Origin of the sequence: Megasphaera sp. SW808, from assembly GCF_012027795.1 — a bacterium.
Lineage (GTDB): Bacteria > Bacillota > Negativicutes > Veillonellales > Megasphaeraceae > Megasphaera > Megasphaera stantonii.
Window position 1 is genome coordinate 1 of record NZ_SJOT01000005.1, and the last position, 115343, is coordinate 115343.

The 115343-nt window shown below is 54.3% G+C and carries 104 protein-coding genes and 5 tRNA genes (1 of these 109 running past the window's edge); 34 read left to right on the plus strand and 75 right to left on the minus strand.

Going from position 1 to position 115343, the window contains the following annotated elements:
- Positions 1-304: 304 nt before the first annotated feature.
- Genes E0L13_RS02880 through E0L13_RS02890 form a run of 3 tightly spaced genes read left to right on the plus strand, consistent with a single transcriptional unit; the run spans position 305 to position 2536 of the window.
- Positions 305-1090 (plus strand): basic amino acid ABC transporter substrate-binding protein, encoded by a 786-nt coding sequence (locus E0L13_RS02880; protein ID WP_168060183.1) that lies wholly within the window; start codon positions 305-307, stop codon positions 1088-1090.
- 5 nt (positions 1091-1095) lie between these two features.
- Complete coding sequence (locus E0L13_RS02885; protein ID WP_168060185.1) at positions 1096-1731, plus strand: HAD-IA family hydrolase; 636 nt, start codon at positions 1096-1098, stop codon at positions 1729-1731.
- Positions 1732-1756: 25 nt separating this feature from the next.
- Positions 1757-2536 (plus strand): basic amino acid ABC transporter substrate-binding protein, encoded by a 780-nt coding sequence (locus tag E0L13_RS02890; RefSeq protein WP_168060187.1) that lies wholly within the window; start codon positions 1757-1759, stop codon positions 2534-2536.
- A 67-nt stretch (positions 2537-2603) separates the two neighbouring features.
- Here the strand turns inward: E0L13_RS02890 and E0L13_RS02895 are convergent, their stop codons facing one another.
- From E0L13_RS02895 to E0L13_RS03040, 31 genes are all read right to left on the minus strand, one after another.
- Complete coding sequence (locus E0L13_RS02895; RefSeq protein WP_168060189.1) at positions 2604-3737, minus strand: hypothetical protein; 1134 nt, start codon at positions 3735-3737, stop codon at positions 2604-2606.
- An 8-nt stretch (positions 3738-3745) separates the two neighbouring features.
- On the minus strand, positions 3746-4663 hold the full coding sequence (gene whiA / locus E0L13_RS02900) for a DNA-binding protein WhiA (RefSeq protein WP_087478244.1): 918 nt from the start codon (positions 4661-4663) through the stop codon (positions 3746-3748).
- 14 nt (positions 4664-4677) lie between these two features.
- Positions 4678-6036 (minus strand): YvcK family protein, encoded by a 1359-nt coding sequence (locus E0L13_RS02905; RefSeq protein ID WP_168060191.1) that lies wholly within the window; start codon positions 6034-6036, stop codon positions 4678-4680.
- Positions 6037-6051: 15 nt separating this feature from the next.
- Positions 6052-6954: an RNase adapter RapZ gene (gene rapZ, locus E0L13_RS02910; protein ID WP_087478242.1), complete on the minus strand. Its 903-nt coding sequence runs from the start codon at positions 6952-6954 to the stop codon at positions 6052-6054.
- 14 nt (positions 6955-6968) lie between these two features.
- Positions 6969-7781, minus strand: a complete 813-nt coding sequence (locus tag E0L13_RS02915; RefSeq protein WP_168060193.1) for a Cof-type HAD-IIB family hydrolase — start codon at positions 7779-7781, stop codon at positions 6969-6971.
- Entirely contained in the window at positions 7778-8170 is a 393-nt protein-coding gene (locus E0L13_RS02920) for a hypothetical protein (RefSeq protein WP_168060195.1), read from the minus strand. The genes E0L13_RS02915 and E0L13_RS02920 overlap by 4 nt, the downstream gene beginning before the upstream one ends.
- Positions 8171-8254: 84 nt before the next feature.
- Complete coding sequence (locus E0L13_RS02925) at positions 8255-8773, minus strand: DivIVA domain-containing protein (protein WP_168060197.1); 519 nt, start codon at positions 8771-8773, stop codon at positions 8255-8257.
- Positions 8774-8818: 45 nt separating this feature from the next.
- Positions 8819-9604, minus strand: a complete 786-nt coding sequence (locus E0L13_RS02930; RefSeq protein ID WP_168060199.1) for a YlmH/Sll1252 family protein — start codon at positions 9602-9604, stop codon at positions 8819-8821.
- Positions 9605-9623: 19 nt separating this feature from the next.
- Positions 9624-10109, minus strand: a complete 486-nt coding sequence (sepF, locus tag E0L13_RS02935) for a cell division protein SepF (RefSeq protein WP_095629879.1) — start codon at positions 10107-10109, stop codon at positions 9624-9626.
- 12 nt (positions 10110-10121) lie between these two features.
- Positions 10122-10805: a YggS family pyridoxal phosphate-dependent enzyme gene (locus E0L13_RS02940; protein WP_168060201.1), complete on the minus strand. Its 684-nt coding sequence runs from the start codon at positions 10803-10805 to the stop codon at positions 10122-10124.
- 163 nt (positions 10806-10968) lie between these two features.
- The gene (locus E0L13_RS02945; RefSeq protein WP_168060203.1) at positions 10969-11772 is read right to left on the minus strand and encodes a polyphenol oxidase family protein; all 804 of its coding nucleotides are present in this window, start codon (positions 11770-11772) and stop codon (positions 10969-10971) included.
- Positions 11753-13501 carry a radical SAM protein gene (locus E0L13_RS02950; protein WP_168060205.1) on the minus strand — a complete coding sequence of 583 codons (1749 nt, stop codon included), beginning with the start codon at positions 13499-13501 and terminating at the stop codon, positions 11753-11755. The genes E0L13_RS02945 and E0L13_RS02950 overlap by 20 nt, the downstream gene beginning before the upstream one ends.
- Positions 13502-13526: 25 nt before the next feature.
- Positions 13527-15137 carry an FAD-binding protein gene (locus E0L13_RS02955; RefSeq protein ID WP_168060207.1) on the minus strand — a complete coding sequence of 537 codons (1611 nt, stop codon included), beginning with the start codon at positions 15135-15137 and terminating at the stop codon, positions 13527-13529.
- A gap of 8 nt (positions 15138-15145) precedes the next feature.
- A complete protein-coding gene (locus E0L13_RS02960) occupies positions 15146-15829 on the minus strand; it encodes a 4Fe-4S dicluster domain-containing protein (protein WP_168060209.1) in 684 nt (227 codons plus the stop codon).
- Positions 15826-16548 (minus strand): DUF5714 domain-containing protein, encoded by a 723-nt coding sequence (locus tag E0L13_RS02965; protein WP_168060211.1) that lies wholly within the window; start codon positions 16546-16548, stop codon positions 15826-15828. Before E0L13_RS02965 ends, E0L13_RS02960 begins: the two co-directional genes overlap by 4 nt.
- Positions 16549-16667: 119 nt before the next feature.
- Positions 16668-20102, minus strand: a complete 3435-nt coding sequence (locus E0L13_RS02970; RefSeq protein WP_168060213.1) for a pyruvate carboxylase — start codon at positions 20100-20102, stop codon at positions 16668-16670.
- A 237-nt stretch (positions 20103-20339) separates the two neighbouring features.
- Positions 20340-21122 (minus strand): phosphonoacetaldehyde hydrolase, encoded by a 783-nt coding sequence (gene phnX, locus E0L13_RS02975; RefSeq protein WP_168060215.1) that lies wholly within the window; start codon positions 21120-21122, stop codon positions 20340-20342.
- Positions 21123-21126: 4 nt separating this feature from the next.
- Complete coding sequence (phnW, locus tag E0L13_RS02980) at positions 21127-22227, minus strand: 2-aminoethylphosphonate--pyruvate transaminase (RefSeq protein ID WP_168060217.1); 1101 nt, start codon at positions 22225-22227, stop codon at positions 21127-21129.
- Positions 22228-22252: 25 nt separating this feature from the next.
- A complete protein-coding gene (locus tag E0L13_RS11720; RefSeq protein ID WP_087478229.1) occupies positions 22253-23248 on the minus strand; it encodes an extracellular solute-binding protein in 996 nt (331 codons plus the stop codon).
- Between the two features lie 42 nt (positions 23249-23290).
- Positions 23291-25003, minus strand: coding sequence for an ABC transporter permease subunit (locus E0L13_RS11725; protein WP_206081488.1), 1713 nt, complete (start codon positions 25001-25003; stop codon positions 23291-23293).
- 11 nt (positions 25004-25014) lie between these two features.
- Positions 25015-25788: an ABC transporter ATP-binding protein gene (locus tag E0L13_RS02990; protein ID WP_168060219.1), complete on the minus strand. Its 774-nt coding sequence runs from the start codon at positions 25786-25788 to the stop codon at positions 25015-25017.
- A 245-nt stretch (positions 25789-26033) separates the two neighbouring features.
- Positions 26034-26816: a twin-arginine translocase subunit TatC gene (tatC, locus tag E0L13_RS02995; RefSeq protein ID WP_107196493.1), complete on the minus strand. Its 783-nt coding sequence runs from the start codon at positions 26814-26816 to the stop codon at positions 26034-26036.
- Positions 26797-27042, minus strand: coding sequence for a twin-arginine translocase TatA/TatE family subunit (gene tatA / locus E0L13_RS03000; protein ID WP_107196492.1), 246 nt, complete (start codon positions 27040-27042; stop codon positions 26797-26799). The genes tatC and tatA overlap by 20 nt, the downstream gene beginning before the upstream one ends.
- A gap of 74 nt (positions 27043-27116) precedes the next feature.
- Positions 27117-27620, minus strand: a complete 504-nt coding sequence (locus E0L13_RS03005) for a nitroreductase family protein (RefSeq protein WP_087478224.1) — start codon at positions 27618-27620, stop codon at positions 27117-27119.
- Positions 27621-27903: 283 nt separating this feature from the next.
- Positions 27904-27987 (minus strand) — tRNA-Leu (locus E0L13_RS03010).
- Positions 27988-28124: 137 nt separating this feature from the next.
- Positions 28125-28616 carry a macro domain-containing protein gene (locus tag E0L13_RS03015; protein ID WP_168060221.1) on the minus strand — a complete coding sequence of 164 codons (492 nt, stop codon included), beginning with the start codon at positions 28614-28616 and terminating at the stop codon, positions 28125-28127.
- 127 nt (positions 28617-28743) lie between these two features.
- The gene (locus E0L13_RS03020; RefSeq protein WP_168060223.1) at positions 28744-29658 is read right to left on the minus strand and encodes a DNA/RNA non-specific endonuclease; all 915 of its coding nucleotides are present in this window, start codon (positions 29656-29658) and stop codon (positions 28744-28746) included.
- Entirely contained in the window at positions 29655-30065 is a 411-nt protein-coding gene (locus E0L13_RS03025; protein ID WP_168060225.1) for a ribonuclease Z, read from the minus strand. The genes E0L13_RS03020 and E0L13_RS03025 overlap by 4 nt, the downstream gene beginning before the upstream one ends.
- A gap of 86 nt (positions 30066-30151) precedes the next feature.
- Positions 30152-30237, minus strand: a tRNA-Leu gene (locus E0L13_RS03030).
- 12 nt (positions 30238-30249) lie between these two features.
- Positions 30250-30325 (minus strand) — tRNA-Phe (locus tag E0L13_RS03035).
- 8 nt (positions 30326-30333) lie between these two features.
- Positions 30334-30410, minus strand: a tRNA-Asp gene (locus tag E0L13_RS03040).
- A 355-nt stretch (positions 30411-30765) separates the two neighbouring features.
- Here E0L13_RS03040 and E0L13_RS03045 point away from each other — a divergent pair.
- Positions 30766-32625, plus strand: coding sequence for a phosphoethanolamine transferase (locus E0L13_RS03045; protein ID WP_168060227.1), 1860 nt, complete (start codon positions 30766-30768; stop codon positions 32623-32625).
- Positions 32626-32699: 74 nt separating this feature from the next.
- Here the strand turns inward: E0L13_RS03045 and E0L13_RS03050 are convergent, their stop codons facing one another.
- The 5 genes from E0L13_RS03050 to E0L13_RS03070 form a co-directional block, all read right to left on the minus strand.
- Positions 32700-33398 carry a response regulator transcription factor gene (locus tag E0L13_RS03050; RefSeq protein WP_168060229.1) on the minus strand — a complete coding sequence of 233 codons (699 nt, stop codon included), beginning with the start codon at positions 33396-33398 and terminating at the stop codon, positions 32700-32702.
- A gap of 36 nt (positions 33399-33434) precedes the next feature.
- Positions 33435-34283 (minus strand): D-alanyl-D-alanine carboxypeptidase family protein, encoded by an 849-nt coding sequence (locus E0L13_RS03055; protein ID WP_168060231.1) that lies wholly within the window; start codon positions 34281-34283, stop codon positions 33435-33437.
- 177 nt (positions 34284-34460) lie between these two features.
- Positions 34461-35273, minus strand: coding sequence for a CpXC domain-containing protein (locus E0L13_RS03060; protein WP_168060233.1), 813 nt, complete (start codon positions 35271-35273; stop codon positions 34461-34463).
- A 38-nt stretch (positions 35274-35311) separates the two neighbouring features.
- Positions 35312-36100 carry a macro domain-containing protein gene (locus tag E0L13_RS03065; RefSeq protein WP_168060235.1) on the minus strand — a complete coding sequence of 263 codons (789 nt, stop codon included), beginning with the start codon at positions 36098-36100 and terminating at the stop codon, positions 35312-35314.
- Between the two features lie 82 nt (positions 36101-36182).
- Positions 36183-37097, minus strand: a complete 915-nt coding sequence (locus E0L13_RS03070; protein WP_168060237.1) for a metal-sensing transcriptional repressor — start codon at positions 37095-37097, stop codon at positions 36183-36185.
- Positions 37098-37263: 166 nt separating this feature from the next.
- Between E0L13_RS03070 and E0L13_RS03075 the strand changes: the two genes are divergently transcribed.
- The 3 genes from E0L13_RS03075 (at position 37264) to E0L13_RS03085 (ending at position 40564) form a co-directional block, all read left to right on the plus strand.
- The gene (locus E0L13_RS03075) at positions 37264-38601 is read left to right on the plus strand and encodes an MFS transporter (protein WP_168060239.1); all 1338 of its coding nucleotides are present in this window, start codon (positions 37264-37266) and stop codon (positions 38599-38601) included.
- A gap of 75 nt (positions 38602-38676) precedes the next feature.
- Positions 38677-39105, plus strand: a complete 429-nt coding sequence (locus tag E0L13_RS03080) for a hypothetical protein (RefSeq protein ID WP_168060241.1) — start codon at positions 38677-38679, stop codon at positions 39103-39105.
- Positions 39106-39163: 58 nt separating this feature from the next.
- Positions 39164-40564 (plus strand): FAD-binding oxidoreductase, encoded by a 1401-nt coding sequence (locus E0L13_RS03085; protein ID WP_168060243.1) that lies wholly within the window; start codon positions 39164-39166, stop codon positions 40562-40564.
- 116 nt (positions 40565-40680) lie between these two features.
- Here E0L13_RS03085 and E0L13_RS03090 read toward each other — a convergent pair whose 3' ends face one another.
- Positions 40681-41634, minus strand: a complete 954-nt coding sequence (locus E0L13_RS03090; RefSeq protein ID WP_168060245.1) for an L-lactate dehydrogenase — start codon at positions 41632-41634, stop codon at positions 40681-40683.
- Between the two features lie 140 nt (positions 41635-41774).
- Positions 41775-42359 carry a 5-formyltetrahydrofolate cyclo-ligase gene (locus E0L13_RS03095; RefSeq protein WP_168060247.1) on the minus strand — a complete coding sequence of 195 codons (585 nt, stop codon included), beginning with the start codon at positions 42357-42359 and terminating at the stop codon, positions 41775-41777.
- A gap of 205 nt (positions 42360-42564) precedes the next feature.
- Here E0L13_RS03095 and E0L13_RS03100 point away from each other — a divergent pair, with 205 nt between their 5' ends.
- Positions 42565-42891, plus strand: coding sequence for a cupin domain-containing protein (locus E0L13_RS03100; protein ID WP_087478211.1), 327 nt, complete (start codon positions 42565-42567; stop codon positions 42889-42891).
- Between the two features lie 525 nt (positions 42892-43416).
- Here the strand turns inward: E0L13_RS03100 and E0L13_RS03105 are convergent.
- The 9 genes from E0L13_RS03105 to E0L13_RS03145 all read right to left on the minus strand — a co-directional run bounded on the left by E0L13_RS03105 (position 43417) and on the right by E0L13_RS03145 (position 53777).
- Positions 43417-45324: a YadA-like family protein gene (locus tag E0L13_RS03105; RefSeq protein ID WP_168060249.1), complete on the minus strand. Its 1908-nt coding sequence runs from the start codon at positions 45322-45324 to the stop codon at positions 43417-43419.
- Positions 45325-45563: 239 nt separating this feature from the next.
- Positions 45564-46346, minus strand: a complete 783-nt coding sequence (gene trpA / locus E0L13_RS03110; RefSeq protein WP_168060251.1) for a tryptophan synthase subunit alpha — start codon at positions 46344-46346, stop codon at positions 45564-45566.
- The gene (gene trpB / locus E0L13_RS03115) at positions 46339-47523 is read right to left on the minus strand and encodes a tryptophan synthase subunit beta (protein WP_168060253.1); all 1185 of its coding nucleotides are present in this window, start codon (positions 47521-47523) and stop codon (positions 46339-46341) included. Before trpB ends, trpA begins: the two co-directional genes overlap by 8 nt.
- A gap of 10 nt (positions 47524-47533) precedes the next feature.
- On the minus strand, positions 47534-48133 hold the full coding sequence (locus E0L13_RS11840; RefSeq protein ID WP_168060255.1) for a phosphoribosylanthranilate isomerase: 600 nt from the start codon (positions 48131-48133) through the stop codon (positions 47534-47536).
- Complete coding sequence (gene trpC / locus E0L13_RS11845; RefSeq protein WP_168060257.1) at positions 48126-48914, minus strand: indole-3-glycerol phosphate synthase TrpC; 789 nt, start codon at positions 48912-48914, stop codon at positions 48126-48128. Before trpC ends, E0L13_RS11840 begins: the two co-directional genes overlap by 8 nt.
- 9 nt (positions 48915-48923) lie before the next feature.
- A complete protein-coding gene (gene trpD / locus E0L13_RS03130) occupies positions 48924-49934 on the minus strand; it encodes an anthranilate phosphoribosyltransferase (RefSeq protein ID WP_168060259.1) in 1011 nt (336 codons plus the stop codon).
- Positions 49935-49961: 27 nt separating this feature from the next.
- Positions 49962-50534: an aminodeoxychorismate/anthranilate synthase component II gene (locus tag E0L13_RS03135; protein ID WP_168060261.1), complete on the minus strand. Its 573-nt coding sequence runs from the start codon at positions 50532-50534 to the stop codon at positions 49962-49964.
- A complete protein-coding gene (trpE, locus tag E0L13_RS03140; protein ID WP_168060263.1) occupies positions 50518-51993 on the minus strand; it encodes an anthranilate synthase component I in 1476 nt (491 codons plus the stop codon). The genes E0L13_RS03135 and trpE overlap by 17 nt, the downstream gene beginning before the upstream one ends.
- A 488-nt stretch (positions 51994-52481) precedes the next feature.
- Positions 52482-53777, minus strand: a complete 1296-nt coding sequence (locus tag E0L13_RS03145) for an amino acid permease (RefSeq protein WP_233127935.1) — start codon at positions 53775-53777, stop codon at positions 52482-52484.
- Between the two features lie 731 nt (positions 53778-54508).
- On the opposite strand from E0L13_RS03145, the gene E0L13_RS03150 reads away from it, so the two are divergent.
- Positions 54509-55432: a LysR family transcriptional regulator gene (locus E0L13_RS03150; RefSeq protein WP_168060265.1), complete on the plus strand. Its 924-nt coding sequence runs from the start codon at positions 54509-54511 to the stop codon at positions 55430-55432.
- A gap of 81 nt (positions 55433-55513) precedes the next feature.
- Here E0L13_RS03150 and E0L13_RS03155 read toward each other — a convergent pair whose 3' ends face one another.
- The gene (locus tag E0L13_RS03155; protein WP_168060267.1) at positions 55514-56881 is read right to left on the minus strand and encodes a DUF389 domain-containing protein; all 1368 of its coding nucleotides are present in this window, start codon (positions 56879-56881) and stop codon (positions 55514-55516) included.
- Positions 56882-57113: 232 nt separating this feature from the next.
- Between E0L13_RS03155 and E0L13_RS03160 the strand changes: the two genes are divergently transcribed.
- The 4 genes from E0L13_RS03160 (at position 57114) to E0L13_RS03175 (ending at position 61105) form a co-directional block, all read left to right on the plus strand.
- On the plus strand, positions 57114-58700 hold the full coding sequence (locus E0L13_RS03160; protein ID WP_168060269.1) for a BCCT family transporter: 1587 nt from the start codon (positions 57114-57116) through the stop codon (positions 58698-58700).
- A gap of 139 nt (positions 58701-58839) precedes the next feature.
- Positions 58840-59421, plus strand: coding sequence for a TetR/AcrR family transcriptional regulator (locus tag E0L13_RS03165; RefSeq protein WP_168060271.1), 582 nt, complete (start codon positions 58840-58842; stop codon positions 59419-59421).
- 11 nt (positions 59422-59432) lie between these two features.
- The gene (locus E0L13_RS03170; protein WP_168060273.1) at positions 59433-60401 is read left to right on the plus strand and encodes an epoxyqueuosine reductase; all 969 of its coding nucleotides are present in this window, start codon (positions 59433-59435) and stop codon (positions 60399-60401) included.
- The gene (locus E0L13_RS03175) at positions 60398-61105 is read left to right on the plus strand and encodes a flavodoxin family protein (protein ID WP_168060275.1); all 708 of its coding nucleotides are present in this window, start codon (positions 60398-60400) and stop codon (positions 61103-61105) included. Before E0L13_RS03170 ends, E0L13_RS03175 begins: the two co-directional genes overlap by 4 nt.
- Positions 61106-61179: 74 nt before the next feature.
- Here E0L13_RS03175 and E0L13_RS03180 read toward each other — a convergent pair whose 3' ends face one another.
- From E0L13_RS03180 to E0L13_RS03240, 13 genes are all read right to left on the minus strand, one after another.
- Positions 61180-62361: a UxaA family hydrolase gene (locus tag E0L13_RS03180; RefSeq protein WP_087478197.1), complete on the minus strand. Its 1182-nt coding sequence runs from the start codon at positions 62359-62361 to the stop codon at positions 61180-61182.
- Positions 62362-62366: 5 nt separating this feature from the next.
- The gene (locus tag E0L13_RS03185) at positions 62367-62672 is read right to left on the minus strand and encodes a UxaA family hydrolase (RefSeq protein WP_087478196.1); all 306 of its coding nucleotides are present in this window, start codon (positions 62670-62672) and stop codon (positions 62367-62369) included.
- A 1512-nt stretch (positions 62673-64184) separates the two neighbouring features.
- Positions 64185-64260 (minus strand) — tRNA-Ala (locus E0L13_RS03190).
- A 148-nt stretch (positions 64261-64408) separates the two neighbouring features.
- Positions 64409-67063, minus strand: coding sequence for an autotransporter outer membrane beta-barrel domain-containing protein (locus tag E0L13_RS03195; RefSeq protein ID WP_168060277.1), 2655 nt, complete (start codon positions 67061-67063; stop codon positions 64409-64411).
- 402 nt (positions 67064-67465) lie between these two features.
- Positions 67466-68728, minus strand: coding sequence for a HAMP domain-containing sensor histidine kinase (locus E0L13_RS03200; RefSeq protein ID WP_168060279.1), 1263 nt, complete (start codon positions 68726-68728; stop codon positions 67466-67468).
- A 24-nt stretch (positions 68729-68752) separates the two neighbouring features.
- Complete coding sequence (locus E0L13_RS03205; protein WP_168060281.1) at positions 68753-69436, minus strand: response regulator transcription factor; 684 nt, start codon at positions 69434-69436, stop codon at positions 68753-68755.
- A 15-nt stretch (positions 69437-69451) separates the two neighbouring features.
- Positions 69452-70075 (minus strand): GTP pyrophosphokinase family protein, encoded by a 624-nt coding sequence (locus tag E0L13_RS03210; RefSeq protein ID WP_168060283.1) that lies wholly within the window; start codon positions 70073-70075, stop codon positions 69452-69454.
- A 150-nt stretch (positions 70076-70225) separates the two neighbouring features.
- A complete protein-coding gene (locus E0L13_RS03215; protein WP_168060285.1) occupies positions 70226-71164 on the minus strand; it encodes a sugar kinase in 939 nt (312 codons plus the stop codon).
- Between the two features lie 377 nt (positions 71165-71541).
- Entirely contained in the window at positions 71542-72108 is a 567-nt protein-coding gene (locus E0L13_RS03220; protein ID WP_107196751.1) for a GDSL-type esterase/lipase family protein, read from the minus strand.
- Positions 72109-72122: 14 nt separating this feature from the next.
- Positions 72123-73595 (minus strand): tryptophan transporter, encoded by a 1473-nt coding sequence (locus tag E0L13_RS03225; protein WP_087477565.1) that lies wholly within the window; start codon positions 73593-73595, stop codon positions 72123-72125.
- Positions 73596-73607: 12 nt separating this feature from the next.
- Entirely contained in the window at positions 73608-74291 is a 684-nt protein-coding gene (locus E0L13_RS03230; protein ID WP_162860325.1) for an energy-coupling factor transporter transmembrane component T, read from the minus strand.
- Entirely contained in the window at positions 74291-75103 is an 813-nt protein-coding gene (locus E0L13_RS03235) for an ABC transporter ATP-binding protein (RefSeq protein ID WP_168060287.1), read from the minus strand. Before E0L13_RS03235 ends, E0L13_RS03230 begins: the two co-directional genes overlap by 1 nt.
- A 364-nt stretch (positions 75104-75467) precedes the next feature.
- The gene (locus E0L13_RS03240; protein ID WP_168060289.1) at positions 75468-76022 is read right to left on the minus strand and encodes an XRE family transcriptional regulator; all 555 of its coding nucleotides are present in this window, start codon (positions 76020-76022) and stop codon (positions 75468-75470) included.
- 129 nt (positions 76023-76151) lie between these two features.
- On the opposite strand from E0L13_RS03240, the gene E0L13_RS03245 reads away from it, so the two are divergent.
- The 5 genes from E0L13_RS03245 to E0L13_RS03265 all read left to right on the plus strand — a co-directional run bounded on the left by E0L13_RS03245 (position 76152) and on the right by E0L13_RS03265 (position 79648).
- Positions 76152-76847 carry an AzlC family ABC transporter permease gene (locus E0L13_RS03245; RefSeq protein WP_168060291.1) on the plus strand — a complete coding sequence of 232 codons (696 nt, stop codon included), beginning with the start codon at positions 76152-76154 and terminating at the stop codon, positions 76845-76847.
- Positions 76844-77173 (plus strand): branched-chain amino acid transporter permease, encoded by a 330-nt coding sequence (locus E0L13_RS03250; RefSeq protein WP_168060293.1) that lies wholly within the window; start codon positions 76844-76846, stop codon positions 77171-77173. The genes E0L13_RS03245 and E0L13_RS03250 overlap by 4 nt, the downstream gene beginning before the upstream one ends.
- Before the next feature lie 81 nt (positions 77174-77254).
- Entirely contained in the window at positions 77255-77842 is a 588-nt protein-coding gene (locus tag E0L13_RS03255) for a hydrolase (protein ID WP_168060295.1), read from the plus strand.
- 133 nt (positions 77843-77975) lie between these two features.
- Complete coding sequence (locus E0L13_RS03260; protein ID WP_107196749.1) at positions 77976-78644, plus strand: 3'-5' exonuclease; 669 nt, start codon at positions 77976-77978, stop codon at positions 78642-78644.
- 26 nt (positions 78645-78670) lie between these two features.
- Positions 78671-79648, plus strand: a complete 978-nt coding sequence (locus E0L13_RS03265; protein WP_168060297.1) for a hypothetical protein — start codon at positions 78671-78673, stop codon at positions 79646-79648.
- A gap of 66 nt (positions 79649-79714) precedes the next feature.
- Here E0L13_RS03265 and E0L13_RS03270 read toward each other — a convergent pair whose 3' ends face one another.
- From E0L13_RS03270 to E0L13_RS03285, 4 genes are all read right to left on the minus strand, one after another.
- Positions 79715-80854 carry an acyl-CoA dehydrogenase family protein gene (locus E0L13_RS03270; protein WP_168060299.1) on the minus strand — a complete coding sequence of 380 codons (1140 nt, stop codon included), beginning with the start codon at positions 80852-80854 and terminating at the stop codon, positions 79715-79717.
- 179 nt (positions 80855-81033) lie between these two features.
- On the minus strand, positions 81034-82377 hold the full coding sequence (locus E0L13_RS03275) for an acetyl-CoA hydrolase/transferase C-terminal domain-containing protein (protein WP_087477572.1): 1344 nt from the start codon (positions 82375-82377) through the stop codon (positions 81034-81036).
- Positions 82378-82565: 188 nt separating this feature from the next.
- Entirely contained in the window at positions 82566-84641 is a 2076-nt protein-coding gene (gene fusA, locus E0L13_RS03280; protein ID WP_087477573.1) for an elongation factor G, read from the minus strand.
- Positions 84642-84750: 109 nt separating this feature from the next.
- Positions 84751-85941 carry an amidohydrolase gene (locus tag E0L13_RS03285; protein WP_168060301.1) on the minus strand — a complete coding sequence of 397 codons (1191 nt, stop codon included), beginning with the start codon at positions 85939-85941 and terminating at the stop codon, positions 84751-84753.
- A gap of 220 nt (positions 85942-86161) precedes the next feature.
- Between E0L13_RS03285 and E0L13_RS03290 the strand changes: the two genes are divergently transcribed.
- The 3 genes from E0L13_RS03290 (at position 86162) to E0L13_RS03300 (ending at position 88910) form a co-directional block, all read left to right on the plus strand.
- Positions 86162-87529: an aminopeptidase gene (locus tag E0L13_RS03290; RefSeq protein WP_107196745.1), complete on the plus strand. Its 1368-nt coding sequence runs from the start codon at positions 86162-86164 to the stop codon at positions 87527-87529.
- A gap of 246 nt (positions 87530-87775) precedes the next feature.
- Positions 87776-88156, plus strand: a complete 381-nt coding sequence (locus E0L13_RS03295) for a hypothetical protein (RefSeq protein ID WP_168060303.1) — start codon at positions 87776-87778, stop codon at positions 88154-88156.
- Between the two features lie 196 nt (positions 88157-88352).
- A complete protein-coding gene (locus E0L13_RS03300) occupies positions 88353-88910 on the plus strand; it encodes a manganese efflux pump MntP family protein (RefSeq protein ID WP_087477577.1) in 558 nt (185 codons plus the stop codon).
- A 61-nt stretch (positions 88911-88971) separates the two neighbouring features.
- Here the strand turns inward: E0L13_RS03300 and pth are convergent, their stop codons facing one another.
- The 5 genes from pth to E0L13_RS03325 all read right to left on the minus strand — a co-directional run bounded on the left by pth (position 88972) and on the right by E0L13_RS03325 (position 94555).
- Positions 88972-89586 (minus strand): aminoacyl-tRNA hydrolase, encoded by a 615-nt coding sequence (gene pth / locus E0L13_RS03305; RefSeq protein WP_168060329.1) that lies wholly within the window; start codon positions 89584-89586, stop codon positions 88972-88974.
- Between the two features lie 17 nt (positions 89587-89603).
- Positions 89604-90569 carry a ribose-phosphate pyrophosphokinase gene (locus E0L13_RS03310; protein ID WP_087477579.1) on the minus strand — a complete coding sequence of 322 codons (966 nt, stop codon included), beginning with the start codon at positions 90567-90569 and terminating at the stop codon, positions 89604-89606.
- Between the two features lie 56 nt (positions 90570-90625).
- Entirely contained in the window at positions 90626-91999 is a 1374-nt protein-coding gene (gene glmU / locus E0L13_RS03315) for a bifunctional UDP-N-acetylglucosamine diphosphorylase/glucosamine-1-phosphate N-acetyltransferase GlmU (protein WP_087477580.1), read from the minus strand.
- Between the two features lie 180 nt (positions 92000-92179).
- Entirely contained in the window at positions 92180-92686 is a 507-nt protein-coding gene (locus E0L13_RS03320) for a peptidoglycan-binding protein (protein ID WP_087477581.1), read from the minus strand.
- Between the two features lie 297 nt (positions 92687-92983).
- A complete protein-coding gene (locus E0L13_RS03325; RefSeq protein ID WP_168060305.1) occupies positions 92984-94555 on the minus strand; it encodes a ClC family H(+)/Cl(-) exchange transporter in 1572 nt (523 codons plus the stop codon).
- A 234-nt stretch (positions 94556-94789) separates the two neighbouring features.
- Between E0L13_RS03325 and E0L13_RS03330 the strand changes: the two genes are divergently transcribed.
- From E0L13_RS03330 to E0L13_RS03355, 6 genes are all read left to right on the plus strand, one after another.
- Positions 94790-96046, plus strand: coding sequence for an efflux RND transporter periplasmic adaptor subunit (locus tag E0L13_RS03330; RefSeq protein WP_168060307.1), 1257 nt, complete (start codon positions 94790-94792; stop codon positions 96044-96046).
- Positions 96047-96050: 4 nt separating this feature from the next.
- The gene (locus tag E0L13_RS03335) at positions 96051-99155 is read left to right on the plus strand and encodes an efflux RND transporter permease subunit (protein WP_168060309.1); all 3105 of its coding nucleotides are present in this window, start codon (positions 96051-96053) and stop codon (positions 99153-99155) included.
- 103 nt (positions 99156-99258) lie between these two features.
- On the plus strand, positions 99259-100452 hold the full coding sequence (locus E0L13_RS03340) for a M20 family metallopeptidase (protein ID WP_168060310.1): 1194 nt from the start codon (positions 99259-99261) through the stop codon (positions 100450-100452).
- A gap of 143 nt (positions 100453-100595) precedes the next feature.
- The gene (locus E0L13_RS03345) at positions 100596-101570 is read left to right on the plus strand and encodes an AEC family transporter (RefSeq protein ID WP_168060312.1); all 975 of its coding nucleotides are present in this window, start codon (positions 100596-100598) and stop codon (positions 101568-101570) included.
- Between the two features lie 288 nt (positions 101571-101858).
- Complete coding sequence (locus tag E0L13_RS03350; protein ID WP_087477587.1) at positions 101859-103259, plus strand: ammonium transporter; 1401 nt, start codon at positions 101859-101861, stop codon at positions 103257-103259.
- Positions 103260-103271: 12 nt separating this feature from the next.
- Entirely contained in the window at positions 103272-103634 is a 363-nt protein-coding gene (locus E0L13_RS03355) for a P-II family nitrogen regulator (RefSeq protein WP_087477588.1), read from the plus strand.
- Between the two features lie 98 nt (positions 103635-103732).
- On the opposite strand, the gene E0L13_RS03360 is transcribed toward E0L13_RS03355, so the two are convergent.
- From E0L13_RS03360 to E0L13_RS03370, 3 genes are all read right to left on the minus strand, one after another.
- Positions 103733-104407, minus strand: coding sequence for a DUF6198 family protein (locus E0L13_RS03360; RefSeq protein WP_206081489.1), 675 nt, complete (start codon positions 104405-104407; stop codon positions 103733-103735).
- 97 nt (positions 104408-104504) lie between these two features.
- On the minus strand, positions 104505-104936 hold the full coding sequence (locus E0L13_RS03365; RefSeq protein ID WP_095630049.1) for a MarR family winged helix-turn-helix transcriptional regulator: 432 nt from the start codon (positions 104934-104936) through the stop codon (positions 104505-104507).
- A gap of 145 nt (positions 104937-105081) precedes the next feature.
- The gene (locus tag E0L13_RS03370) at positions 105082-105774 is read right to left on the minus strand and encodes a TerC family protein (protein ID WP_168060314.1); all 693 of its coding nucleotides are present in this window, start codon (positions 105772-105774) and stop codon (positions 105082-105084) included.
- A 157-nt stretch (positions 105775-105931) separates the two neighbouring features.
- On the opposite strand from E0L13_RS03370, the gene E0L13_RS03375 reads away from it, so the two are divergent.
- Positions 105932-106819 (plus strand): LysR family transcriptional regulator, encoded by an 888-nt coding sequence (locus E0L13_RS03375; protein ID WP_168060316.1) that lies wholly within the window; start codon positions 105932-105934, stop codon positions 106817-106819.
- A gap of 67 nt (positions 106820-106886) precedes the next feature.
- Here E0L13_RS03375 and E0L13_RS03380 read toward each other — a convergent pair whose 3' ends face one another.
- Complete coding sequence (locus E0L13_RS03380; RefSeq protein WP_168060318.1) at positions 106887-108122, minus strand: aminotransferase class I/II-fold pyridoxal phosphate-dependent enzyme; 1236 nt, start codon at positions 108120-108122, stop codon at positions 106887-106889.
- Between the two features lie 227 nt (positions 108123-108349).
- Positions 108350-109084, minus strand: coding sequence for an MgtC/SapB family protein (locus E0L13_RS03385; protein WP_087477592.1), 735 nt, complete (start codon positions 109082-109084; stop codon positions 108350-108352).
- A 123-nt stretch (positions 109085-109207) separates the two neighbouring features.
- On the opposite strand from E0L13_RS03385, the gene E0L13_RS03390 reads away from it, so the two are divergent.
- The 6 genes from E0L13_RS03390 to gltB form a co-directional block, all read left to right on the plus strand.
- Positions 109208-110323, plus strand: coding sequence for a hypothetical protein (locus E0L13_RS03390; protein WP_168060320.1), 1116 nt, complete (start codon positions 109208-109210; stop codon positions 110321-110323).
- Between the two features lie 155 nt (positions 110324-110478).
- The gene (locus tag E0L13_RS03395) at positions 110479-111072 is read left to right on the plus strand and encodes a DedA family protein (RefSeq protein WP_168060322.1); all 594 of its coding nucleotides are present in this window, start codon (positions 110479-110481) and stop codon (positions 111070-111072) included.
- Positions 111069-112628, plus strand: coding sequence for a glycosyltransferase family 39 protein (locus E0L13_RS03400; protein ID WP_168060324.1), 1560 nt, complete (start codon positions 111069-111071; stop codon positions 112626-112628). The genes E0L13_RS03395 and E0L13_RS03400 overlap by 4 nt, the downstream gene beginning before the upstream one ends.
- Positions 112629-112638: 10 nt before the next feature.
- Positions 112639-114252 (plus strand): glycosyltransferase family 39 protein, encoded by a 1614-nt coding sequence (locus E0L13_RS03405; RefSeq protein ID WP_168060326.1) that lies wholly within the window; start codon positions 112639-112641, stop codon positions 114250-114252.
- Between the two features lie 9 nt (positions 114253-114261).
- On the plus strand, positions 114262-114966 hold the full coding sequence (locus tag E0L13_RS03410; RefSeq protein ID WP_168060328.1) for a uracil-DNA glycosylase: 705 nt from the start codon (positions 114262-114264) through the stop codon (positions 114964-114966).
- Positions 114967-115208: 242 nt separating this feature from the next.
- Positions 115209-115343: the 5' end (the start) of a glutamate synthase large subunit gene (gene gltB, locus E0L13_RS03415; protein WP_107196233.1), read on the plus strand. 4422 nt of this gene lie beyond the right edge of the window; only the first 135 of its 4557 coding nucleotides appear in the window; it begins with the start codon at positions 115209-115211; its stop codon lies beyond the right edge, outside the window.

Genomic DNA, 115343 nt, shown 5'->3' on the forward strand with positions numbered 1-115343 from the left:
TGAAGTTCTTTTGACAATTCCCAAACAATTACTTTTCGTAATTTCTGGCTTGCCTCAACGGCTTTTATATTATAAGCTTTATCTCTTTACTTTGTCAAGAGAATTTTACAAAGAGATAGGCATCCCTTGTCTCATTCCCATAGGATGTTGTATTAACTTTCGCCTATATAAAGGATATTATGCAGTGCGTCATTTAATTTTACAACTTTTCTTCTTCATTCTGGTAAATTCATGCATTATATAGTATAATTTATAAAAGCAATATATGAATAGACATACAGTCACATCAATAGGAGATGGTAACATGATGAAGAAAAAATTTATGTTGGCTGCCGCGGCTTTGACGGCTGCGGCATGTATCGCCGGCTGCGGTTCGTCGGATAATGCCGGCGCCGAAAAGGAAAACGCCACGTTTATCGTCGGCATGGAACCGACCTTCCCGCCCTTTGAATTTACAGAAAACGATAAATACATCGGCTTCGACTTGGATTTGGCCCAGGCGCTCTGCGATAAGATGGGCGTAAAGATGGAAGTCAAGAGCATGGGCTTCGACGCCTTGATCCCGGCCCTGAAGAGCGGCCAAATCGACATGATCGCTTCCGGCATGGATGCGACGCCTGAACGGGCCAAGCAGGTTGCCTTCACGACGCCTTATTTCTTTGACGGCTATTCCGTCGTCGTCCGCAAAGACAACACGACGATCAACGGCTTTGACGACTTGAAAGGCAAGGTAGTCGGCGCACAGGTCGGCACGAAGCCCGTCGACATTGCCACGGAACACGGCGCGGCAACGGTCAAGCAGTACGACGCCAACAGCCAGGGCTGGATGGAATTGAACAGCGGCACCTGCGACGCCGTCGTCATCAACACCTCTGTCGCTTTGTTCTACCTGAAACAAGGCGGCGACAAGGACTTGAAGGTCGTCGGGGAATCGGAAGTTCTCAACGACGGCCTGGCCATGGCAATCAGCAAAGAAAAACCGGAACAGCTTGAAAAAGTCAACAAGGCCCTTGCCGACATCAAGGCTGACGGTACTTATGCTCAAATTTATAAAAAATGGTTTGGCGTAGAACCGCCTGCAGATAAATAATCTCTATGTATACGACGTATATTTTTGATTTTGATTACACGCTGGCAAATTCAGAGCAGGGCATCGTCATGTGCTTTGAAATGCTGTTTGCTGACGAGGGGTACGGCCCCGTCCCGCGCGAAGACATTTGCCGGACCATCGGCATGACGATGTACGACGCCATGGCCCGCCTGACCGGCGAAACGAATCCGGAGCGAATCGAAGAGCTCATCCGATTGTATAAAGTCCGCTATTCCGACTATTACATGGTAGATAACACGCATTTGTACCCGCAGACGGTACCCATGCTGCGCCGCTTAAAGGCAAAAGGTGCGCGCTGCTGCATCGTCTCGACGAAGACCCGGTCGCGCATTAACCAGACCATTGAAAAGGAACATCTGGAATCGCTCGTCGACTGCGTCGTCGGTATGGAAGATGTCAGCGAGGCCAAGCCGTCTCCCGAAGGGATTCAGCAGATTCAGCAGCGCTTTAATCTCGAGCCGTCTGAAATCTTATACGTCGGCGACAGCCTTATCGACGCCGAAACAGCTCTTCATGCCGGCGTAGATTTCGCCGCCGTGACGACGGGCACGACTGATGCTTCCGCCTTTGCCAGCCTGCCTCACGTTCAAATCATGCAGGATTTAAGCGAACTTGTGTAATTTTACTTTGTAAGGGGTGTTCCACATGAACAAAAAATATCTTTCTATACTCGCCGCCTCTGTCGCCGCAGTGTCTCTCTTCGCCGGCTGCGGCAGCGATTCGGCGGACAATAAGGGTACAGCCAGCGAAGAAAAAGTGCTCATCGTCGGTACGGAACCGACCTTCCCGCCTTTTGAATTTACGGAAGACGGCAAGGACGTAGGCTTTGACATCGACCTCCTCCAGGCTGTCAGCGATAAAATCGGCTACAAGATGGAAATCAAGAACCTCGGCTTCGACGCCTTGATCCCAGCCTTAAAGAGCGGCCAGATCGACCTCATCGCCGCCGGCATGGATGCGACGGAAGAACGGAAGAAGCAAGTCGATTTTACCGACGTATACTTCAGCGGCGGCTATACTGTCGTCGTCCGCAAGGACAACACGGATATTACGGGCTACGAAAGCTTAGCCGGCAAAACCGTCGGCGCCCAGGTCGGCTCGCGTGCGGCCTTCTACGCCAAGGAACATGGCGCGACAGTAAAAGAATTCGACACGAACAGCCAGGGCTGGATGGAACTGGAAGCCGGTACGTGCGACGCCGTATCGATCGACAGCGCTGTTGCCATGTATTACTTAAAACAGGGCGGCGACAAGAACCTGAAGCTCGTCGGCGATTTGATCAAGGACCGCAACGTCGCCATGGCCGTCAGCAAAGAAAAACCCGAATTGCGTGAAAAGGTAAACAACGCATTGAAGGAATTGAAAGCCGACGGCACGTACGCCAAATTATACAAAAAATGGTTCGGCACGGAACCTGCGCTTTAATAGAAACGGCCGCAAGGCAACAAAAAAACTCCCTTTCGGGAGTTTTTTTGTTATCTGCACCGCATTGCTATGCATCTGTTTTTGCTTCTCCGGCAATAGACCGCAAATCCTCATCAGGAACTATGATGAAGCGCACCGGCAAGTTCGCCGCCCCCGGCGGCATAAACCGAATGTTCATATCCGTTCCAGCCTTAAAGGTATCGACGTACTGCATGCTGTACACGTCCTCCTTGCCAATGCTGAGGGCATGGGGCGGAAGCTCGACGATTTTCCGTACCTCGTCCTTTTTTCCCTGATTATATGTGATTTCCATTACGCCGGCATATTCGCCGCCTTGGGGATTAAAGTACAAATGCAGGTCGCCCTTCCCCTTCGTGCGCAGTCCGATACGATATTCAACGCCGTAATTTCCCACGTTGACAGACAGGCGGTTGTCCATGACGTCCCGCCCCACTAAATACCGGTCGTCTTCGCCGCCGACCTTGATATAGGCCGGACCGTCTTTTGGGGCGTAGGAAAACAAGGCATCCCACTCCCGATCCTTGCCAGTAAACGTACCGCGCAGCTTAACGGAATCGCTGGGCAGGTATATCTGCTTCTGCACGAACGCAATGGGGTCTTCTTCCGACGGCACCATGATTGTCGACACATACATGGGCGACGGAAGCTCTACGTCGACAATGCCGGAAAAGAGCTGACCCCGCCAAATGACGACGTGGTCCAGCCGTTCGCCCAGCAGCGCATACCCATGGGCCGGGACGCTCACCGTATGGATCGTCTCGTCGCCTTCATAATACATCGTCGACAATGTCTTCCCGACGCTGTAAATAGACGAGCTGGGCCGGGCGTACTGGCATCCTTTGACGACGGCGTCGACAGGCTCGTCCGCCGGGTTATAGGCCATGACGACGACATTGCACGTCTGCCAGCTCTGGTTCATGTGATAAAAATAGACCCGGCAATCGCCGCTTACCTTGTCGCCATATAAAATCCCCGGCCGCTCCGGATATTCCGGGCTGTCGGAAAAAATCAGCGTCCCCGTATCGACAGGGTCCTTCATTGCAATATGCTTCATGGGAAAGCGCACGACTTTCCCCATCACCGCCGGATCGGCCGGGTCAACCGCGCCTGCAGAACCCCACAAGGCACCGGCCATCAGCAGTCCCGCCGCAACGGCTCGATATAGTTTCTTTACGTTCATCCTATCTCTCATTCCTCAATTTGCTTTGCCATATCGGAAATCTTTCGAAACCGATGGGCAAGGCCTGATTTCGTCAATCCCGACAACGTCGCCAGCTCACTCATGGACGCTTCGGGATGACTCATGCGCAGCTCCGCCGCTTCCTGCAGCTTAGGCGTCAGGCGCAGGTACAAGCCCGAAGCCTGAAGCTTTTCGATATCTCTGCGCTGGCGTATGGCCGCATCGACGGTTTTCTGCAAATTTGCCGTTTCGCAATTGACGACGCGGTTGACGTTGTTGCGCATTTCCTTGACGATACGGACGCTTTCAAACTTCATATAGGCCTGGTCAGCCCCAATGAGCTGCAAAAAGGCTGACACGCCGTTTCCCTCTTTTATATACACGAGATAATCGCCCTTGCGGTCCGTCATCTTGGCCGGCAGGTGAAACCGGCACATAATTTTAAGCAGCTTCTGGGCAAAGGATTCGTTTCCTGTCAAAAGCTCCAGATGGTAATCTCCCTTAGGCTGGTTGACGGAGCCTCCGCCCATGAAAGCGCCCCGCAGAAAGGCCCGCTGGCAGGCTGGATTTTTCAAATCAATAGCGGAAAATTCCTTGTCTTTCGGGAACAGCGACAGCTGCTGCAGCGTTTTCGTACTGGCAAAGGACGGCGGAACGCGCAGTATATAATAATTTTTCTTGCGCAGCCGAAGGCCCTGGCGCACGCGCACTTCCGGACGAACGGCAAAGGATTCCATCCACATCTTCAGGGCCTTCCGGGCTACGGCGTTGTTCGACGTGCTGAATTCGATGCCCACATGCCCGCGGGAGCCAAGCATCAGGGACCCGCCCATGCACAGCAGAGCCGCCAATTCGGCATAGCGGCAGGCGGCGTTTTCCGGCTTGCAGTGAGCAATCTCATTTTTAACCTGTTCAGCAAAGGACATAGGGTATGCCTCCTCTAGCGGCGTCTTAAATTGCGCTTCAACTCATACCGCTTCAAATAATAGTGGAGCAGCTCCGGCGACAGGTCGGTCCGCAAGGCGTTGATCAAATCGAAGAGAACATTCGCCAGTTTTTTCGGATCGTGGGTTCCGCCTTTTTCAGCGTTTACCAAATCGGCGGACAGTAGCGTCGCGCCCAAGTCTCCGACGCGCCGCTTGTCTATGACGACGGGCTGGGAGCCGGCGTCGGCATACCGCTGCAGCACGGCCGTGTCAATATCGCCGCTGTTGGCGATGACGAAATCGACGATTTCCTGGCCGGCATGCTGGTTGATGGCCTTGACGTGATCCGACACGGTGTAGCCGTCCGTTTCCCCGGGCTGGGTCATGACGTTGCAGATATAAATCTTCTTGGCTTTGCTGGCCCGCACGGCCGCCGCTATATCGGGGACGCACAAATTCGGCATAATGCTGGTATACAGGCTTCCCGGCCCCAGCACGATGACGTCGGCTTCCTGAATCGCCTCGATGGCAGACTGAATCGCCTTAGGCTGTTCAGGCGTCGTAAACACCCGTTTGATTTTGCCGTGGGCGTGGGGAATCTGCGACTCGCCGCAAATGACCCGGCCGTCAGTCATCTCCGCGTTCAGCTGTATTTTTTCCGCCGACGCAGGAATGACCTTGCCGCGGACCTTCAAAACCTTGCTCGTCGCATCCATAGCCTCCTCTACGTCGCCGAGAACTTCGATCAAGGCGGCGATAAATAAATTGCCGAAGCTGTGGCCCGTCAAATTGCCGGAGCCGCCGAAGCGATGGGCAAAGAGCTTTTCCATCAGCCCTTCCTTATCGGCCAGGGCGACTAGGCAGTTTCGCAAATCGCCGGGAGCGATGATATCCAAATCCTGCCGTATGCGGCCCGTAGAGCCGCCGTCGTCGGCTACGGTAACGACGGCCGTCAGATTATACGTCTTGGTCTTCAGCCCTCGCAGCATGACCGACAGCCCCGTGCCGCCGCCGATGACGACGACCTTCGGCCCCTTAGCCAGCTGCAGATTGGACAAGATTAAATCACTGATGTTTTCCGACTCATTGGGCATGACGACGCCCAGCATCGTCCGGATAAGCCGGCGCGTCGCCCATCCCATGAGGAAAAGGCCCGACACGATGACGAGGATGCCGATCGTCGCCAGCACCGTATAGTTGTAATGGCCGGTCATTTCGTACAGCAGGCGGAACATCCACTCTTCAACCTGCCCCAGCCATTGGTAGTTAAAGGTCAGGACCAGGCCGAAGCTGGTCGCCATCATTCCCAAGCCGAAAAGAAACAGCCATCGCTTGATATGCAGTCCCGGATGCAGCCATTTAAAAAAGCGCATACTCCGACACCTCCATTACATTCCTTCGTAGCCCGGCGCGTCTTCTTCTACGTCGTTTTTATACAGGTCCCGATGCTCGATGGATACGTCTACGCCCGTTTCTTTCAAGTGCTTGTACAAGGCCTCGGCCATGCAGACGCTGCGGTGCATGCCGCCGGTGCAGCCGACGGCGATGACCAGCTGGCTCTTTCCCTCCCGTTCGTAGTTGGGCAGCAGGAAATCGATCATGTCAAACCATTTTTCCTTGAAGGTCGCCGATATGGGAAAGCTTTCTACGTACTCGCGAACGGCAGGAACGCGGCCTGATTTATTTCGATATTCTTCGATGTAAAAGGGATTAGGCAAAAAACGGACGTCTTCGACAATGTCGGCATCGATGGGCATGCCGTGCTTAAATCCGAAGGATACGACCGTAACGTTCATGCCCTTCCGTCCCTCGCTAATAGCGTATTTCTTCACCAGCAGCTCTTTAAGCTGCTTCGGCTTCAAATTCGTCGTATCGATGATGAAATCGGCGTGCTTCCGCAGCGATTCCAGACGCTTTCGTTCTTCTGCAATCCCCTGGCTCAGCCGGCTGTGCGGCGCCAGCGGGTGCAGACGGCGCGTTTCCTTATAGCGGCGCACGAGGGTCTGGTCCGACGCTTCGATAAATACGATTTCATACGAAACGCCCTGGGCTTTCAATTCTTTCAGCGACTGGCTCATAGCGTCGAAAAATTCTCCGCCCCGTATATCGGCGATGAGGGCCACGTGACGAACCCGTTCGCCGCCCTTCATGCATAATTCGGCAAACTTAGGAATGAGGACGGGAGGAATATTATCGATGCAGAAATAGCCCATATCTTCCAATGCCTGTACCGCCTGGCTTTTACCGGCGCCAGACATGCCGGTTACGATAATCAGATGGAATTGGTCCATAAGAGCCTCCTTATCTATAAAACGAACTTCTCAATCACCTTGGCGACGCCGTCGCCGTCGTTGCCGGCCGTGACGTAATCCACGACGTCCTTTACAGCCGACGAGGCGTTGTCCATGGCGACGGCAAAGCCCGCCTCTTTCAGCATATCGACGTCGTTCGGCGAATCGCCGACGGCCATAATCTGTTCGACAGGCACCTGGAACAGCTCGCCCAGGCGATGCAGGCCAATACCCTTATTCACGCCCTTCGGCATGATTTCCAAAAACGTCGGATCGGAAAACAAAATAGTAAACCGGCCCGGCATCGCCTCTTCGATAATCTCCCTGCGCCGTACCAGCTCTTCGTGCTTGCCGCGGCTCAGCATTTTATTGGGTGCGCCCTGGGGAGTATAAAAATCGTCGCCGCAGACGACGGCCCGGCAATGGGTAATGCGCTCGTAGTCCTGAATCCATTCTTCATATTCGGCTACGCGCAGCACGTCGTCAATGTAGGTCTGCATCTGCCAGCCCATCCGTTTCGTCAGGGCCAGCAGTTCCGCCGCATCCTCCACATCAATGGCCTGTTCAAACAGCTTCCGTTTCGATTCGACCGTCTGGATCAGCCCGCCGGCATAGAGCATCATCGGAATATCTCCCAGCCCCAGCAGCTTGCCATAGGGGCTGGCCGTCGCATACATGCGGCCTGTAGCGATGGCCACAACGACGCCGCGCGAGCAGGCTTCCTGAATCGCGCCGAGAGTCCGCGGCGATACGGCAGAGTCGCTGCGCAGCAGCGTGCCGTCCAAATCGAGGGCAATCATGCGTATAGTTGATTTCGGAGCATTCATTGTGCGTCTCCTTTCTTCCATTCGAAGGGCTGACCGCCTGTCGACGGCGCCATCTGGGACGGATATACGCCGGACAGAGCCAAATCGTCGGCAAAGGCTTCGGCCAGCCGGTCTATTTTCTTCTGCTGTTCTTCCGTCGCCTGACTCCGGTTACGCAGGGCCGCTTCTACCATGGGCACCATTTCAAACCGGGTCAGGGGATAGGACGGCGAAAATTTCGACAGGTCAGCGTCGGTCAGGCCGTCCTTCGTCAAATCGTATACGTACTGATATTCCCAGGAATTTCGTTCCATCGCGTCAAAGGGATTGGGCGCGTAGGGATTATAGGCCCCTGCGCCGCCGGTCAGCAGCACGGCGGCGGCCATGAGCAGCAAGGCAAATCGTTTCATCCTTCCATACCTCCATAAAATAAATATACTCCCTGCCGGGTCTAACTGCGTCGTCATACCTGAAAGAGAGCATATTCGTTCCTATTATTCTTCTGCTTTTGCGTCTTCCGCAGGCGGTTCTTCCACCGGCTTAACCGCTGCGTCGGCATCTTTTTTGCTGTCTAAGGCCATATCGTCCAACAGCCGCAGCTGGCTGGTCAAAATAGCCCGGCATTTTTCACGGAACGCCCGGGTCTGGGCGACTACCTTGTCTAATTCCTGCTGAGAGGCCTGCAGGCTCATCGTCGTTTCGTTCAGCATCTGCTTTTTCTTATTCGACGCTTCCTGCAGGATGAGCTCCGCTTCCTTGCGGGCCGTGATCTTGACGTTTTCCGCCGTCTGCTGGGCGAGCATCAGGGTGCTGTTCATCGTCGATTCCATCTTTTCATACTGCGTCAGCTTGTCCTGCAGCTTGTCACACCGTTCTTTCAGCTCGCAATATTCGCGATAGACCTTTTCATAGTCGGCGGCAATGCTTTCCATAAAAGCGTCTACGTCTTCTTCACTATAACCGCGGAACCCCCGTTTGAATTCTTTATTATGAATATCCATTGGTGTCAGCATGACAAAAATCCTCCTTGAATCAGATCTACTACAACCCAATACGCCTTACATATACCGCTTCAGCAGCACGCCGATGCGCCCCTTGCGGGACGTCCCCGTAATCTGCGCTAGTTCCATACGGCCCTTGCCGCGCAGGGAGATGACGTCGCCTTCCTGCACGTCCTGAGACGGCCCCTTTGCCGGCTGCCAGTTTACCTGTACGCGGTCGCCTTTAATCGCTTCGGCCGCCTTCGTGCGGGAAATCCCAAATCCCGACGACGCGACGGCATCCAGCCGCAGGGACGCGACAGTCGTCTTGATTTCCTTTACCTTTTCCTGCCGCGGCGCAATATCGCTCAGCGGCATTTCTTCGACCGTTACGGACACCATGGCCACCTTGGTGAAGTTCTGCTTCAGGTACTGCAGCAGCGCCGTATCAGCCAGAAGGATTGCGCCGTCGTCCTGCATGATAATGTCTCCGAACCGTTCGCGGCCGATGCCCAGCCCCATGAGGGAGCCCAGCACGTCGCGATGGCTGAGAAGGCGGTAGCGGGAATCCCATTTAACCCGGCAAGCCGTCAGGTTAAAGTCCACCGGGCCGTCGTAATCGGCGCTGACAAAAGCCAGCTTTACCCGTTCCGCGCCCTGATAGCCGCCGAAGGTACGCAGCACCAGCGCCGGCGCATGAGCCTGAATCGTTTCGCCGATCTGCACCGCGCCGGGCGAAACGAACTCGCTGACGGCATAGGGACGGCCCTTAGCTGCGCTGTCGGCCAAATCAATCAGCCTGGCTGCCAGTTCCCCGTTATCCGTGCCTTGGTAATACCGAATAATTCTATCTCTGTTTTTCACAAAAATCCCTCGTTATGTCTTACTTCTGCGGCGTGTCGTCGCCGTTATTCCAGGCCAGCTGCGCCGCGCTGAAATCGCCGTAGTCGTGCTTGCTTCTGTCAACGGTCACGTTGCTCGGGACGCACAGGAAAATATCCTTGCCGACCTTCTGGATGTTGCCGTCGAGAGCGTACGTCGCGCCGCTGATGAAGTCTACGACGCGCTTCGACACGTCGGGAGCCGTCGATTCAAAGTTGATGACCACGGGCTTGCGTTCCCGCAGGAAATCGGCGATGCTCTGCGAATCGTCAAAGGTTTCCGGTTCGACGATCATCATTTTCAGGGGCTGCGCCGGCTGTGCGCCGTATCCTAAGGCAGGACGATGGGGCGCAGCGACAGAGCGGCGGTTCTGCCGTTCTTCCACAACGTCTTCTTCGTCTTCGAATTCATCCGTTTCGAAATCGTCTTCGTCGTTTACTCCGCTAATAGAATTCGTAACCTTATTCCAAACATCTTTCAATCCCATGTCATATCCTCCTTAGTAATTACGAGCGCCGAAGATAGCCGTCCCTACGCGGACTACGTTCGCGCCTTCTTCAATTGCTATTTCAAAATCATGGGTCATGCCCATAGACAGATACTGAACCTGGCCTTCAGGGAATTTAAGCTTCATATCGTCGTACAGCGCGCGAGCGATGCGAAAGATGGGACGAACGTCCTCTACCTGCTCAAAATTCGGCGCGATGCACATCAGCCCTCGTACGCAGACGTTGGGAAGCTCTCCGGCTAATCGGCACAGGGCGGGAAAATCTTCCACTTCCATGCCGAACTTCGTTTCTTCCCGGGCTACGTTGACCTGCAGCAAAATATCCTGAACCTTGCCGATTTTTCCGGCTTCCTTGTCGACGGCCCGCAGCAAATGCTCCGAGTCGACGGAATGAATCAAATCAAAGTGTTCGACGGCATGCTTGGCCTTATTGGTCTGCAAGTGGCCGATCAGATGCCACGTCAATCCGTTATCGGGAAATTCCTTCTGTTTCTGCAGAGCTTCCTGCACGCGGTTTTCACCTACGTCGGTAATACCGGCTGCGGCCGCTTCTTCCATGAATTCGACCGGGTGGTTCTTCGTCACGGCGACCAGCGTAATCGCATCGGTCCTCCCGACGCGGGCGGCGGCTGCGGAAATCCGCTGCCGTACGGCTTCAATATTATCCTTAATCAAGCGTAATCCCTCCGTAGCGCCCATAGTTTCAGTAGGGTACATGACTTACTTCATAAAACATTACACTGTTTCTATTATATATATTTAACGCTGCAAATGCTAGTAATTTTTATAAAAAATTCTCACTCCGTCCATTCGCCTTCGTCAACCGCCTCCAAAGCCCTTAAAGAACGGCGAAGGCCGCCATGCGGCCCGTGCGGCCGAAGTCCCGCCGGTAGGAAAAAAATCGTTCTTCCTCTTCGTATACGCACGAAGAAGAAATATCTATATGCCCGGGCAGAAGTCCCGCTCCTGTCAGCAGCTTCTGCGCAGCCTGCTTCAAATCGATCGTCCGCCGGTCTCCGCGGCCGATGCAGCAGGCATAAGCAGGCCCCAGGCGTTCTACGACCTGAGCAAAGCCTTCGCTGATTTCGACATGGTCCGCTCCGGCGCAGGGACCGATGTAGGCGTACAGGTCGGCAGGAACAGAACCGTATACCAGCTCCATGGCCAGGACCATTTTCGCAGGCAGCCTCGTCGTCGTTTCCTGCAGACCGGCCCGTCCGACAGCACAGGCATGACGGGCCGGATCGAACAGAATGACCGGAGCGCTGTCTGCAGTAAAAACAGCCAAGGGCAATCCGGCGCAGTTTGTCATCAAGGCATCTGTATGAGCCAGCTCCGTATGGACACTGCCGGCGCCGCATCCGGCTTCGGCAGGACCGACGGCAACGATATGTCCTTCTCCGGTCTGGCGGCACGTCGTCAGCTTCGTCAGATCCATGCCGACAGCCTGGCACAAACGGCGGCGGTTTTCCAGCACATGCAGCGCAGCATCCCCGGTCTGAAACGACAGGTTCAGCGATTCATAGGCCCCCCGGCTCACGCCGCCGCCGCGGCCCGTCGCGCCGTGACGCAGGCCAGCCTGCCGCAGCAGGCAGCTCTGTTCCCAGCCGAGGCCATTGCGGCTAATCCATTCCGTCGCCATTGCCGCCTCCGCATACATGACACCGCCGGCAGCCGTCAAAGCACGGTATCGTAAACGCGCCCTTACGAGCCAGCTCCAGCTCTTTTACCAGATAGTCCGTATCTAATCCCATATCCAGCACGCTCCACGGCAATACGGCGTCGACAGGCCGTTCCGTATACAAGAAATCCTGTACGTCGAAGCGAAGCTCTTTCACGGCTCGTTTCCAGCCCTTTACGCCGCCGTATTGATGGGCCAGGGCCAGCAATTGGCCGACTCTCCGGTCGCCGCGGGCCAGCACGCCCTGAATGTAGCATTGCCGCAGCGGCTCGGCCAATATTTCGATTTGCTTATCCTTGTCCAAGGCCTTCTTTATATAGGACAGCCGTTTTTCGACGGTCTTCTGGTCGGTCATAGCCATCCACTGGAAGGGCGTGCACGGCTTGGGAATAAAGGGATTGATGCTCAGAGTAATCTTTCCCTTATTGCCGATGGAAGCCATATGGGCCTGCACGCGCCTGGTCATCGTCACGATGCCTTCGATGTCCTCGTCTGTTTCCATAGGAAGGCCAATCATGATGTACATGCGGACGTGGCGGATGCCGGCAGCCGTCGCCAAATCGATGGAATGGAGCAGGTGCTCTTCCGTAATCCCTTTATTGATGATGTCGCGCATGTGGGTGCTGCCCGCTTCCGGCGCCAGGGTAATCGTCTTTTGGCCGCTTTCGGCCAGCCCCTTAACGATGGCCGGCGTAATCGAATCGGCCCGCAGGGAGGCGCAGGAAAACGCCAGCCCCTGGCTGCGGATAAATTCGACGAGCTCGTCGATATAGGGATAGTCCGATATGGCCGCGCCCATGAGGCCGATTTTCTTGCCCAGGCGCTTGCCCCTCAGCACGGCTTCCTTCACGTATTCCAAAGGCCGCACGCGGGGCCGCCGGTAACAGTAGCCGGCCATGCAGAACCGGCAGTGCCGGCCGCAGCCGCGGGCGATTTCAATGAGGTACATCGCTCCGAATTCCGTATGGGGCGTCGCCACGACCGTTTCTCCCGGCCCAGTAAGCTCCCGCCACTGCCGCCGTACCGACGGCGGCGCGCCGTCTTCCGGGACGATGGCCCGCAAACGGCCGTCCTCGTCGTATTCATGACGATACAGGGACGGCACGTATACGCCGGGCACCTTCGCCAGCCGCCGCAGCAGCGCCTGCCGGCTTTCCCCGGCCTCGCGGCCCGCCGTGTAGGCGTCTAAAAAAGAATGGATCAGCCCTTCACCTTCTCCGATCAGACAGACGTCGACAAAAGGAGACAAGGGTTCGGGATTAAAAAACGCTACGGGGCCGCCCATGACGACGAGAGGGTCCATTTCCTCCCGATCCGCAGCCAGCACGGGCACGCGGCCCTGCTCCAGCATAGCCGGAATATTAAAATAATCCATTTCAAAGCTAACGGATAAGCCGATGATTTCAAAATCACAGAGAGGCCGGCCGTTTTCCAGGGTCAGCAAAGGAGAGCGCTCTTTAGCGTACAAGGCGGCCAATTCTTTATCGGGAAGGAAGGCCCGTTCGCACAGCCAGTCGGCCCGTTCGTTCACTTCGCGATAAATGATCTGCATTCCCAGGTTGCTCATGGCGACTTCATACGTGTTGGGGTAGCAAAGGGCCATAGCCCGCCGCGTGCCGAAGGGATACTTGTAATATCCCGTCTCGTCAGCCAGGCGCCCGGCTAATTTCCGTTCAATCTGCCAGCTCATGACATGCTCCTTTCTCTCATCGCCGTCATCCTCTCGTACCGCGGTTATGGGTATAGTTCGGCAGCAGCTTCGGCGACGGCGTCCCGTTTCTCGCGTGGGCCGCCTCCCGCTCTTCTTCAAAGCGCTGCACGTGCGCTACCGTCAGCGCCCCCAGAGACGCCGTCCGGCTGTAGGCCGCCGCTTCCCTGCCGGCAATGCGCCCGAAGACGATGATGTCGAGGAGGCTGTTGCCCATCAGCCGGTTCGTCCCGTGAATGCCGCCGACGTCTTCCCCTGCTGCATACAGGCCGGGAATCTTCGTCGCGCTGCGCTCGTCGATGCAGATGCCGCCGTTTTGATAATGAAGGGTAGGATATACTAAAATAGGCTGCTTGCGGATATCGATGCCGAACCGCTCGTACATATGAATCATCGCCGGCAGCCGCCGCTCCATCGTCCCTTCGCCGTGAATCATATCTACCATTGGCGTATCGAGCCACAGCGCAGGCCCGTGAAGGGCATGGACGCCTTTATGGCGGGCCAGGCATTCGCGGATAATCGACGCCGCTACGACGTCGCGCGTCTCCAGCGGATGCAGGAAGGCTTCGCCGTCCTTGTTGACCAGCATCGCGCCGAGGGAACGGACCTTTTCCGTCACCAGGGCGCCGTAAATCTGCGGCGGATAAGCGGCTCCCGTCGGATGATACTGTATCGCGTCGGCGTATACCAGAGGCACGCCGGCCCGATAGGCCAGCACCAGCCCGTCTGCCGTCGAGCCGTAGTGATTGGACGTAGGAAATCCCTGATAGTGCAGCCGCCCGGCGCCGCCCGTGGCGATGATGACGCTTTTCGCCCGGACGACATGGTATTCCTGCGTATCGAAATCATACAATACGGCTCCGGCCGCTTTGCCTTCTTCATCTAAGATGAGCTCTACAGCCGGCGAATATTCCAGAACTTCTACGCCTTCGTCGCGCACCTCGTCGCGGAGGACCCGCATGATTTCGGCTCCCGTATAGTCGCCGCAGGCATGCATCCGCTTGCGCGACGTGCCGCCGCCGTGAGTCGTGACCATCGTGCCGTCGTCGTATTTATCAAACATGACGCCCAGGCCGCCTAGCCATTGGATCGCCGCAGGCCCCTGCATGACGAGGCATTTCAGCAGTTCCGGCACATTTTTGAAATGCCCGCCGCCCAGAGCGTCTAAATAGTGGATAGCCGGCGAATCGTTTTCCTTATCGGCCGCCTGAATGCCGCCTTCAGCCATGCCCGTGTTGGCGTCGCCGAGACGCAGCTTCGTCGCCAGCAGGACGGACGCGCCGTGCTGGCGCGCTTCAATAGCCGCCGCGGCCCCGGCGCCCCCGCCTCCGATGATGAGGACGTCCGCATCGTGCTCGATATGGCTCAAGTCAAAGTCCGCGCCGAGAAGGCGGCTCTTTCCCTCCAGAACCGCCGCCAGCTCGCTGGGCACCTTATCGCCTGTATTGGGGCCGACCATCAAAATAGAAAAATCCTTATGGCTGTAATCGGGATGATAATTCCGCAGCAGCTCCTGCTTTTCCTGAGCCGTATACCGGCGCAGCTCCGCATACAGGCGCTCGTTCCGCGTAGCGTCTACGCAGGCCTGCGACGCCAGCATTTCTTCTGTATATTTCATGGTGCCGCCTACCTTTCCATGTCCCGCGCTTCATACAGCCGGTGAATTTCTTTATCGGACAAATGCATAAAACGTTCCAGTTCCTCATCGTACAGCCCAGCCTCAATATCCTGAACCCGCTTATCCAGGTGGGCGCTTTTTTTCGCGATATACCGGCCCGTCAGGCGGCGAACCATGAGGCTGACTGCGCTGTGGCTGATCTTTACCGGGCAGCGGGAGGCGCAGATATCGCAGGCGACGCAGCGGAAGGATTCTTCGGCGCAGCCTTCGTAATCGCCGCGCTGGGCCAAGGCGATGTACTTCATGACGTTGATGCCCTGGGGGCAGCTCTTCGTGCAGGCATTGCAATGAATGCAGTTGTAGATTTCCGGGTAAAACTGCCCTACGACGTTGCCGGCCAGGGGCAGATTGTTGATATCGTAATCCTTTTTATTGATGGGAAAGGATTCCAGACGGCCGACGCACATGCCTTCTTCCACCTTCGTCTGGCAGGCCAGGGCGGAATACAGCTTCGTCTCGCCCTGAATGCGGTACACGACGGCGCAGGCTCCGCAGAACCCGCTGCGGCAGCCGCAGCCCCGCACGAGGCGGAAGCCAGCGTACTCCATGGCCCGCATGATCGTCAAATCTTCCGGCACAGTGCATCGTTTTCCCAATATATGCAGGGTAACCATATGATGTTTCGCAGTCATGTATTCTCCTTTTCTTGTTTCCGGCCGCTGCCCTTCGGATGATAGGGGCACCGCCGGCCTAAACACTGATTATTATTGACATAATACGTACATTCTATCGATTCCGGCATCTCCATCGACACGCCCAGCTTCTCCCTGCAGAAGGAGACGGCCTGACAAATCGCCGTAAAGGAATCGCGCTTGCAGCACCGCGGCCCTCCTATGGCCCCGATAGCCGCCAGCGCCCGGGAGGTCATCGTATTGGCCAGGCCCCACGCGTCCTGCGACAAGGGCGTCGCCCCAGTGACGACGGAAACAAAAATTCCCGCACTGACAGCCGCGCCGCAGGCGCCCCAAAAGCCGCACGCCCCGCCGGGCACTTCGCGGCCGCGCCGTACGATTTCCGCCATAGCCTCGGCAAAGGCCACGGCGCCGCCGGAATGGTAATAGGCCGTAAGCAGGGCCGCTCCGACGAGCACGTGATGCTCGTTTCCATGCATGTGCACATAGGGCTGATCCATAAGCGCTCTGGCGACTGCCACGGGATTTTTTTCTTCCGACCTGAGGCAGTACGCTTCTATCCAGGCAACGGCGTCCTTTCCGTGGCAATCGTCGCAGACATAGTGACCGCCTTCGCAGGAAACGCGGCTGAAAAACTGCCTATGGCATACGACGCATTCCACGGGCCGCTCCGTCGTCGTGTATACGAGGGGACGGCCGCAGATCAAACATTCTTCCATATTCCACCCTCCTTAAGGTGTGTTTCATTATACCATATTCCAGGGTTTATAACCAAAACGCCAAGCACGAAATACATGCTTGGCGTTTTTGCCTGCCTGTTCAGCAGGTACATATTCTATTAGGCTAATACTTCCAGGAGGCAGTCGCCGCTGATAATGGCCTGGCCCTTGATGACGTAGATTTCGCCGACAGTGCCGTCGATAGGAGACGTAATCGTCGTTTCCATCTTCATAGCTTCCGTTACGACGAGGTCGTCGCCTTTCTTGACCTTCTGGCCCGGCGATACGAGGACGTTGACGACGGAACCGGACAAGGTGGCGCCGATGTCGCCTACCTTGGACGGGTCGGCTTTGCGTCTCGTCACGGTCTTCATGTCGACGCTCTTATCCTGTACCTGGATTTCGCGTTCGACGCCGTTGAACATGAACGTAATGGTACGCATGCCGCTTTCGTCGGGGTCGCTGATGTTGATCATCGTGATAACCAAATCCTTGCCCTTTTCGATTTCAACGTGGATTTCTTCATTTTTCTTCATGCCGAAGAAGAAGGTCGGCGTATCCAATACGCTTACGTCGCCGTACAGCTTGATATTTTCATTGTAATCCTTAAATACCTTTTCGTACTGGCAGTATGCGTTGATATCTTCGTCTTCGTGCTTGTAGCCTGCGCCGGCCAGTTTCTTGCGGACGGCTTCGAAGTCGACGGGGGCCAGGCTCTTGCCCGGACGTTCCGTCAACGGCTTGCGGCCCTTCAAGATGATGGACTGCAGTTTTTCCGGGAAGCCCTGATAGGGGATGCCCAGACGGCCTTCGAAGAATTCTACGACGGACTGGGGGAAGTTGAGGATATCGCCTTTTTCGTAGATATCCTTTTCCGTCAGGCCGTTCTGTACCATGAACAGCGTCATGTCGCCGACGACTTTAGACGACGGCGTTACCTTGACGATATCGCCGAACATCATGTTAACGTCGTGGTACATCTTCTTGATGTCGTTCCATTTTTCGCCGAGGCCGACGGCTTTCGCCTGCTGACGGAGGTTGGAGAACTGTCCGCCAGGCATTTCATGCTGGTATACTTCCGTGTTGGGGAACGGTTCGGCCTTGTCTACGCCCTTGTAATACGGACGTACCGTCGCCCAGTAACGGGACATTTCTTCCATGGCGTCGATGTCCAAGTCGGGCTGGCGGTCGGTGCCGCTCAACGCATAGTACAGCGTGTTCATGCTCGGCTGGCTCGTGCCGCCGGCAAAGGACGAGTAGGCTGCGTCGACAATATCGACGTTGGCAGCCACGGCGCGGCTCAATGTCGCGACGCCGTTGCCCGAGCCGTCGTGCGTATGGAGGTGTATCGGCAGGTCGACCGTTTCTTTCAGAGCCGAAACGAGGCGGTACGCCGCTTCCGGCTTGAGCAGGCCGGCCATATCCTTGATGGCGATGATGTTGGCGCCGGCGTTCTGCAGTTCCTTCGCCATGTTGACGTAGTACGCCAGGTCGTATTTCGTGCGGGAGCTGTCGAGGATATCGCCGGTGTAGCACAAGGCGACTTCGGCGATCTTGCCCGTTTCGCGGACGGCTTGAATCGTGCCGTACATGTTGTCCAGGCTGTTGAGGCTGTCGAAAATACGGAATACGTCGATGCCGTTTTTCGCCGACAATTCGACGAAGTTCTTGACGACGTTGTCCGGATAGCTCGTGTAGCCTACGGCGTTTGCGCCGCGGATGAGCATCTGAAGCAAAATGTTCGGCGCTTTTTCGCGCATCTGGCGGAGGCGTTCCCACGGATCTTCATAGAGGAAGCGATAGGCAACGTCGAAGGTCGCGCCGCCCCAGCATTCGTAGGAGAAGAACTGCGGCAGCTTCTTGGATGCCGTTTCGAGGACGCGGAGCATATCGATGGTGCGGACGCGGGTAGCCATCAGGGACTGGTGGGCGTCACGCATCGTCGTATCCGTAACCAAAACTTTTTTCTGGTCGAGAATCCACTTGGAGAACTTTTCCGGCCCCATGGAATCGAAAATCTGCTTCGTGCCGGCCGGATACTCACCTGCTACAGCTGTCGGCATTTCCAATCGTTCGAATTCCGGTTTTTCCTGATGACCAGTGCCAGCATAGCCGTTAATCGTCGTTTCACCGATGTATTTCAGCAGCTTCGTGCCGCGGTCCTGTACGACGGGCAGGTTAAACAGTTCCGGATGGTTGTCAATGAAGTTGACATTGTACGAACCGTCCACGAATTCCGGAGATTTCAGCACGTTGATGAGGAAGCCGATGTTCGTCTTAACGCCGCGGATACGGAATTCTTTCAGCGTACGCAGCATTTTCTGCACAGCCCCTTCATGGGTCAGCGCATATGTCGTAGCCTTAACGAGAAGGGAATCATAGTACGGCGTAATAATCGCGCCGGTATACGCATTGCCGCTGTCGAGACGGACGCCGAAGCCGCCGCCGCTGCGGTATACCATAATTTTGCCCGAATCCGGCATAAAGTTGTTCATCGGGTCTTCTGTCGTAATACGGCACTGGATGGCGTTGCCCTGGCAATGAATCGATTCCTGCGACGGAATGGCAATTTCCTTGCTGTCCAGCGCATAGCCTTCGGCCACTTTTATCTGGGTCTGTACAATATCGATACCCGTGATCATTTCCGTGACAGTATGTTCTACCTGTACGCGGGGGTTAACTTCGATAAAGTAGAATTTTTCATCAGGTGTAACAAGGAATTCGACCGTGCCGGCATTGACATAGTTGACGTTCTTCATGAGCTTGATCGCCGCGTCGCAAATGTCCTTGCGGAGCTTTTCCGACAGGGAAAAGGCCGGGGCGATTTCGACAACCTTCTGATGACGGCGCTGAATAGAGCAGTCCCGTTCGAATAAATGGATGACGTTGCCGTGTTCGTCGCCCATAATCTGAACTTCGATGTGCTTCGGGTTAACGATGCATTTTTCCAAATAAATTTCGTCGTTGCCGAATGCCAATTTAGCTTCTGACCTTGCCCGGTCATAGGCTTCGCGCAAATCAACCATGCGGTTGACCATGCGCATGCCGCGGCCGCCGCCGCCGTTGACGGCTTTGAGCATGATGGGGAAGCCTTCTTCGCGGGCGAATTTTTCGACTTCTTCATAATTCATAACCGGGCCGTCGCTGCCGGGAATATACTGGATGCCCGCTTTTTTAGCCTGAATACGGGCATTGATTTTATCGCCGAACATGATGAGATGTTCGACCTTAGGCCCAATGAAAATAATGCCTTCTTCTTCGCAGCGCTTTGCCAAATCGGCGTTTTCGGACAAGAAGCCGTACCCCGGATGGATCGCGTCTACGTCGTGTTCATGGGCAATGCGGATAATATCTTCAATATCTAAATATGCATCTACCGGTTTCTTACCTTCCCCAACCAGATAGGATTCGTCCGCACGGAAACGGTGCAGAGACAGCGAATCTTCTTTGGAGTAAATAGCTACGGTGCGGATTCCCAGCTCGTTGCAGGCACGGAATACGCGGATAGCGATTTCCCCACGGTTGGCCACTAAAACCGAACGAATTTTTCTCATGAAAATACCCTCCTGAGTAATGATTTACAGTACATAACAATGAATGATAGGTATATTACCTTTTCTTTTCACTGTAGTTTTAATTATAACAAAATAGGAAAACATTACAAGAGAAGGAATCGTTATATACGGAATAAATACTGTATACAAAATAAGAACTGCCGAGTTATCCCCGAATCCTTCCGAAAATGATAAAAAGCCCGCCGCACATTGCTGCGCGGCAGGCAGGGAGAGGCGTTACCGATGCTGAATCGCTTCGACGACAGCTGGTAATTCTGTAATATCCTGGATCACGTAGTCTGCGCCGGCTCCTTCAAATACGGCCCGCACGTCCTGACGCTTCTGCGTTTTTTCTTCTTCGCTCAAGGCGTTGAACTGGTCTTCGTTCAGTCCCATGACGGAACTGCCGTCGATAATGCCGACGGACCAGACGCCGGCGGCCTTGCCCTCTTTAATATCCGACACGGTATCGCCGACCTTGACGACGCAGCGCACGTCCGACAAACCCAGCTTCATCATGTTTTTAAAGATCATATAGGGATACGGGCGTCCCTTGCCGTCCGTCGAATCAGGGGAAAACCAGCAGTCCGGCTCATAGCCCTGGTCCGCCGCGGCTTTGACGACGATGTCCATCATGACGTCCGTATATCCCGTCGTCGAGCCGATGGCCAGCCCCATAGCCCGAAGCTTGGCTACCGTCTCGATGACGCCGGGCTTTACCTTCGAATAATTGGCGAGCGTCGACAACAGCTCCGGTTCAAAATGGCTGTAAACTTTTTCTACGTCTTCTTCCGCCCAGGCGCTGCCGTTTGCGTCTTTCCAGGCTTCGCCGATGCGGTCCATGGACAGCATGGTGCGGATGTGGTCGCGCTTGAGCATCCCCATGGGCTTTCTCGTTTCTTCTTCCGTAACGGTTACGCCGTTGGCGGCAAAGCTGTCCATAAAGGCCCGGACAGGAGCCATGCAGCCGAAGTCGACTGTCGTACCTGCCCAGTCAAAGATAATTCCTTCTATTTTCATCGTCTTACTTCAATCCCTTCATATAATCTGTGAAAATCTGCAGAATTTTCTGTACGTCTTCGTCGTAAATTTCGCCGATATTGCCGAGGCGGAACGTATCCTGGGCCGTCAGCTTGCCCGGATAGATGACGTATCCCCGTTCTTTCAGGAAGGCGTACATATCCTGGAAGTCGAAGGACATGGTTTCCGGGTACAGGAAGGTCGTAATGATCGGCCCCTGCACGTCCTTGTCGATATACGCCGTAAAGCCCAGGGCTTCCATCCCTTCGCGAAGGGCGGCGTTCGTGCGGGCGTACCGTTCGTGACGGGCCGCAATCCCTCCTTCGGCGCGCAGTTCTTCCAGCGCCTTGCGGAAGGCTGCGACGACGTGTGTCGGCGACGTGAAGCGCCATTTGCCACTGTCCTTTTCCATTGTTTCCCACTGGGCGTATACGTCGAGGGACAGGCTGCGGGCCGTGCCCTTCGTTTCCTTCAAATCAGCTTCCTGGGCAATGATAAAGGAGAAGCCCGGCACGCCCTGGATGCACTTGTTGGCGCTGCTGATGAGGTACGTAATCCCCAAAGCCGGCACGTCGATATCGACGCCGCCGAAGCTGCTCATAGCGTCGACGATGAATTTCTTGCCATATTTCTTGGCGACTTCGCCGACGGCAGCAATATCGTTGAGAATTCCCGTCGTCGTTTCGCTGTGAACCATGGAAATGTGGGTAATCGACGGATCATTCTGCAAAGCGGCTTCAATATCTGCAGCATTCGGAACAGTATCGTACGCAGTTTCGACAGTTCCATAAGGAATGCGGTGATAACGGCAGATTTCCGCCATGCGCTTGCTGTACGCGCCGTTGACGGCGATGAGCAGCTTGTCCGTGTCTTTAATGACGCTGGACAAGACGGCTTCTACGCCGAAGGTGCCGCTGCCCTGCATGAGAACCGTCGTATAGCCTGTTTCCGCATGAGCCAGGCGGAGAAGTTCCGCCCGGATTTCCTGGGTCATTTGCTTATAATCGTCATCCCACGTGCACAAGTCGACGAGCATTTCTTCCTTTACCGTTTCCGTCGTCGTAAGCGGCCCCGGAGTGAGCAATTTATATTTGTTTTTATCCATAATTCGTTACCTGCTTTCTCTTCGATTATCCTTTAATGAGCTGCTGATGCTTTTTCAAGAGGTCTACAGTCAGCGCTTCCTTATACTGCTTCGGATAGGCCGGTTCGAAGGTCTTGTCTACGGTTTCGCCTTCATACAGGGCCATGGGGTAGAATTTGAGCAGTTCCTGGCGGCTGTTCTTGACGATGCATTCGGCCATCTTCATAGCCAGCTCTTTCTTCTTGCTGTCGGCCTTATTGATAACGGCTACGCCTTCGGTGAGGAAGAAGTTGCCTTCCGTCGGGTCGACGACTTTAATGGGCAAGCCTTTCTGTTCTTCCATCAGGCCCTGATGACGGAGGCCGAAGCCGACGGCCACTTCGCCGGCCTTAACTTTTTTGAGGGGGCCGGAACCGGATTTTTCCATGTGCGGGCCGGCGTTGGCTTCGAGCTGTTTCAAGATAGCTGCGCCTTCCTGTTCGCCGTAAGCGTCGAACACGGCCTGGGCCAGCAGCCAGGATGTAGACGAGCCCATGATATCAGGCAGGGAAATCTTATCTTTATATACGGGGTTGGTCAAGTCTTTAATGGATTTCGGCATGGGGAGATTTTCCTTCTGCAATACTTCCGTATTGACGAAGATGGCGCCGAACTGGCCTGTCGTCGGCTTGTAATACGACGGCGTTTCCTGCAAGGTCTTGGCGTCGAAGGTCAAGTCTGCGAACATCTTGTTTTCCTTCTGGGCCGAATCGATATAATAGGTGCTCATAGTAATCAAGTCGGCTTCGATATTCGTGCCTTCGGCCATGAGCTTACCGCCTAATTCGGACGTGCCGAAGGCCTGCATGACATATTTTCCTTCAAAGCCGTTGCTGTCCAAGGCATGCTTGAAGGCGTCCTGCGCTTCCGGGTCGGCGTTGGTATAGATGACGACTTGTTCGTCTGCCGACGCGCTGTCGCCGCTGCTGCCGCAGCCGGCAAATCCGGCGGCCATAGTCACGGCCAAACATCCGGCGATTAAATACTTGTACCATTTTTTCATGATGCAAATCCTCCTCGTAGTAGCTTATACATATTGTGATTTTTATATGCGTTCCGGCAAATCTTCCAGGCCGGCGTTCTGCCTTTTGGCCTCTTTGCCGAAAATGCTTTGGAATTTCTGCTTGACATGGAGCACGATATCGTCATGGCTCGACAGATAATCGAAGATGACCTTGACGATGATATTCGTCAGGAAAATGAGCAGGGACAACACGAATACTTCGTCGTATTTTTCAAAATACTGGGCCTGGGTGATCTTCGTCGTCATGACCATCGTGCGGGCGCCGGTGACGAAGATAATGGCGCTGATCGTGACCATAGCCTGAATGAAGATATAGCTGAGCATCTGGAACACCGTCGACATCGTGTTGGGAATGATGACCCGGAAAATCGTCTTCAGCCACGAATCGCCCATCAGAGCCCCCGTCGTTTCCCAAGACATGTTGATCTTAGACAGGGAAGCCTGAATCATGAGGTACGGCGTCGTAAATTCGCGGACTGAATTCAGCAGGATAATGATGATGAAGGTGTTCTGAATCGGCGAGCCCGTAAAGGCAAACAAGAATGCCACGCCGAGGACCATGCCGGGAACGGTATTCGTCACCATGGCGCAGGCGTCCATGAGCATCTTGCAGACGCCGGGAAGCTGGGAACGGGCGTTGACCAGGGCAGCCATGTAGGCCAGGACCGTGCCGATGACGGCCGTGGCGGCGGCTACCATGACGGAGTTCGTATACACCGTTTCAATGGACCGGTCGCTCAAAATGCGCTGCAGCGTTTCCGTCGTAAAGACGACCTGATAGGGCCAGCTCTTAATGAACGGCACGATAAACATGATGGCGAAAATAGCGAAGATCGCAGCAATCACGACGACGTACACGGCGGCAAAGAAACCATCGCGCACCTTGTCGTCGGCCAATTCAAAGGTGCTGATCTTGTTGTAGCGGAAGTTGAAGCGTTCTGTAAACCGCAGGAGCCACACGGCGACGATAGACGGAATCAGCATGATGACGGCAATAGCCGAGCCGGACTGGAAATCAGGCACGGCGCCCATCATGACCATGTACAGCTGCGTCGCCACGACGGTGTACTGTCCTCCGATAGAAGCAGGAATACCGAAATCCGTAAAGGATAAGAAGAAGGAAAGAATAAAGGCTGCGGCAATCGTCCCAATCATAGGACGCACGCTCGTAATATAGAACGTGCGCAGCGGGCTGTCGCCCATAATCTGCGATACGATGATGAAATGTTTGTCTACGTACTTAAAGGCGTTGTACAGCAAAACAAAGGCTGGCGGCAGCGTGTAGATAACGTAGGAAATGAGCAATCCCCAAAATCCATAAATGGAAAAGAGCTGGTGCCCGATAATCTGAGTAATTAACCCCTGTTTGCCCAAGGAATAAATGACGGCAAACCCATAGGTTAAGGTCGGCAGAAACATGGGAAGGATGATGAGTATCTGCACGACAGATTTAAAGCGGTCCGGCAGCTTCGTATAATGAAGCCCATAGGCCAATATAAAGGCCAGTACGACTGTGATGAAGGCTTCCAGTCCCGATACGGCAAAGCTGTTGCGCAGGGACAGTAAAAATTCCTCATTGTTCAGCACGGCCAGATAATTTTCCAATCCGACGCCGCCGGAAGCCTGCAAGAAGGACTTGCTGAGCAAGATAGCCAAGGGACAGCAAACGGCGCCTAAAAAGACGACGCATATAAGCCCGAATATAAACTTTAACTCTATTCGTTCTTTTTCCATGACCTTCTCCTTTACTGCGCCTGCCGCGCCGCAGGCATCGCGCCGGGTTCAAACAGCTTGTAAATGTTGTCGCGCTTGATTTGCAGCTGCGACAAGATAAACTTTTTGATGAAATCGTCCTTCGGAGCATGGATAATGTTGTCCGGCGTATCGAACTGGGCGATTTTGCCGCCGTTCAAAATAAGCACCCGATGAGACAAGGTAAGGGCCTCTTCCGGGTCATGGGTTACGATAATCGTCGTCAGATGATACTGCTTGGCAATGGTGCGGATGCGTTCTTTAATGGATTCCTTAATAACGCCGTCCAGCGCGCTGAGCGGTTCGTCGAGCAGGAGAATCTTTGGCTTCATCACCAGCGTTCTGGCTAAAGCGACGCGCTGCTTTTGGCCGCCCGAAAGCTGACTGATGCGCTTATCGACGTGGTCCTGCAGGTCCAGAAGACGAATGAGATCGGCAACTTCTTCTTTTGTCGCAATGCCCGGCTTATTGCGCAAGCCGTACACGATATTCTGATAGGCCGTCAGGTTGGGGAACAACGCATAATCCTGAAATACGATGTTGAATCCCCGCTTCTGCATGGGAACGCAGCTTAAATCTTCGCCCTTATACAAGAGTTGACCGCCGCTGAGCGGCGTAATTCCTAAAATGACGTTCAGCAGCGTCGTTTTGCCGCCGCCTGAAGGTCCTAAGATAGAAATAATTTCGCCGTCTTCCACGGTCAGGGAAATATCGTTAAGAATCACTTTTTCATCATACTTTTTAACAATATGCTTTAACTCCAGCATAGGGGATGTCCTCCTTTTTCAACACTCTTGTTGCAGTATACGTCCCCTTTGCAAAGATTATATTTATATATCGTAATTTTTAGGTAAAATACGGAAAATAAAAGCAAATAACGTTAATTTATTGCTCCATAACTACAGCCTATAAAATGCATAAAAAAAGACCGTCCAGTCTTCATAGTGCACTGAACGGCCTTTCACATTATATTTCTGTTCGCTTCATGCTGCAATATTCTGCAAATATTATGTTATTTTCTCAAAATAAACCGCACCAACAGGATGCTCGCTTCATACAATACAATCATCGGCACGGCGATCATAACCTGCGTAAACACGTCCGTCGTCGGCGACACGACAGCGGCGAAGATAAAGGCGACGACGATGAGAACGCGCCGCTTAGATTTCAAAAAGGCCGACGTAATCAAACCCATCTTCGCCAGGAAAAACAAGACGAGGGGCAGCTCGAAGACAACGCCGAAGGGCAGCATGAAAGCAATAAAAAAGGACAAGTACGAGCTGAGTGAAAACATAGGCTGCAGCGACGCCGTAGCAAATCCCATAAAAAACAGCACGGCCGCCGGAAATACGGCGTAATACGAAAAGGCCAGGCCGGCATAAAACAGCAGCACCGCCGTTGGAATAAGCCAGAACACGGCGGCCCGCTCGGAAGGCATCAGGGCCGGACGGACGAAGCCCCATAGTTCATAGCAAATAATCGGCAGCGTCACCAACACGCCCGTACACACGGCTACCTGAATATACGAGAAAAAGACTTCTGCCGGATTGAGAAAATACAGCTTGCCTGCCGGAGCCGATATGACGTCGATGATTTCCTCCACAAAATTATAGGAAACGCCGCTGGCAACGGCTACCGCTGCCAGGCAGATAATCAGGCGGCTGCGAAATTCCTGCAAATGTCCGCTCAGCGGCATTTCTCCGTCCTGGTTCTCCTTAACGGGAGAGTTATCGCTGTCTGCTGCGCTCTGCGCGACCGCGATTTCCTCTTCCGCCTTATCGGGCTTTGTCTCCATGGCTTCCTCCTATGTGCTTCACGTCGTTTATATCCTTTTGAATCGATTCTTTTACTTCCTGTATGTCCCCGGCATGGATGTCGTCGGCGACATCGCGCATGGCCTTTCGGAATTCCCGCAGGCCCTTCCCGAAGGCTCTCGCGACTTCCGGAAGTTTCCCCGGGCCGAAGACGAACAGGGCGACGACGGCTACGACGATCATCTCGCCCATTCCGATGTTGAACATAGCTCCAATCCCCTCTTTTTACGAAAACAGGCGCCTGATTTGCTCAAGCACCTGTTGAATCCGTACGTATATAATTAGAGATAATGAACCCGGGACGGGTCGTAGCGGTCTTCTTTCAGCCGTTCGTTGCCGCTGTCCTTCGGATAGCCGAAGGATACGATAGCGAAGGGCGTAAAGCCTTCGGGAACGCCTACGGCGCGGCGGACGATGACTTCTCTCGATTTATACGGCGAAACGCCGATCCACACGGCGCCCAATTCCAAATGAACTGCTTCCAGCAGTATATTTTCTACACAGGCGCTTAAATCGAGGTTGACGAAGGCCGGGAAGCGCTGGTTTGTATCACGGCTGCAAACGACGATAGCCGCAGGCGCATTTGCCGCGCAGCCGGCGTAGGGGCTGCAGCGGGATAAATCCTGAATCACCCGTTTATCACGAACGACGTAAAATTCCCAAGGCTGTTGGTTTCCCATGGAAGGGGCGGCCATGCCGGCGCGCAGCAAGAGTTCTATCTTTTCATCTTCAACCATAGTCGGCAAAAATTTTCGAACGCTGCGTCTGGTAAAGATTTCATTCATACTAATCTACTCCCTCCTGAGTACTAAAATAAAAGTACTATATTGGTTTATTATACCATACATAGTAAAAAATAAGAATAGAAAATGGGCTGTAAAAAATTCTTACGCGCCCTGTAAAGAGGACGTAAAATAGAAAGGGCGCCGTCCGAAGCCCTGACGGCACGCCGTATATCCTTACGTATATCGTTAAACGTATATACCATAATCCAAACAGACAATCTCTTGTTCTCTTGCCCGGAAATACAAAAAGAGAGCCTTTCTTCATCAGAAAAGCTCTCTTATCTGGTGCCGGAGAAGGGACTTGAACCCCCACGGTGTTACCCGCCTGATTTTGAGTCAGGTGCGTCTGCCATTCCGCCACTCCGGCAAGCTGTACTTCATTCCTTAGCACGAAAATAATTATATCACAAAAATCCTTGCCGTCAAGTATTTTTTACAATCTCAGCAAAAAATTATTTTGCTGAGATTGTCTTTTCCCTTCGCCGCTGCCCATCATAGTATATGTTATAAGTATTCTAATTCGCCGATACCTTCGCACGACAGCAGCACTAAATATACGTCCATCTCATGAACGGCCAAAAAATCTTCGACAGCTTCCTCGCAGACCTGAAGAGCCTCTTCCCGAGGATAGCCGAATATACCCGATGAAATCAGCGGAAAGGCAATAGACCGAAGGCCCCGGGATTCGGCAAGGGCCAGCGATTTGGCGTAGCATTGATACAGTAATTCCCGTTCGCCATGGTCGCCGCCTTCCCACACAGGCCCTACGGTATGAATGACGTACTGCGCCGGCAGATGAAAGGCCGGCGTGATGACGGCCTCCCCCGTCGGGCAACGGCCGATTTCCTGACAGGCTTCCGTCATCTCGGCATATCCGGCAGCCCGAAATATAGCGCCGCATACGCCGCCGCCCATCAGCAGCCGCTCGTTGGCCGCGTTCACGATGGCGTCGGCCTGCACCTTTGTAATGTCTCCGCAAATAATTTTAAACGGCATCTCCAGTTACCTCCTGCACAGATTGTATAGCATCACTATACTAAAGATAGAATTATTCTGCAAGAGAAGCAGCCTATATAAAAAATGAAAGCCCGCTGCCGGCAGGGGCTTTCATTGCAAAAGATATCTAAGGCTTGCAGCTGCCGCAGGGCGAATATCCCCGAGACAATAAATCACCGCGCGAGCCGGTATAGGTTTCCTTATTCTGGTTCTTTATGGTCTTAGCACCGGAGCAAGAGGGCTTGTGAAATTTTTTAGAATTCGTATTTAATACGTACGTATCCCTTTGGCCTGCGTCAGCAGGTACTGTTCCGTCATGCTTCGTCGCGCCACCGCCGCCTTCCGCATGGCTCCGGCCCGTCGCATAGTCGATGACGATGCCTGGCTGGACATTATAGCAATAGACGTTAAAGCAAATACCGGTGCCCTTATCCTCAACCGATTCCGCCTCGATCTGCACGCCCCGAGCTACGAGCTCCTTTCCCTGAAAGACCGGCGTCACCCGATACAGTACGTGATTTCCCGTTTCCTTTACGTAGTCGGCTACCATGTTTTCAAAGGGAAGCATGCCCTGTACGTTCATATACCGGGTACCTGTAATGAGGTTTTGCTTATTTGCATTTTCCGCCGACAGCTGATAGCCGATGAGATGGCAGCGGTTATACAAATATTTGCCGTCGACGCCGTCGTATTTCGCCACCTGCCAGCCCGAAGGCTTCACCTGCCCGATAGCGCCCCTCTTTTCCGTCGGCATGATATCCCTGCCGATATTGGCGAATGCAGCGCCGCAGCGGCCCAGCGAATCCAGCGGGCTATACCGTTCAAAGGACGTCGCCGAAAAGTCGCTTTCCGAAAAATCCGGCTTATTATCATGCAGGACGACGTACGGCTGGCCGGAAAAGGCCGGTATATCAGCCAACGAGGCGGCAGCCGACACAGCGTTCGCCCGCGCCGGATTCTGAGTTTCGGCTCCGCCGCAGCCCGATAAAAGCAGGCACAGTGCCGCAACTAATGTCAATATTAAGGATATACATTTTTTCATTTTTTATAAATCTCCTCCGTAATACATGCATGGGAATTTCCCGGAAAATCCATTTTTTCTGCGAGCGTCCATCCCTGCGTCAGGGAAATAGGAAAAAATACGTCTCCCGGATAGGCTCGATTCCAGCGATACAGCCATATTTCCTCCATCTCGTCTGCCCGAGAGGAAAAGGCCGCCGTTTCTACGAAGCAAATGCCGCCGATGCCGGCCCTCTGCAGAAAATCCTCGGCGGCGCATACGCTGCCCGCCGCCTGCGCTTCAAACAACACAGCGCTGTCCGGATGTATCCATACAGTCCGGCCCGCCGCGCGCTGCAGCAGGCGTCGTATCAGAAACGCATCCCGGCTTTGACGGCGATGATTGAAAGCCATCCCCATGGCATTGTCTACGCAAGCTGCAATAATCATCCTGCTGTCACCCGCCCTTTCTCATGAGTATTTATGATATATATTACGAAAAAAAGAGCTGTCAATTTCTCGACAACTCTTTTTCCTGGTGCGGTTGATGGGACTTGAACCCATACGAGCTTTCGCTCACTACCCCCTCAAAGTAGCGCGTCTGCCATTCCGCCACAACCGCATGTGTAATTGTTGGTGCTCAGGGACGGAATTGAACCGCCGACACGGGGATTTTCAGTCCCCTGCTCTACCGACTGAGCTACCTGAGCAAAAAATATGGCGACCCCGATCGGATTTGAACCGACGATCTTCGCCGTGACAGGGCGACATGTTAAACCGCTACACCACGGGGCCGTTTCATACTTACCGGAACCTCTCGCGTTCCGACAAAAAGTATTCTATCATGTTCCTGCTCTTTTGGCAAGTACTTTTTTTATAATTTTTGCAGAACATGGCCTCTTTTTTCAAATCTCCCCTGCCGCCGCAGGACATTCTGCGCCTTACACCGTTGGGAAAATCTTGCCAAAGAAATAAAAGTCCAGTCTCGCTTCTCAACGGGCCCTGCCGCAGCTTCACGTCGCCTTAAATCTGAAAAAAATCTCGATTTCCCCGGCTGTCTCTACTATGTAAAGCCTGTATTTTGATGTATAATAAGGTCGATACCTGCTTTTACATAGTATTTACATTATTTACAGAAAGGTGACATTCCATGGTAAAACCCGCCAATAAACCGCAGCGGCTGTCCTTGTCTTCGTTGAAAGCGGATTTTTCTTCTGCCGTTTCAAGACGCAGGCTCGTTTACTTGCTATGTACGTTTTTCGTCATCTACGCCTTGTGCTATCAATGGCAGTTTCTCGTGTCCCTCGGCCTGGGGCCTGATAATATACATCACATGACGGTCGGGCTGATTCCAGCCGTAGGAGCTGTCGTCCTGTCCCTGGCCCTGTATTGGCGTCATCTATGCATCGCTTCCGTCGTGCCGACGGCCCTCATCGCCGTCAGCTGGATCGTGACGGGGCCTTATCTGAGCTATATCACGCTGATACAGCAGAATACAGTGTATTTAAATAATATGTATGATATTTACGTCGGACTGTATCTATTCGCCATCCTCTTTTGTCTGAACATGGCAGCCCGGCAGTTTTTAAACCGCAAAATCAGCGCGGCTATCATGACGGCCGTGCAGTTTGCGGCCTTCTTCGTCATCGCCCTGCAGTGGGTGTACTTCGCCCTGTACCACTCGTGCATTACCACGTCAGGGGCGTTGCTCATTTTCCAAACAGGGCCGGCGGAAACGCTGGAATACTTCCATTCCCTCGGCATTGGCCGCATCGTCTTTATCGTATTGTTCGTAGCGCTTTTAATCGGCGGACTTCTCTTCGCTAACTACACGCAGAAGACCTTGCCCCGCACGCCGGTGTACCGAAAGATTCTCCCCTTGCTGTCGCTGCTGATTATTTTCCCATCTGTCGGCGCGCTGGGCGAAGAAATCTTTCCTCAGGCCTTCCCGATCCGCACCTTTATCGACACGCACGATTACATGGAGCGCTCCGCCCTGTATGCGGAAAACCACGACGGCAAATTCGCCGCCCTGCAGGCAGTCCAGCTAAATCCGGCCGAGTACCCCAATACGGTCGTCGTCGTCATCGGCGAATCGGAAACGCGGACCCTTATGCACGCCTTCAACCCAAATCACGTAGAAAATACGCCGTGGCTGACATCTATGAAGGAAGACTCGGACTTTACGCTGTTTTCCAACGCTTACAGCTGCGTCTGGTACACTGTCCCTGTTTTAGAACGGGCCTTGACGGAAGCCAATTTCTATAATAATAAGGAATTCAATTCTTCCATTTCTATTTTGGATATGGCGAAAAAGGCCGGCTACAAGACGTACTGGTTCAGCAACCAGGGCTCCATCGGCGTCGCCGACACGCCCATCACGCTCGTCGCCAAGACCGCCGACGTCTCCGAATGGGTAGACCAGGAATTGAAGCAGTCGACGATGGACGGAGCGCTCCTGCAGTTTCTGCAGCGCGTCGACCCGAACGAAAAGAACTTCGTCGTCCTCCATCTCATGGGCAGCCACATTGAATACCGCAACCGCTATCCTAAGGAGTTCCAGGTATTTAACGACGGCACGGTAAATCAGCAGGCCGATTTCGACAATACCGTCCTGTATACGGACTGGGTATTGTCGCAGATTTTCGAATACGCCAAGGAAAATCTCAATCTGGACGCCATGATTTACTTCTCTGACCACGGCAGCGACCCCGATAAAGGCCGCCAGCCCGACGACATTTCCTTTAAGGTGCTGCGCATCCCCATGTTCTGCTACTTATCGGAAGGCTATCAGGCCCGCAATCCCGAAGTCGTCGAAGCCATCAAACAAAATAAAGACAAGTTCTTTACCAATGATTTAGCCTATGAATTTATCTGCGGCATCCTCAACATGCAGTCGCCCAACTACGACCCAACGTACAGCATAGCGTCGTCGCAGTGGAAAATGGAACGAAAGGATCTCGTAACCCGCTTCGGCAAGGTCAGCTTGCTGGAAGATACGGAATTCTAACGGTTTTCCAATTCTTTTATACGATACAAAAGACCCTGTCTGAGCCGTTTCAGACAGGGTCTTTTTCGTATTGCTTATGCAGTTTGAAAACGGTAGCCGTTTCCCCATACGGTTTCTATGGCCGTAAAGGCCGGCGATACCTGATTCAGCTTGTCCCTCAGCCGGTTGATGTGGACCGTCACAGTCGCCAAATCTCCGCTGGCGTCGAGATGCCAAACCTGTTGAAACAGCTCCTGCTTGGAAAAGACCTGATTGGGATGGCCGGCTAAAAATACCAGCAAATCGAATTCTTTAACGGTCAGCGGGATTTCCGTCTGGCCGCGGAATGCCTGACGGCGGCGAATAAATATCGTTAAATCGCCGGCGCATATATCGGCATCTTCGCCGACGGTCCGCCGTTCTTCCAGAAGCCGACGGCGCATAGACAAGCACGCTTCGATGCGCGCCGCCATGACGGCCGGCGAAACGGGAGCCGTAATGTAGTCGTCCGCCCCGGCTTCCAAGGCCTTGATCTGTTCTTCGTCGCAACCCCTTTCTGCGACGAGAAACACCGGGACGCTCTGGGCCGCGCGGATCTGACAGCACAGACCTATGCTGTCTCCGTCCGGCAAGGGCGAATGAATTAGAATCACGTCGGCCCCTCCTTGCTTCGCCGCCGCCAGCCCGTCTTTTCCGCCGGCCGCGGCGGCAACGTCGAATCCTTTCTTTTCAAAAAAGCCTTTTTCCCAGGCACTCGCCGTGCCCGTTCCCCCAATAATCAACATGTGCGCCATTGAAATTCCCCCTCTGCGCCAGATGAATATAAAGACTTATTTGCCTGTCTGAAGGCGCCGGAACCCGTAATCGAGAATAGCCGGCGCGTCTTCCCAGCGGTTGTCGTCGTTAAACAGGACGACGAGGAGCGTGCGGCCGTTTCGAGTCGCCGACGCGACCAGGCAATCGCCGGCCGCATTGGTAAAGCCCGTCTTGATGCCGTCAGCGCCCTTATACCCGCTGGTCAAAAAGCGGTTCGTCGTCGTGACGTGCTTCGGCGTCCGGCCGTCCAGATACTGCACGTCGTACGACGTAAGGCCTACGATGCGGCGGAATTCCGGGAATTTCTTCATGCCGTAGGCTGCCATCTTCGCCATATCGACGGCCGTCGTGTAGTGCTTTGCCGCCGTCAGGCCGTGAGGATTGACGAAATGCGTGTGCTTTGCCCCCATTTTCACAGCTTCCGCATTCATCATATCGGCATATCCGGCTACGGACCCGCCCAGCGTTTCCGCTACGGCGACGGCGGCGTCATTCCCCGATACGACCATCATGCCGCGCAGCGCTTCCCGTACGCTCAGCTTGTCTCCCGGCGCAATGCCCAGCGAAGAGGGCTCCGTATTCGCCGCGTAGCTGGAAATCTTCAGCGGCTGGTCCAGCTCGTCTTCTTTCTGGTCCAACGCTGTGATGAGCGTCACGATTTTCGTAGTGCTCGCCGGGTGCATCCATTTCGTAGGGTTGACCTGGTACAATATTTTTCCCGTATCGGCGTCGATCATGCAGGCCGCTTCCGCTCCTGTCGACGGCACCGCCGCCTGAGCCGCACTCCCGCTTACGCCGGAGCAGACTGCTAAAAACAAGGCGCACAGGCTGACTGCCATGATGCGCCGCCATTTACAAAACATGCTGCATCCACTTCCTTATCAAAATACATATTCTGCTGCCTGCCGGCAGCCTCTAAATATAATGCTTATTATATTTTTTATTAAATCATATGTCAATTTTCCAAGCCGTAAACAAAAAGCACGTATCTCCGGCAGGGCTTCCGCCGAAAACACGTGCTTCCTATGCCAATCATATCCTTATTCAGCCGGCTGTATCTCCGCATGGAACAGCTCCTTGCCGAGGGTCTGCACCCAAAATCCGAGGAGCTGGCTATACGCCTCCTGTCCCGACGACGCGGCTTTTAAAACCTGGGACATGAATTGCTGGGCCCAGGAATAGCTGAAGCGGTCGAACCGCCCCGTTTCGTTCATAGCGGGAATCCGCTCCAGCAGGGGCAGGAAAATATCCGCCGTCACTTCTTTCGCCTTCGGCGTAATATCATATACATATCCCATACCCTTGCGGTCCTTTTCCAGGAAAACGAGGGACACGTCCGCACTGCCGCCGCCTTCGGTCAAATCGATGTGATAAGCCTCCAGAGGCAGCTTTTCCCGATCCCCTTCCTTAACGAGCTGGTACGCGCCGTATTTGATGATTTCATACAGCCTGTCGTCATATCCGCTCTCTATTTCGATGATTTTTTCCCGCCATTCGCCCCAGGTCAGCGCTGCCCGGCAGCGATAGTCTGCGAACGAATCGCCGCCTAAAAAGGAGCGCACGTCTTCCGACGTAACAGGCATTTTCGGGTCCGGTATATGCCATACCATAAATTTCTTATGCTTGTCGACGTACAAGCAGGGGCTTTCTACATGTATCCGGCTATGGCAATGGGGGCATTGATAAAAAAATAATCCTTCGTCGTGAAGCACGCGCCGGCGCAGCTCGGCGTTTTCCCCGCCGTCAATGCAGTCCCATGTGGAAAACGCGCCGACGCCTCCGCAGGCCGGGCACGTGAGCTGCAGCTCGGAGCGGTGCGTTCTGTCTTTCTGCTGATTGTCTTCAACTGCCATGATGTATCCTCTCTTATCCTATAGTGTTTCTGCGCCGCTCAATAATACGACTGCAGCAGCGATTCCAAGCCGGAGCTGCTCTTGATTTCCGGCTGCTCCTGGTACGACTGCATCACCGTATCGGCGGCCTTTTCAATATCGACGATGCTGCGGGGCTGGCTCATATCCAGGAAGGGGCGCAGCACCCGCTTCATGGACCGCACCTGTTCGGCAAAGGCGATGGGATCGGGTTTATCCGTTTCCACCTGCAGCATGACCAGGGAAATCATCGCCTCTTCTATCATGTCGGCTAATTCGTCCTTATGGGCATCGTTGAGATGACGCAGCCAAAAGAGAACGGCCGCCCGCGTGTACACAGCCTGCATATCCGCATCAGTGCAGACCAAATCGATGCGTTCCATTCTTCCGCCCTCTTCCATGAGCAGCGGCACGACGGCCGCGGCGGCGCGCTGCCGGGGATAGCGCTTATCTTCCGTGCTGACTGAGGTAAAGGCCAGATGACGCGCTCCCTTTTCTTCAGCCAAACTCAGGCTCTTCCGATAGCAGGACAGCAACTCTTCTTCTTCGCCGCGCTTGCCGCCGACCCAGATAGGCCCTACGGCATGAATCACATATTTCGCAGGCAGCTTGTAGCCAAAGGTTATCTTAGCGTCGCCTGTGCGGCAGCCCTTCAGGGAACGGCACGCCGCTGTCAGCGAAATGCCGCCGGCCTTATGGACGGCCCTGTCGACGGCGCCGCTCAGGCCCAACAGGCTGGAGCTGGCCGAATTGACGATGGCGTCGGCCGGCCATTTCGTTATATCTCCCACTAACACGCGAAATTGCATGGTATCACATCCTTTACGATATACGCTCGTACATATAAATTCATTATACCATACGGGAAAAGGCGGCGCATAGCGAAGCGTCCTATTTCACAAAAATACTGATGGCCTTCTTGAGCTTTTCCACAGATTCCAAATCGTTTCCCCGTACGGCGTCGGCCAGGCAGTGGTCGATGTGATCCTTCAAGATGACCTTGCTGACGCTGACGACGGCCGAGTCGACGGCGGCCAGCTGGACCAGCACGTCGCTGCAGTCGCGCTCGTCTTCGACCATCCGCTTGATCGCCTCCAAATGGCCCCCGACGCGGGCCAGGCGGTTGACGACGGCCTTCTTCTGCGTATGGCTGCGGTGCGGGCCGCCGGCCGGAGCAGCAGCGCCGCCGCGGCCGTAGGGATCGTAAGACAATTCGTCGGCCTTCGTCACGCTGACAAAATACAAGTCGTCCCAGTCGACGGCAGCCGAAAGAGTAAATCCCCCGCCGACAAGATCTGCCGCCAGCATGTCCGCAGGCGGCAGCAGCCGGCGGTCTGCCCGGTCATCGTGAATGCGGTTTACCTGCTGCCGTCCCATATCGTGCATGACGATCAGGGAGCCTCCGTCCTTTAAGGACCGCCGCATCTTTTTGACAAAGTCCCGGCTGCGGCTGCTGATATGAGGATAAAAATTCAGGCAGACGACGGCGTCGTAGGCCTGCTCCGGCAGGTTGTATTTCAGCACGTCGCCCTCTACCAGCGAGAGGCCCGGCAAATCGGAAAATTTTTTCCTCGCCTTATCCAGCATTTGCCGGGAGTAATCGAGGCCCGTCACCGTTCCCCCTTCGCCGACAGCCCGGCTTATATACGGCAGCAGCACGCCGGTGCCGCAGCCTGCGTCCAGCACCGACGCCCCGGCCCGTATCCTTGCCAGATTCAGCAGAAACTGCAGCTTTTCCGGATTTTCCTTGCGGTCCCGGTCCCATGTATCGGCATAATTTTCAAAATATATATGTTCTTTATCCATTGTTTCTGGTCGTTTCCTTTCATCCTTTTCTATCATTGTAACGGCTGGCCGCAAATTTTACAAACATGAAGTCCGCTCTATGGCGCCCTGAAACAAACGACTGCTCCCGTCGGGGCTTTTTTGCTATAATACAGGTAAGGGAAACACATTCGCGAGGTGATCCTTTATGACTATAGAAAAACATATCTTTTACTCCGTCTGCATCATCAGTTTTGCCGGCTCTTTTTTATCGACAGCCGTCAACATCGCTATTCCCGTCATGTCCCATGAATTCGGTCTGACGCCGGATAAGCTGAGCTGGGTCGTCACGGCCTTCCTGATCCCCACAGCGGCCTGCCTGCTGCCGATGGGAAAGGTATCCGATATCTATGGCCGCAGAAAAACATATGCCGCGGCGCTCCTTGCCTTCGCCCTTACGACGGCTGCCGCTGCTCTGGCAGCGACGCTGCCGGTTCTCGTCGCGATACGGGCCTTGCAGGGCATCGCCTTGTCAGCCGTATACGTATCCTATATGCCCCTGCTGCTGGCAACTACAGACGAGGATTGCCAGGGCCGCATTCTCGGAATCTGCGTCGGCCTGACCTACCTGGGCCTGTCCCTGGGACCGGTCGCAGGCGGCCTGCTGACGGAATATGCAGGCTGGCGCTCTATATTTCTCCTGTCAGCCGTCATGGCTTTCGCAGCCTATCTGTTCATCCGCCCGGTGCGTCAGGAATGGTACGCCAGCGGCGCTCCCTTCGTCAACGCCGTGAGCTCGGCCTTATCCATTGCCGGCATCGTGCTCTTTCTCTGGGGAATATCGTCCTATGCCGAAACGAACCTCCCCTTATGGGCCGGCTTGTTCCTGCTGCTGGCCTTTATCCTTCACGAAAGCCGTTCTTATCATCCCCTGCTGCCGCTGTATATTTTCCGCAGCGTCTCCTTTTCCATGTCCAATCTGGCAGCTTTCATTCAATACAGCGCAACGTACGCCATGTCCTTCCTGCTGTCTCTCTACCTTCAGGTGCTGACGGGCTTATCGCCGGCCGTCTCGGGGCTGATACTCCTCGTCCAGCCCATCATCATGGCCCTGCTGTCGCCGAAAGCCGGCGCCTTGTCCGATGCCTACGGCCCCATGCCGATCGCGACGGCCGGCCTGGCCCTGACGACGCTGGGGCTGGCATGCTTCGCGATCTGTCCCGACCCGTCCGTCGCCGCAGTCGCCGCCTTTCTCGTCCTCATCGGGACGGGGTCTGCCTTGTTCGGCGCGCCGAACAACAGCGCCATCATGAGCTCCGTCAAGCCGGCCTATCACGGCGTCGCGTCCAGCATGCTGGCCCTGGCCAGAAATCTCGGACAGGCGTCCAGCATGGCCGTCGTCACGCTGATTCTGTCCCAGCATACGGCGGCGACGGCCATATACACCGACGCCGTGCGCGCCGCCCTGCGCCAGTCCTACACGCTGTTCGCCGTCCTCTGCCTGCTTTCAGTCCTCGCTTCACTGGCCCGCGGAAAAAAGAAATAGCCGGACGGGCCGTCTTCGCGTATAATAGACGTATTAAATCTATCATACAAAATATCTGCAAGGAGGTTTTGCCTTATGAAAAAACAAGTAATCACCGCTATGCTTACCGTATCCCTGCTGGCCGCCGGCGGCACGGCCGTCACCCAGGCCTTCAGCCTCGGTTCTATCCTGAAGGTCGGCGGCGTAACAGTCCTCGTCGATAAATTCGGCGACCAAATCAACGATTTTCTCAACAAGCTGCTCATGAAAAACGGCGTCGGCACCGACTACGCGACGAAGGTCGTACCCGTCCTCAGCATCGGCACGGGCAAGTATATCGGAGCCGTCCAGGTCGTCGGCCCGACGGCACAGGTCGATAAGGTCAAGGCCGTCGGCCAGCTCGAAGGCAGCTTCAACAACATCGCCCGGGCGAAAGCACTTATTCCGCTTGAATCCGTCGATATCACTCATCTCAGCCGTGTTCAAGGCGTCGGCGTATCGGCTATCATTGACCTGAAATTCTAGTTTTCTAATCCCCCTCGTCGTGGTAGAATAATATCAGTGACACAAAGGGGGAATTTTTTTGAAAACATATCAGCCGATAACACCTGAAATCATCGATAAACTCAAGGCCATTACGGGCCCGTCATACGTCAAGACCGACCGGGACATTCTCCTGCAGTATCAGACGGATTATGAAACGAATCCGGCCATGTTCCGCGTCCCCGAAGCGGCGGTCCTGCCGGCGAATGCCGAAGAAATCTCGCAGATCGTAAAGCTGGCTAACGAATACGACTTCCCGATTACCGTCCGCGGCGGCGGCACCAGCCTGGCTGCCGGAGCCATTCCCGTCTGCGGCGGCCTCGTCTTGTCTATGGAACGGCTCAATAAAATCATCGAGCTGAACGAAGAAGGCATGTACATGACCGTCGAAGCCGGCGTCCGCACGATCGACATGCAGAACGAAGCCAAAAAAGTCGGCCTGCTCTACGCCGGCGACCCGTCGAGCGCCGAAAGCTGCCTCATCGGCGGCAACTTAGCCACTAACGCCGGCGGCCTCCGCGCCGTCCGCTACGGCGTCACGCGCGACCAGGTCTACGCTCTGGAAATCGTCACGCCGACAGGGGACATCGTCGAATGCGGCCGCATCCTGAAAAAATGCTCTACCGGCTACGACCTGGAACAGCTCATCATCGGCAGCGAAGGCACCCTGGGCATTATCACCAAGGTCACGGTCAAGCTCATTCCCTTGCCGCCGTACCGCATCGACGTCCTGGCCATCTATACAGACCCGAAAAAGGCCCTGTACATGGTGCCGAAGCTGCTGAAAGCCGGCGTCGACCCGACGAGCGTCGAATACATGGACAACTCCTACGTCCGCGATACGGCCGACTACTGCCAGTATTCCGACATGCCCCATTACGAAGACGGCATCTACGTCATCATCACCGTCGAAACGTTCCGCGAAGACGAATTAGACGCCAAGATGGACACGGTCTGCACGATTTGCGAAGAATCGGGAGCCGTAGAAGTACTGGAAGCCGACGACCGCATCTGGAACATGCGCCGCAACGTCCAGACGTCGTGCGAAATGATCAGCAAGGTCTTCCTCACCGACGACGTCGTCGTTCCCGTCCATAAAATTGCTTCGACCATCGAAAAAATCATGGAAATCGGCGAAAACTATCCCTTCCAGGTTAAAATCAACGCCCACATCGGCGACGGCAACCTGCACATCGTCCTCTGCAAGATGGACATGAGCGACGAAGAATGGAATAAAAACGTCGAAGAATTCCATCAGCAGGTCTACGCCTACGCCTACAGCGTCGGCGGCAGATTGGCCGGCGAGCACGGCATCGGCGCGAAAAAGCTGAAATATATGGAACAATTTACGCCCCAGGGCGAGCTGAAGATCATGAAGACCATCAAGCGGGCCATGGACCCCAACCTCATCCTCAATCCGGGCAAGGTAATCGACGCGTAAAAACGAAAACGCTGCGCCTCACGCGATGCAGCAATGTAAAAACGGGATGATTCCGGTGTAATACCGGTTTCATCCCGTTTTTTATATGCCGTGCATCATCGATGCACAGGAGATTCTTATTTCAGCAAAGCCGCGGCTTTAGCGATGTTGTTGCGGATCGTCTGGCAGCAGCTCTTGAATTCCTGCAGTTCGTCTTCCGGCAGGTTATATTCCATAACCTGTTCGACGCCATGGATGCCGATGACGGCAGGCACGCCGCAGAAAATACCTGTTTCGCCGTACTCGCCGTCCAAGGGGACGCTGGCCGCCATGATTTTCTTTTCATCGTGGAGAATCGCCTTGACGATGGACGCAGCCGTCGAGCAGATGCCGTATTCCGTGCAGTGCTTGCCCTTGTAGGTTACCCAGCCGCCGCCGATAGCCCGTTTTTTCATGTCTTCCCGGTCAAAGGCAAAGCGGGGATCATCGCCATAGTCGGCCAGCGGTTTGCCGCGGAAGTTGACGATAGACCAGGGGACCATCTGGGCGTTGCCGTGTTCGCCCATCATGTAGGCCGTGAAGGAGTGATGTTCCAAACCCGTCTGCTGTACGATGGCGCTGATGAGGCGGGATGAATCCAATCCCGTGCCGGTACCCAGCACGCGGCCCTTCGGCAAGCCGCTCTTCTTGGCAATCAAGTCGGTAATGACGTCGCAGGGATTCGTAATGTTGACGAAAATGCCGTCGAAGCCGCCGGCCATGACCTTGGGGACGTAGTCGGCTACCTGGGCCACGGTATATTCCATTTCGTCGTCGCGGTTGCCCGTAGCGCACAAGTTGATGTCGCCGACGGCGTTGACGATAACGTCGCAGTCCTTCAAATCAGCGTAATCCGCAATCGTATACGTGACGCGGTGCGGCATGAACATGACGGCGTCCATCAAATCCTGCCGTTCGCTTTCAGCCTTCTGGGCGTTGCAGTCGCAGATTTTTACTTCATCGGCAATGCCCATCATGCCCAAAACAAAGGCGACATGAGCGCCTACGTGGCCTAAGCCGACGACGCCGACAACTCGTTTCTTTAACTCCATATGTATCCCTCTTTCTGCATAAGTGCTGTAAATAGTGATGTAATGGTTTTATGATAAAGTATTTTTACGGCAAATACAATAGATGTTTTTAAATTCAACGGATTTGGTCAAATACTAAAACGTTTTAACGGGAAACTTCTTCAAATTTTTTTACGGCTGCGGCAATACGCGGCCCCGTCTTCGGAAACGACGATGTCCATCGCGGCGTCGTGGGGCTCCATGGGAATCGACGCGGTCATCACAGCTTTGCGGCATAGCAATACCCGCAGAAAGGATGCCTTCGCTAAGTAGGCGTCGTAAAATCCGCCGCCATAGCCCAGGCGCTGTCCTGCTTCGTTGCCGCTGACGCAGGGAATCAGCCCCAGGTCGATCTCATCGGGCTGCAGCAGCGGCGCATCCGGAGATGGCTCCAGTATGCCCCAGGTCCCGGCCTGCAGCTCGTCCAATCCGCCGATTTCCCGCATCTCCATGACGCCTTTGCCGACGCACAAGGGGACGCCAACCCGTTTTCCGTCGGCCAACATGCGTTCAATCAAAGGCTTTGTATTAATTTCATGGGCCATGCCGACATAGGCGCATATCACACGGGCCGCCTGATAGGCCGGCAAGGATACTACATGGCGGTATATGGCCTCATCGGCCTTCCGGCAGTATGCCGGCGGCAATGCCCGCATCTGTTCCAGCAGCAGCCGTCTCAGCCGTTTCTTTTCTTCCCTCTTCGTCATCTGCTCCGCCTCCTGTATTAAAATCTCATGGCTTCATTATATCATACCGCCGGCCCTTCCTGCCCAGTTCCTATGAACCGCCGTTAACATATCTTATACATTGATAAAAAAGTATAATAATTTTAACTTTTCCTCATGACAAATTTAAAATACCATGCTATAATATAGGTAAGAAATGCGGAAGCATTAGAAAGGGGTGAGTCCAGTGAACACAGAGATTATTGAACATGCGTCTGGAGGCAAAGGGCATCTTGTAAAAGAGCACCTATTGTCGGCGGAACAGCTGCTGGGCAAGAATGACATGTTCGCGAGAGTCACTCTGGAACCTGGATGTTCCTTAGGCTATCATGTTCATCATGGCAACGCAGAGGCTTATTATATCCTTTCCGGTGAAGGCGAGTACGACGACAACGGCACAGTCCGAACCGTCAAAGCAGGAGATGTCACTTATACGTCGGACGGAATGGGTCACAGCATCGAAAACAAGGGCGGCGAAAACCTCGTTTTCATCGCGTTGATTATTAAAAACTAAATATTGTCCACTTATTTCGCTTGATGATTCGCCAATGTTCGTTAGTACTAACTTGTCGGATTTTAGTTCTTCGAGCTTTTCGAATACTTGCAGATTTGCAAATCAAAGTAGTCCACAGTTTGAGACGAATGTATGTATTTAGCGAGGTTAAAGATACCAGAACCAAAAACCATATGAATATGAATCCTATACCATAAGGCCCGGTACGCATATGTCGCGTGTATACCGGGTCTTTATCATGGGAGCGGCCAATAGCCGCTTCGTTGCCGTATAGATATTTTATCCATTTAAAAGGGACTCGCCGTCGTTTGGCAAGTCCCTTTTCTATTATGGATAGTGTAAAGTTGTTATGGGAATTTTTTTGACAGGCCATTTTTGATAGTTCTCTTAATCTGTTAATATTACTACTATAGTTACGTTATAGACAGCATACAGCAACGTGCTGACACTAGCATTCCCGTTACGTTATAATTCTTTAACTTTTGTACACTAAAGTTTTCCCACAATTATTTTACGCTGTCTCTATTATGCCTTGAGACGCTGCAAGGCAGACAGCTGTTCCAGCACATCTTGCATTTGTCGCTTCAACGCCTCGTTTTCCTGACTTATGCGATTGATATTGCCGTTTTGCTCTTCAATCGTCCGTATAAGATCAGCTTTAGAATACCCGCTATAGGGACTGCTCTTACCGAACTTCATACTGATACCGACGTTCAGCATCGTTTCGCCGCCGCCCATGGAACCTCCTACGGACACCATCGTCCCTTCGTCAGGCCAGTAAAAGGCTCCCAATGCGACTGCGTCGGCCCCGCGATAATGACCGTATCCAGCGGCAAAATTCCACTTATCGTCTCGGTCAAACTCCAGCGGATGAAGTCCTGCCAGAGCGGCTGCGCCGGCGCCGACGCGGTCGATCCGGTTATCCAGCCGGTTGACTTCGAAATTCAGCGTCGATACTTGATTTCTCATATGAGAGATATCGTCGGTATTGAGCCGAATCTGCCTATCCAGAGCAGACAGGTTTTCACCGGCTGTACGGTCCGTTTTCACGTAGTTTCCATCACGGCTTACGCGCGTTTCGCCGTATACAGTACGCCCCGTCACGAGGCCCTCATTACCCTCGTTTACGGTTCCGCCCGTCTTGAGAGCCAAATTGTACGTCGTCACCTTTTTATCATCCTGCATTGCTTCGAGAGCGGAAACGGTAATGTGCTCATCTGTTGAAGCAACGACGACTTTTTCAGGAACGCCGCCGTTTGAACTGACGACGTAACTCATTTCTGACGTCCGGCCGTTATCAGAAACGACTCCATCTTTCGTCGCCTTAGATGCTTCCTGAACACGTTCACTTTCGGCAACAGATATGTTATCTCCCCCAATAATCTTGCTGCCGCCTAAGCCGCTAATACTGTAAATAGCATGTCCGTCAGTACCATAGCGCTTCGTCACCGTAATGTTGTCGCCGGCGTTAATTTCTACGCGAGCAGCTTTGAGCTGCGCTACGTTCACCGCATCCGTATCGGCTGTGCCGGCCGCCAAATTCGTAAGCTGACGCGTCTGGCCTTTCGTACCGTCGCCAATGGAAACGGCGCTCCACGTCGCTTTCCATGCGCCGTCCCGTTTCGTCGTTATAGCATTTACAGACGGATCGTAACCGAACAATTCGCTGTTCCGGTCGGAGACGCTCCACGCGCCGAGAGCGACGCTGCCGCGGGAAAGGGCTGCGCTGTTTGTGCCGAAAGCAACGCTGTCGTCTCCTGACGCGTTGGCGGCATAACCGATGGAATTCGCCTTCGAGCCGGCGAAGGTATTGTGACCGCCTATGGCGACGCCAAATCCCTTCGTCGCGTTGGCTTTCAACCCAATCGCAACAGATGATTGTCCGTCTGATTTTGTTTGCGGCCCGATAGCGATAGAACTCGCTCCCAATGCATTTGCATACGCCCCAAGGGACACGGACCAGCCGGCCTTAGCCGCGCTGTGCGCTCCAATAGCCACAGCTTGTCCGCCGCCGACAGTATTCTCCCAACCGAGCGCAACAGACTCATTCATCCCAACCTGGATAGTATTCCTCCCCCCGACAGCTAGGCCATTGCTTCCCAACATAGTATTATTCAATCCTACGGCCGTATCGTTTGTTCCTTGGATCGAATTAGACGTACCGACGGCCGTCGCCTGGTCTATCGATATGTTTCCCTGAAATTCTATATGGTTGTTCCTGCCGAATATTGCCGCGTTGTTGACGATGGACGTATCGGATTCCGACTGCGTTCCCGCCTTGTTTACCGTATTATCCATACCAACTATAGAGCTTGTCCGCGTCTGGGCGCTGATTGTATTATTCATGCTGGGATCGTATATGTTGGCGGCTAAAACCGTCGCGGCCTGAAACGATGCAATAAAAACTGCTAAGGATTTCTTTATTCTGTTCATGATAATTATTTCCCTTCGTGAATAGACTCTAACACAGCAATATTAGAGCAAAACAAGCAAGTATTAATATTTGATAACTATGGTATAATATTTGTCGTTATATGTCAATGTAAATTATCATAATTAAACAGTAAATATTTTCCATCACAGCTTTGACTAAAAAAGACTGCCTGTCCGGCATTCCAAACGCAAAAAAGCTGTTGGCAGCAACATCGTTGTTTTACTGCCAACAGCTTTTATTACACTTCCGCCTGCTGGACGGCTTTTTTCATGGCCTTGACGTATTCGTAAATATGGGGGCCCGCTTCTGTTCCGTACTTGCCGATGATCTTGACGATGGCACTGCCGACGATGACGCCGTCGGCAACGGCGGCGATCTGTTCGGCCTGCTCAGCCGTATTGATGCCGAAGCCAACTGCACAGGGTACGTCGGTCACGCTTTTCGCCACGTCGATGATTTCCTTCAAATCCGTCGTGATCTCGCTGCGCGTCCCTGTAACGCCCAGAGACGACACGATGTACAAAAAGCCCTGGCCGACGGCGGCGATTTCCTTAATCCGCTCCTTCGATGTCGGCGCGATCATGGCGATGATGTCGACGCCGTACTGCGCCGCCTCGTCGGCAAATTCGCTCCGTTCCTCAAAGGGCACGTCGGGAACGATGACGCCGTCAACGCCCGTTTCGGCGCATTTTGCAAAGAAGGCGCCCTTTCCGTAATTAAAAATCGGATTGGCATAGGTCAAAAATACCAGCGGAATCCGGGACTGCTGCCGTACCATTTCGACGAGGCGGAATACGTCTTCCAGCCGCGTGTTGACTGACAGGGCCCGGATATTGGCCTCCTGGATGACGACGCCTTCGGCGATGGGATCGGAAAAGGGAATGCCGATTTCCACCAAATCCGCGCCGGCCCGTTCCATTGTCAAAATATATTCGCAGCTCTTTTCTATCGACGGATCTCCTGCCGTCAAAAATCCAATAAAAGCCTTGCCGTCTTTAAATGCGTTTTTAATCTTACTCATGGATGTCCCTCCCTTTATATCTGGCAATCGCCGCTACGTCCTTATCGCCGCGGCCTGACAAGCAGACGAGCATCACGTCGTCTTTATTCATCTTCGGCGCCAGCTGCATCGCGTGGTACACGGCATGGGCACTTTCAATAGCGCAGATGATGCCTTCCGTTCGAGCCAAATATTCAAAGGCTTCGACGGCTTCGTCGTCCTTTACAGGAACGTACTGGGCCCGGCCGCTTTCGTACAGATGGGCGTGTTCCGGCCCGATGCCCGGATAGTCGAGGCCGGCGGAAATGGAATATACTTCGTCGATCTGCCCCTGGTCATTCTGACAGAAAATCGATTTCATGCCGTGGAAGATACCGACGCTGCCTTTGGAAATCGTCGCGGCGTGGAATTTCGTGTCGATGCCCTTGCCGGCAGCCTCGCAGCCGATGAGCCGTACCGATTCGTCGCCGATGAAATGGTAAAACATACCCATGGCGTTGCTGCCGCCGCCGACGCAGGCCAGCACGGCTGCCGGAAGCTTTCCTTCCCGTTCTAAAATCTGCTCCCGCGCTTCCTGGCTGATGACGGACTGGAAATCGCGGACCATCATCGGGAAGGGATGGGGGCCCATAGTCGAACCGATGACGTAATGCGTATCATCTACGCGGCTGACCCATTCGCGCATCGCCTCGTTGACCGCATCCTTGAGGACCTTCGTCCCCGTAGTGACGGCGTGGACCTTTGCGCCCAGCAGTTCCATACGGTATACGTTCAGAGCCTGCCGTATCGTATCTTCTTCGCCCATAAAGACTTCGCATTCCAAGCCCATAAAAGCCGCGGCCGTCGCCGTCGCCACGCCGTGCTGGCCCGCCCCCGTTTCAGCGATAACCCGCGTCTTGCCCATCTTCTTGGCCAGCAGGCATTGGCCCAGGGCGTTGTTGATCTTATGGGCTCCCGTATGATTCAGGTCTTCCCGTTTCAAATAAATCTTCGCACCGCCCAAATCCTCAGTCATCTTGCCGGCGTAATACAGCAGCGACGGCCTGTTGGCGTAATTATCCAGCAGGTCCTTTAATTCCCGCTGAAACTCCTCGTCCTGCTTATAAAAGGCATAGGCCTTTTCCAAACGATGAATCTCGTTCATCAGCGTTTCCGGTATGTATTGTCCTCCAAAGAGTCCGAATCTTCCATTGCTCATGATGTACCTCCTAAAAAGTATGTCTTATTCGCTTTACGAATGCTATCATCTTCTGTCTGTCTTTTACGCCATCCGTCTCTATGCCGCTGCTCACGTCTACGGCGTAGGGGCGAAGCTCGGCTGCCGCCGCGGCGTTGCCCGGGTGCAGCCCGCCGGCCAGAAAATAGGGCCTGTCCAGGGCCGCAGCCAGCGACCAGTCGAAGGCCCGCCCCGTGCCGCCAGCCCCCTGGTCCAGGAGGACGAAGTCTGCCGAGCTCCGGCTTGCGGCCTGTATATCCTCGGGCGAGCGGACGGAAAAAGCCTGAATGACCGGCACCGATACGGCCCGGCGCAGCTCCCGGATATAGGCCTCGTCCTCTGCACCGTGGAGCTGTACCAGCTGGATGACTCCTTGCCGTACCAGCGCCGCAACGTGGTCTATAGGCTCGTCGACGAATACGCCTACGGCCGGGATATCTTCCCGCAGCAGCTTCCGCAGCTGCGCCGCCTGCTCGTCTGTCACGCGGCGGCTGCTGCCGGCGAAAACAAAGCCGACGTAGTCCGGCAGCAGTTCATTAACCCAATCGATATCGCAGCGCCGCGTCAAGCCGCACAGCTTGATCTTAACCATGACGTTCTCCCGTCAGCTCTGCTAGGGCTGCTTTCTTATCGGCGCTGCGCATGAGCGTTTCGCCGATGAGAACGGCGTCGGCTCCGGCCTCGCGCAGGCGGTCTATGTCGGCGCGGCAGCGTATGCCGCTTTCCGCTACGAAGAGGACGTCCTTCGGAACGAGAGGCCGCAGGCGGCAGCTCGTGTCCAGGGATACGGAAAAGTCCTTCAGGTTGCGGTTATTGACGCCGATGATACGCGCGCCGACAGCGACGGCCCGCCGCACTTCGTCTTCGTCATGCGCTTCCACCAAGGCCGATAATCCCAGCGAGTCGGCCCGCCGAAACAGCTTGTCCAGCTGTTCGTCATCCAGCAGTGCGCAGATGAGAAGTATGGCCGAGGCGCCGCTGCGCCGCGCTTCGTACACCTGGTATTCGTCGATGATGAAATCCTTGCGCAGCAGCGGCGTTTGTACCGCCGCGGCGATTTCCTGCAAATACCGGCAGCTGCCCTGAAAATAATCCCGCTCCGTCAGGACGGATATGGCCGCCGCGCCGGCTTGTTCATATTCCCTGGCAATGTCCACGTAGGGAAACTCCTCTGCAATGACGCCTTTCGACGGCGACGCCCTCTTGACTTCGCAGATAGCCGACATGCCCGGCCGTTTGAGGGCCTGCTCGAAGGGAAATCCCTCTGCCGCCGGCGCATCCAGGGCCATCTGCCGCATCTCGTCCCGCGAAATTTGCCGTATATCTTCCGCCAGCCGTCTGGCGACGGCGGCGGCAATCGTATCTAATATCATGACGTCCTCCTAAGCGATGTGGCTCTGGGCAATAAAGGCATCCAAGGTCTGGATCGCTTTGCCGCTGTCGATGAGCTCTTCTGCCAGCCGAACGCCGCCTTCAAAGGTCGATGCCTTTCCGGCAACGTACAAGCCGGCTCCGGCATTGAGGACGACGGCCGTCCGCCGCGTGCCTTTTTCCCCGCTCAGAACGCTGCGGGTAATCGCGGCGTTTTCCGCCGGCGTGCCGCCGACGATATCCGACTTTGCGCCGCGCTGCAGCCCGAACTGTTCCGGCTCGATGACGTAGGTCTTAAAGGTATCGCCGTCGAATTCGCAGATTTTTGTCGGCGCCGACGCCGATATTTCATCCATCCGGTCCAGTCCGTACACGGCCATTCCCTTTTTGACGCCCAGACCGTGCAGGGCGTGGGCCAGCGGCTCTACCAGGCTTTCGTCGTACACGCCGAGGATTTGGTGATCTGCATGGGCCGGATTCGTAAGGGGCCCCAGGATATTGAACACCGTCGGAACGCTCAGTTCTTTGCGGACCGGACCGACGTACTTCATAGCCTTGTGATAGTGCTGGGCAAAGAGGAAGCAGAACCCTACGCTGCGGAGCAGCTCGGCGCACCGTTTCGGTTCCATGCAGATGTTCGCTCCCAGGGCTTCCAGTACGTCGGCGGCGCCGCTCTTGGACGTAGCCGCCCGGTTGCCGTGCTTCGCCACCTTGCAGCCGCCGGCGGCGCAGACAAAGCCCGACGTCGTGGAAATATTGAACGATCCCGACTTATCGCCGCCGGTTCCGACGATTTCCAATACGCCGTCGCAGCCGTCTACGGGCAGGGCATGGGTCCGCATCGCCTTGGCGCAGGCCGTGATCTCATCGATCGTCGTCCCCTTGGCCTGCAGTGCCGTCAAGAAGGCCGCCGTCTGAACCGGCGTCGTTTCGCCGCTCATAATCTCGTTGATGACGGCCATCGTTTCTTCCATGGTCAAATCTATTTTCTGTATCAGTTTTACCGTTGCTTCTCGTATCATGATGACATCCCCCTCTGCATAGATCTTCTACGCCGATAGCTGTAAAAAATTCCGAATCATAATCGGACCTTCCGGCGTCAGGATGGACTCCGGATGAAACTGCAGCCCGTATATAGGATACTTTCGATGGCCGACGGCCATGATTTCCTTTTCGTCTGTCTCAGCCAATATTTCCAATTCGTCCGGCAGCGTTCCCCTCTTCGCCGCCAGCGAATGATAGCGGCCAACGTCGATAGCCGGCGGCACATCCCGGAACAGCGGCGACGGTCTGCAGATATGCGCCACGGACTGCTTGCCGTGCATGAGCCGTTCGGCGTATGTAATTTCCCCGCCGAAAGCTTCGCAAATGGCCTGATGGCCTAGGCACACGCCTAAGATAGGTACCTTGCCGGCAAAATGCCGAATAGCTTCTTCACAGATGCCCGCCTCGGCCGGCCGCCCCGGCCCCGGTGAGATGACTAGGTGGTCGGGATGCATGGCTTCAATGGCCTGGACCGTCGTCTCGTCGTTCCGCACGACGGTAATCCGGCGGTCGAACTGTCCCAGCAGCTGGTAGAGATTGTAGGAAAAGCTGTCGTAATTATCAATAAGCACAATCATCGTCTATCCCTCCGTCGGCCTGCCGGATCGCCATGACCACGGCCTGAATTTTATTGAGACATTCCTGATATTCCCGTTCGGGCTCGCTGTCGGCTACGATGCCCGCTCCGGACCGGACGAACAGGCGCCGGCCTTTCTTGTAAGCCAGGCGAATGCCGATGCACATATCCATGTTGCCCGTAAAATCAATATACCCGACAGCGCCGCCGTACACGCCCCGCTTTTTCCCTTCCAGCTCGTCGATAATCTGACAAGCCCGGATCTTCGGGGCTCCCGACAGCGTCCCCGCCGGCAGGACTGCTCCTACGGCGTCGACAGCCGTCTTATCTTTGCAAATCGTCCCCTTTACCGTAGACCCCAAATGCATGACGTGGGAAAACCGCAGGACGTCTAAGTACGACTCGACATGGACGGAGCCGAATTCGCTGACGCGCCCCAGGTCGTTTCGCCCCAAATCGACGAGCATGTTATGCTCCGCCAATTCCTTTTCGTTGTGCAGGAGCTCCTGCTCCAGCGCCGCGTCTTCTTCGTCCGACACGCCTCTGGGCCGCGTCCCCGCCAGGGGAAAGGTAAAGAGCGATCCGTTATGGAGCTTTATCAGCGTTTCCGGAGAAGAGCCGGCAATTTCCAGATCCTTTCCCGACAAATAAAACATGTACGGCGACGGGTTCGTCGTCCGCAGGACGCGGTATACGTCGAAGAGGCTGCCGTCGGCTTCCGCCTCCATCCGATTGGATAAGACGACCTGGAAGATATCGCCTTCGCGTATATAGTGCTTTCCCGCCTCTACCATGCGGCAGTATTCCTCGCGGGAAAACATGGGCTGGAAGGGGCTTTGCAGCCGCAGAGGAGCGATGTCGGCCCCTTTGCCGCGGCGGATGAGCCGCTCCATCTGCTCCAGCTCCAGCAGCGCCTTTTGATAATGCTCGTCCGCTCCGTCAAGCCGTACGTTGGCAATCAAGAAGATGGTCTGCTTCAAATGGTCGAAGACGATGACCTTATCGAACAGAAACAAGTCGAAATCCAGTATATCTTCATCGTCGTCAGCCTCCAGATGCAGCGACGGCTCGGCGTACTGGATATAGTCGTAGGCGACGTATCCGACAAGGCCGCCGGTAAAGGGCGGAAGGCCGTCTATGCGGGGCGCCGCGTTGTCTGCTAAGACCTGCCGCAGGAAGGACGCCGGGTCCTCCGTTTGAACCTCTATGTCCGTGCCGGCCCGGATGTGAACCGTCCCGTCCTTGCAGGCCAGCTCCATCTGGGGATCATATCCTAAAAACGTGTACCGGCCCCACCGCTTGGAGTCCTCCATGCTCTCCAGCAAGTAGCACTGGGAGCTCACGGTTTTTAAAATCCGCATTACCTCGACAGGCGTCCGGATATCGGCGTACATGCACCGGCTCACCGGCACGGTTTTATATTGGGGGCCGTAGGCCTTTACCTCTGCTAATGACAGCATCGCTGTTTCCTCCTATAAAAAAATCCGCCCATGACAAAGTCTACAACTTGTCAAGGACGGATATAGTTTCTCCGCGGTGCCACCTTGCTTTAGGATATGACTCCTACTCTCGACGGAATGCCATCACATTCCCGGCAACTGACGTATGCCTCCACGTCGCAGAATACTCGGCTAAAGCCTTTGACTGCGCCCTCAGCGGTCCATTTAACGAGCTGCGTTCGGCCGGCTTCTCAGCACCCCGGCTCTCTGTACGTGCACGACATCGTTTTTACTTCCGCCTCACTGGTTTTCATGGGCTATGTTCGTTTGTTGATTTGTATGATATATCAAAAAAACTAATCTGTCAAGAATTTATCTCTTTAGATTTTAAAACAATCGTTTTACGTAATTAAGATAATACATTATAGCGCAAAAAAACGCATCTCTCTTCGTTGGAGGGAATGCAAAGAGAGATGCGCTGAAAGCTATGTATGGCTTAGGTAATCCGATTAGAAGAAGGCCAGGAAAGGCGATACGACTAAGAGCACGCCGGCGAAGATGATAAGGGCCAGCGTAATGCCCTTATATTTGTGCAGGGAATTGACCTTGTACACCAGGTAGGCCGGAATCAGACAGCCGATCAAGCCGAAGATAGGTCCGAGAAGGGTTAACAGCTTGAGAACCGGCGCGTTGAGGACGATAGCGCCCCAGGCAACGGCTACGGCAAAGACGAGGATACCCGTTTTTACCATCGACTTGTTAATCCGTTCTTCCGGCATCACGCGGCGCAGGATGTTCAGGGCAATGCCGCCGCAGGCTTCGCGGAAGCCAAGGAATACGCTGAAGAAGGCCGTCATGACGGAGAAGATGTTCAAAATCAGGCTGAAAATCTTAACGGCGCTGCCGTCAAACCCTCTGGCTACGATAGCCAGAGCGGAAATATTCTGAGAGTAGGCTTCTACAGCCTGTTCATGGCCCATGGCCAGGTTGAAGGACATGGCGTAAGAGAAAATCGTAATGAACAGGACGCTGAAGGCAATCTTCATAGCCCGCATCGCTTTATACCGCGCTACGTAGATAGACTTGTGATGAGAACGGTAGGAAATAACCATCGGGCTGATGCTGGGCAGGAACAAAATCGACGTCAGCGTAACCGGCAGCATGGCGATGGTATTCTTAATCAGAAATCCCAAGTCGGGGAATACGCCGATGTTGGCGATATTCCAATGCTGAACCATGATGCCTCCGAGGCAAATGACGACGAGGAGCTTGGTCAAAACCATGAGCGTAGACATGCGGAACAGCAGCTGTTCGCCCCGCGACGCCAAGGCAACCATGACGCAGATGATAGCCAGGCCGTAGAAGGGGCTGTCCGACAGCAGCGTATCGGTCACGCCGAAGGAATACAGGAACGACGCGCTGTCATTCGTCAGAGCCGTCGAATACATAAACACGCAGATCAAAATGCTGAGGAAATAGAGAATACCGAGAAGGAAGCCCCAGTTTTTCCCCAAATATCCGCTGATGACGCTGGGGTAATCTTCGCACCGCGGCGAATCGGCCAACGTGTTGATAAATAAGCGCTGCAAGAGATAAATAGCCGGATATGCGATAATCGCCGAAAACAGATACACCCAGATACCGACAAGACCGACCTGTACGGGAAGGAATACGATACCGGCGCCGATTGCCATGCCGATACTCATAATAACCCAGCCCCAGTCCGTGCTGTCAAACTTAACGGCCGCTTTCCATTCTACGTCCGTCATCCCTGCCTGCCGCGCAAGCGCTGCCGATGAGTTCATTGTGCATAACCTCCTAAATGAATACAGAAACCGCAGTAAAATGATAGCCGCTCGCATTCTTTCGAGCTAAGCGAAACTTACTAGCCATCGTCCCCACACGATTAGCTGCTTCCCCCATCGTAACTCCTTACAGTACGTTGTTATGCGTGTTGCAAGCATTTTTTCAAGCAAGTGCCGCATATTGTATATTTAAATTTCCGGCTGTGTTTTATATACGAAATTCCTATAAGCCATTCCAGTCCGTATATTGCCTGCCGTAAAATTTAAAGCTATAATAGTGGTATAACCTTCTACTCAAACGTTTTATTTGTTGTCTAAAGTATAACATGGATTGCATAGGCTGTAAAATATATAGAACGCATTCCTTAGTCATAGTTTTATCTTATATCAAGCCGACAAATTTATCGGAAATAACCGATATTTTCCATAAAACATTAACCCCGGCCTTATATGTATGATATGCATTTATAATATGCTATTTTATTATTCTATTGCCGTTTTTATGAGATTTAACCAGTAATCATTATCAAATCAAGAAAACATTTAAAAAATAAATAAAAATTTATATATTTCTGATTTTTCTCCCAAATGTCAGCAAAAATTTTTTTATACCCTTAGCGTCACCCTCGCCTTTCTGCCTTTTAACAGCCCGAAAAACCGGCGTTTTGCCGGCCCATGTCTTCGTCGTTGCCAATTCCATAGTTTCTCTATATAAAGCACGGAGGTATCGTATGACATTACAGCAACTTAAATATGTAATCGAGTTATCTAAACACAATTCCATCTCGTCAGCCGCTCAATCCTTGTCTATTTCCCAGCCCAGCCTGAGCATGGCCGTCAAGGAACTAGAAGAAGAGTTCCATATTACCATCTTGAACCGCAATCACCGCGGCGTATCCTTCACTGCCCAGGGCCTCGATTTCCTGCGCTTCGCCCGCTCGATTATCGAGCAGACCAGCCGCCTGCAGACCTACTTCGACCGCAGCGCCGGCAGGCAGGATAAGCCCCATCTGACCATTGCCGCCCACTACGATATCTTCGCCGCCGACTCCTTTACCAGCTATCTCCAGACGCTAAGCGGCGACGCCTACTCTCTGTCGCTCCACGAAGGCCGCACGGGAGAAGTCATCCGCCAGGTCGCAGAACAGCAAAGCCAGATAGGCGTCCTGCTCATGTCGCCGCGCACGACGGCCTATAATCACGCCGTGTTTACGAAGCGCAATTTAGACTTCACCAGCCTGAAAACGGTCTCCCCCTGCCTGTACGTCCGTTCCACCCATCCTCTGGCACAGTCCGCATCGGTATCCCTGAAGGACCTCGTCTCGTACCCCCACGTAAAGATGAAGAGGGAAAATACGAACAATTACCTGTCAGAAGAGCTGCTCCCCGATATACGGTCTGAAAAGGAAATTCAGGTAACCGACAGGAACACGATGTTTACGATCATAAAAAACACCGACGCCTACGCCTTAGGGTCCTGCCGTCTGCCCCAGGGAATCTGCTGCGACGGGATTTGCTCCATTCCGCTTCACACGGCCAATACCCTGACTGTCGGCTGGATTCACCTGAAAGGCATTTCCATTGCGCCGGAATGCCGCCACTACCTCGAATGGCTCGAACACTGCCTGCAGGCGTCTCAGCCTGACCAGGACTGAGGACCAGTCCGATTCCGCTTCCATACGCGCAAAAGCCCTGCCGTACCATCCCGATACGGCAGGGCTTTTGCATCATTCCTGCTATGGATTCCAGTCGATGCCGTTGCCGTAAAATTGGCTCGGCGTATCCTGTAATTGAATAGTGACGACGACCGGCATGTCGGCCTGCGTCTGTATCCACTGCTGCAGCCGCCCGGCTTCGTCGGCCGTGAGCTGGCGGCTGACGACGATATAGGCCAGCCATTGACGGCCTTCCGCTTCCTCTGCTCCGTCGAAGGAGCTCAGCGTGCCGCCGCTGATTTGCTGTACTGCCGGGAATAAAACAGGAGCCTGACGGTTCAGGCTGCGCAGGAGATTCTGGTCCGCCGCGTCGCGCTTGTACGAGCCATAATACTGATTCGCCAGCTCCTTATAGGATTTGCCGCTGTCGTTTTTCAGCTCGTTGGCCAGGCGGGCGTTGATGATTTCCTGCACCTGTTCCTGATTGAGCTGCGACGCCGGCCCCTGCACGACCTTCAGCGTCGTCTGCCGCAGCTGTCCATACTGATGCAGCGATGCTTGCAGCCGCTCTATTTCCTGATCATCTAAAGGAGCACCGATGACGTCGACGGTCAGCACGCCGTGATCCAGCTCATAAGCGACGACGCTCGACGCCTCGAGATCCATGTCCTGTGAAATAAACGATTTGACCTGCGAATCACGGATATTTTCATTCGCCGTGACATAAGCCATGTACAGGCTGGGAACCGTCACGACCAAGCCGCAGACGATGAGAAACCATCGCTGATAGCGAAAATGCACTTCCGACACGCCTCCGCACACGGGCACCCGCAGGATTTTAAAAATGAGGAAACTGGAAAAGGTAATGAAAAAGCAGTTAATAAAAAAGAGGTACAACGCGCCGCCAAAGAAATGAAAAGAATGGGCGGCAATCCCGTAGCCCGCCGTACACAGCGGCGGCATGAGCGCCGTCGCAATCGCCACGCCGGGAATGATGTTGCTCTTCTCCTGCCGCGTATTGCCGATAGCCCCGGCAATCCCGCCGCACAGGGCAATGATGACGTCCCAGGCCGTCGGCGCCGTGCGGGCCAGCATTTCCGGCGACGGCGTCGTAATGGGCGTCAGCGAAAAGTACACGGCCGCGGTGAGCAAGGCGAAGACAACCTGAAAGCTCAATTTTACCAACGACTTTTTAATAAAATGCATGTCGTACGTCGCCATGCCATACCCCGTCGCCACGATGCCGCCCATGAGCGGCGAAATGAGCATGGCCCCGATGATAACGGCCACGCTGTTCATGTTGAGGCCTACGGAGGCGATAAAAATCGCCATGATTAAAATAACCAGATTCGCCCCCTTCACTGTAGAATCGGCGTCGATCCGCGCCGCAATCTCTTCCACCGGCGCGCTGTCCCGTTTAATATCAAACACATCCCGCCATTCGCCCATGTCCATCATCCCTTCGTCTATACGCATTTCATATGAAACCAGCACGGTTTTATTACTAACTATTATACAAAAAATATCAAAATTAAGGTAGATATATGCCCGTTTTCAATGCGAATTACCCTGCATTTGCATATATGTAATACATAAATGAACGTCTTGCCTTTGTTTTATTATTACTTTTGTAGTATACTTTATATATAATACTTTTTTTATCCACAAAAGGAGGTTTTATATGAAAGAACTAAAACAAGCATATTCCAGCATACGCCGCCGCTATACCCCGACAGGCGTATTTTTATCGGCTGCCGGTACGGTCGTTCTGATGGCATTGGCATCTGCCGCCCTGCCCGGGCCGCTGCAAACTCTGACCAATCACCTGAGCTACTCGATCATCAGTCATTTCGGCTGGTACTATTTGCTGTTAGTATCGGCCATCGTAGTACTCTGTCTATTTTTTATACTTACGCCTATGGGCCGCATCCGCTTAGGAAACCCCGGCTCTAAACCGGAATATTCGCGGCTGTCCTGGCTGGCCATGCTCTTTTCTGCCGGCATGGGCATTGGACTCGTCTTTTTCGGCGCGGCGGAGCCCTTGTCTCATTTCGCCGTTGCCACGCCTCAGGCCGAACCGGGAAGCCAGGAAGCGCTGGCCGATGCCCTGCGCTACACCTTCTTCCACTGGGGCATTCACGCCTGGGCGATTTATGCTGTCGTCGCTTTAGCGCTGGCCTATTTTAAATTCCGCAAAAAGGAACCGAGCCTCCTGTCGATGACCTTAAAGCCGTTATTTGGCCGGACAATGGAACGGTTTCCCGGAAAATTGGTAGACTACGTCTGTATTATCACGACAGCCTTAGGCGTCGCCACGACCTTAGGATTTGGAGCGGCGCAGATCGGCAGCGGCCTGCAGTATCTCGTCCAGGTCCCCAACACACTGCAGCTGCAGCTCGGTATCATCGCGGCTGCTACGATACTGTTTCTCCTTTCTGCCGTCTCCGGCGTAGATAAGGGTGTACGCATATTGTCAAACATCAATATCGCCCTGGCCGTCTTTTTAGTCTCCGCGGCCTTATTCTTAGGACCGACAGTACAGATTTTAAACACCTTAGTAGACACGTTAGGCTCGTATCTGCAAAATTTTGTCCGCATGAGCTTCCGCACCGGCGCCTTCAACGCCGTCCGGCAAGAATGGATTGAACAGTGGACGATTTTCTACTGGGCCTGGTGGCTTTCGTGGTCGCCCTTTGTCGGCATGTTTATCGCCCGCATTTCGAAGGGCCGGACAATCCGCGAATTCCTGACCTGCGTACTGCTTATCCCGACGCTTTTCAGCTTTCTCTGGTTTTCCGTATTCGGAATCCTTGCCAGCGAAACCTATGCGGTTTATCCGCAGATCGCCCAGATGCCGTCAGAGCAGGTATTATTCGGCATACTCCAGGCCTACCCGGCCAGTACGGCCCTCTCGGTGATAACCGTATTGCTGCTGTTTATCTTTTTCATCACGTCAGCTGATTCCGCCACCTTTGTGTTGTCCATGCTGTCTGAAAAAGGCAGCCTCGTGCCGCACGACAGCGTAAAAATCGTCTGGGGCCTCTTGGTGTCCCTCATCGCCGGGCTGCTCCTGACTATCGGCGGGCTAGCGGCACTGCAAAACGCCATGATCATCGCGGCCTTCCCCTTTTCCTTTATCGTCATTTTGATGATGATCGCCTTATATATCGAATTGTCCCACGAGCAGCGGGAAATGGGGCTGTATATCAAGCCGGAAACATATCCGCCGAAAAACGCGCCCTTCCGTTCCTATGAAGAGAATTCGTAAAAACAATATATAGCTGCCAAAGGCAAGAGGCTGCATAATCCTTCTTTTGGATCATGCAGCCTCTTTGTGTGTCAGTATTGACAAAATAAACCAATCGGTCTATTCTAGTATCAGATACATTGCGAAGGAAGGTGAAGGAATGAAAAAAGGCGACCAGTCTAAACACCATTTAATCGAATGCGCGGCCCGCCTCTTTTGGCATGACGGCTACAACGCGACGGGAATCAATAAAATTCTTCAAGAGTCAGAGATGACAAAGGGTTCCTTTTATTTCTATTTCAAGACGAAAAAAGAGCTTGCCGCCGCAGTGATTTCCTATTACCAGCAAGTCATTTTCGAGTGGCTTCAGGAACTGTCCCAGGATACGCAGTGGGAGGAATTTGTCCGCCAGTTTTCCTCCCGCATGCTGGAGGACGCCGCCGACGGAAGGCATTACGGCTGTCCCTTCGCCGTCGTCGGCATGGAAATCGCCTTCGCTGAACCCGACATCTCGCCGCGCTACGCCGCTGCCTTAGAAAATGTCGCCGCCTTGTTTCGCCGCGTGCTGGAGCAGTCGGGAATCCCTTCGTCCCATTCATCCACTCTGGCCGACCGCCTGTTTTCTATCTACGAAGGCGAACTGCTGCGATACCGCATCAGCAAAGATTCTATATACATAAACAATCTGGAAGCCCAGCTCATCGGCACGTACCAGGAATACCGCAAAATTCATTCTATATAAGAGGTGATATTATGAGTCGTTCTGCTCTTGCCCAAGCCATCTACGAAACAGCCCTGTCCTGCGGATTTGATAACTGCGGAATCATTCCCATATCGGCCCTGGACGGCTATAAGAAGCGCCTGCAGGAACGGGAAGAAGCCGTTCCCCAAAGCCGGCCCGTTTACCAGGATATAGAACATCTGGCGGCAGTCAGGAAGCTATATCCGTGGGCAAAATCGGTCGTCGTCTGCATCACATGGTTAGGAGCGTACCGCTATCCCCTCTCGCTGCAGGGACTGTACGGCAAGGCCTTCCTCCTGTCTCCCGATACGGTGCCGGACTGCGAAGCCCACCGGCAGAAGCTGCGCTTTGAAGCTTGGCTGGCCGAGCAGGGCCTTCGCTTCGAAGGCGGAGAAACGAACGCTCCGGCCCGCATCATACCGCTACGCTACGCAGCCGTCGCCGCAGGCCTGGGAATTTTCAGAAAAAACAATTTCTTCTACGGGGAAAAGGGCTCCTATTACGAGCTGGAAGGCTATCTCATCGATCAGCTCTGCGAGTACACGCATGAATGCCGGCTGCGCCCCTGCGCCGACAGCTGTACGCTCTGCCAAAAGGCTTGCCGGACAAAGGCCTTGTCCGCGCCGTATACGATGAATCCCCTGTCCTGCACGTCCTTTTGGACGACCTTTGGGCAAGGCGCCGTTCCGCCGCACCTGACGGCAGACCAGTTTACGACCTGGCTATGCGGCTGCGACGCCTGTCAGGACGCCTGCCCTTATAACCGCCACGACTGGAGCCAGGGCAAAGAGTTTCCCGGCTTGCAGGAACTCGAACCGCTGCTGCAGCCGGAAAACATCGTCGCTGCATCGGATACAGTCCTGCGCCGATATGTAATTCCCAAAACAGATCTTCACGTTTCCCCAGACCAGGTACAGACCCTCAGAACGTCGGCATCGCGCGTACTGGAGTATTTAGCGAAAGGAGTAATGCAGCAATGAACATCCTCGTATTAAACGGAAGCCCTAAGGCGCACAGCACGACCTTGGATATGACGAAGGCCTTTCTCAGCGGCCTGTGCCAGACAGAACCGGGACATATCCAATACATTTCATCGTACGACAAGCACGTCAAATACTGCCAGGGCGACCTGTCGTGCTGGTTTCGCCAAGACGGCCAGTGCATCATCCAGGATGACGACATGAACGATATATTGGCCGCCATGAAGGAAAGCGACGTCATCGTCTGGAGCTTCCCTCTCCACTGCCACGGCCTCCCCGCCTCCTTAAAGGCCATATGGGACAGAACCATCGCCTTTTTGAAAATCAACATGACCCAAGGCAAGACGTATGTAGAACACGAACGCACCTTCGACCTGACGGCGAAGAAGCACGTCGTCATCGTCGGCGGCGGATACCCTTATTATCCCGATAATTTTGCCGCCGTAAAAACGCTGATGCAGATATACTTAAAGCATCCGGCCATGGCCTGCATCTGTGAAACGGCCCTGCTGGACGCATCAGCTCCGGAAATTGAGCCGCTGAAAAAGGCATTATTCGCCCGCCTTCACGAAGCCGGCATAGAATACGGCAAAACGGGGCAGCTTTCGGCTGAAACAGTTCGGCAGCTTGAAGCCCCTTTAGTCTCGAACGAAAAATACATTGCCATGATCAACAGCCTCGCGCCGGACAGCAAGGCGCAGTAAAAAAATCCCTGACTCATCCGCATTCAGCAGACAGGTCAGGGATTTTTCTTTCCATGCAGTACGATATATCTATACTAAATAACCGGCCCTACGCAGAAAATATCCATAGAACCAAAGTACCCTAAAGCTTCATTTTTCGTCATCCGGCCCGACAGTACCTCCAGCAGCAGCTTGAAGGCTTCTTCGCCGATTTCTTCGATGTGGCTCTGCCCCAGCAGGATGCGTCCGGCATTCAAATCCATATCGTGCTGCATCCGTTCGTACGTATTGGGATTGCCGCAGATCTTGATGACCGGCATGGACGGGAAGCCCTGCGGCGCGCCCCGGCCCGTAGAAAACATCATGACCTGCGCGCCCGTACAGGCCATGCCGGTCAGAATTTCCGGCTCCCGGCCCGGCGCGTCTTTAATCCACAAGCCCTTCAGGCCATCGGCGCGGTCGCAGTACTCCAGCACGCCCTGAATGGGACGGTGCCCCGATTTTACGATAGCCCCCAGGCTCTTTTCTTCTATGCTGGACAGGCCGCCGGCAATATTTCCCGGCGTCGGCTGGCCGCCCCGCATGTCTTCGCCCACTGATTTAGCCCGTTCTTCCATGCGGTTTACGATGTCGAAAATCTTTTGCCCTACGGGACCGTCGGGCCCGCCGACGGCGCGGTTTGCCAGGATATGTTCGCCGCCGATGAATTCCGTCGTTTCGCCGAAGATGACCGTCCCGCCGAGGTCAACCAGCTTATCGGCCACATAGCCGATGACGGCATTGGAAGCCAGGCCCGACGTCGCGTCGGAAGCGCCGCACTTGATGGACATCATGATTTCCGAGGCGTCGACTTCTTCCCGCTGGCAGCTGGAAATCTCCATAACCATCCGCTGAGCCGCATCGATACCGGCCTGAATGGCCCGCGACGTGCCGCCCAGTTCCTGAATCCGGATGATGTCGACAGGCTTTCCGCAGGCCCGGATTTCCTCTACCATCCGCTCGTGATCCGTCCCTTCGCAGCCGAGGCTGACGATTAAGGCCGCGCCGACGTTCGGGCTTTGTCCCAAGTTGGACAACACGTCGGTTACGCGCTTTAAGTCTATGGGCAGCTGACAACAGCCCTGATGATGAAAATACCCGATCGTTCCCTGAACCTGCCGGCAAATCGCTTGTCCTACGTCGTTGGCGCAGATGACGCTGGGAATGACGGCGACCAGATTGCGTGCCCCTACTTTGCCGTCGGCGCGGCGATAGCCCTGAAATGTATACTTGCTCATACTCATTACCTCCCTGCAATATCTCCTCTGCCGCGGCGCGCTTCTAAGTTGTGGACGTGCACGTAATCGCCCTTTGCAATATCACAGCTGGCCGTCCCGATGCATTCGCCGTACTTCATGATGAAATCGCCCCGATGCAGCTCCTTCAAGGCAATCTTATGACCATAAGGAATATCGTCGTTTACCCGTATAATTTCGGCGTTCCCTTTTTTATCGCGCACTTCGACGTCCATTCCCTTCTGAATACCTTCGGCAAAAATAGTCGCCACGTTATCCAAATCGTCAATCTTTAAAGCTAATTTCAAATCCATAAGCGTCCCTCCTGTCTCGTCTATCAGAACAAACCTTACGTACGCAAAATCCCGCATCACGCTCCCATCTCCAGCAGCAGTCCCTGCAAGCTGCCCTGGCTGCAGCAAATAACCCTTGCCAACCCGCCGCAGCGACGATTGAATTATGCTTAAACCCAGTATATCACTTAAATAATTTATTGTGAACATTATGAACTCATCATATTTTAAATTACTTTTCTGAATTACTATTTATATATGACGTACAGATATCTTATAACATTTTATACTCGACATCGTTTATACATCCTGCCGCAAATAAATCTATACAAAACATACCGCAAAAAAAATAGGACTCACCGTCGTCATTCCAGTGAATCCTATGCATCAGAAATATATGATACCGCGCCGCATAGCCGCCATATCAGCGTCCTTTCTGCAAAAAAGGGCAGAAAAGGAGCAGCCCTCTTTCGCTGCAAGAGCTCGCCCGTCATCTTGACAGGTATGTTTTATGCGCCGGTCATGGTATAATAGTGGCGTTGCTTACCCCATACCGGCAACGGAAAGGGGGAGTGTTTCAATGCCTTTACGATTTTTGGAAGCCGTCGCGGCTAGTGTAGTGGCCTACTACCTATGCAAATGGTTAGACGTGCTTTTGCGTGAGATAAGCAACTAGCCTAGGTGCAGCGTTCACCGTAAAGAACGCCAGAACCCCACAAGGTGGCCTAGACCTTGTGGGGTTCGTTGTGTTTCCATGCCTTTACGGTTCACCTTTAGTATATCAGCACCAATGCCGGGCGTCAATACATCGCCGCGAATATTTCTATTCGTTCGCATTCGCAATACCAGGCGGTGCCCTGCTGTTGCTTTGGTATCCGAATTTCCGACCGCCAACACATTACATGGCCTTAGGCCCAAACATCATTACGGCCAGCGTGTCAAGGATCTTCGGCAGCCGACGGAAGCAAAGCCTTCACTCACGGCGTTGTCGCTTGCGATAAAATCACATAACCGCGCCATATTCGCCTTATTTCCTGCAATAAAAGGACAGAAAAGGAGCACCCCTCTTTCGCTGCAAGGGCTCGCCCGTCATCTTGACGGATATGTTTTATGCGCCGGTCATGATATAATATTGGCGTTACTCTCCCTATACCGGTAACGGAAAGGGGATAAGCAGCATGTACGATTTACTCATATCGTTTTTTGTATCTGTCGGAGCAAATGTAGTTGCCGCCTGCATTTGTAAGTGGCTGGATAGATACCGTTAACAGAGTAACCAGCACATAGCAAGACACCCTGGGAAGTTGCCGCTTCCCAGGGTGTTTTTTACAGCACATTTTACTCATATCGTTACCTATTTGTAGTATATCAGCACCAATGCAGGGAGTCAATACGTTGCCGTGAATCTTCTGTTTCATATTGATTGCTCCATACATCGAACTTCACAAAATGCCGCACATAAAACCATCCTATTTTTTCCCATATCGCAAAAGAGGTTTCACCGTTTTCAAAAACAGTGAAACCTCTTTTTTCTGGTGGAGATAAGCGGGATCGAACCGCTGACCTCTTGAATGCCATTCAAGCGCTCTCCCAGCTGAGCTATACCCCCATGTGTGTTTGACAAGGAGTATTATAGCATAGGGAAACGCATTTTGCAAGGGATTTTTTCCTAATATGTTGAGTCCTTGCATACGATCAACCTGATAGCTCAGCTAGAAGTCAAAGAGGTGGTTTAGCAGCCTCAGAAGTTTTTCAAATCAGACAAAGGCCCACCGCATGCCGACATTCCACTGCCACGGCGTTTCTACATCTCCGCCGAAGGTTTTCACTACGTCGGCATATAGATAGCTGCTGTCGTTCACTTTATAATTAAACCCAAGGCCAGCTTCCCACCACGTATCGCCAATGTCCTGACTGTAGCTGTTGCTCAATCCCTTCAGACTTAAATACGTGTCGGCGCTGCCGGCGAAGTCATGCAGCAAGCTGGCTTTAGCATATATGCTGCCTTTTTTGTCAAAGGCTTTGCCCACTTCAAACCCTACGCGACCTACAGCGCTTTCCAGGCTGTCCTGACGGACGTGAATCCCGTTATTCGTCGTAAAATCTTCTCCGCCGATGCGCATAAGGGTCATCTGAGCCTGCGGCGTGACGTACCAGCCGTCTTTGAGATCAATTTTCCGGCCATATTCGCCGCTGAGGCTCGTTCCCCACATGTCGTAGTCGCCGTGCGTATGGCCTGCTTCGGTGTAAATGTCAAAATCGTTGCTCAATCGTCCCTGTTTCAGCACGATGTCGGCATAGTGTCCATTGCGGCCCAGCCATGTGCCGTACAGGCTCAGGGAGGTGCTGCGGTTTTCGCCCATGCCCTGGGCATACGTCGTTTCGCCGTCGTTATGGCTCACTGCCGCGCCGTAATGCCAGTTTCCACGAGCCCAGTCATATCCAAGCTGGAAGAAATTATACTGGTTTTCATACTGGCTGTCGTAATTAAATTCGCCGCGGCTCATGCGGACCCAGATCCCCTGTCCGCCGTCGCTCTCGCGCAGATCGCCGAGACGCTGGCTCAAGGTGCTGTCTTCCTGCCGCCATGCGACGATAGCCGTTTCGGCAATGTGCTTCATGGCGTCCATGGTCTTCGTTACCCGATTGCCTCCAGTGATATTAGTTACATAGCCCCTATTATTGTTAGTCGTATCAAATAACAAATCGCCGCTTACTTCCGGAGTAATAAGGCCTTCTTTAATTATAACTTTACCATTTAGGTTATTCTTATCTCCATCATAATATACTTTTCCTGCTAATGTATTCAAATTTTCTTTTGCTTTATTAAAATCTAAAGTATTAATAGAAGCATTAGATACGCCAACATTAATAAAAGAATTTTCTATAGCATTACTAATTATAAACGAACTAGTATTTATATTTACTATACCATCTTCATCCGTATTATCAGCTTTAAAAATGACATTACCCACTCCAGAATACTTATTAATAGTAATATCGCCTATATTGCTAGGAGTATCAACATAAATATTTCCCTGATTCATAGTAAGTTTATTAACTTCGCTATATCCAGTAGCACTCCAACTGGCATCATTTTCCAAATTTAAAGTTCCATTCTCGTCCTCAATGCTTCCAGTTAAAACAGAATCAACTGTATTAAGGTTTAAATTGATTGCTCCAGATCCAAAATTATCAACATTTCCATTTATTACAATCCTGTTATTAGTACCCTGATTTACATTTATAACAGAATCATCTTCAGCAGAAATTGCTGCTACATAAGCATCTTCATCATCAGCAACAGCAGTTATGCTACCGCCAGCAAAATTAATTTCACCGTCATTCTGTCCAAGTAAACCTATTGATTTACTATCACTATCGCCGCCAGTGGTTTCTGCTTTAATATCAGCAACTCCCACATTAACAGTACCATTATTAGCAAATATACCTCTGGCTTCTATATTACCAGCACCTTCTGCTTTGGCAATTACATTGCCATTACCCTTTGTTACAGTTGCACCGTCAGCAGCATAAATAGCATTTGCATAACTTGCACCATTACCTGTATTTACAGCTGTTGCAATTACATTGCCATTACCTATTGTAACTGTTGATTCTCCAAACCCTGCGTCAACACCATTTACTAAAGTCACTGATGTAAATTCATTACCTATAGCCGATATTTCTATATCTACATCTCCAGCAACAACTCTGCTGGTATCCCAAGATTTAATACCTGTTGAATAAACTTCTGCGTAATTAGTATTTTCATCAGCAAAAGTATTAGCAGTAGCTTTTATATATCCGTTTCCCATAACAATCTCATTATTGTTGCCTTCAACTGCTAAGCCAGATACATATGAAGATTCTCCTGTTGCAGATATATCTAATTTACTGTTGCCTATCAAAATTTTATTATTGCTTCCTTTTACTGCTACACCATAAGCATTTCCATCAGAAACAGTATCTATTTCCCTAACGATAATGTCACCGCCTTTACTACGGTCTATAGTTTTGTTTGATACATCACTACCCTGAATAGCAATACCAGCAGCAGAATTTCCACCATTACCAGTTACATTAATATTTAAACTGTCTAAAACGGCAATCTTATCCGTATTTGCTGCATTCGTCCAATCTGGATTGGTACCTGAAACAATAATTATTCCATATGCATTTTTAGAATAGTCACCAGTTGTACCATTAGCAGAAACCTTCAATACTGCATTTTCGCCGACATCATAAATATATTCTCTGCCTTCATTAGTCTTAATATCATCATATACTCCAAGATCATCATTACTGCCAAAAAATGGAACCTTATACTCCGCCGCCAAGGCCGTATTAGCCGACAACACGCTTCCAGCCAACAGACACAACAACACCTTATATTTCACTTCTTTTTTCATAGCCTTACCTCCTGATTACGCAAATTCAACTATCAGATTTCATGCACCCTGCCTATTACGGAAACGCAAAAAAAGACAGCATACGGCCATGCTGCCTTACCAGGTGTTCTATATCAGGGCATACGTATCCCGTTGTCATTTGCTGTTCAGAAAGCATTACACGCTTATATTCATACCCCCCCCCCCGTAAATGAATTTGCGCAGACTGCCGGCGTACCACTCCGCCAATTCACATACCGCTTCATATATATTACCTCCTCTCATAGCACGTATTATTATTTATTCTAAGCATATCATTAATCCTGTAAAATTACAACAATTACATTAATAAATTATTGCAAAAAAAGCGCCGAGCTCCAACATATTACATAATATCGCTCAGCGCTTTTTATTATTTTAACTTTATGAATTAAGCCGTATCGTAAAGGTAATCACACCGTCCTTATAGGATACGCCGAGCTTTCCCTTCAAAAGCTGGGCCAGTTCCTCCGCCATGGACAGGCCGATGCCGTAGCCGGCTTTTTGGCTGTTGTGGGACTCGTCGCCGCGGTAAAAGCGCTCGAAGAAGTGAGAGTAATCCATATTGGCTCCGTCGGCGTAGGTATTGGAAATCGCCACGAGAGCGCCTTTCTGCTTTTTCGCCGTCGTCACCGAAACAGCTATGGCGCCGCCGTCGTCGCAGTATTTTACGGCGTTGTCCATGAGGATATTGACGAGGGTATAGAGGCGCTTCGAGTCGGAGCGGACGACGATGCCCGGCGCGATCTCCGTGGAAATCGTCTTTCCCGCCTCCTGGGCCACCATCTGGAACGAATCGGCGACGGACGCCGCGAGTTCCGATACGTTTACGTCTTCCATGACCAGTTCCTGCTTCTGCTCGTCCATTTTGGACAGCATGATGAGGTCGTTGATGAGCTTGGACAGACGCTGCACCTGCTTTAAGATATTTTCCGTCCACTGGCTCTTGCCGCTGATGAGCTCCAATGCTTCCGTATTGGCCGATATGATGGCAATGGGCGTCTTCAGCTCATGGCCGGCGTTGGTAATAAACCGCTTTTGGTTTTCCATATTGCGGATAAACGGTTTAATGGCCAAGTTGCACAGCGCGGCCAAGATGACGACGTACAGGATGATGCATCCCACGCCGAACCACAGGGAATAGCGCATAAAGGTCCTGACGGCAGCGACGTCACGGGTGCAGTCCATGATGACGATGAGATAATCGCCGTTAGGCTGGGGCGTAATCATGTAGCCGTAGCTGGCCTTGTTCTTTTCGAAAAAGCCTTGCGGCTGGCCCTTGGCGACGGTCGTCCTGGCGTATTGTATCGCCTCCTCCTTCGTAAAGGCGGCGATGTTGGCGATATTGATGTCGCGGGCATAGCCTTCGTCGTCGACTAAGATGCTGAAATACCGAAGCTGATAGGAAAAATCCGGCGTATTCTGGGACCAGTCGGTCTCACCGAACCAGCTCGTTTCCTTCGGCGACGTATACAGGGGCACCTTGCCGCCGTTTTGCGAAATATACGACAAGATCGTCTCTACCTGCGCTTCCATGCGCATGTAGCTGATCGTATTGATAAGCCCCAGCGCGCCGGCTACGATGATGACGACGCCGACTGTCGCGACTAAAATAAACTTTCGCCGCAGCTTTTTGATCATGTCCATGACGATGCACCGAACCTCTCCCGCTTATTCTCCTTCGTTTCTCACAATCAGGGAAAAGGCCTTCCCCTTTTCCCCGGCAATCTGGATGTCGGCCTGAATGGCTTCTAATTTTTCCCGCAGGTACGACACGTATATCCAGACGATTTCCTCCGTCACGTCGTCTTCGTCCTTCCAGACGTGGGTGAAAATCGTCTCCGTCGGCAGCTCCTTGCCGGCGTTGAGCATAAAGAATTTCATGAGCCGCGTTTCCTTATTGCCTAGGCGGATGGAGCTTTTGCAGGATAATTCCTGTTCCTCTACGTCCAGCTCGACGGCGCCGACTGAAAGAGCCGACGGCGTAAAAGTCGAGCCGGAGCGCCGCGTCATGGAGCGGATGCGGGCCAGCAGCTCGCCCATGGCGAAGGGCTTCGTCAGATAGTCGTCGGCGCCGGCGTCGAGGCCCGTAATCCTGTCGTCTACTTCGGCCTTCGCCGTCAGCATGATAACCGGCGTCGTATCGCCGCTGCCGCGCAGCTCCTTCAGCGCGCTGACGCCGTCGAGCTTCGGCATCATGATATCGAATATCATGCAGTCGTAGGCGCCGGAGCGGCCTTTTTCCACGGCAGACAGGCCGTCGTACACGGCGTCCACTTCGTATCCCGAATGCTCCAGCACGGCGACCAGGGCCATGGACATGGCTTTTTCGTCTTCTGCCAGTAATAGTTTCATTTCGTATACTCTCCTTTAATGGTCTGCGTGAATCAGATTCCGAATCGTCTGCATGGACAAGTCGCAGGCCGCCAGTTCGTCGGCGCAGCGCTTCAATTCCCGGACGATCATTTCGGGATTCTTAATATCGTGCTTGTATTTCATCTGGTGCTCCAAACTGGCCCACGAATCCATGGCAATCGTCCGCAGCTGGATTTCTGCAAAAAAATGGCCGGGATTATTTCCTTCTACGTCTTCATAAGGAGCCTCGATATCGATAATCATATGATAACTGCGATAGCCGTTGGGCTTCACATTTTGGATGTAATCCTTTTCTTCGACGACGCGGACACCTGATATCGCCTTGATGCACTCAATATTCCTATAGATGTCGTCGAGAAAGCAGCAGACGATACGCAGACCAATGGCGTCGTGAATATCATGCAAGGCAGAATATGCCGTCTGCGGCAAGCCCTTGCGCAGGCATTTTTCCATCATGCTGTCCGGCGACTTGATGCGGTACAATAAATGCTCGTAAGCCGCTTCGCCGCTTTTTTCCTTGATGTCATCGCTGTAAGCCTGAATGCGTTCGACCAGCTCATCCATGACGCGCTGCAGAGACGGCCCGTAGGAACCATATATAGTCGATGTCCAATCCATGTGTTTCACCTGATTTCTATAAAAAGAATGTAGCACAGCTGTTTTTATATTATACCATAGGTCCGCCCAGTCCGTCCTGCCAAAAGAGAAAAGCGCATGGCCGCGCCGTATCGTACCGGCAGCGTCCATGCGCTCTGTATGGTGGTTGTATTATCGTTCCATAAAGGCCTTCAGCTGCTCCGGATAGGGCAGGCCTTCGTTGTCGCCGCGGCTCATGACCTGAATGGCGCCGATTGCCGTGCCGCGACGGACGGCTTCTTTCAGAGGCATACCTTCCATGAGGGCCGTAATGACGCCGGCGGCAAAGCCGTCGCCTGCGCCGACCGTATCGACGACGGTTTCGACCTTAAAGCCAGGAACCATGTATTCCTCGTCTTTCGTCGAAACGAAGGCCCCGTCGCCGCCGCACTTTGTCACGACGGCTTTCGCGCCGTTCTGCAAATAAAATGCGTTGATTTCCTTCGGATCATCGCTGCCCATGAGGATCTTGCCTTCAGCTGTACCGGGCAGAACCATGTCGGCCTTAGCGGCCAGCCGGTTCAGCGTCTGCACCATGACGTCCTGGCTGGGCCAGAGCTGCGGGCGAAGGTTGGGGTCGAAGCTGATGAACAGTCCTGCTTCGCGGGCCTTATCGAACATGAGGTCGACAGCTTCCCGCGTCGAATCCGACAAAGCCGGCAAAATTCCCGTGACATGAAGGTGCGTATACTCGGAAAACTGAATTTTTTCCACGTCTTCGACAGACAAGGTCGACGCGGCGGAACCGGCGCGGAAATAGAAAATATCCGGGTCGCCTTCGCTGACGCGGCTTTTCAGCATAAAGCCCGTTTTTTTGTCGTCGCTCCACGTCACGAATTCGCTGCCGATGCCGTTGGCCGTCAGCACGTGAATAATGCGCTGTCCGAAGGGATCCTTCCCCAACTTCGTCATGTACGTAACGCGATGGCCCAGACGAGCCGCTCCTACGGCTACGTTGAATTCCGCTCCGGCAACGGCCAGGTCATAGCCGCTGACGCTGTCCAGAGAGCCTTCGCTCTGCGCGATGAGGAGCCCCATCGGTTCGCCCGCTAAAATTAATCCAGTCTTCATCACCTTCACACCTTTCGTCAGTATAGAATAGGCCGCAACGCAATAGATATTTTATGAAAGCGCTACCGCAAATAAAGCAAAAAATACTCTTGATTTCCTGATACACTTCCCAGTGTGTTTCACACTAAAAAGCTGATGAACAAGCTCATTATATCTCATATTTATATCTTCTGCAATATATTTCACCATATAGTAAACGCATACATAGTACCGGTTTATTTACTCTAAGGCAACGATATTTGTGTTTCAATTGCGAAAGCGTTTACACACGATGTATTTCATTCAAAACAACACCTCGATGCCTTGCCGCGTAGAATTATAAAAAAATACCGCATGTTCCCGTACATACGATTCGGAACATGCGGTATTTGCATATATCAGCGGATTATCTGAATGGCCTGCCGCGCCATGACGGCATAGCCTGCTTCATTGGGGTGAACGCCGTCGGCGTACAGGTTCGTCTGGCCTTCTTGTTCTGCCTGCAGCATTGCGCCGTAAAAGTCGACGGCAGTGAAATGGTATTGTTGGGCCAGCTGCAGCAGCCATTGGCGGTGGCTGCGCAGGGCTTCGTTGTGACGGGTTACGTCATGTCTTCCCTGCCAGCCGAACAGGGCGCTTTCCGCCTTGGTCAGGATGGGCACGCCGACATACACAGCTTTTTTCTCACGCTGAAAAAGACAGGCGACGGCTTCCAGGTTTTGTCTTATCCGGTCCGGCGAAATATCCATGAGGATATCGTTGGAGCCGCCCATAAAGAAGAAGGCGTCGAACGAGTCCAGCTTCATGCGCTGGGCCCGGTACAGCATGCCGCCCGTCGTATCGCCGCACAGGCCTTCGTTGCAGACGGAAATCCCCTTTTCCTTCGCCAGTCTTGTCGTCCAGCGGCAGCCGCAGGCGACGTCATAGCCGTAGGTCAGGCTGTCGCCCAAACATAACAACTTCATAGGCTCTTCCTTTCTCAGATCTTCATCTGCCGCAGCGAATCCACAGCCGCTTCCGTCGAAACCCAGGGAACAGGGAAGGTGCATCCCGCCTTTTCCAAATCGAGCTGGCAGGCGAATACCTGAGGAATGGCCGATTTATATATGTCGTGGTCGTACATATAGCGCAGCGTCGTTTCTACGTCGGCGTCGCAGACGATTTTCCCCTCGTCGAGGAGCACCAGCCGGTTGGCGTACGGCAGTGCCGCTTCCAGAGAATGCTCGATGACCACGATAGTGTGGCCGTACTTGACGTTGAGTTCGTGGATGAGCTCATAAAAGGCGTGGGTGCCTTCCGGATCGAGGGCCGATGTCGGTTCGTCGAACACGAGGATATCCGGGTTGGTCGCCAATACGCCGGCAATGACCAGCCGCTGGCGCTGGCCGCCGGACAAATTGCTGAGCGGACGATGGCGGTACGGCGTCATGCTGACCTTTTCCAGGGCTTCCGTAATGGCCGCTTCGATTTTTTCCGGCGCGACGCCTTTATTTTCCAGGCTGAAAGCGATTTCTTCTTCTACGGTCATGGCGACGAGCTGGCTGTCGTAGTCGTCGAGCATCGCGCCGACGCGGCCGGCCAGATCGGAAATCGTCGTCTGGGTCGTAGCCTTGCCGTCGACGTATACCATGCCCTTCATGACGCCGCCGAAATAATGGGGAATGGCGCCGGTCATGGCCATGCACAGGGAGCTCTTGCCGCTGCCGCTCTCGCCGGTCACGACGAGGAAGTCGCCCTTGTGCAGCACCATGGAAACGTCGTCCAGGACGGGCTGCTTCCGCTTATTGTAGATGTATGTCAGATGCTCGATGGAAATGAGCCCCTCCTGAGAGGGCTTTAAGTCGTACATGCTGTGGTCTGAAGCCACTTCCTGCTCTTCCAGCGAATCGAGGATGCCCCGGGCCACGAACAGCCGCAGGGCCGGGAAATACATGACCGGCGTGACGACGGCGTTCAGCAGGCCGATAACCACGACCAGGGGCAGCATGCCGGCGAAGTAGACGCTGTTCGGCAGGCCCATGACAATCTTCAAAATGGTGACGAAGATACCGCCGCTCATACAGGTCGCGGCAAAGCCGGTCAGCACGGGAAGGCACGAATGGCCTTTGATTTTTATAAACGACAGATTCTTTACGATAAACGTACAGGTCAGGGCGCCCATGGGCTCGCTGATGAGGTTGCCGTAGGGAAATCCCGATTTCGACGTCAGCACGTTGACTAGGGCGGCGACGAGGCCGATGCCCACGGCCTGCCGGTACGAGGGCTTGGTCAGGCAGATGGCGACGCAGTACGTGGCGATCGTCCAGTTCGGCGTAATGCCGCCGACGCTGGGCGATACGAGATGAAGTATCGTGCCGATGGCCAGCATGAGCGTCGTAATGGTAATCCAGCGGAACTGTCCGCCCTGGCGGTGGTGAAATTCCAACGCGGCAATATCTTCTACTTGTTTCATACCTGTTCCTCCTTATACCAATCCATGAAGCCGCATGTACACGACAACGCAACTGACCGCCGCCATGACGGCCATGACGGCGTAATCCCTTCCCTTAGGCCGGACGTTGCTCATAAAGCTGTGCTCGCTGCTGCCGAAGCCGCGCAGCTCCAGGCTTAAAGCCATCGTTTCCGACCGTCCCAGAGACTTGAGCATGAGCGGCTGGATGACGCTCATATAGTGGATCATCTTCTTGACGACGTTGCCCTTCGTAGACAGGCCGCGGCAGGCCTGAGCCTCCTGAACGGCCTTGCTTTCGGCGATAAAATCGGGGACAAAGCGCAGGGCCGCCGTAAACATAAAGGCGTATTCATAGGGAATTTTTACCTGCTTGACCAGAGCCGCCGTCAAATCCTGCAGCCGCGTCGTCGTCAGCAAGATGATGAATACGACGGTCATGGCCATCATGCGCAGGCCCGTGATATACGCCGATTCGAGGGAACCGCCGCCGACGAGCTGGACCAGCCCGAGAAAGACGGCGAAGACGGCCAGGCTGCATACGGCCTTGAGATTGCGGCTCAGGCTGCCGCACATCGCCAGCAGCAACAGCTCCGCCGCCACGAGGACGACGAGGGGGGCCGTCGTGTTGATGACCAAGGCCCAAAAGGAAAAGGCAAAGGTGCCAATTAATTTCGTAATCGGTACAAATCGCTTCATCATCGGTTCCCTCCTATACGCCGCAGCATTTCTTCCGTAAATTCCTGCATCGACCGGCAGTATTTCATGCCCGGCACGGCCATGGACAGGGCCACCGACTCGGGGCGGCTCAAGCCCAAATCGTACAGGTCCTTGCGCTGCGTAAACAGCTCCTGCGGCGTGCCGTCGAAGGCCTTCGTATGGTTGCCGATGACGATAACCCGCTGGCAGTATTGGGCGAATATATCCATATCATGAGAAATGATGAGGATGGTCATGCCCTTTTTATTCAGGTCGGTCAGCAGCTCCATGAGCATTTTCTTATCGGCGCTGTCCTGCCCGCTCGTCGGTTCGTCCAAGATGATGCAGCTCGTGTGCATGGCAATGGCCGAGGCGATGGCTACGCGCTGCTTTTCGCCGCGGTTGAGGTTCGGCGGATAGGCCTTGGCCAAATGGGACAGTCCCGTCATAGCCAACGCCTCGGCGACGGCCGCGGCCGCCTCGTCCCGGCTCATGCCCAGCTGCTGCGGGCCGTAGGCCACTTCATCCTCGACGGTCGAGCGGAACATCTGCCGTTCAGGCCGCTGAAATACGTAGCCGATGTAGTGGCTGCGGGCCGACGCGTCGTCGTCATTGATGACTGCGCCGTCATGAAGGATTTCTCCCGATACGGGCTTTTCCAATCCCATGAGCAGGCGCGTCACCGTCGTCTTGCCGCAGCCGTTGCGGCCGCCCAGGCCGATGAACTCGCCCGGTCCGATTCGTATATTAATATGTTCTAATACGGGCACGCCGTTTCCATAATTAAAACAGACATCCTTAAACTCCAGCATTAGGTTTCCTCCTATGTATATGCACAAAAAAAGCCTTTCATCCCCTTGTGTTCAGGGACGAAAAGCTTATGTTACTGTTTCCGCGGTGCCACCCAAATTGGCTGTCTCCAGCCCAGCTCTACATGTACGGCCTATGCGATACACGCTTCTTTGATATCGGTGGAAATACACCGGCAGGCCCTACTAGTCGCCGTTCAGGCCGCGTCTCCCGAATCCATTCCATAGGCTGATCTGGGCCGAACTCCCACTGCCATCGGCTCGCTGCTCCTGTCGCTGCATATGTACTCGTTTCGTTCATAGACTTTATTTATAAAATTAATATAAGTATACCTGAAATTCGCCTCTTGTCAATACCACGCGGCTATTACCGGCCGGGATAGTAGTTTACGACGAGAAAGCGGAGCAATGTCTGCTGCCGATTGGCGTACGTATGGCGAACCGAAGGATCGAACAGGATGGCGTCGCCGGCTTGAATGGAATAGGTCTGCTCGCCGGCCTGCAGCTCCAGCTCCCCGTCGATGACATATACGTACTCCTGCGACGTATCTAAATGGCCGATTGATTCGTTCGACGAATTTCCGTCGAGCTCGCAGTAAAACAGCTCGAAGTTTCGCGTCGGCGTATTTTTAAAATAGCTGTAAATGCGGTAATGGCCCTGCTCGCCGTCCAGCATCGGCGCGTCTTCCTTCCGGATGATCGTCGTGTCGGCGTCTATTTCGGCCATCAGCTGCGTATACGGCACGTTCAGGCCCTTCGCCAGCTTCCACAGCGTATTGATAGTTGGATTGCTGCCGCCCTTTTCGATTTCCGATACCATCGCCTTGCTGACGCCGGCCGCCTTCGCCAGCTGGCCCTGGGTCAAATTCCGCTCTTGGCGCAATTTTTTCAAGTTCCACGCAATTATATTTCCTAGTTCCATAAATTTCTCCTCTATTGACAAATATATTGGACAAATTGTAAAATAAATTTATCGCCATGCTGATATATTGGTCTTATGTTAATCATATCGTATCTATTCGCAGCACGCAAGAAAAGGAGTTGATTTTTCATGAAACGCAAGGCCTTTCAGGCCGCCCTGCCCTATACGCTGCCGATTTTTATAGGCTTCCTGTTTATCGGCCTGTCCTACGGATTTCTCATGACCAGCAAGGGATTTTCCGTCTTCTATCCCATCGCTATGAGCATCGTCATCTACGCCGGCGCGATGCAGTTCGTCGCCGTATCGCTCCTGCTGTCGACCTTTTCCCCCCTCTACGCCCTGCTGCTGACCCTCATGGTCAACGCCCGCCATCTGTTTTACGGCATCGCTATGCTGGAAAAATACAGCGGCGCCGGCTGGAAGAAATGGTATCTCATCTTCGGCATGTGCGACGAAACCTTTTCCATTAATTGCACCGTCGAACCGCCGGCCGGCGTCGATACGGACTGGTTCCGCTTCTTCGTCACCGGACTGAACCACCTGTACTGGGTCGCCAGCACGGCCTTAGGCGCCTTTCTGGGAGCCTACGTCCACTTCGATACGACGGGCATCGAATTCGTCATGACCGCCCTGTTCGTCGTCTTATTCCTCGGCCAGTGGGAACGCCGGGAAGCGCGGCGCTCCGCCGTCACCGGCCTGGGCTGCGCCCTTCTCGCCTTAGTCATCTTCGGCGGCAGCCAGTTCATCATCCCGGCGATGCTCCTGATTACCTGGAGCCTGCTGTGGAAAAAGAAATTCTATATGCCTAAGGAGGAACAGCCATGACTATGACGCCCCTTGAAATGCTGGCCACCATCGGCGCCGTCGCCCTGGGAACCATGATAACCCGATTTCTTCCCTTCGTCGTCTTTTCCAAGGGCAATCCGCCGGCCTTCATCTCCTATTTAGGCCGGGTGCTGCCGCCGGCGGCCATCGGCCTGCTCGTCGTCTATTGCCTGAAAGACGCCGTGTTTACGTCCTACCACGCCCTGCCGGAGCTCGTCGCCATCGCCCTGGTCGTCATCCTTCACAAATGGCGCGGCAGCATGTTTCTGAGCATTGGCGGCGGCACGGCCTTTTACATGTTTCTCGTCCAAGTCGTCTTTCGCTGAGGCAAGCCGTCCGGCTCATGCCGGCATATGCCGCCTGCAGCGATTGCATCATATTCAGTCATCTAAGGAGGAAGATATCCCATGAACAGAGAAGAAGCCCTTCACTTACTCCGCAAATACAACGGAGAGCCCTTTCACATCCTGCACGCCCTGACTGTCGAAGGCGTCATGCGCTGGTACGCCGACGAGCTCGGCTACGGCGAGGAAAAAGAATACTGGGGCCTGGTCGGCCTGCTCCACGACGTAGATTTTGAAAAGTATCCCGACCAGCACTGCCAAAAAGCGCCGGAGCTGTTGAAGGAAATCGGAGCCAGCGACGCCTTCATCCATTCCGTCGTCTGCCACGGCTACGGCCTCTGCTCCGACGTAGAACCAGAGCATGAAATGGAAAAGGTCCTGTTCGCCGCCGACGAGCTGACCGGCCTCATTTGGGCCGCCGCCAAGATGCGCCCGTCGAAAAGCACGCAGGACATGGAAGTAAAGAGCATCAAGAAAAAATTCAAGGACAAGAGCTTCGCCGCCGGCTGCTCCCGCGACGTCATCCGGCAGGGGGCGGAACGCCTGGGCTGGGAATTGCCCGAATTATTTGAAAAGACCATATTAGCCATGCGTTCGTGCGAAGAATCGGTGCGCAGCGAATGCTTTGCCCTGACAGGCGTCCGGGAATAGCCGCCGCCCTCCTGAATCATACCGCCAAGACAGGTCATATTTCCTATAGGTTTTATGGCCTGTCTTGTGTTATAATGGGTGCTATGAATATTGCAGAAAGCAGTTTGAAAAGGTTAGAAAGGAGCTTTGATACATGAACGCAGTATTCGTAGACTTTGAAATGAACCCTATCGGACGGAGCCAGAAGGAAGCGCGCCGCATCTGCAAGGGAGAAATCATCGAAATAGGCGCCGTCAAGATCAACGAGGACGGCGAAGAAATAGGGTCGTATAAAGAATACGTCCGGCCGGAATACGCCACGGAAATGAACGCCACCTGTCAGGAACTGACGGGCATCACCATGGACATGCTCGCCGACGCGCCCCATTTCAGCCAGGCCTTTGCCCATTTTCTCAGCTGGTGCCGCGACTCGAACGGCAACGACTACGAAATGTACGCCTGGAGCGAAAACGACTGGCGGCAGCTGACCTGCGAAATGCGGCTGAAAAAGCTGGACATGGCCGACGAGGACATCCGCTGGATGCTCGACCACTGGCAAAACTTCCAGCAGATTTACTGCAACCTGCTGGGGCTGGACAACGTCATTTCCCTGGACAAGGCCGTCAGTACCCTAGGAGAAACCTTCGACGGCCAGATGCACGACGCCCTGTGGGACGCCCGCAACACGTCGAAGCTGTACGTCCTGTCCAAGAAGAAGGACGAATTCCGCGACATTATGCAGCCGATTATCGACGCGACCAAGCCTGCGGAACCGCTGACCTTCTCCTTGGCCGACGCCTTCCGCGCCGCCATCCGAAAATAATCATTGCAGAAAGAAAGGGATTTTATTTGGGCGAAGCAAGCTCTCGCATTCTCTATATTTTTCTCGACATCGTCCTGCCACTGGCCGTAGGCTACGCCTTAAAGCAGCGGCGTCTCATGTCGCCGTCCCAGTGCAATTTTCTCATCCGCTTCAACATCATCTGCGTCATGTCCGTCCTGGCCCTGCTCAGCATGTGGGTCCTGCCGCTGAAGCCTGACCTGTTATCGCTGCCCTTCTTCGCGTTTTTCAACGCCTTCTTCCCCCTAGCTATCATCTTCCTGCTCCACCGGCAGCGGCGGTTTACCGACAAGATAGACAAGGGCAGCTATCTCATTTCGGCTATGCCCTCCAACACGACGGCCCTGGGCGGCCTGTGCGGCTACCTGCTGTACGGCGAAGTCGCCTTTGCCTACTCGCAGATCATCGGGGTATTCCAGGGACTGGTCATGTTCTTCGTCCTCTTCCCCATGGGCTACTATTACCACAACAGCGGGCAGACGACGAATATCCCTGCCTTCTTTAAGGCCAACTGGAAAAACATCTTCATCAACTGGAACCAGCTTTCTATTCTCACCATCATCGTCGGCATCCTGCTGTACGTCACAGGCGTGCCGAGGCCGGCCGTGCTGGGGCAGATCTTTCAGGGACTGGTCCATGTCAACGCCTGGGCGGCCCTGCTTCCCATCGGCTACCTCATCGATTTTTCTCATCTCAAGGTATACTGCAAGCCGACCCTCGACCTCATCCCCATCAAGATGATCCTGACGCCGGCTGCATCGTACGTGCTGGCCCTGCAGTTTACGTCCGACCCGGTGCTGCTGGGCTCGCTGCTCATCATGATGGCTACGCCCTGCGCCATCAACGCCTTGGTGACGGCGCGGCTCTACGATTTGAACGTCAACCTGTCCATGGCCCCTTTCATTACGACGACGATTTTATATATTCTCATCTTATATCCGGCATTTTACCTCCTCGTGTCCCTGGGGTACCTGCCATTCAAATAAAAAGCGTATCCGCGCCGATTGGCCGGATACGCTTTTTTGCTTCTGACGATAACGAAATGACGCAGGTTATTTTTCTGCCAGCACGGCGCTGCCGATGACGACCCGCAGGATTTCATTAGTTCCTTCACCGATTTCCATGAGCTTATTGTCGCGCAGGAGACGTTCTACGTTGTATTCCTTGCTGTAGCCGTTGCCGCCCAGGATCTGAATCGCGTCGAGGCAGATCTGCGTGGCGTGGGTAGAGGCCAGCAGCTTGGCTTCGGCAGCCAATTTCGAACAGCGCGCTCCCGTGGCCTTCAAGGCCGCCGCGTCGTAGAGCATCAGGTTCATGGCGTCGATATACATGGACATATTCGCCAGCTTAAAGGAAACGCCCTGGAACTTGGCGATAGGCTTGCCAAAGGCCACGCGCTGCAGGGAGTAGTCCTTAGCAATCTGCATGGCGTGCTCGGCAATGCCCGTAGAGATCGCGGCGCAGCTGATGCGGCCGCCGTCCAGACCTTCCATGGCGTAGACGAAGCCCTTGCCTTCTTCGCCGAGGAGGGCATCGGCAGGCAGCTTCATGTCGTCAAAGGTAAGGCCGTGTGTATCGGAGCTGCGCATGCCCATCTTGTCCTCTTCCTTATCGACGATCAACCCCGGCGTGCCGGCGTCGACCAGGAAAGCCGAGATGCCCTTGGCACCCTTGTCCGGGTCGGTAATGGCCATGACGACATAGTAGTCGGCAATGCCGGCATTGGTAATCCAGGCCTTGGAACCCTTGACGACGTACGAGCCGTCGGCCTGCTTTTTAGCCCGGGTCCGCATGCCCGCCGCGTCGGAACCCGAATCAGGTTCCGTCAGGGCAAAGGCAAATAATTTTCCGTCAGCGACGGCTGTCAGGTATTTCTCTTTCTGCCCGTCGCTGCCGTGGAGGCGAATCATATCGGCGCAGACCCAGCTGATTTCCATGGACATGGCAAACCCGGCGTCGGCCCGGGCCAATTCGTGCGTAATGACGGCGCATTCCACGTCGCCCAGTCCGGCGCCGCCATAGGCTTCGGGAACGGGCGTCGCGTGCAGTCCCGTGGCGATGTACTTCTTGTACAATTCCGGATTCCATCCCGTTTCGTCCATCTGCCGGCTCAGCGGAGCGACTTCCTTTTGGGCAAAGGAGCGAACCAGATCCCGTACGGCTAATTGCTCTTCCGTAAAGTTGTATCCCATACCAAGACCCCCTTTTATTAAATCGAGTATATTTTTAATTATACCAAAATATTTCAAATAAAATCCATATTTCCCCTTAACTTCGCACCTGTCATCAAAAAAAGCCCCCGCCGCGAGAGATGGAGAGTCCATAACTCGCAGCAGGAGCTTTTATGCTGTATAAAGGAGAGACTATTCTCTTACCGTTTGTTGCTGTAACGCCAAATCTTCATGTCGTCGGCTGCCTTAATCAGGTCTTCCCGGAAATCGGGATGAGCGATGCTGATCAGTTTTTCGGCACGTTCCCATGTAGACGAGCCCATGAGGTTGACCATGCCGTATTCCGTAGCTACCCAGTTAACCTGAGAGCGCGGGTCCGTGACGATCGTGCCGGGCAGGAGCGTCGGTTTGATGCGCGATTCGTCTTTGCCCGTCTTCTTATTGTGGAAGGTCGAGCGCAGGGCGATGATGCTCTTGCCGCCGCGGGAACGGTAGGCGCCGTCGGTGAAGTCCAGCTGTCCGCCGCTGCCGCTGATGTGATGCGTGCCCGACGATTCGGAGGAAATCTGGCCGAACAGGTCGATGTCCACGCAGTTGTTGATGGAAATGAAGTTGTCGAGCTGAGCGATGACAAAGGGATCGTTTACATAGTCGACGGGATATGCGGCGAGGAACGGGTTGTCGTCAATCCAGTCGTACATTTCTTGCGAGCCGAGGGCGAAGGCCCAGGAAGCCTTGTCGCGGTCTACAGCCTTCAATTTATTCGTCAGGCGGCCTTCTTTGTACATCAAGTAGAAGGCGTCGACGAGCATTTCCGTATGCATGCCCAGGTCCTTCAAATCCGATTCGGCGATCATAGCGCCTACCGTATTCGGCAAGCCGCCGACGCCGAGCTGCAGGGTCGCGCCATTCGGGATTTCTTTCACAATCATTTCAGCGATCTTCGTATCGATTTCGTCGCCCGTTTTAAAGGGAATGGTCGGCATGGGAATGGTACCGGCTTCGACGATGGCCGCTACATCGGAAATATGGATCTGTTCGCCTCGTCCGCCGAGAGCGCGGGGCATCGCTTCGTTGACTTCTACGATGACCTTTTTCGCTTTTTTCGTAATGGCTTCGTTGGCGGAAATGTTCAGGCCGAAGTTAAAGAAGCCGTGTTTATCCATGGGAGCGACCGTAATCATCGCTACGTCTACGTCGAGGATATCGCGGTACATCGACGGTTCGTTGCGGTAGCACATGGGGATGAAGTTCATCAGCCCCTGGGCGCACATCTTGCGGTCATAGCCGCTCATATGCCAGTTCATAGCCGTGAAGGTTTCGCGGTTCGGGTCGACGGAAATAATTTCGCGCGGCGCAAAGGTAAAGGACATACGTACTTTGACGTCCTTCAATTCTTCCTTGCGGCCGGCCAGGGCCTTATCCAGCAAAATAGGCTGGGACGTAGCCATGCCGTAATCTACCCAATCGCCTGATTTAACGAGTTTTACTGCTTCTTCCGGCGTCGTCAGTTTCTGCCGGTACATATCTGTCCACTGGGACATTGTACTCACCATACCTTTCTAAGCGCTTGTTAATAAGTTCTGTATTTCACATAATAATTATAGAACGTTTAACGGTTTTATACAAGAAATTTTTTCAACTTTTCAATATATAAATCGCATAGCTTGGGTATCGAACTATTAGAAAGACCCTTGCGCACAGCTGCGCGCAAGGGCCCGTGAGGAGGGATTTATTCTTTTTTCGCTTCCTGCGCCTTGGCAATGATTTCGTCCATCAGCTTTTTAGGAACTTCTTCATAAGCGAAGAATTCCATGTTGAACGTACCTTTGCCCTGCGTCATGGAGCGAAGAACCGTGACGTAGCCTTTCATTTCCGACAGGGGAACCTGCGCCTTGACGACGATGATGCCCTTGCGGTTGCGGTGATGTTCCATCCCGAGAATGCGGCCGCGGCGGCTGCTGAAGTCGCCCATGATGTCGCCCATGTATTCTTCCGGAACGACGACGTCTACGTTGTAGACCGGTTCCAGCAGTACCGGATTGGCTTCGGGAACGCCTTTCTTCAGCGCCAGGGCTGCCGCTACCTTAAAGGCCATTTCCGACGAATCGACGGAGTGGTACGAACCGTCTTTCAGAGTAACCTTGATGTTGATCATGGGATAGCCGGCGATGAGGCCCTTTTCCAGCGTTTCCTTTACGCCCTTTTCAACGGCCGGAATATATTGTTTTGGTACGGCGCCGCCGAAGATGTCGTCGACAAATTCGAAGGATTCGCCGTTCGTAAGGGGTTCGATATCCAAGATGACGTGGCCGTACTGTCCATGGCCGCCGCTCTGTTTCTTGTGCTTGCCTTCGGCCGTAGCCTTGCCCTTGATCGTTTCGCGATACGGAATATAGACATCCTGCAGCACGCCTTTAATGCCGTATTTCCGTTCCATCTTGGTCATGATATGGTCGAGGTGGACGTCGCCCATGCAGCGGACGATGAGCTGCTTGCCTTCTACGCTCTTTTCGACCTTGCAGGTCGGGTCTTCTTCACTGATGCGCAGCAGGGCGTTCATCAGCTTTTCTTCGTCGCCTTTCTTTTCCGGAACCATCGCTACCGTATGGAGCGGATTGGGGAAGCGGACTTGATCGTATACGACGGGCGATTCGGGCAGGGCGAAGGTATCGCCTGTGCGGGCGTACTGCAGCTTCGGCAATACGACGATATCGCCGGCGACGGCTTCCGTAACGGGAATCTGTTCCTTGCCGACCAGAGTAAAGAGCTTGCCTAATTTTTCATCCTTGTCCTGCGTAGCGTTGTACAGCTTGTCCCCTTCCTTGAGGGTGCCGGAGAAGACGCGGACGTAGCTCAGCTTGCCGGCGAAGGGATCGATGAGCGTCTTGAATACAAAGCCCGTAAAGGGTTTATTCGGATACACGACGACGGGTTCGCCCGTCTTCTTGTCTTCGCCCATCATGACCTTCTGCGAAGCAGCCGGCATGTAAGTAATAATGCGGCGAAGCAGTTCGGCCGTGCCGATATGGGAGTTGGCGCTGCCGCACATGACCGGGCAGACCCGGCCGGTCAGCATGCCCTGACGAAGGCCCTTGCGCAGTTCTTCCAGCGTAAGCTCTTCGCCTTCGAGGTATTTTTCCAGCAGTTCGTCGTCGCCTTCAGCGGCGGCTTCCATGCACATTTCCCGTACTTCGCGGGCTTTCGGCATATATTCGGGCGGAACCTTGATTTCTTCGCATTTCCCGTTTTTCCATTCCCAGGCTACCATCTTGCACACGTCGATGATGCCGCGGAAATCCTTGCCTTCGCCGATAGGAATCTGCAGGGGCATGATGGATTTGCCGAAGACGGCGCGCATCTTTTCCAGGCAGCCGAAGAAATCGGCGTGTTCCACGTCCATCTTATTGACATAGAACATGCGGGGCAGCTTCAATTCTACGCCGTAGTCCCAGGCCCGTTCCGTATCCATTTCTACGCCCGATTCGGCCGATACGACGAGCAAAATGCCGTCGCAGGCCCGTAGGGCGGCCCGTACTTCGCCGCAGAATTCCGAATAGCCCGGCGTGTCGATGAAGTTCATCTTGTAGCCTTCCCATTCGCAGGGAGCTATACCGAGCTGAATCGTAACGTTGCGTTTGATTTCTTCCGGTTCAAAGTCCATGATGTGCTTGTTGTCCTTGCCTACGCCGACGGCGTCGACGGCGCCGCAGGCCAGGAGCAACGATTCGACGACGGCCGTCTTGCCGGCGCCGTCATGGGAGAGCACAGCTACGTTGCGAATTTGTTCACTGGTATATTCTTTCATACATAAATCGCCTCCTATGAATCACGTTACTTATAGGATTCGTGACATAGAGGCGATTTTCCTTTTTTATATTATAATTTTTTCTAACTTATTTGCGAAATTTGCAAGACTATTGGTTCTCCATAGCCCGGCACACCAGAGACGCCATGAGTTCCGCGCCGATAGGCAGGCAGTCTTCATCTACGGCGAAACGCGAATTATGCAGGGGATATACCGCATCGCCGGCCTTCGTCGCGCCGAGCCAGAAGAAGGCGCCGTCGCAGGCCTGCAAGTAGCCGGAAAAATCTTCCGCCGTCATGGCCGGTTCCTGCACGTCGGCCAGGGCGTCCCGACCAAAGCAGTCCGCCGCGACGGACGCGACGAAATCAGCCTGCCGCTGCGAATTGACGACGGCAGCGTATCCCCGCTCGTAATGCAGCTCGCTCTCCGTGCCGTACATCGTATCCAGCCCCCGGAGCATGTTGCCCAGCTGCGCTTCGACCATGTCCTGCGCTTCTGCATGATAGGTCCGGCACGTCCCTTCCAGCTCTACTTCGCCGGCGACGATATTGTAGCGCGTGCCGCCGCTGATGCGGCCGAAGGTCAGCACTGCCGGATACAGCGGGTTGATCTGCCGGCTGATAATATCCTGGGCCGCCGTGATAAACTGCCCCGCCGCGACGATCGAGTCGACGCCCTTATGAGGCATGGCCGCATGACTGGATTTCCCCCGGATGACGATGCGGATATGGTCTGAGGCGGCCATCATCGGACCGGCCTTGACGCCGATCGTTCCCGTCGGCAGCGTCGGCCATACGTGAAGGCCGTATATGGCGTCGACGCCGTCGAGCACGCCCGCTTCGACCAAGCCCTTCGCGCCGCCGCGAGGCGATTTTTCCTCTGCCGGCTGGCAGATAAACACAACTGTCCCGGCCAGCTCGTCCCTCAAGTCGCTGAGAACCTTTGCCGCCCCCAGCAAGATCGCCATATGGCCGTCATGGCCGCAGGCATGCATCTTTCCCTCGCACTGAGACGCAAAAAGCAGGCCGGTCTGTTCTGTAATGGATAAGGCGTCCATATCGGCCCGCAGGGCAATAGTCGGCCCAGGCCGCTTCCCGGTCAGCGTACCGATGACACCATGGCCGCCGGCGACGCCTTCCTGTACGTCTACGCCGAAGCGGCGCAGCGTCTTCGCCATATAGGCCGCCGTGCGTTCCTCTTCATTGGAAATTTCCGGATATGCGTGAAGCTTCCGGCGCGCACAGCGCATATCTTCCGTACATTGTTTGACTAATTCCTTAATTCTATTCTGGTTAATCATGGCGATTCCCCCTCGCAACCTAAACTACCCCAGCCTGCATACGTCATATGTCGCGTTCAGGCATTCATAAATTGTGTTTTATTATACTATAAAATGTGTAAAAATACAAAGAAATTTTCTCCATTTCTGCAAATCTCTCTATATGCCCTGGCCGGTCTTTCCATTTATGGCGATACGGATTATAATGTAAGATGATATTTTATCTCAAAGGAGGATGCACATGAAAGCATTTGATATGGAACAAAGCGCATGGGCCCGTTTTTCCTCGGAAGAACGGCGTCGCATGGAAGAATACAGCGCGGCGTACCGCCGTTTTCTGGACACGGCCAGGACGGAACGGCTCGCCGCCAGAGAAATCATCCGCCAGGCCGAGGACGCAGGATTCAAGCCCTTGTCGGAATACACGGCCCTGAAGGCCGGCGACAAAGTATATTGGAACCAGAAAGGCAAGTCGGTCATCCTCGCCGTCGTCGGCTCCGAGCCGCTGGAACAAGGCATGAAAATCGTCGGCTCCCACATCGACTGCCCCCGCTTGGACTTGAAAGCCATGCCCGTCGTAGAAAAAAATAAAATCGTCTACTTCAAAACGCACTACTACGGCGGCGTCCTGAAATACCAGTGGGTCTGCATGCCCCTGTCCCTCGTCGGCGTCGTCTACACTGCCGACGGCCGTCAAATCGACATTTCCATAGGCGAAGACCCGGACGATCCCGTATTTTTCATCAACGACCTCCTGCCGCACCTCGGCAAGGACCAGGCCGCCAAGAAGCTGGGCGAAGCCATTACGGGCGAAATGCTCATGCCTCTCGTCGGCACGTACAGCGAAGAAGAAAAGACGAAGCCTCAGATTTTGGAATTGCTGCGGGAAAAATACGGCATTACGGAAGAAGACTTCACCAGCGCGGAACTGGAAATCATTCCGGCTCAGAAGAGCCGCGAAGTCGGCTTGGACCGGTCGCTCCTCATGTCCCACGGCCACGATGACCGCGTATGCTCTTACGGCAACCTGGCGGCGATCCTCAGCGCCGCTCCCTGCGCGAAGACCCAGGTCGCCCTCTTTGCCGACAAGGAAGAAATCGGTTCTGTCGGCAACACGGGCGTCCACTCGTCGTACTTCCTCGACTTTACGGCGGAAATGCTGGCTCTGCAGGGCCGCACGGAAGAGCTGTACCTGCGCCGGGCCCTGCGCAGCAGCGAAGTCCTGTCGGCCGACGTAGCGGCAGCCTTCGACCCGATCTTCCCCGAAGCCTACGAAGAAACCAACTCGGCCAAATTAGGCTATGGCATCTGCCTGTGCAAGTACACAGGCGCCCGCGGCAAGGCAGGCAGCAACGACGCCAACGCCGAATTTTTGGCCAAGGTACGCCGCATCTTCAATGACGCCAACGTCCCCTGGCAGGTCGGCGAGCTGGGCAAGGTCGACCAGGGCGGCGGCGGCACCATCGCCTATATCATGGCCAACTGGGGCTGCGACGTCGTCGACTGCGGCGTCGCCATGCACAGCATGCACGCGCCGCTGGAAATCGTAGCCAAAGCCGACGCCTACTGCGCCTATTTAGCCTACAAAGCCTTCTTTGAAAGCAAGTAACTCCATATAGTAAAAACGGACAAAACCTGCCGACGATCTGCAGCAGGCGTTGTCCGTTTTTTTGTTGGATGTCAGATTATGATAAAGGTCTTCCTTAATCGAATGCAATACGAGCCCGACGCGGGGATTCGGTCATATAAGTCCTTTATTCACGAGTTTGACGCCAACGGCTAGGCCTTGCAAAAATTGATGGAATCACTATACTATAAGCATGCGCAGCTGCGTTCAGAAAGAAGGATGATATATATGATTACCAAAATAAAATCGTTGGCGGCAGCCTGCCTGTTCGCCGCCGTCGCCTGCACTGCACCGGTCCAGGCCTTTCCGTCCCACTCCATGCCCTATGCGGCAGGCTACAGCCTCATCGTCGGTACCTGGCAGGGCCGCTACGGCCGGGAGCTGTCCATTTCCATGGACGACGTCGACGGCGTGCCGTACAGCATACACAACGTCACGAACGACGGGTTCACTACGGTGGTCCGCATCATATTAGACGACGAACGCCATACGATGCTCACTTTTTCCTTCCCCAACGGCAACTACAACTACGTCATGATGAACAACGCGACGACAGGGCGGTTTGCCGACGCCATGGATTTTACGCGGCAAAGCAGCTTTTCTCATTGACAATCTCAATTCCATCCAGTATAATTCTGGATGTACTTTAAGGGAGTAATCAGTACATCCGGCATGTATAGTAGTATCGACATACTGGCCTCAGGGCCCGGTGCTATTTGAAATGATGAGACTTAAAGGCAGTATTTGCGCTGCCTTTAGGTCTTTTTTATTTGCCGTCATATGAAATCGCATAGGAGAGATGACCATGAATGGATTGGAATTGTTGTTACTGGCCCTGGGCCTGTCCATGGACGCCTTCGCCGTGTCGGTCTGCAAGGGATTATCACTGGGGAGCATCTGCTGGAAGCACATGGCCCTTGCCGGCTTGTGGTTCGGCGGCTTTCAGGCCCTGATGCCTACGGCAGGCTATTATTTGGGAACGTTTTTTACCGATATAATTACATCGTACAATTATTGGATCGCCTTTGTGCTGCTAACCTTAATCGGAGCCAATATGATCAAGGAATCCTTCGAAGAGGAAGACTGTCCCGACGCGAACATGGCCGTGCCGGCTATGTTCGCCTTGGCCGTCGCGACGAGCATCGATGCGTTAGCCGTCGGCGTCACCTTCGCCTTCATGAACGTATCGATTATACCGGCCGCCCTGTCTATCGGCTGCGTCACCTTCGCCTGTTCCGCCGTCGGCGTAAAAGCCGGCAGCCTGTTCGGACTTAAATATAAATCCAAGGCGGAGAGAGTCGGCGGGGCCGTCCTGATTCTCATCGGCTTAAAAATCCTTCTGGAAGGACTGCAAATTTTATAAGGCTTCATATAAAAACTGCCGCTAAGTACAGCATAACTGTTGCTTAGCGGCAGTTTTTATATTATGTAGTTTCTTCCGTACGCTGTTCAGCCGTTTCTTCCGGCTTAGGCGTTTTCGTCTTTTTCCGCGGGTTATACCGGTTCATGCCGACGTCGACGCCGACCTTCAGGCAGCCTTCAATAGCGACGGCTGTCGCCTTCAGGCCTTCCTCGTATTCCGGCAGCATGTCTTCCGGAAACGGAGTCAGCACGTGGTCGATGACATCGCGGTGCGGCAAAGGCCGGCCGATGCCGACGCGAAAGCGGATGAAATCGCGGCAGCCGTTGGCAAAGAGGCTCTTGATGCCGTTATGGCCGCCGTCGCTGCCGTTCTTGCGGATGCGGAGACGGCCTACGGGCAAATCCATGTCATCGTAGACGACGTAGACGTCGGCCTGCTCCAGCTTATACCAGCGCATGAGGGGCCCTACGGCCTGGCCGCTGTTGTTCATGTAAGTCTGCGGCTTGACGAGGATGACCTTTTCCCCGTCTACGTCGGCCTGGGCAACCTGGGCGTCCATCCGGTTCTGCCACAGCGTCACGTTCCAGCGCTTCGCCAGCTCGTCGACGACGCGGAAGCCCGTATTGTGTTTTGACGTTTCGTATTCTCGGCCGGGATTTCCCAGGCCAACAATCATATGCACCGTAACTACCCTTATTTGTCGAAGAGCTTGCTTACCGATACTTCATGGAAAATGCGCATGATCGCTTCCCCTAAGAGCGGAGCAACGGACAAGACCTTGATCTTGTCGATTTTCTTTTCGTCGGGCAAGGGAATCGTATTGGTAATAATCAGCTCGGAAATGACGGAATCCTGAATGCGCTGTACGGCCGGGTCAGTCAGTACGGCATGGGCGCAGGCAGCGTACACGCGGGCCGCTCCCATATCTTTCAGGGCTTTGGCGCCGCCGCACAGGGAACCTGCCGTATCGACGATGTCGTCGATGAGGATGCAGGTCTTGCCTTTAATATCGCCGATGATGTTCATGACTTCGGCTACGCCGGGACGGGGACGGCGTTTTTCAATAATAGCGATAGGAGCGTTGATGCGGTCGGCTAAATCGCGGGCCCGCGTAACGCCGCCGAGGTCGGGAGATACGACGACGATGTCGCCCAAGTCGATTTCCGATTTTTTCTGATTCAGGTATTTCGCAATAATCGACGCCGAGCCGAGGTGGTCTACAGGGATGTCGAAGAAGCCCTGAATCTGGCCGGCATGAAGGTCCATCGTAACGACGCGGGTAATGCCGGCGACGGACATGAGGTCGGCGACCAGCTTGGACGTGATCGGTTCGCGGCCCCGGGTCTTGCGGTCCTGGCGAGCATAGCCATAGTAAGGAACGACGGCTGTAATGTGTTTTGCCGAAGCGCGCTTGAAGGCGTCAGCCATGATAAGCAGTTCCATAATCGTGTCGTTGGCCGGCTGGCACGTCGGCTGTACGATAAATACGTCTTTGCCGCGGACGCTTTCGTCGATCATGATTTGGATTTCGCCGTTGTTGAACTTGCCGACGAAGGCCTTGCCAAGTTCCAGGCCTAAATAATCGGCGATTTCCTTAGCCAGCTTCGGATTGGCGTTGCCAGTAAAAATTTTCAGCTTTTTCCCGTCTTCGTAACTCATTTGTTGAGCCTCCTAAAATAAATTTATGATTTCTATACTAGGTAAATGGGTATATGCTATTTCTTATACGTATCGTCTTTGACCCAGCCTTCGATGTTGCGCTGCTTAGCCCGGGCGACAGACAAAGACTTCGGCGGCACGTTTTTCGTAATCGTCGAGCCTGCGCCGACATAGGCATACTCGCCGACGGTGACCGGCGATACGAGGTTGCTGTTGCAGCCTACGAAGGCGTGGTCGCAAATCGTCGTGCGGTGCTTTTCCTTGCCGTCGTAGTTGACCGTGATGGTGCCGCAGCCGATATTGACGCCGCAGCCGACGTCGCTGTCGCCGATATAGCTCAAGTGGGGCAGCTTCGTGCCGTCGCCGACGGTGGAATTCTTGACTTCCATGTAGTTGCCGACCTTGACGTCGTTGCCGATGACCGTATTGGGCCGGAAGTGGACGAAGGGTCCGATTTCGCAACCGTTTTTAATTTCGCAGTCGTGGGCATATGTAAACTGAAGGTGGTCTCCGCTGCCCATGACGACGTTCGTCATGCGGACGTACGGGCCGACCTGGCAGTTTTCGCCGATGACGGTGCTCCCTTCCAGGATCGTTCCCGGATACAGGACCGTATCGCGGCCTACGGAAACGGTCGTATCGACGTAGGTGTTATTGGGATCGATGACCGTCACGCCGTCTGTCATGAGCTGTTCCAGCTTGCGGCGGCGCAACACCTGTTCGGCTTCGGCCATCTGCAGGCGCGAGTTGACGCCCAGCGTTTCTTTATAATCCGGTGCGGCAAAGGCGCTGACGACCTTGCCGGCATCGACGAGCATGCCGATGATATCGGTCAGGTAATACTCGCCCTGGGCGTTGTTGTTCGTCACGTTATGAAGCATCTGCCACAGGAGTTCCATGTCGAAGCAGTAAATACCGGCGTTGACTTCGCGCACGGCTAATTCCTCCGGCGATCCGTCCTTCTGCTCGACAATCTTGACGACCTGTCCCTTTTCATTGCGGATAACCCGGCCGTAGCCTGTCGGGTCGGGCATGACCGCCGTCAGTACCGTAGCGGCAGCCTGCGTGGCTTCATGATGGGCCAGCAGGCTGCGGAAGGTGTCTTCCGTTACCAAAGGCGTATCGCCGCACGTCACGAGCAGCGTGCCCGAAAGGCCGGACAACAGCGGCTCTGCCTGCATGACGGCATGGCCCGTTCCCAGCTGCTGTTCCTGTACGACAGTTTCCGCCCTGTCGCCCAGATATTCCTGCACGGCTTCGCCGCCGAAGCCGACGACGACGACCTGCCGCTGCGTTCCCGCCGCTTTGACGGCCCGCAGCACTTGTTCTACCATCGGCACGCCGCCGACCTTATGCAGAACTTTAGGCATGCTGGATTTCATCCTCGTTCCTTTTCCGGCAGCTAAAATAAGTGCAATAATGTCTTTCATTCAGTATTAGCCTCCCTGAAACAAATAACTGTCATGTCCTTTTCAGAATAACACAAATAGCACGGAAAATACATACTTTTTTACAAAAAACAGGGGGAATTTCGACGATTTCCGCCGTGAAAACAAAAGGGAGAGGCCGAAACCTCTCCGCTTTTCTTTTTTACTCAGTTAATCTGCTGCTTACAGCACGTATACGACGACTTCTCTTCTGCCGAAATTCAGGGCCTCCGTAATGGAATCCATGGCCAAGTCGATGCGGTTGCCCACGATAGAGCCGCCCGTATCTTCAGCCGTCGCGTAGCCGTACCCTTCGATGTACAGCTGCGAACCTAACGGAATGACGTCCGGGTCTACGGACACCATGCCGCGGCGCAGGCGCAGGCCCGTCGCCGTAAAACCGCTGTTGCCGGGATCGTCGGCCGTGTAAGCCGATGCGTCCATCACGATACGCCGCTGATAGGAGCCAACCCCTTCTTCGGCAGGGGCTTCGCGTCCACTGGCTTCTGAAAGAGCCGCCATGGTCTGCGAACCGACAATGCCATCTACATCTAACCCGTAGTCAGCCTGAAAACGCTTTACGGCGTCTTCCGTCGCGCTGCCGAAAATTCCGTCGGCGCCGCCGGCCAAATACCCGGTATCCATGAGCATGTATTGTACGCTCTGTACTGCAGAGCCGTTCATTCCCATTTCGACTTTTGCACAAACCAGTGAGGAACATGCAAAAACAAATATGAGCGTCAATAGAATCAGTATACGGTTCTTCAAACAACCACCTCTTTGAAATATCCATACCTAAACATCAACTTTCAGAAAAAATTATACCAAAGATTGAAGGATAAGTCAAAAAAACAAATCTTTATGCGTTATTTTTCACAACTTTATACGCGATGCTATCCGCATTTGTTTTCTCTTAGCTCAATAAATTCATACTTTCCGCTTATATTTTTAATACCTGGTATTATTTTTTATAATTATTATGCAAAATTACACTGTTTCCACTTCTACAAGACATCGGACGGCTTCCGCACTTTCTACCGAGTCGGTAAGGACGTATAAATAGTCGCCGGCCTGCAGGCGGATGTCCATTCCAGGAAGCACGTCGCCGCTGCTGCGCTTGATATCGACGAGGACGACGTGGCTGGGCCAGGCGATGCGCCCCACGTATTTGCCGTCTACGGCGCTGCCGCTGGCCACGGTCAGCTCCAGCAGATGGCGCCGCTCCGACGCCAGGATCTCCGGCCGGTGAGCCGCCAAAATCCGCTGCAGCAGCGCTTCGTAAATCGGCTGGCCGCCGCAGACCTGGGCGACGACGAGGGCCACGAGGGATGCCGTGCACAAGACGAGCAAATGCTCGTACGAAGCCGTCATTTCCATGATGAGGATCGTGCCCGTAACGGGAGACTGGACGGAGGCCGAGAAAAACGCCGCCATCGACAGGATGACGATATTCGACAAGTATTCCGGGCCGACGACGCCCAGCTGTATCAGGACGATGCCGACGACGCTGCCCGTGAGAGCGCCCAGTACGAGCATGGGCAGGAAAAATCCTCCCGGCGCGCCGCAGCCGTAGCTGACCAGGGTAAACAAAAACTTTCCGATGAGCAGGGCCGCAAAGAGGGACAAGGACAGAGGCAGCGTATGAAGGCTGTTGATCAATTCGTTGCCGCCGCCCAGCACTTGCGGGAACACATATCCTAATCCGCCGGCCGCCGCGAGGGCAAAGGCAAACTTTCCATACCCGCGAAAGCAGGGCAGGCTGTAAAAGCGCGGAATATTCAGCAGCCCCTTGTTGAAGACAATGCCGGCGAGTCCGGCGGCTATGCCGACGACGACGGCGATCCAAATATACTGCAGCGGCAGGACCGGCACCGTCCCGAACTCAAAAATCGGCGCGCGGCCAAAGGCAAGACGGCTGACCATCGTCGCCAGCAGGGCCGCGGCCATAGCCGGCGCCAGGACGACGCCGGAAAAATTGCGGTGCAGCTCTTCCAGGGCAAACATGACGCCGGCTAAGGGCGCGTTAAAGGCAGCAGCCAAACCGGCGCTGGCCCCTGCCGTCAGGAGGTATCGCTCTTCAATGCGGAACCGGCCGAGATTCCGGCTGATGCCCTGGGCCGTTACGGCCCCAATCTGGATAGACGGCCCTTCCCGTCCCAGGGATAATCCCAAGCCGATGCCGACGATGCCGCCGACGAGCTTTACCCATAAGATGCGCAGCCAGCGCAGGCGGATAACGCCTAAAATAACGCCTTTGACCTGGGGAATGCCGCTGCCGCCGGCATTGGGCTCATAGGCGCTGAACCGCCACAGCATGTAGGCCGCGCCTAAGAGCAGCGCGAACCAAAGGCCGTTTTCCAGCCATCCGCCCGGCAGGAGCACCGCCTCATACATGTATTCCCGCACGCGCGTCCCCGCATCCAGCGCCCATCGGAAAAAGCTGATAATGACGCCGGACACGACGCCGACCAGCGCCCCTTCGGCAAAAAGGCGCAGGCGAAACCGCGGCCAATGGCTCAGCGTATCCAAGGCCGACGCAACTTGTCTGTTCATATGCATATCCTGTCACTCCCCGCATGTTTTGACGATATTATACCATAGGAATTCAAATTGCGACACACGGCAGCGTCCCGCATGGACGGCTATTGTTACAGTTCTTTAAATTTTACGATTTTCATATTGCCTTTTAAGCGCCGACTCTTTATATTTATAGTAAAGATTTATCTGACTAAAGTACCGAATCATGCATACTATTTATGTATTATATAGAGAAACGATAGCGAGGTTCTGACTATGGCACATTTTCCCTTTCCTTCCCACAACCTGCTCCACAGCAGCCGCAATAAGCTCGTCGCCTTCGGCCTGGTCTTTCTCCTGGCCTGCGCCGGCATCTACGTCATCAGCCACTCGGACCGGGCGGCGAAAAGCAGCTCGGCCCTGACCAACGCGTCCGTCCAGTCCTACCGGGCTGAACGGCGCGATATGATGCGCACTATTTCCTTATCGGGCCAGACCGTCCCCTTAGCCCAGGTGGACTTGTCGACGAAATACGCCGGCAATATTACGGCCGTGTACGTCGACTTAGGCGACACAGTAGAGCCAGGCCAGGTCCTGCTGGAGCAGGACCCCGTCGATACGAGCCTCCAGTTGTCCCAGAACCGGGCCGCCTGGGCCCAGGCAGCCGCCGAGACAAAATCGGCCCAGTCCCAATTCTATTCGGACCTGCAGAAAGCCCAGGTCGAATACGCCACGGCCAAGATGAACTACAACCGCTACGTCATCTTAAAGGACGAAGGCGCCGTATCGCAGAAGGATTTGGACACGATGTACCAGGCCCTCATCGTCGCCAAGGCCGCCCTGGATAACTTGCAGCTTCAGAACGTCGGCGACACGCCGGCCCTCATCGCCGGCAAGCAGGCCGCCCAGGCCAAGGCCAAATATACCGTCGACAGCTTGTCCAAGCAGCTGGAAGACCTGATCATCCGCGCGCCGCGGCACGGCGTCATTTCCTACCGCAACGCCGAAGCCGGCGCTATGGCCGCCGCCAATACGAAGGTACTGACCATTACGGACACCAGCGGCATCTACATCGACTGCCCCGTCGCCGAAGCCGACGTCGCCGCCATCCAGCCCGGCATGACCGTATCTGTATCCGTCGAATCGCTGGCCAACACGTACGACGGCACGATTACCTATGTCAGCCCGGCCATGGACCCGACGAACAAGACCTATATCGTCCGTATCACCTTGTCCAACCCGGACAATCTCCTGCGCGGCGGCATGTTCGCCCAGTCGTCGCTGGAAGTACTGCAGCGCCGGAATACACTCTTCGTACCGAAGGACGCCTTAGTCGAACAAAACGGCGTCAGCCAGCTCTACGTCATTAACCCGGACAACACCATCGCCATCCGCACGGTTAAAACAGGCCTCCGCAACGACAACTACGTAGAAATCCTCGAAGGCCTGTCCGACGGCGAGCAAATTGCCACGACGAACCTGGCCCGCCTCCGCGACGGCGTATCCGTAACCATTGAAAAAGAAATCAGGTGACGTCATGAATCTTACGAAATTTTCCATCGACAGGCCCATCGGCATCTGCATGGCCGTCGCCTTCTTCGTCGTTCTCGGCCTGTTCAGTTTCTACCGTATCGGCGTCGAACTGCTGCCGGCCCTCAACACGCCGTACGTCACGGTCACGGTCAACTACGACGGGGCCAATGCCGACTCGGTCGAACAGCAGGTCGTAAAGCCCATCGAAGACGCCCTGTCGTCGGTCTCCAACCTGAAGCATATCACGTCGACGGCCTCCTACGGCCAGGCCCGCATCACCCTGGAGCTTGACTTCTCCGCCGACGCCGACGCGGCGGCCATCGACGCCACGAAAAAGATAAACGCCATCCGCGGCCAGCTTCCCGATGAAATCGACGAGCCCGTCGTCATCAAGCGCGACGTCAACGCCACGCCGATCATGTTTATCGCCGTCCAATCCAATCAGTCCCTGGACGACATCTACTCGAAAGCGGAAAACGACTTTCAGGACGTCCTCCAGCAGGCCGACGGCGTGTCGGAAATCGAGCTGAACGGCGGCCGCGACAAGGAAATCGCCGTCGAAGTCGACAAGGCCAAGCTCATCCACTACGACATGACCTTGAGCGAAGTCGTCTCGGCCCTGCGCGAAGAAAACGTCCTCATGCCCTCCGGCACGATTTACTCCGACGCCACGACGACGGACGTGCGGGTCAAGGCTCAGTTTGCCGACGAAAATGAAATCGAAAAGATACAGGTCACGAATGCCAAGGGCGTGCAGATTCCCATTACGGCTGTGGCGGACATCAAGCGCAAGGACCAGCGCGTCAGCCGCTACGCCCGCGTCAACGGCGAAGACGCCGTCGTCATGGTCATCTACAAAAACAGCGACGCCAACGTCGTCTCTACGGTCGACAACGTGACGGAAAAGCTGGAAACGCTGCGCCGCGACAACCCGGACTATACCTTTACTGTAACGAACGAATCGGCGTCGTACGTCCGCAACTCCCTGCACAACACCTTGCAGACCCTCATCGAAGGGCTCATCACGACGGGGACGGTCTTGTTCTTCTTCCTGCGGGGCTGGCGCTCGACCCTGGCCGTCATGATCGCCATCCCGACGTCCCTCATTTCGACGTTTTTCGCCATGTACATCGCCGGCTTCACCTTCAACATGATGTCCCTCATGGGCATGGCCCTGTGCGTCGGCATCCTCGTCGACGACTCCATCGTCGTACTGGAAAACATCCACCGCCACCTCATGAACGGCGAAGAGCCGAAGAAGGCGGCCCTGAACGGGCGGACGGAAATCGGCATGGCCGCCATTGCCATTACGCTGTGCGACATCGTCGTCTTCCTGCCCATCGCCTTCATGACCGGCATGGTCGGCCAGTATTTCAAGCAGTTCGGCCTTACCATCGTCTTCGCCACCTTCTTTTCCCTCTTCGTCTCTTTCACCCTGACGCCGATGCTGGCGTCGCGGCTGTTCCGCTTAGGCCTGAAAATTCCCGACACGCCCTTATGGCGGCGCATGGACGCCATCGAAGACTGGGCCCGCAGCCATTATGGCCGCATGCTGACCTGGAGCCTGGACCATGCCAAGCGCCTCGTTCTCCCGGTTCTCCTGTGCTTTACCCTGTCCGTAGCCCTCATCCCGACGGGCCTCGTCGGCTCGGAATTCATGCCCCAGACCGACGAAAGCGGCTTCCGCATCACCCTCCAGCTGCCTACGAATGCCAACCTGGAACGGACTGACAAGGCAGCCCGCCAGATAGAAGAATATCTGGCGACGGTACCGGAAGTCGTCTATTCGACAGCCATGGTCGGCGGCCGCAATTTGAATGAAGCCCATATACAGGTCACTCTCCAGGACCGGCAGGACCGCTCCCGCTCGATCTGGCAGATTACCAACGACGTCCGCAATTTCGCCGCCAAGAATATTCTGGACGGCGACGTCCGGGTCAAGGAAGACCAGGCCTCCGTATCGGGCACGTCGGGCGGCTTCGGCGGCGGCTCGGGCAACCTGCGCCTCGAGCTGCGCGGCAAAAACATGGACGAGCTCATCGCCAAGTCGCGGGAAGTACAACAGATGATGAAAGAAGAAATCCCCGGCGTCCGCGACGTCAGCAGCTCCTATGAAGACGGCATGCCCGAATACCAGCTCGACGTAGACCGCAATAAGCTCAAGCAGTACGGCACGTCCTTAGGCGAGCTGACCAAGACCTTCTCCAACGCCATCAGCGGCCAAAAGGCCGGCGTCCTGGCAAACGACGTCAAAAACGACAACAACGACACGGATATTTACGTCCGCTTTAAAGGCGCCGACGGCTTCCGCATTTCCGACTTGGAAACGATTCCGCTGAACGCCGACGGCCGCATCATCTACATTGCCGACGTCGCCCACATCAAGGCGGCCACCGGCCCGGTCACGATCCGCCGCACCGACAAGGAACGGGCCATTACCCTCGGCGGCACCCTCCAGGGCCGTCCCCTGAACGAGGTCATGGAAGAAATCTCGGCCAAGCTCGACGCGACGGATATGGGCGGCATCACGTACCGATTTACAGGCCAGGCCGACCAGATGGCCACGACGTTCCGCGACCTGGGCGAAGCCCTCGTCCTGTCGCTCATCCTGATCTACATGATCCTGGCTATCCTGTACGAATCGGTGAAAACGCCCTTTATCCGCATGTTCTCCCTTCCCCTGGGGCTCATCGGCTCGCTGTTCCTCTTATTCCTGACGAACAACACGATCAACCTGTATTCCCTCATCGGCATCCTCGTCATGGACGGCCTGGTCGCCAAAAACGGCACCCTCCTCCTAGACTATACGCTGACCCTGATGGAACGGGGTCTCGACCCGCGCAGCGCCATTATCGAGGCCGGCAAGGTCCGCCTGCGGCCGATCTTCATGACGACGCTGACCATGGTCGTCGGCATGCTGCCTACGGCGTTATCTATGACGGCCGGCTCGGAAACGAGAGCCAGCATGGCCGTCGTCGTCATCGGCGGCCTCCTGACGTCGACGGTCTTCACCCTGTTTATCATCCCCATCATCTTCGTATGGATTGAAAAGCACCGCCTCCGCTTCTCCTTCCGCAACAAAGAAGGGGCCGCCTCTTCTGTAAAATAATCGGAAAAACTTCCCCAGCCGGCAGGATTTTATCTGCGCCGTATAGAAGTAATATAGACACGATGAAAGCAGCGTCAGGCTCAACAAAGGAGGCATAAGGCATATGAGCAGCCAATTTACACCTACATTCAACATCCACGAAGCCGTACGCAAGACACTGCCTTATATGATGGAAATGCGTGAATATTTCCATGCCCATCCCGAACTGAGCGAAAAAGAATTTGATACGTGCAAAACCATTTTCCAAGAGCTCTCCCTCATGGGCATTGAAGACGTAAAAATCATAGCCGGCACCGGCGTCACCGGCCTCATCCGCGGCGCCCATCCCGGCCCGGTCATCTTGCTCCGCGCCGACATCGACGCCCTGCCGCTGACGGAAAAGTACGACTGTCCGTACGCGTCCCTCGTCCCCGGCGTCATGCACGCCTGCGGCCACGACGGCCATGCGGCCAACCTGCTGGGCGTCGCCAAAATTCTGAACAAGCACCGCGACTGCCTGCGCGGCACGGTCCGCCTGGCATTTCAGCCTGCCGAGGAAGGCAACGGCGGCGCGGCCCGCATGATAGACGCGGGTATACTCAATAATCCGCCCGTCGAATACGCCCTCGGGCTCCACGTAGCCGGCGCCCTTCCCAAAGGCTATGTCAGCATCCGCAGCGGCGAAATCTCCGCCTCGTGCGACGACTTCACCATTACCCTTCACGGCAAGGGCGGCCACGGCTCCCAGCCGTCGGAATGCATCAGCCCGATTCAAATGGGCGTAGACGTCATCCAGATGATTCAAAGTTACGTGTACAACTGCCGCGCCGACGGCGACGGCGTCGTTCTTACCTTCGGCCAGTTCCAGGCAGGGCGCAATCCCAACGTCATCCCTGATACGGCGGAATTAAAAGGAACGCTGCGGACGTATAACGAAGCCAAACGCCGCGACATCCTCGATAAGCTCCGCCACGTCCTCGGCGCCGTCACCCTGACCTACGGCGGCTCCTACGATCTGGACGTCGTCCCCTTCTCGCCGGTCTGCATCAACGACGAAGCCGTCACAACCCGCGTAGCGGCAATCCTGACGGAACAATGCGCCGACTGCGTCGACGTCGTGCCCATGCAGCGCGGCTCCGGGTCAGAGGATTTCGCCTATTTCAGCGCCGCCGTCCCCAGCGCCTTTTACTACGTCGGCGTCTGCGGCGACGAACCCGTCGTCGGCCACTCGCCCGATTTCCACTGGGACAGCAACGCCCTGAAATACATGTGCGAAACCTTGCTGAACGTCGTATATTATTTCGCAAGCTACGAATAACGCGCTCATCCCCCTCAGGCGGCAGGCGCAGCATAGGAAAACCGTATCATATTTCCTATGCTGCCCTGCCGTCTTTTTTTATTTGCTATATTTTTTATTTGCTATATAATAAAACCTATCTTTGATGAAAAGAGGTTTTGACAATGGTGTTCCTATTTATTATCGAGCATACGATGCTGCCTATCTTCGGGCTCGTCCTCATCGGCTTCCTGTTAGACCGGAAATTTCACATAGACGTAAAAACCCTGTCCAAGTTCATGTTTTACCTGGTCATTCCCAGCTTCATTTTCACCAATGTATACGAAACGGAATTTCCCCCGGCCAGCGTGACGATGATCGCCGCCATGACCGTCTTCATGGTCTTTTGTTTTTTCCTGGCCAATCTCGTCAGCCACTGGCGCCGCTATGACGAAGGCATGATACAGTCGTGCCGCAACGCCCTCATGTTCAATAACACAGGCAACTTGGGCGTAGCCCTCATCATCCTCGTCTTTTCCCATGACCCCTTCGTCGTCGACGGCCAGACGCCCTACCTTGCCGAAGCCATGGTCGTCCAAATCATCATCTTCATCGTCCAAAGCATATCGCTCAATACCCTCGGCCTCTATCAGGCCGGCCGCGGGCGGCTGTCAGCTGCCGATACGCTGCGCGTCATGTTCCGCATGCCCATGATTTACTTCCTCGCCGCGGCCCTCCTCGTCCGCTCGACAGGCTGGAACGCCGAAGAATTCTTCTTCTGGCCCATCATGGAAATGGCCGGCAAATCGCTGCTGCCCGTCGCCATGGTCAGCATTGGAGCGCAGCTGTCCCAGACGAAGATACACTGGTTTGACAAGGACGTGTGGATCATCAGCCTGCTGAAGATGACCGTCCTGCCCCTCTTCGGCCTGGTCATGATATACGCGGCCAACGCCCTGATGCCCGGTACCTTTACGGCTGTCAGCGCCATGGTCTTCCTCATCTACTGCGCCATTCCGACGGCGGTCAACACGGCCCTCTTTGCTATCGAATTCGGCAACAACGCCGATTACGCCACGCAGATCGTCATGAACACGACGGCCCTCAGCGCCATCTCCCTGACGTTCTATATCTTCATCGGCCACATCCTGTTCGTTTGATAATAAAATAAAGTAAATTTCTATTTTATAAATATAAACTGTTAATTTTATTATTTTTTACTTAAAAACATTTGACAATCTGCCGGAAACGCCGTATAATAAGGCACATCAATAGAATACGAGTTGAGCAATGAGGCTCTGGCATATCGAGGTACCCGATGATGCCGGAGCCTTTCTGTTTTTCTATTGATAAAACAATATATGTACAGACAACGGCGTCTATGGGAAAGTACGAGGGGGTAGTTTCCGCATAGACGCCTTTTTTCTTACGATAGGGGGATGATTTTAATGACAAAAGGGTGGTCCATTTTGCGCCTGGCTCTGGCCTGCACGGCCTTGTCCGCGCCGACGGCATTTGCCGCCGATCCGGCATCGGCCATCGACACAGGCGATACAGCCTGGGTCCTCATCAGCGCGGCGCTCGTATTTATTATGACGCCTGGTTTAGGTTTCTTCTATGGCGGCATGGTCCGCAATAAAAACGTACTGACGACCATTATGCAGAGTTTCTTCATCGTCGCCATGATTTCTGTCGAATGGATTTTAATCGGCTACGCTATGACGTTTGGTTCGGATATTAACGGATTTATTGGTTCCTTAGACAAAGTAGGCCTGACGGGCGTCGGCATGTCTGTCCTGGCTAACGGCACGATTCCCGAACTGGCTTTCGTCGCCTTCCAGTGTATGTTCGCCGTCATTACGCCGGCCTTGATTACCGGCGCGTTTGCCGAACGGATGAAATTCCATGCGTTTACAGTGTTCATCCTGCTCTGGGCTATTTTCATTTACAATCCCATGGCCCACTGGGTATGGGGCGGCGGCTTCCTGGCCCAGCTCGGCGCTCTCGACTTTGCCGGCGGCTTGGTTATTCATATCCTGTCCGGCGTTTCGGGTCTTACGCTTTGCATTCTTCTCGGCAGACGCCAGGGCTACGGCCGCATTCCCATGCTGCCCCATAACCTGCCCATGACGGTTCTCGGCGCGGCTCTCCTGTGGTTCGGCTGGTTCGGCTTCAACGCCGGCAGCGCCCTCGGCGCCAACGGCCTGGCTGCCAACGCCTTCATCGCATCCCAGGGCGCAGCTGCGGCAGCGACCGTGGCATGGGTCGTTATCGAATGGGCGGTCAATGGTAAACCGACCATTCTCGGCGCAGCTTCCGGCTGCATCGCCGGCCTCGTAGCCATTACGCCGGCAGCCGGCTTTGTCGCTCCGCTTCCCGCCGTCATCATCGGCGCCATCGGCGGCGCAGTTTGTTACTTTGCCGTCGCCGTCGTCAAAGCCAAATTCGGCTACGATGATTCTCTCGACGCCTTCGGCATCCACGGCATCGGCGGGACCTGGGGCTCCATCGCCACAGGCCTCTGGGCTACGACGGAAGTCAACCCGGCCGGAGCCAACGGCTTATTCTATGGCGAAACGCATCTGCTCTTCGCTCAGGTCGTCTCGACAGTCGTCGCCTACGTCTTCGCCATCGTCGGCACGATTATCCTGTATAAGATCATCAGCTCTATCATGAAAGTCCGCGCCGACAAGGAAGAAGAAATCTCCGGCCTGGACATTACCGAACACGGCGAACGGGGCTACAACTACGCCATTACAGCCGGCAGCCCCTTCGGCGAAAGCCTGAATACACCCGTCGTCTCGCCGTCTACAATCAGTGACATCGGCGTCAGCGGTCATCAGTTATAGGGAGTGATATGCATGGACAGAAAAATTACTAAGATAGACATCGTAACCCGGCCCAGCAAGCTGGAAGAACTGAAGGACGCCCTCAACGCCATCGGCGTCATGGGCATGACCGTCAGCCAGGTCTACGGCTGCGGCCTCCAGAAAGGCCACGTCGAAGTATATCGGGGCCAGAAATACGCCATCAACCTGCTGCCGCACATCAAGGTCGAAACGGTCGTATGCGAGGTGCCTGTAGAAAAAGTCATCGAAACGGCCCAGCGCGTCTGCAAGACCGGCAAGGTCGGCGACGGCAAGATCTTCGTCTTCGACGTCGAAGACGCCGTCCGCATCCGCACCGGCGACAGGGGGCCGGAAGCCATTATGGACGAAAAATAATACAGCTATCGGGGGAATTTCATCATACAAAAACGAGGAGCCGCGGACACAACGTCCAGGCTCCTCGTTTTTGCGCGGCAGAAAACCTCCCTTCATGGTCAGCAGGCAGCATACCGGCTGCGCCGCAGCTGCTTGAGCTGATTCAGCTTTCTCCAGCGAAACATTTTTTCATATACTCCGATAATTCGTCCTATACACAGGGCCGATAAGACGGTCCCGACGCCAATGCCGTACAGCTCGGTATCATTAAATACACAAAGAAGCATACTGATAACGACTAAGGATACGTCAAATGTATTTTTTACAGCGGAAAAGGCAATATGAAATACTTCAGAAATCGTCTGCACAATGCCTTCTGTCGGCGTCAGCACAAAATTGGTCTTTACGCACAAAAATACGCCTAAGGCTGTAACAAACATAGTCAGTAAAAATAAGGTCATGCTGATATAGGCCGGAAAGTGAAATTCCGGTATCAGCCAGTCATATACATCCGTCACGACGCCAAAAGCCAGCGACAAGGGAATTTCCAGCAAATACACCACTTTAATTTTCCGCGACAACACGCACTGTATCAATACAAACAGCAGATAACAAAGGATTGACGCCGTCCCCAACGAAATATGATAAATCTGCGATATGGCATACATGACGGAGCTAAATGCCGCGACGCCCATGACGTAGCGGATATTCAGCACGACGGCGACGGCAATCAGATTCAGTCCCAGTACGTACCAGATAAAACGTTCTATTGTTTCCTTACGAAATCCCAACATGATACATCTCTCTTTCTTTTTATGTATGCCTGCCTCTATGAGCAGCAGCCACAGCGCAAGTATGAAGCATGCTGTATATTAGGATAGACGTAATCGCTCACGGCTGCGTCGTTATATTTTGCAGCGCCTTGGTTAACAGAGAAAAAAACTGCTTTTTTTCATCCTCACTCATGCCCTGCAATAACGTCCGGCCTGTATACGTGCCGTTCTCAGCCATCGCAGCGCATAACGCACGGCCCTCTTCCGTAAGCGCGACGGTCTTATAGCGGCCGTCCCGTTCGGAAACATGGGTCGTCACCAGCCCCTTGGCCGCCATCCGCTCCACAATGCCGCGGGCAGTCTGATGGGCAACGCCCAGATAGGCTTTCAAATCCACGGCCGACGCGCCGGCATGCTGAGAAAAAAATATAAGGCTGTCCGCCTGCTCCGCTGTCAAGCCGAGTTCTTTAATTTCTCTGTTTCGTATGGTCATGATGACATTGGCCAGTTTGATAACGTTGCGCGCCAAAATATATTCTGCTTCAACCATGAATCCCTATCTCCTATACAAAAATATACAGCATAGTGTGTATTATACAAGCTGCCGCCGCGTTTGTCAAATATACGGAAAAAAGACTGCACGCCAGTGCTATAACACTTCGCGTACAGTCTTTTCAGTTTTATAGAATATGCAGTTATGCCACGCTTTCTTTTTTCCAGCAGCCGCCGTACTTCCAGATGGCACCGCCGGCCAGCGTCGCAGCTAACAAGCCGACCTTCATCGCCGTCGCGTTGGCCGCCACGAAGGGGACGTATTCGGCCAGGTACGTATCCGTCACGATCATGCCGCCGGCCGCCCAGCCTAAAATGGCGCCGCCGACGTAGATGAGGATGGGGAACTTGTTCATGATCTTAATGACCATGGTGCTGCCCAGGATGATGATCGGCACGGAAATCAGCATACCGAAGATGAGCAGGCCCCAGTGGTTGTTCGTCACGCCGACGATACCGAGGACGTTGTCGAGGCTCATGAGCACGTCGGCCAAGATAATCGTCTTAATCGCCGCGCCTAAGGAATCCTTCGCCTCGATGTGGTGCGTCTCTTCCTTGCCCTGGGCGCCGATGAGCTTGATGCCGATGCCGACGAGCAGCACGCCGCCGACGGTCTTCAGGAACGGGATGAACAACAGCCACGACACGATGAACGCCAGCAGGAACCGCAGGAGAATCGCCCCGGCCGTGCCGTATAAAATAGCCTTCTTCTGCAAGTGAGGCGGCAGATTTTTCGCCGCCATGCCGATGACGATGGAGTTGTCGCCGCCAAGGGCCAGGTCAATCAAAATAATCTGCACGATAATGCCAATGTCCAATAATAAGGTATCTGTCAACGTAGGTCCTCCTTTTGAATATACACAGTCAACCAAGCATCTGCTTGTCTTTGTATCTGTACCGTACCTCTATTGTACAAGCAGTCAAATATAATGTAAAATATGAATATATCAGCTTAAATAGCAGCTTTTTGCATATTTCAAAAAGGAGAATACCATGAACTTTCACGATATACAGGCCTTTTTGGCCATCGTCAAATACGGAACCATCAGCAAAGCCGCCGACGAATTATACATTTCCCAAACAGCCGTCACGCGGCGGCTGAAAACGCTGGAAGACGAGCTGGGCATCCCCCTGCTGGATCGGGGCCGGGGCATCAAGGAAGCGACGCTGACGCCGTCGGGACGCGATTTCCTGTCCATCGCCCAGCGATGGAACGCCGTGTGGGAAGAAACGCAGCGGTTCAAAAGCCTGGGAGAACGGCTGTCCTTATCGATCGGGTCGGTGCAGATCCTAAACGATTACGTCTTTCCCGCCCTGTATTCCCGCCTGCTGACCCATTCGCCCGGCATGAACCTCTACATCCATACGGAGCACGCCATCGAATTTCCCCCGTTGGTCGAGCAGCGCGTCATCGACGTGGCCATCGGCTGGCGCGATTCGGCGTCGCCGGAGCTCTCCTGCCAGCCCTGGCGGCAGTCGCCCCTGGTCTGCGTCATGCCCGGCGACCCGCAGGAGTCGGCCCAGGCTCCCGTCGATCCCCGCCGGCTGGACTGTACGAAAGAGCTGTATATCAACTGGCCGCCGTCCTTTACGCAGTGGCATGAAACGTATTGGCCTGCCGACCAATTTCATCCCAGCTATGTTGCCAGCGCCCAGTTGGCCCTGCAAATCATGGCCCACAGCGGCAGCTGGGCCGTCATGCCCCTGTTCTTCGCCAAGTACGCCTGCCAAAAAGGCGCGTTTGCCTATCAATACCTGACGGACCCGCCGGAACCCCTGACGGCCTATATCCTCACCCATAAGACGCCGCGGCCGAACGTCCAAAAAAGCCTGTCCATTTTCTTCGATTACTTAAAACAATTAGACAGCGATATTTTCTAATGATAAACCCCTGCGGATTTTCAGCTGCTCCGCAGGGGTTGTATCGTACATATGCGATTCGCACTCTTTATTTATCGACGGCTTTCTTTATCTTGGCCGCCAAGCCTTTGATTTTCGGCAGCGGCACAGAGCATACGCCCAATCGTACGCCCAGGGCCAACGGCGCGGCGAAGACCAATTCGTCCTGCAGCGCTTCGCAGACCGCCTGCGGATTGGCCGCAGGAATGGAAATGAAGAAGCCCGCATGGTAGGGAATGACGTGCAGGCCGCACTGCGCCGCTTCTTCCGTAAACAGCGACGCCCGTTTTTGAATAATGCGGAAAAATTCCATCCGTTCCTCGTCGAGACGCTTCGTCAAGGCGGCGTCGCCCCGGATCGTCGTCAGAAGCGTCATGGCCGCGCGGTTGACATTGGACCAGGACGTACGGGCCGAATAGCGGCCTAATTCCGTAAATTCCTTGATGACGTCCTCGCTGGACGACACGCCGACGAGGGCCCCGGCCCGCTGCCCGTACAGCGTATAGCCCTTGGACATGCTGAAGGCCACCATGACGAACAAATGGGGCGGCAAGTTGCTGAACTGCTTCATAAAGGTACGGACTTCGTTCTTTTCGCCGGCATAAGCAATGTAGGCGATATCGACGAGAATCGAAATGCGCTTGCCCTGCTTTTCATGGAAGCGGCAGACCTGCAGCACCTCCGCCCAATCCTGGTCGGACAAGGCGAATCCCGTCGGGTTATTAGCCGGCGTATTTAAGATAATCAGCAATGAATCCTGCTTACGCAGCACATCTGCTACGGCCGAGGAAAACGACTCGATATTGAAAGCGCCGCTCTCATCGAGCAGGGCGAACGTCGTAAGCCGGCGGCCGATTTCCTGGCACAAGCTGCCGTATATGCCCCAGCGCCAGTCGGAAGCCAGGACGTCGTCGCCGATTTCAGAATAGTTGGCGATGGCAATATGAATGGCTCCGGTGCCGCCGGCCGTCGCTACGGCGTCTATATATCCTTCGGGACGATATGCCTCGAACGTTTCGTCTATTGCCGCCTTGCGGTAATCCGCCAGGCCAATGGGCGGCGCGTACGTGATAAAATCAGCCATCGGCAGGGCCCGATAGATTTCTTCTACGACGGGAAGACACCCCAATACTTCATCTTCGCCGGCATAGCAGCCTACCGTGGCGTTGACGACGCGCTCCCGGCCATATGCCGCCATCGCCGTCTGGGCAGCCTGGCCGAATTGAAACACGGCGTCGTGTAATTGTTTTCCTTCTCTGCTGGACGCAGCCATAAACGTAGACATATAATCCCTCCTTGAGTTGCATGCTTTTTTATTATACTATATGCTGCCCAAAATGAATATACGAAAACCACAAAAAATCTATGTATTCTTTATACATAATCAGTCTTCCCTTTAAACACTATCTATAAAACCATAAAAAGCTTTAATGTATGCTTTTCACCGTCAACATAAAACGACAGCGGATCCGTTTCCGCTGCCGTTTTGCATGTTTCTGTTATATTAATGATTTATGTTTCTGTACTTTGTCCCGAGTTCCGGCCTTCTGCATCGCCAGGGCGCTCCAGCTCCGCCAGCGTCACTCCTTTTACCGTTAAGAGCCGCCGTATGATTTCATCGCTCTCTATACCGTCGTTGGCAATGAGCGTGACGGCTAGTTCAGCCTGCTCGCTGTCCTCGTCGGACAGGATGCGGAAAGCTTTGACGTTCATCTGTCTGTTTTCCAGGTATTCGGCCAAACGCCGCGATTGCCCAATCGTATTCTTCATGATAATATGTACCGTGTATTCCCGGCGGTGCTGGCTGCTGAGGCGCTTGTCCAAGCGGATGAAGACGGTCAGCACGACGAAGATGAGGACTGTCGCCGCGACGGCTACGGCCAGATATCCCGCGCCTACGACGAGTCCGATAGCCGCGACGGCCCACAGTCCGGCCGCCGTCGTAAGGCCGCGGACATTGCGCGCCTTCTGGTTTGCCAATATGGTGCCGGCGCCTAAAAAGCCGACGCCGGAAATAACCTGAGCGGCGATGCGCTCGGGGTCGGCGTTGCGGTATCCGTACAGCAGGAAATGGTCCATGGCGATGTTGATCGATATGATCATGCACAGGCAGGAGCCGACGCAGACCAAGGTGTGCGTCCGGAGGCCTGCCGCCTTATTCTGCGCCTGCCGTTCATACCCGATGATCGCGCCCAAAAGCAGGGCCACGCACAGGCGGATAATGCTGTCAGTCGTACTGATTACCATATGCCTCGTCTCCTTTTTATGATTTTTTTCTTCTATCTTTAATATTTGTTTAGATAGGTATATTATAATGTATGTCAGCTTCTTGCGGAAGCTGGCCTATACATGAGAAAGAAGGTCTTACCGATGGGTAAACGCATACATTATCTGGATAATCTCCGCACCTTTTTAGTATTCGCCGGCATTTGCTTTGCCGCGCTGGGAAATTTCAGGCCCTTTCCCCTGCTGCATCCCTATGTTCCCGCTCCGATGCACTCCATCGAAGGGCTGGCCATTGATTTCCTGTATAATTTAGCCATCGTATGCATCGTGCCGGCAATCTTTTTTATCAGCGCCTACTTCGGCGCGTCTTCGCTGCGCATCCACATGATCCGGCCCTATTTCAAGAGCAAGTGGACCCGTCTCGGCTGGCCCTGGCTGGCCGGTACAATTCTCCTGGCGCCGGAGCTCCTGTACCTTGCCAGCCGGAGCTGCGGCAGTCACGGCGACGGCCCGGCGTTCTCGATCGTCCACCTGCCGTTCTGGTCTGCCTATTTCCAAAGCCCCTTCTTCTGTATCGGGCTGCTCCTGCTGTTTCATCTGACCTTGATGGGCGCAAAGAAATGGCGGCGTTCCCTCTTTCAGCGGGCGGCAGCCGCGCCTCCCTCAGCAGGAATCCTGGCCGGCTTCTACGCCCTGCAGCTCGTCGTGGCCGCGGCCTTCTTCGGGCTGCTGCTGGCGGCGCACCGCACGCCGGACCTTTGGTTCCCCCTGTATGTGCTGTACCTTGCGGCGATGAGCGGGCTGTACTTCTGCTTCGGCGTGTATGCCTTCAGGCATCGTTGGTTTACGGCCGGAGGCTATGTGCCGTCTGCCGTTCATATCGTCGGCGCGGCCTTGCTGCTGGGCGTCGTCGTCGCCTCGTCCTATATTGCGGCGGGAATTTCCGTATTCATTTCCGGCACGCTGTTTCCCTTATTGCTGTTCTTTTCCATCCTGCAGCTTCCCCTGCTCCTGGCCTTGCTGGCCGCCTTCGCTAAATGGGGAGACAAGGAAACGAACAAGACAAAGCTGGCCGCCGGCCTGGCCTATCCGCTGTACGTCGTCAGCGACACGCTGATTCAGAACACGGCTTATTTCCTCCAGCCCCTGTCCCTCGGCGCGCCGCTGAAATGTATCCTGACGCTGGCCTTGTCTTTCCTCTACGGGTACATGCTGTGCAAATACGCCCTGCGTCATCTGCCTTGCTTCAAAACGCGCTGACACATGCTGATTCATGCGTTTTACGACGGTGATTTGCGTTTTTTGCATATTTCTATCAAATTTTCCGCGTTTTATGCTATGATAAGCATACGCGACATTACGCAGTCTTTCTTCTCACAGATACTATATACACAGAACAGGAGTGCTTACATTACATGGACACGTTATTGCAGCTTATGGAATCGTATGGGTATATCGCCATGTTCATCGCCATGGTACTGGAAAACGCCAATATTCCCATTCCCAGCGAAGTCGTCCTCGGCTTCGCCGGATTTCTCATTTCCCAAGGCGTATTCGACTTTTGGACTACCGTCGTCATCGCCTGCCTGGCCGGCGTCGTCGGCTCCGTCGTCAGCTACTGGCTCGGCTCGTACGGCGGCCGTCCTCTGCTGCTGAAATACGGGAAATACATTTTCTTCAACGAAAAGAAATTCAACATGGCCGAAACGATGTTCAATAAATACGGCGGAGCGGCTGTCTTAATCTGCCGCTGCCTGCCCGGCGTGCGGACCTTTATCTCCTTCCCGGCCGGCGTGGCCCGCTATCCCTTCGGACGCTTCGTCGTCTTCACCATCATCGGCACGATTCCCTGGACGCTGCTCCTCGTGTGGGCCGGCTCGATTCTGGGAAGCCACTGGAAGGACCTGATTCAGTACAACCACATATTCCTCATCGTCATCGTCGCCGTCTGCGCGATTTGCGCCCTCCTGTTCCTCTGGAAACGGCGCCGCGGGAGACTGGCCAAATGAAGCAGTGGATTTATGAACATCGCTGCGGTCTGACGGTCGCATGGTTGGCAGCAATTATTTTGCTGCCTTTTTTGGGTATCGCTCCCCTGACGGACCCCAACGAGCCCGTATACGGGCAAACGGCCAAGGAAATGCTGCTGGCCGGAGACTGGCTTTCTCCCCGCATTTACGGCCAGTTCTGGTACGATAAGCCGCCCCTGTTTTACTGGATGGAAATGCTGTCCTACAGCCTCTTCGGCATTTCCGACTGGTCGTCCCGCCTGCCCAGCGCTGTCGCCGCCGTCGCAACGGCCTTATTCGTCTACGTCCAGGGCAAGGATTTGTTCAATCAAGCCATCGCCTTTATGGCGACGCTCATCTTGCTGACCAGCGTCGGCTTCATGTACGTCGGCAAAGCTGCCGTCACAGACATGACCCTCATGCTCACCCTGACCGTCGCCATGATCTCCCTGTATCAGGGGAAATATTACCGTGCCTACGCCTTCTGCGGCCTGGCCCTGCTGGCAAAAGGCCCCGTCGGCTACGCCTTTCCGGCGCTCATCATGCTGCTGTATATGGCCGCCACCCGCCAGTGGTCTCTCCTCCGGACAATGAAAATTCCTCAGGGCCTCTGCATCGCCTTTCTCGTCGGCCTGCCGTGGTACGTATTCATGTATCAGACCCACGGCGATATATTCCTGCAGACCTTTCTCGGGTATCACAATCTCATCCGCTTTATCGCGCCGGAGCATCCGGGACAAAACAGCATTTTTTTCTTTATTCCCGTCTTTATCGGGGCGATGGTCCCGTGGATTCCGGCCCTGGCTCCGGCAGTACGGCGCTTGTTCAAAAAACGCGACCCCTTTAACGATACGGTGCTGTTCTGCCTGATTTGGGCGGCTTTTATCTTCGTGTTCTTTTCCCTGTCCCATACGCAGCTGGTCACGTATATCGCACCGGCCTTTCCGCCGGCGGCCTATATCATCGCCTGGTATTTGTACCGCTGCTATCTGGAAAAGCGCCCGCCTCTCGGCGCAATCGCCGCGGCCTATATCCTGGCTGTCGGCCTCCTGCTCTGCAACGCCATCCCGCTGAACGAAGGGGCGGAATTTTTCGCCCAGCCGATTCTCATCGGCTCGATCCTGCTGAGCACGGCCCTGTTCCTGCCGGCCTTTCTGCTGTACCGGCGGCAATGGAAAAAAGCCTTCGCCTCTGCCGTCGTCGTCATGGTCGTCTTTTCCTGGGCAGCCTTCGGCTTCGTCATGCCCCGCATCGCCGAGCACACGACGTCGTACGAAGCGGCCTATATCCTTCACGACGTATACGACGGCCGATCCGATTTATATATCGAAAAATTTCTCCGTCCGGGCATCGCCTATTACAGCAACCTGCACGGCATGGAATGGCAAAAGGACAACCTGCCCGACTTCGCCGCCCTGCTGACGTCTCCCGATAAAGCCTATATCGTCATGACCAAGACGTCCTTCCTCAAGCTCAATCAAACAGTTCCCGAACTGCGGCAATACGGTATGGCGGCAGATCTGCCGTCTCAAGTCATTCTCATCAATCATCCATAGGAGGTATGCAATGAAACACCGCCCTGTATTTTTCCTGCTCGCCGTCCTCTGCTTCCTGTTTCTGCTCCTCGGCAACAGCCAGCTGGCCGTCACCGACCCCGTCGAGTCCAACTACGCCCTGACGGCAAAGGAAATGGTCTTGTCCGGCGACTGGATTTCTCCGCAGATTTACGGTACGTACTGGTTCGATAAGCCTATTTTTATCTATTGGATGCTGTGTATTTCCTACACTCTGTGCGGCTTTACGGATTTCGCCTCCCGCCTGCCCGGCGCCCTCTTCGGTACGGCTTCGGTCGTGCTGGCGGCATGGTACATGCTGCGCCGCACGGGCCGCATGACAGCTGCCCTCATCGTAGCCGCCATGACCGTAACGTCCCTGGCCGTCTGGGCCATCAGCCATTCGATTATTACCGACCAGATGCTCTTTTTCTTCACGTCGGCCGCCATGTTCTTCGCCTATATCGGCCTGACGGAGGGGAAAACATGGTACGTCGTCGCCGCCTACGTCATGGCCGGCTTCGCCGTGCTGACCAAGGGCCCCGTCGGCATCGTCCTGCCGGGAACGTTCCTCCTCGTCTTCATCGCCCTGCGCCGCAATACGCAGTATATCAAGCGCCTCTTTCCGCCTGTCGGCATCGTCTTGTTTCTCCTCGTCGTCCTGTCCTGGTACGGCACGATGTACGCCCGCCACGGCGCGGCCTTTATCGACGGCTTCCTGGGATTTAACAACGTCGTGCGGGCTACCGTATCGGAGCACCCGGAAATGAACGTCTGGTATTACTACGTCGTCCTCGTTCCCGTCAGCCTGCTGCCCTGGACTGGTCCCTGCCTGTACGGCCTGTGGAAACGGCGCGGCTGGACTGACGAATACGTCTTCATGACCGTCTGGGCCGTCGGGACCATCCTCTTCTACACGGCCATGGCGACGAAATATCCGACCTATGCCTATATCGCCAACATGCCCCTCCTGTACATCGGCGCGTTGGCCGTCATGGATCTCCATGAAAAGAGCTCGCGCAAAATCTGGACGGTCGTCACCGGCCCGGCACTCTTCTTCTGGCTCCTGTTTTTAGGGGCGGCCCTGTTCGCCAAGCCCGGCGCTGTCGTCCTGGGAGACCTGTTCTGGCTTATCGTTTTCATTCCCTTGGCCACGGCAATCCTCGTCTTCTCCCAATGGCAGAAGGCCCTGCCGGCGATCCCCATCGTCATCACAGCCAGCACCATGGTCATATACGGACTTCTGACCTTCCAGGTATTGACGCCCTTTTACGAATACCGCTCGTCATCGGCTCTCATCGAAGCCTCGTCGAAGTTCCCCGGCCAGATATATTTCTTCGAGGAATACCGCACATCCTTCGTCTATTACACGGACAAGCGCGCCGTCTGGACCGCGCCGGCCAGCTTCGACGAAAACGCCCGCCTGAAACGGGACGCCGTCTGGTCGAAAAAGCATCTCTTCCCGACGGAAGAAGAACGCAGCGTCATGGATAAGCTGCAGCGACGCGAAGCCCTGACCCTCATCGTGCCGCGAAGCCGGTACGACGATTACGTCGCATCGCCCTTCTTCCCCCTGACCCGCCAGCTGGGAAAATTCGGCACGTACACTGTATTTACGACTTTATAGGAGGCTCTTATGTCTACGATTGAAACCTTTCTCACTTCGCTGCAGCAGTATGAAGGCGACGGCGTGTATAATCCCTGGCGCGATTACGACGAGCGCTGCGACTGCGGCCCCGACGCGCCTCTCATCCGTAGCCGCCAGCTGACGGACTATCTTCGCCGCCGCGTCGGCCGCGCCAAATACCTCTTCGTCGCCGAAGCCGCCGGCTATCAGGGCTGCCGCTTTACAGGCGTAGCCATTACGTGCGAGCGCATGCTCCTGAACGCTCACAAGCAGGTGACCAGCGCCATGGTCCTGGGCTACGACGGCCAGCGGACGAGCCGGCCCGACTGCCCCTTTATGACCAGCAATCCCCAGCGGCGGCAGGGCATGAACGAACCGACGGATACGTACGTATGGGGAGCCATTCTGGACAACGGCCTTTCGCCGGACGACGTCATCCTCTGGAATATATTCCCCTTTCATCCCCACAAGGACTCGCCCTTCAGCAACCGCACGCCAACAGATGCCGAGCTGGCCGCCGGCCTTACGTATACGCAGGAGCTCTTAGCCCTGTGCCGCCCCGATATCCTCATCGGAGCCATCGGCCGCAAATCGGCCCTTATGCTGGAAGAAAAAGGCCTGGCCGCCGCCGTCATGCGCCATCCGGCCAACGGCGGAGCCGGCTTATTCCGGCAGCAATTTGCCCAATGGATTTCTGAAAACGCTCGCCCATAATTTGCAGGCAGGCGTTTTTTTATAGCTGAAATAAACTCTTTATCTCTTTATTACAGCAAATCATCGTTACTTTACAAAAATATATTAGGTATTTACATATCTTTTCCGTAAATTATTCGAAAAAGCATTGCAATTTTATTATGAATTGTTTATAATTGAATGCAAACCTATAAGCGGGTCTGGAATATCACGCGCGTGCGGTTTTTCAGGCCTGTTTTTTTATAGAGAAGGGGGAACTATATATGTATAAAAAACTGCGCGACCTGCCGGAACCGCAAGGCTTGTACGACCCGTCGTTTGAACACGACGCCTGCGGCATCGGTATCGTCGCAAATATACGAGGAAAAAAATCGTACGACATCATCGACGACGCCCTC

Bases quoted from the DNA above. Each gene is read 5' to 3' on its own strand.
- E0L13_RS11720 (WP_087478229.1), bottom strand. From the start codon at position 23,248: ATGAAAAAATGGTACAAGTATTTAATCGCCGGATGTTTGGCCGTGACT.
- E0L13_RS03005 (WP_087478224.1), bottom strand. From the start codon at position 27,620: ATGAATGAAATCTTTACCAGACGCAGCGTTCGAAAATTTTTGCCGACT.
- E0L13_RS02890 (WP_168060187.1), top strand. From the start codon at position 1,757: ATGAACAAAAAATATCTTTCTATACTCGCCGCCTCTGTCGCCGCAGTG.
- E0L13_RS03400 (WP_168060324.1), top strand. From the start codon at position 111,069: ATGAAGCAGTGGATTTATGAACATCGCTGCGGTCTGACGGTCGCATGG.
- E0L13_RS03200 (WP_168060279.1), bottom strand. From the start codon at position 68,728: ATGGACATGATCAAAAAGCTGCGGCGAAAGTTTATTTTAGTCGCGACA.
- E0L13_RS03240 (WP_168060289.1), bottom strand. From the start codon at position 76,022: ATGGAACTAGGAAATATAATTGCGTGGAACTTGAAAAAATTGCGCCAA.
- trpB (WP_168060253.1), bottom strand. From the start codon at position 47,523: ATGAGCAATGGAAGATTCGGACTCTTTGGAGGACAATACATACCGGAA.
- E0L13_RS03300 (WP_087477577.1), top strand. From the start codon at position 88,353: ATGAATGGATTGGAATTGTTGTTACTGGCCCTGGGCCTGTCCATGGAC.
- E0L13_RS03025 (WP_168060225.1), bottom strand. From the start codon at position 30,065: ATGATTATTGCAGCTTGCGTAGACAATGCCATGGGGATGGCTTTCAAT.
- E0L13_RS03210 (WP_168060283.1), bottom strand. From the start codon at position 70,075: ATGGATTGGACATCGACTATATATGGTTCCTACGGGCCGTCTCTGCAG.
- E0L13_RS03060 (WP_168060233.1), bottom strand. From the start codon at position 35,273: ATGGCAGTTGAAGACAATCAGCAGAAAGACAGAACGCACCGCTCCGAG.
- E0L13_RS02970 (WP_168060213.1), bottom strand. From the start codon at position 20,102: ATGAGAAAAATTCGTTCGGTTTTAGTGGCCAACCGTGGGGAAATCGCT.
- trpD (WP_168060259.1), bottom strand. From the start codon at position 49,934: ATGATACGAGAAGCAACGGTAAAACTGATACAGAAAATAGATTTGACC.
- E0L13_RS03345 (WP_168060312.1), top strand. From the start codon at position 100,596: ATGGTGTTCCTATTTATTATCGAGCATACGATGCTGCCTATCTTCGGG.
- E0L13_RS03330 (WP_168060307.1), top strand. From the start codon at position 94,790: ATGGCACATTTTCCCTTTCCTTCCCACAACCTGCTCCACAGCAGCCGC.
- E0L13_RS03135 (WP_168060261.1), bottom strand. From the start codon at position 50,534: ATGATTGTGCTTATTGATAATTACGACAGCTTTTCCTACAATCTCTAC.
- E0L13_RS03340 (WP_168060310.1), top strand. From the start codon at position 99,259: ATGAGCAGCCAATTTACACCTACATTCAACATCCACGAAGCCGTACGC.
- fusA (WP_087477573.1), bottom strand. From the start codon at position 84,641: ATGAAAGAATATACCAGTGAACAAATTCGCAACGTAGCTGTGCTCTCC.
- E0L13_RS03170 (WP_168060273.1), top strand. From the start codon at position 59,433: ATGAGTCGTTCTGCTCTTGCCCAAGCCATCTACGAAACAGCCCTGTCC.
- whiA (WP_087478244.1), bottom strand. From the start codon at position 4,663: ATGTCCTTTGCTGAACAGGTTAAAAATGAGATTGCTCACTGCAAGCCG.
- E0L13_RS02965 (WP_168060211.1), bottom strand. From the start codon at position 16,548: ATGGAAGAATGTTTGATCTGCGGCCGTCCCCTCGTATACACGACGACG.
- E0L13_RS03355 (WP_087477588.1), top strand. From the start codon at position 103,272: ATGGACAGAAAAATTACTAAGATAGACATCGTAACCCGGCCCAGCAAG.
- E0L13_RS02990 (WP_168060219.1), bottom strand. From the start codon at position 25,788: ATGCTGGAGTTAAAGCATATTGTTAAAAAGTATGATGAAAAAGTGATT.
- E0L13_RS03290 (WP_107196745.1), top strand. From the start codon at position 86,162: ATGAAAGCATTTGATATGGAACAAAGCGCATGGGCCCGTTTTTCCTCG.
- E0L13_RS03350 (WP_087477587.1), top strand. From the start codon at position 101,859: ATGACAAAAGGGTGGTCCATTTTGCGCCTGGCTCTGGCCTGCACGGCC.
- phnX (WP_168060215.1), bottom strand. From the start codon at position 21,122: ATGAAAATAGAAGGAATTATCTTTGACTGGGCAGGTACGACAGTCGAC.
- E0L13_RS03360 (WP_206081489.1), bottom strand. From the start codon at position 104,407: ATGTTGGGATTTCGTAAGGAAACAATAGAACGTTTTATCTGGTACGTA.
- E0L13_RS03255 (WP_168060295.1), top strand. From the start codon at position 77,255: ATGAACAGAGAAGAAGCCCTTCACTTACTCCGCAAATACAACGGAGAG.
- E0L13_RS03080 (WP_168060241.1), top strand. From the start codon at position 38,677: ATGAAAAAACAAGTAATCACCGCTATGCTTACCGTATCCCTGCTGGCC.
- E0L13_RS03405 (WP_168060326.1), top strand. From the start codon at position 112,639: ATGAAACACCGCCCTGTATTTTTCCTGCTCGCCGTCCTCTGCTTCCTG.
- E0L13_RS03395 (WP_168060322.1), top strand. From the start codon at position 110,479: ATGGACACGTTATTGCAGCTTATGGAATCGTATGGGTATATCGCCATG.
- E0L13_RS02905 (WP_168060191.1), bottom strand. From the start codon at position 6,036: ATGCGCTTTTTTAAATGGCTGCATCCGGGACTGCATATCAAGCGATGG.
- E0L13_RS03270 (WP_168060299.1), bottom strand. From the start codon at position 80,854: ATGGGATACAACTTTACGGAAGAGCAATTAGCCGTACGGGATCTGGTT.
- E0L13_RS03075 (WP_168060239.1), top strand. From the start codon at position 37,264: ATGACTATAGAAAAACATATCTTTTACTCCGTCTGCATCATCAGTTTT.
- E0L13_RS03195 (WP_168060277.1), bottom strand. From the start codon at position 67,063: ATGAAAAAAGAAGTGAAATATAAGGTGTTGTTGTGTCTGTTGGCTGGA.
- E0L13_RS02920 (WP_168060195.1), bottom strand. From the start codon at position 8,170: ATGAAACGATTTGCCTTGCTGCTCATGGCCGCCGCCGTGCTGCTGACC.
- E0L13_RS02895 (WP_168060189.1), bottom strand. From the start codon at position 3,737: ATGAACGTAAAGAAACTATATCGAGCCGTTGCGGCGGGACTGCTGATG.
- sepF (WP_095629879.1), bottom strand. From the start codon at position 10,109: ATGGGATTGAAAGATGTTTGGAATAAGGTTACGAATTCTATTAGCGGA.
- E0L13_RS03155 (WP_168060267.1), bottom strand. From the start codon at position 56,881: ATGGGCGAATGGCGGGATGTGTTTGATATTAAACGGGACAGCGCGCCG.
- pth (WP_168060329.1), bottom strand. From the start codon at position 89,586: ATGATTGTTGGCCTGGGAAATCCCGGCCGAGAATACGAAACGTCAAAA.
- E0L13_RS03285 (WP_168060301.1), bottom strand. From the start codon at position 85,941: ATGATTAACCAGAATAGAATTAAGGAATTAGTCAAACAATGTACGGAA.
- E0L13_RS03015 (WP_168060221.1), bottom strand. From the start codon at position 28,616: ATGCCGTTTAAAATTATTTGCGGAGACATTACAAAGGTGCAGGCCGAC.
- E0L13_RS03165 (WP_168060271.1), top strand. From the start codon at position 58,840: ATGAAAAAAGGCGACCAGTCTAAACACCATTTAATCGAATGCGCGGCC.
- E0L13_RS03055 (WP_168060231.1), bottom strand. From the start codon at position 34,283: ATGTTTTGTAAATGGCGGCGCATCATGGCAGTCAGCCTGTGCGCCTTG.
- E0L13_RS03310 (WP_087477579.1), bottom strand. From the start codon at position 90,569: ATGAGTTACGAAGACGGGAAAAAGCTGAAAATTTTTACTGGCAACGCC.
- E0L13_RS03020 (WP_168060223.1), bottom strand. From the start codon at position 29,658: ATGAAAAAATGTATATCCTTAATATTGACATTAGTTGCGGCACTGTGC.
- E0L13_RS03220 (WP_107196751.1), bottom strand. From the start codon at position 72,108: ATGAAGTTGTTATGTTTGGGCGACAGCCTGACCTACGGCTATGACGTC.
- E0L13_RS11840 (WP_168060255.1), bottom strand. From the start codon at position 48,133: ATGGTTAAGATCAAGCTGTGCGGCTTGACGCGGCGCTGCGATATCGAT.
- tatA (WP_107196492.1), bottom strand. From the start codon at position 27,042: ATGTTCAACATCGGAATGGGCGAGATGATCGTCGTAGCCGTCGTCGCC.
- E0L13_RS03205 (WP_168060281.1), bottom strand. From the start codon at position 69,436: ATGAAACTATTACTGGCAGAAGACGAAAAAGCCATGTCCATGGCCCTG.
- E0L13_RS03180 (WP_087478197.1), bottom strand. From the start codon at position 62,361: ATGAGCAAGTATACATTTCAGGGCTATCGCCGCGCCGACGGCAAAGTA.
- E0L13_RS03325 (WP_168060305.1), bottom strand. From the start codon at position 94,555: ATGCATATGAACAGACAAGTTGCGTCGGCCTTGGATACGCTGAGCCAT.
- E0L13_RS03070 (WP_168060237.1), bottom strand. From the start codon at position 37,097: ATGGATAAAGAACATATATATTTTGAAAATTATGCCGATACATGGGAC.
- E0L13_RS03235 (WP_168060287.1), bottom strand. From the start codon at position 75,103: ATGCTGGAGTTTAAGGATGTCTGTTTTAATTATGGAAACGGCGTGCCC.
- E0L13_RS03160 (WP_168060269.1), top strand. From the start codon at position 57,114: ATGAAAGAACTAAAACAAGCATATTCCAGCATACGCCGCCGCTATACC.
- E0L13_RS03335 (WP_168060309.1), top strand. From the start codon at position 96,051: ATGAATCTTACGAAATTTTCCATCGACAGGCCCATCGGCATCTGCATG.
- E0L13_RS02960 (WP_168060209.1), bottom strand. From the start codon at position 15,829: ATGACTGCGAAACATCATATGGTTACCCTGCATATATTGGGAAAACGA.
- E0L13_RS03175 (WP_168060275.1), top strand. From the start codon at position 60,398: ATGAACATCCTCGTATTAAACGGAAGCCCTAAGGCGCACAGCACGACC.
- E0L13_RS03145 (WP_233127935.1), bottom strand. From the start codon at position 53,777: ATGAACTCATCGGCAGCGCTTGCGCGGCAGGCAGGGATGACGGACGTA.
- E0L13_RS03215 (WP_168060285.1), bottom strand. From the start codon at position 71,164: ATGAAGACTGGATTAATTTTAGCGGGCGAACCGATGGGGCTCCTCATC.
- E0L13_RS03275 (WP_087477572.1), bottom strand. From the start codon at position 82,377: ATGTCCCAGTGGACAGATATGTACCGGCAGAAACTGACGACGCCGGAA.
- trpC (WP_168060257.1), bottom strand. From the start codon at position 48,914: ATGATATTAGATACGATTGCCGCCGCCGTCGCCAGACGGCTGGCGGAA.
- E0L13_RS03095 (WP_168060247.1), bottom strand. From the start codon at position 42,359: ATGACGAAGAGGGAAGAAAAGAAACGGCTGAGACGGCTGCTGCTGGAA.
- E0L13_RS03245 (WP_168060291.1), top strand. From the start codon at position 76,152: ATGAAACGCAAGGCCTTTCAGGCCGCCCTGCCCTATACGCTGCCGATT.
- E0L13_RS03375 (WP_168060316.1), top strand. From the start codon at position 105,932: ATGAACTTTCACGATATACAGGCCTTTTTGGCCATCGTCAAATACGGA.
- glmU (WP_087477580.1), bottom strand. From the start codon at position 91,999: ATGAAAGACATTATTGCACTTATTTTAGCTGCCGGAAAAGGAACGAGG.
- E0L13_RS03065 (WP_168060235.1), bottom strand. From the start codon at position 36,100: ATGCAATTTCGCGTGTTAGTGGGAGATATAACGAAATGGCCGGCCGAC.
- E0L13_RS03185 (WP_087478196.1), bottom strand. From the start codon at position 62,672: ATGGATTTGAAATTAGCTTTAAAGATTGACGATTTGGATAACGTGGCG.
- E0L13_RS02925 (WP_168060197.1), bottom strand. From the start codon at position 8,773: ATGCTGACACCAATGGATATTCATAATAAAGAATTCAAACGGGGGTTC.
- E0L13_RS03050 (WP_168060229.1), bottom strand. From the start codon at position 33,398: ATGGCGCACATGTTGATTATTGGGGGAACGGGCACGGCGAGTGCCTGG.
- E0L13_RS03385 (WP_087477592.1), bottom strand. From the start codon at position 109,084: ATGGTAATCAGTACGACTGACAGCATTATCCGCCTGTGCGTGGCCCTG.
- E0L13_RS03045 (WP_168060227.1), top strand. From the start codon at position 30,766: ATGGTAAAACCCGCCAATAAACCGCAGCGGCTGTCCTTGTCTTCGTTG.
- E0L13_RS03225 (WP_087477565.1), bottom strand. From the start codon at position 73,595: ATGAAACAAGTAGAAGATATTGCCGCGTTGGAATTTCACCACCGCCAG.
- E0L13_RS03365 (WP_095630049.1), bottom strand. From the start codon at position 104,936: ATGGTTGAAGCAGAATATATTTTGGCGCGCAACGTTATCAAACTGGCC.
- E0L13_RS02950 (WP_168060205.1), bottom strand. From the start codon at position 13,501: ATGAGCTGGCAGATTGAACGGAAATTAGCCGGGCGCCTGGCTGACGAG.
- E0L13_RS02885 (WP_168060185.1), top strand. From the start codon at position 1,096: ATGTATACGACGTATATTTTTGATTTTGATTACACGCTGGCAAATTCA.
- E0L13_RS03390 (WP_168060320.1), top strand. From the start codon at position 109,208: ATGGGTAAACGCATACATTATCTGGATAATCTCCGCACCTTTTTAGTA.
- tatC (WP_107196493.1), bottom strand. From the start codon at position 26,816: ATGGAGACAAAGCCCGATAAGGCGGAAGAGGAAATCGCGGTCGCGCAG.
- E0L13_RS03090 (WP_168060245.1), bottom strand. From the start codon at position 41,634: ATGGAGTTAAAGAAACGAGTTGTCGGCGTCGTCGGCTTAGGCCACGTA.
- E0L13_RS03260 (WP_107196749.1), top strand. From the start codon at position 77,976: ATGAACGCAGTATTCGTAGACTTTGAAATGAACCCTATCGGACGGAGC.
- E0L13_RS03410 (WP_168060328.1), top strand. From the start codon at position 114,262: ATGTCTACGATTGAAACCTTTCTCACTTCGCTGCAGCAGTATGAAGGC.
- E0L13_RS03105 (WP_168060249.1), bottom strand. From the start codon at position 45,324: ATGAACAGAATAAAGAAATCCTTAGCAGTTTTTATTGCATCGTTTCAG.
- E0L13_RS02945 (WP_168060203.1), bottom strand. From the start codon at position 11,772: ATGGCGACGGAATGGATTAGCCGCAATGGCCTCGGCTGGGAACAGAGC.
- rapZ (WP_087478242.1), bottom strand. From the start codon at position 6,954: ATGGACCAATTCCATCTGATTATCGTAACCGGCATGTCTGGCGCCGGT.
- E0L13_RS02915 (WP_168060193.1), bottom strand. From the start codon at position 7,781: ATGAATGCTCCGAAATCAACTATACGCATGATTGCCCTCGATTTGGAC.
- E0L13_RS02955 (WP_168060207.1), bottom strand. From the start codon at position 15,137: ATGAAATATACAGAAGAAATGCTGGCGTCGCAGGCCTGCGTAGACGCT.
- E0L13_RS03150 (WP_168060265.1), top strand. From the start codon at position 54,509: ATGACATTACAGCAACTTAAATATGTAATCGAGTTATCTAAACACAAT.
- phnW (WP_168060217.1), bottom strand. From the start codon at position 22,227: ATGGATAAAAACAAATATAAATTGCTCACTCCGGGGCCGCTTACGACG.
- E0L13_RS02880 (WP_168060183.1), top strand. From the start codon at position 305: ATGATGAAGAAAAAATTTATGTTGGCTGCCGCGGCTTTGACGGCTGCG.
- E0L13_RS03295 (WP_168060303.1), top strand. From the start codon at position 87,776: ATGATTACCAAAATAAAATCGTTGGCGGCAGCCTGCCTGTTCGCCGCC.
- trpE (WP_168060263.1), bottom strand. From the start codon at position 51,993: ATGCTGTCATTAGCAGAGGTAAAGGCCTACGGCCCCCAATATAAAACC.
- E0L13_RS03320 (WP_087477581.1), bottom strand. From the start codon at position 92,686: ATGGGAATGAACGGCTCTGCAGTACAGAGCGTACAATACATGCTCATG.
- E0L13_RS03230 (WP_162860325.1), bottom strand. From the start codon at position 74,291: ATGAAGCGATTTGTACCGATTACGAAATTAATTGGCACCTTTGCCTTT.
- E0L13_RS03380 (WP_168060318.1), bottom strand. From the start codon at position 108,122: ATGTCTACGTTTATGGCTGCGTCCAGCAGAGAAGGAAAACAATTACAC.
- E0L13_RS03250 (WP_168060293.1), top strand. From the start codon at position 76,844: ATGACTATGACGCCCCTTGAAATGCTGGCCACCATCGGCGCCGTCGCC.
- E0L13_RS11725 (WP_206081488.1), bottom strand. From the start codon at position 25,003: ATGGAAAAAGAACGAATAGAGTTAAAGTTTATATTCGGGCTTATATGC.
- trpA (WP_168060251.1), bottom strand. From the start codon at position 46,346: ATGAGTAAGATTAAAAACGCATTTAAAGACGGCAAGGCTTTTATTGGA.